Below are 113,629 nucleotides of genomic sequence, written 5' to 3'. Positions count from 1 at the left end.
AACAGGACCGTGAAACGACTCCACGCCGATGATAGTGCGGATTGCCCGTGTGAAAGTAGGTAATCGTCAGGCTCCCCCAAAGCCAGAAACCCCACCGCCCAGCGGTGGGGTTTTTGCGTTTACGCGGCCAATTCCGCGCGCTTCACTACTTTCCGATCCGCAGCGCATCCGCATAACCCGGAGACTTCCGACACGTTCGTCCAAAATCCGTGTCCTTCTGGCTCAGGCGGTCAGCACTTCCTCCAAAACCGCTATGCCCGCTTACGCGCCAGCGCTCGATCGGATCCCCCTGCGATAAAGCGGTCTAGTCTCTCACTGGCCTCCGTAATCGCCCAAAGCGGAGCGCGATGCAGTTGCCGATCGTACCTCGTAGCGATCGATGCAAAGAGCTCGAATCCCGCTTCGTCCAGCTTCCATTCGTCGCGTTCCCGACCTGCGTCGAACACCATCGCCGAGGCGCGATCCGCGGCGTGGAGTTCTTCATGGCTCATCGAGCCGAAGCCGGCATCGGCGAGATAGCTGGTCAACAGCATGATCTGCGTGAGTGTCTGTGCATCGCTCTTCGTGCCGACGCCGCGGCGCAATGCGTCGAGCGACAGATGAACTCGTAACGCGAGATCGTCGGCGATCTGGCGCGCGATGGGCAACAGCATGGCTTTGGCATGCCGCGCGCGGGCGGCGCCAGAGTTGCGGAAAGGAATCGGTTGTGCCATGGAGATCCAAGGGGTTTGCCTGAGCACATGCAATAACGGCGCGCTTCGCAAAAGGTTGAGCCTTCATTGCGTTTTACCCGCTTCCTTCGACGAAAACGTTTGCTGGCGACCACTTGCGCGCAGATTGCCGGCATGTCGCGGCGTCCGTAGTCGAGCGGATTGACACCTAAATCGCCCGCGGTGCGCCGTTCGCTACCCTCGAATCCAGCGGTTTTCCCTCCCATCCTCGCCCACGGAAAGGCGTCGCCGCATTGCCGCCTCGCGGACGTCCGGCCGTCAGCCTCCGCCAAACCTCTCTATCATGACAACTGGAACAACGCCGACCAGCAAGCCGGAACGGAGCAGGTCCCGTCGGCAAGCGCCATCCAGTTGCGTTCGACCCGGGGAGCATCGAAGCGGGCTCCACGCGGCGAACCGCATCGGGCGCGCGATCATGCGCCGCGTCGCCGCGCCACGGTCGGCTGGCTCGAGGTGTTCGCGACGATCTTCGTTCCGTGCAAGGACGGCATCAGCCACGACGAAATCGAGGACGCGCGCCGATCATCTGGAAGCCGGCTTCAAGGTGCTGCTGCAGGTGATGCTGAGCGCCGCGTCGAGGACAGGGAGCGTACGCGTATGAAGATCCTGATCGCACGAATGAACCACGAGACCAACACGTTCTCGCCGGTAGAAACCCCGCTGGCCGCATTCGGCCGCACCGGTCCCAGCTACGGCCGCGCCGCGTTCGACGAAAACAAGCGCATGCAAACCGCGATGGCCGCGTTCATCGACGCCGCCGAGCGCGTGCACGCCGAAATCGTGACGCCGATCTCCGCCATGGCGAATCCGAGTGGGCCGGTGGACGCCGCAGCCTACGATACGATCTGCGACGCGATCCTGGCAGGCGCGACCGGTTGCGACGCGGTGATGCTCGATCTGCACGGCGCGATGGTCGCCGAGAACTCGGCCGACGGCGAAGGGGATCTGCTCGCGCGCGTGCGTGCGTCGTTGCCGCACGCGCGGATCGCGGTCGCACTCGATCTGCACGGCAACGTCACGCAAAAGATGATCGACAACGCCGACATCATCGTCAGTTTCAAAACCTATCCGCACGTCGACATGTACGAGACTGGCGCGCACGCGGCGCGCCTGCTGTTCGACATGATCGACGGCCACGCGAAGCCGGTGATCGCGTGGCGTCAACCGCCGCTGCTCACGCACACGCTGCGCAGCGCGAGCGCCGACGGCGCGATGAAACGCGCGCTCGACGCCGCGCGCGCCGCCGAGGCCGACGGCATGCTCGCAGTGTCGGTGCTGGCGGGCTTCTCGCTCGCCGATATCGACGCGCCATGCATTAGCGTCGTTGTAGTGGGCAATGGCGAGCGCGCGGATGCCGAGGCGGTCGCCGAGCGTGTCGCGCGACAGATCTGGGACGAGCGCGACGATTTCGTCTATTGCAGCGCGCCGCTTGCCGAATCGGTCGCGCGGGCGGCGTCGCTCGCGCGCGGCGCCGACAAACCGGTGCTGCTGCTCGATCACGGCGACAACTGCATGTCAGGCGGCACGTGCGACACGATGGATCTGCTCGAGGAAGCATTGAAGCAGGGCCTCGAAGATATCGTCAGCGGGCCGTTGTGCGACCCGCAGGCGGTCGCGGCCCTGGCGGCCTCGGGGGTCGGAAGCACGGTCACGCTCGCGATCGGCAACAAGCTGACAAACGATGCTTTGCCCTCGCGTTCGCCGCTCGCCCTGACCGGCGTCGTGCGCGCGCTGACGGACGGCGAATACGTGATCAGCGGTCCGACCTACACCGGCCAACGCGCGTACATGGGGCGTGCGGCAGTGCTCGACGCCGGCACGGTGAAACTCGTCGTGACCGAACACACGCATGAGCCGTGGGATCTCGGCGTGTTCGAGAGCGTCGGCATCGATCCGCGCCGCGCGCGTTTTCTGCTGCTCAAATCACGCATGTATTGCCGGCCGGTCTTCGTGCCGATCGCGGCGGCGCTCGTCGAATGCGATAGTCGCGGCGTCACGAGTTCGGACTACAGTCTGTTCAGATTCGAGCGCGTGAAACGGCCGGTTTATCCATTGGACCCTGACACCGAATGGACCGCGACCAACTGATCAGCACGCATGCGATTCGATAAATCGCCGCAAGGGCTTGTGAAGTCTGCAACGAGTCTCTATAATTCGCGCCTCTAAAGGCTCGTAGCTCAGTTGGTTAGAGCACCACCTTGACATGGTGGGGGTCGTTGGTTCGAATCCAATCGAGCCTACCAACGCATCTGTGACGTAGACGAAAGCGGTTCCGCTTTCATCTACGGTCCAGTCAAATCCATCCCGTCGTTCCCGCAGTTTCGCCGTTCGGCATCACGTCCCCTTCGTTTTCGTTGTCCGCTTGTGGCTCGCAGTTCGCGCACATTCACGCGTTTTCTGCCGCTGTTGCGTCGCCGTTCGACAATGCGCGGTACAGTTAGTCCTTCCGCTTTCGCCGACGACCCGACTGCCGTTCCCATCGCATCATTCGATCATGCGCTGCCGGCAGCATCCAACGGAGCTGACGCAATGAAGAAGCTCATCAACGATGTGTCCACCGTGGTCCCCGACATGCTCGACGGGCTCATCGCCCTCAATCCTCAGCTCTCGCTGTTGCAGGGCGGCACGATCGTGTTGCGCGCCGATGCCGAGGCCGTGGCCGCGCGTGGCGAGGTCGCGCTGATCTCCGGCGGCGGCTCGGGCCACGAGCCCGCGCACGGCGGCTACGTCGGCCACGGCATGCTGAGCGCGGCGGTGGCCGGCGAGATCTTCACATCGCCATCCACCGACGCCGTGCTCGACGCAATCCGAGCGGTGGCCGGCCCCGCAGGCGCGTTGCTGATCGTCAAGAATTACACGGGCGACCGCTTCAACTTCGGCCTCGCGGCCGAAATCGCGCGCGCCGAGGGCATTCCCGTCGAGATGATGATCGTCGCCGACGACGTCGCGCTGAGCGCGACCGGCAATCACGCGGGCCGTCGCGGACTCGCGGGCACGGTGCTGGTTCATAAGATCGCGGGCGCGGCGGCCGCGCGCGGATTGCCGTTGCCCGAAGTCGCGCGGATCGCCAAAGAAGCGGCCGCGTCGCTCGGCACGATGGGCGTCGCGCTGACGCCGTGCACGGTGCCGGCCGCGGGCAAGCCGGGCTTCGAACTGGGCGATCGCGAAATCGAATGGGGCCTCGGCATTCATGGCGAACCCGGGGTGGCGCGCGGTGCGCTGGAACCGGCCGATGCGATGGTCGGCAAGCTGCTGGCAAAGATCATCGACGATCTCGCGTTGCAGCCCGGCGAGCGCGTCGCGCTGCTCGTCAACAATCTTGGCGGCACCCCATCGAGCGAGCTCCACGTGGTGGCCGGCGCCGCGCTGCGCGAGCTCGCCGGGCGCGGCATCGAAGTTGCGCGCGCGTGGGCCGGCACGTTCCTGAGCGCGCTCGAAATGGCTGGCGTGTCGCTAACGCTGCTGCGGGTCGATGACGAACGCCTGAGCCTGCTCGACGCCGCCTCGCATACGAGCGCATGGCCCGCGCTGAGCGGCCGCGTCGCGCAGGTCGCGATGCGTGCAGCGCCACCCGCGCCGCCAAGCGCGAGCGGCGCGACGCTCGCGCGTGACGCGACACTGCGGCGAGCGATCGAAGCGGTCTGCGAGTGCCTGCTGGCCGCCGAGCCGATATTGACCGAACTGGACCAGCGCGTCGGCGACGGCGACCTCGGCATCAGCCTCGCGCGCGGCGCACGCGCGGTGCAACTCGAACTCGATTCCTACGCGTCCGCAACCACGCCGAGCGCGGTGTTGCGCAGCATCTCGGCGACGCTGCGGCGCGTGGTGGGCGGTACGTCGGGTCCGCTATACGCGGTGATGCTGCTGCGCGCGGCGGCCGCGCTCGAACCGTCGGGCGGGGCCACGGCACGGCAATGGGCGACGGCGTTCAGCGCCGGTGTCGATGGATTGATGGAACTCGGAGGCGCGACGCCGGGCGATCGCACGATGGTCGATGCGCTGAAGCCCGCCGCCGACGCGCTGTATGACGCACTCGCTCAGGGAGCGTCGACGGATGCCGCATTGCAAGCCGCCGTCGATGCGGCAATCGATGGCACGTCGCGTACCGCTTCGATGCATCCGCGCCGCGGGCGTTCGAGTTATGTCGGCGAGCGAGCGATCGGTCATGTGGACCCAGGCGCGCACGCGGTGGCTTTGTGGCTCGCGGCGATTGGCGAGGCCCTTTCGGGTTAGGCGCGGGCGAACGCGAACGCTACCGCGAACGCAACGGGCAAGCGAGCTTGCACGGACGAGAAAAACAACAACCCCTTCAAGGCCGCAGCAGATCGAACCCCGCGAAAGCAACGACGCCGCTCAGCGCGATCAGCGCCACCGAGTGCTGTCCAACGTACAGCAGACCGGCGGCGGACCAACAGGTGACGGCGAAAGCGGCGATACGTTTCATGCTTCCTTCTTCCACGACTCGAACTCAAAGACCGGCTCAAAAGCCCAGCGCAACGGCCAGCAAGCCACTGACGACACCGCACACCACCACCGCACAGGCCACCACCGTCAGCACGCGCCGCGGAAACGACCGCGCGAGCATCGCGAGCGACGGCACGCTGACGAGCGGCAGCGTCATCAGCAGCGCGCCGGCGGGGCCGGCGGCCATGCCGAACGACAGCATCGCCTGAATGATCGGCACCTCACCCGCGGTCGGAATCACGAACAGCGTGCCGGCGATCGACAGCGCGATGATCCACAGCAGGCTGTTGTCGACGTCCGGGCCGACGTGCGGAAACAGCCATGCGCGCGCCGCGCCGAGAATCAGCACGAGCACGATGTATTCCGGCACGAGCCGCAGCGTCATGCGCCCGAGAATCGAGACCCAGCGCGAGAACGCGGTGCCCGGATCGTCGGCGCTGACCAGTTGGGCGACGGCCTCTCGCGACGCTTGCGCTTCCTGCGGCGTGATCATGCGGTTCACGAGGTAGCCGAGGCCGAACACCATCACGATGCCGAGCGCGAGGCGCAGGCCCATCCACTGCCAGCCGAGCACGAAGCCCATGAAAATCAGCGTCGCGGGATTCAGCGCGGTGTTACCGAGCCAAAAAGCAATCGCCGCGCCCGGCGCCGCTTCGCGCGCGCGCAGGCCGGCGACGACCGGCGCCGCGCAGCAGGTGCACATCATGCCAGGCAACGACATCAGGCCGCCTTTGACGACACTGTTGAAGTCGGCGCGACCGAGCGCACGCGCGACCCACTGCGGCGGAATCAGCGCTTGCACCGCGGAGCCGAGCAGCAGGCCAAGCACCATCGCCTGCCAGATCGCCTTGCCGTACGCGAGCGCGAAGTCGATCGCGGCCTGCCATGAGGCCGCCGGCGCACTCGCGGACGTGCCCATCAGGATCGACTTGCCGATCGAATGCTGGCTCGCGGCGACGAACGCGCGGTTGTAGTACGGAAACCACTTCACATAGAAGAGGCCGACGACGGCGATCAGCAGGAAGACGATCCAGCCAAACGTGACGCGAGGTTGCCGAAGGGTTGATTGCATGATGGTTCTTAAATGTCGTTGTGAGTCAACCGAGGACTAGCGTACGGCTGTCGAGCTGCGCGAGCAGCGTTTTCGCCTGCTCGACGACGTCGGCGTCGTTCGGGCGGAAATGGAGTTGCAGTGCAGTCGGCAGCTGATCGAAATGCTGGCCGCTGCTGCGCGCGTACGCGGGATCGTAGTGAAGTTCGATCAGTTCGTGCGCGAGCTCGGCGCGCCGGTTGTCGTCGACGAGCCGCTGCCAGCCCGCGACCCGCTCGCGGCTGTGCAGGCCGATCAACCGTTCCAGCTGTCCCTTGAAGTAGTCGGGATGCTCGAACAGATGCGCGTAATCCTGCAGCAGAAACGCCGCGCGATCCTCGCGGCTCGAACGCACCTCGACGCACGCGCCGCGATGAAACGTTTCGAGCAGCGCGAGCGGCAGCGTGACGGAGCCGATGCGCCGGCTTTCCGCCTCGACGAACACCGGCCGGTTCACGTCGAAGTCTTGCAGCGCGGTGACGAGCAGCGTGTCGAAACGCTTTTGCGACGGCTGCTGCACGCCCGTGTACGCGCCGAGCAGCGAGCCGCGATGCGAGGCGAGCGCCTCGAGGTCGAGCGTTTGCGCGCCGGCCTCATGCAGCGCCGACAGCAGCCGTGTCTTGCCGCTGCCGGTCGGGCCGACGAGCGCGATGTAGCTGAAACGGCGCGGCAGGGTTTCGAGCCTCTCCAGCGTGGCGCGCCGGTAGCTCTTGTAGCCGCCCTCGAGTTGCCGCGCCGACCAGCCGATCATGTTGAACAGCGTCGTGACCGACCCCGAGCGCTTGCCGCCGCGCCAGCAGTAGATCAGCGGGCGCCAGTTGCGCGGCCGGTCGGCGAACGTGGTTTCCAGATGATGCGCGATGTTGCGCGCGACGAGCGCCGCTCCGAGCCGCGTGCCCTCGAACGGCGACACCTGCTTGTAGGTCGTGCCGACCAGCACGCGTTCCTCGTTGCTCAGCACTGGCGCGTTGGTCGCGCCCGGAATATGGTCCTCCTCGAACTCGAGCGGCGTGCGAACGTCGACGATTTCATCGAAATCGCCGGCTTTATCGAGGCTGACTAGAAGACTTTTCAAGGGAGTAGGGACGAAACGGACCGCGGGAAGACCGAAATTATCGCATGCGCGGCTCGTTCGGGCCGGTTATGCGTCCTTTCAGGCGTTCTCTAGTGACGCGTTCCTTCAACCGCCTGCCTCAGATGACCTCGACCCGCGCTTCACCGCTCACAAGCTCGCCGATCACTCGCGCGTCGGCGAAGCCATCGGCGCGGAACAGTGCGAGCACCTCGTCGACCGCCTCGGGCGCGCACGACACCAGCAGCCCGCCCGACGTCTGCGGATCGGTCAACAACGCACGGCCGGCCGACGGCAACGTGGCGGGCAGCATCACGTCGTGGCCATAGGCATCCCAGTTGCGGCCCGATGCGCCGGTGAAAATACCGGCTTCCGCGAGGCTCGCGACGTTCGGCAGCCACGGCAGGTCCGCATAGTGCACGCGCGCGGTCAGCTTCGAGCCGCGCGCCAGTTCCAGCGTGTGGCCGAGCAGGCCGAAGCCGGTGATGTCGGTCAGCGCATGCACGCCGTCGAGCCGCGCCAACTCGGCGCCCGGCCGGTTCAGCTTGGTGGTCGCGCCGATCATGGCCGCGTAGCCGGCCTCGTCGAGCCGGTCTTTTTTCAGTGCCGCGGACAGAATGCCGACGCCGAGCGGCTTGCCGAGGATCAGCACGTCGCCGGCCCGGCCGCCCGCATTGCGCTTGACGCGCTTCGGATCGACGATGCCCAGCGCGACGAGGCCGTATATCGGCTCGACCGAATCGATCGAATGGCCCCCCGCGAGCGGGATGCCCGCGTCCGCGCACACCGATTCGCCGCCTTTCAGCACGGCCGCAATCACGTCGTGCGGCAGCACGTTGATCGGCATGCCGACGATCGCAAGCGCCATGATCGGCTTGCCGCCCATCGCGTAGACGTCGGAAATCGCATTAGTCGCGGCGATGCGGCCGAAGTCGAACGGATCGTCGACGATCGGCATGAAGAAATCGGTGGTCGCGACGATCGCCTGGTCCTCGTTGAGCTTGTAGACGGCGGCGTCGTCGGCGGTGTCGTTGCCGACCAGCAGGTCGGGGAAAAACGGCAGCGGCGCGCTGCGCTTGAGCAGATCGGCGAGCAGGCCGGGCGCGATCTTGCAGCCGCAGCCGCCACCGTGCGACAGGCTCGTAAGGCGGGGCGACTGGCTTGCTTGGACTTGGGTCATGAGGGCGGGAGTTCGGGTTCGTCGAATGACCGCATTATGAGGGTAGTTTTCACACTGTGCAGCGTCGGCGCGGGCCGCAAACTGGATTTATCCGAACGATAAACGCCCGCGTAGAAAGTACCCATGCCGAAGCAAATGCAAACGGCAGCTGCGCGCGATGAAACGAATTCTTCACGCGCTAACGCAATTGCGCACCGCCGCGCGAATTGATCGCCGTCGACAATTAGCAAAACAATTACCGCACGATTGCAATGCCTTATTTATTGCTGCCTGCGCCGGTCCCATACAAGCCATTGTTAAATCCGCCGGCGCCCTCGGCTTTTTGTCCCTGGCCGGCGGTTTTGCCGCGCGCATTACCTTGTCCGCTGTCTTTCGACTGAGGTTTTTGGGATTCGTGAACTGCCGACGCGGCCGGGTCGGGCGTCGAACCCATCCCGGACGAGCGGCTTTCCATATGCGAAGAGCCCCCCGACTGGGGAATCTGCGCAAGGCTGGGGGAGTTCGCGGCCAGCAGTGCGGCGCCGAGAAGCGCAAGCGAGGCTGCGCCGGCTGCCGCGCGACAGGAGTAAGGAGAGGAGTTCATAGGAGCGCAATAATCCGTCGAGGAGGTCAATTGAATTACCATTCGCGGATTCAGCATGAACGGTGCCCGGCGCGTGGAATAAATCGTGCAGGCAGAGGGCGCCGTTCATTGCGGTGACTTTCGCATGTCTGATTTACCCGGGTGGCGAATGCACTACGATCGAGCTACGTGTCGTGAAACGGCATCTATAATCAATTTTGTTCCCAAAAGAGCCGAGGCCATGCAATGACGCAAATGACTCGGCGACAATTCCTGAAGGTTTCTGCCACCTCGCTCGCCGGATCGAGCCTAGCCCTGATGGGCTTCTCGCCGACCCCCGCGCTGGCCGAAGTCCGTCAGTACAAATTGTCGCGTGCTACCGAAACCCGCAACACCTGCCCGTACTGCTCGGTGGGCTGCGGCGTCCTGATGTACGGCCTCGGCGACGAAGCCAAGAACGTGAAGACGAGCATCTTCCACATCGAGGGCGACCCCGACCATCCGGTCAATCGCGGCACGCTGTGCCCGAAGGGCGCGAGCCTGATCGACTTCATCCATAGCCCGAGCCGTCTGCGCTATCCCGAGTACCGCGCGGCCGGAGCGAACGAGTGGAAGCGCATCTCGTGGGAAGACGCGCTCGACCGCATCGCGAAGCTGATGAAGGAAGACCGGGACGCGAACTTCGTCGAGACGACCGCAGACGGCAAGAAGGTCAACCGCTGGCTGACTACCGGGATGCTCGCGGCGTCGGCCAGCAGTAACGAGGTGGGTTATCTGACGCACAAGACTGCCCGCAGTCTTGGCATGCTCGGATTCGACAATCAGGCGCGTGTCTGACATGGCCCGACGGTGGCAGGTCTTGCCCCGACGTTTGGCCGTGGAGCGATGACGAACCATTGGGTCGACATCAGAAACGCGGACTTGATTCTCGTGATGGGCGGCAATTCGGCCGAGGCCCACCCTTGCGGATTCAAATGGGTCACGGAAGCGAAGGCGCACCGCAAGGCGCGCCTGATCGTGGTCGACCCGCGCTTTAATCGCACGGCGTCGGTCGCGGACTACTACGTGCCGATCCGCACCGGCACGGACATCGCATTCCTCGGCGGGGTGATCAACTATCTGCTGACGAACGACAAGATCCAGCACGAGTACGTGAAGAACTACACGGACGTGTCGTTTATCGTCCGTGATGACTTTGCGTTCAACGACGGCCTGTTCTCCGGCTACAACGCCGACAAGCGCAGCTACGACAAGACCTCGTGGAACTACGAGCGCGGCGAAGACGGCTTCGCCAAGGTCGACCCGACGCTGCAGGACCCGCGCTGCGTCTATCAGCTAATGAAGAAGCATTACTCGCGCTACACGCCCGAGCAGGTCGAAAAAATCTGCGGCACGCCGAAGGACAAGTTCCTGCACGTGTGCGAGATGCTCGCGGCGACGTCGGTGCCGGGACGTGCGACCACGATCATGTACGCGCTCGGCTGGACCCAGCACTCGATCGGCTCGCAGATCATCCGCACCGGCGCGATGGTACAGCTGCTGCTCGGCAACATCGGCATCGCGGGCGGCGGCATGAATGCGCTGCGCGGTCACTCGAACATCCAGGGCCTGACGGACCTCGGCCTGATGTCGAACCTGCTGCCTGGCTACATGACGCTGCCGATGGAAGCGGAGCAGGACTTCGACGCCTACATCGAGAAGCGTACCCAGCAACCGCTGCGGCCGAACCAGCTGAGCTACTGGCGCAACTATCGCGCGTTCCACGTGAGCTTCATGAAGTCGTGGTGGGGCGACAAGGCGACCGCCGAGAACAACTTCGCTTTCGACTATCTGCCGAAGCTCGACAAGTCCTACGACCTGCTGCAGGTCTTCGAGCTGATGAGTCAGGGCAAGATGAACGGCTACATCGCGCAGGGCTTCAACCCGCTTGCCGCCGCGCCGTACAAGTCAAAGAACGGCGCGGCTCTGGCCAAGCTGAAGTGGCTCGTGATCATGGATCCGCTCGCGACCGAAACGTCGGAGTTCTGGAAGAACCACGGCCCGTTCAACGACGTCGACAGCGCATCGATCCAGACCGAGGTGTTCCGTCTGCCGACCACCTGCTTCGCCGAGGAACGCGGCTCGCTCGTCAGTTCGAGCCGCGTGCTGCAATGGCACTGGCAGGGCGCTGACGGCCCGGGCGAAGCGAAGAGCGACCTCGAGATCATGGCTGGGCTGTGGCTGCGGATTCGCGACGCTTATCGCAAGGACGGCGGCAAGTATCCCGATCCGATCCTGAACATGAGCTGGCCTTATGCGAAGCCGGACAGCCCGACGCCGGAAGAACTCGCAATGGAGTTCAACGGCAAGGCGCTCGCGGACGTCACCGATCCGAAGGACCCGACCAAGGTGCTCGCGAAGAAAGGCGAGCAGCTCGCGAGTTTCGCGCTGCTGCGCGACGACGGCTCGACTTCGAGCGGCTGCTGGATCTTCTGCGGGGCGTGGACCCAGGCGGGCAACCAGATGGGCCGCCGCGACAACTCGGACCCGACCGGCATCGGCAACACGCTGAACTGGGCGTGGGCATGGCCGGTGAACCGGCGGGTTCTGTACAACCGCGCGTCGTGCGATCTCAACGGCAAGCCGTTCGATCCGACGCGCAAGCTGATCGCGTGGAATGGCAGCACGTGGTCGGGCGCCGACATTCCGGACTTCAAGGTCGACGAGCCGCCTGACAGCGGCATGAATCCGTTCATCATGAATCCGGAAGGCGTCGCGCGGTTCTTCGCGCGCGACGCGATGGTCGAAGGGCCGTTCCCCGAGCACTATGAACCGTTCGAGACGCCGCTCGGCTACAACCCGCTGCATCCGGACAACAAGCTGGCCGTCAGCAACCCGGCGGCGCGCGTATTCCCGGCCGACAAGGCCACGTTCGGCACGCACGAGAACTTCCCGCATACGGCGACCAGCTATCGTCTGACCGAGCATTTCCACTACTGGACGAAGCACGCGAAGCTGAACGCGATCATCCAGCCCGAGCAGTTCGTCGAGATCGGCGAAGACCTCGCGAAGGAGATCGGCGTGGTGGCCGGCGACCGGGTCAAGGTGAGCTCGAACCGCGGGCACCTGATCGCCGTCGCGGTCGTGACGAAGCGCATCAAACCGCTGACTGTCGAAGGCAAGAAGGTGCAGACCGTCGGGCTGCCGATTCATTGGGGCTTCATGGGGCTCGCGAGGCCGGGCTATCTCGTCAATGGGCTGACGCCCCCGGTGGGCGACGGGAACTCACAGACACCGGAAACCAAGTCGTTCCTCGTCAAGGTCGAAAAGGCATAAGGTAAAGAGATGGCACTGCAATCACTAGACATCAGACGCGTCTCGGCCACCACCACGCAACCGCCGGTGGCTCGCGCGCCGGCCACCGGGCAGGTCGCGAAGCTCATCGACGTATCGAAGTGCATCGGCTGCAAGGCGTGTCAGACGGCCTGCATGGAGTGGAACGATCTGCGCGACGAGATCGGCGTGAACGTGGGCGTCTACGATAACCCGCCCGATCTGACCGAGAATTCGTGGACCGTCATGCGGTTTGCGGAGTACGAGAACTCCGCCGGCGATATCGAATGGCTGATCCGCAAGGACGGCTGCATGCACTGCGAAGACCCGGGCTGTCTGAAGGCCTGTCCGTCGCCGGGCGCGATCGTGCAGTACACGAACGGCATCGTGGATTTTCACGAGGAGAACTGCATTGGCTGCGGCTTCTGCATCGCCGGCTGCCCGTTCAACATACCGCGTATGTCGAAGAAGGATCGCCGCGTGTACAAGTGCACGCTGTGTTCGGACCGCGTCGCGGTCGGCCAGGAGCCGGCCTGCGTGAAGACCTGCCCGACCGGCGCGATCATGTTCGGCACCAAGGAGGACATGAAGCTGCAGGCCGAGGACCGCATCGTCGATCTGAAGGAGCGCGGTTTCCAGAACGCTGGCCTGTATAACCCGGAAAAGGTCGGCGGCACGCATGTGATGTACGTGCTGCATCACGCCGACCGGCCATCGCTGTATCACGGCCTGCCGGACGATCCGCGCATCAGTCCGATGGTGACGTTGTGGAAGGGCATAGCCAAGCCGATCGGGCTCGCCATCATGGGGATCGCCGCGCTCGCGGGCTTCTTCCACTACACGCGCGTCGGTCCGAACGAGGTGACCGAGGCCGACGAAGCCGCCGCCGTCAAGGAAGCCGAAGAAGCGCGCCGTTCGCGGGAGGGTAAGCAATGAACCACTCTGAGCACACCGACTTCACGGACGTGAAGGGCAACCGCCTGATCGTGCGCTATACGCCGAACGAGCGCACGAATCATTGGATCACCGCGATCTGTTTCATCCTGCTCGCGCTGTCCGGTCTCGCGATGTTCCATCCCGCGATGGCGTTTCTGTACTTCGTGCTTGGCGGCGGACAGTGGACGCGGATCCTGCACCCGTTCATCGGCTGCGTGATGTTCATCTCGTTCCTGATTCTTGCGTTGCGCTTCTGGCATCACAACTATCTCGACCAGGCGGATATCCAGTGGATGAAGCAGTACCGCGACGTGCTGAACAACCGCGAGGAGCGCCTGCCCGCAATCGGCAGGTACAACGCCGGGCAGAAGCTGCTGTTCTTCGTGATGGTGATCTGTATGCTGCTGCTGTTGCTGAGCGGCATCGTGATCTGGCGGCGCTACTTTTCGCTCTACTTCCCGATGGACCTGATCCGGCTCTCAGCACTCGTGCATGCCGTGACGGCATTCCTGCTGATCGTCGGCATCATCGTGCATATCTATGCGGCGCTGTGGGTCAAGGGCTCCATAGGTGCGATGACGCGCGGCACCGTTACTTATGGCTGGGCGCGCAAGCACCATCCGAACTGGTTCAGGGAAATCATCGGCAAGTAAAGTAGCACTCCGCGCACCGGGCCGCCGCGCCACGTCGATGACGGGCGGCGGCTCTTCAGTTTTCAGAGGTCGATAACTTGGCTCAACGAATTCTCGAAGCCGCCGACATCGAGTCGCTCGATCCCTCGGCAATCCCCCGCATCCGCATGCCGGAGCGGCTCGCGGTGTTCGCGCCGCGCGCCGCGCGCCTGCGCCAGCTCGCCTCGCGCGGCAATCCGATTGCCGGCTACCTGCGGCTGATGGCGGCGCTCGCCGATGCGCAGCAGGCGGTGCTCGCGCACTTCAAGGCGCAGCCGCCGAGCCCCGAGCTGATCGCGAGCGCGCAGCAGTATTCGATGCCGCTGATTCCGGCGCTGTCCGGCGCGCGCGATCCGGCGTGGCGCGACGTGCTGCTGCAACTGCTCGACAAGATCGAAGCCGCGGGTCCGTTGACGCCGCCGCTCGTCGCGGTGTTCACGCAACTGCGCGCGCTCGACGTCGCCACGCTCGAAGCGCAGGCCGACGCGATCTTCGCGCAGCGCTTCGCCGACGTAGAGCCGGCGAGCGCGCCATTCATCATGGCCGCGCTGCAAGTCGTATGGACCGACCTCGCCGCCGACATCGACAAGCGCGCCGTACCGTACCTCGACACACCGGGCCGGTGCCCGGTATGCGGCTCGCATCCGGTGGCCAGCACGCTGCGCATCGGCGGCGCGTACGACAACTATCGCTATCTGCAATGCGGGCTATGCGCAACCGAATGGCATATGGTCCGAAGCAAATGCTCGAACTGCGATTCGACGAAAGGCATTGCGTACCACGTGGCCGGCTCGCCCGACGCCGACGCGGCCACGCGCGAAGCCGAAACGAAAAACGCCGTGCTGAAGGCGGAGTCGTGCGACGAATGCCATACTTACCGCAAGATCGGCATTCAGGCGAAGGACTACGAGTTCGATCCATTCGCGGACGACCTCGCGAGCCTCACGCTCGATCTGCTGATGGGCGCGGAAGGTTACCGGCGCGCGTCGCCGCATCCCTGGCTGTGGCCGGAGCAGACGGCCGGCGCGACGGACGCGGAGGACGACGAGTCCGCCTGACGGCGACCTGGCCGGACGCAAGTTCAACACGACATAAGGATTGCTCGTGAGCGATGTGAGCGGCTCGGAATTGCGCGCGCTGATGGCGCGCGTGCCATCGGTGGACAAGGTGATGGCGTCGGCCGAATTCGCGCCGCTGATCGGCGAATACGGCCGCACTCAGGTGCTCGATGCGTTGCGCGACGCGTTCGACGCGTGGCGTATCAACGCGCAATCGGGCGATGCGGCGGCCAACCCGGCGGTGAGCGCGCTCGAAACCCCGCAGCTGCATGCGACGGTCGCTGCGGCGCTGCTCGCGCGCAACGCGTCGCGGCTGCGCAGTGTGTTCAATCTGACCGGCACTGTATTGCACACGAACCTCGGCCGCGCGCTGCTGCCCGACGAGTCGGTGCGCGCCGTGATGACCGCGCTCACGCAACCGGCTAACCTCGAGTTCGATCTCGCCACCGGCATGCGCGGTGATCGCGACGACCTGATCGACGATCTGATCTGCGAGCTCACCGGCGCCGAGGCGGCAACCATCGTCAACAACAACGCGGCCGCGGTGCTGCTCACGCTGTCCGCGCTCGCGGCGAAGAAGGAAGTGGTGGTGTCGCGCGGCGAGCTCGTCGAAATCGGCGGCGCGTTTCGCATTCCCGACATCATGAGCCGCGCGGGCGCGAAGCTGCGCGAAGTAGGCACGACGAACCGCACCCATCTGAAGGACTATGAACAGGCAATCAACGCGCGCACCGCGCTGCTGATGAAAGTCCACGCGAGCAACTATGCGATCAGCGGCTTCACGAAGGAAGTCGGTATCGACGAGATCGCGCCGCTCGCGCACGCGCGCGGGCTCGCGGTCGCCGTCGATCTCGGCAGCGGCACGCTGGTCGATCTCGCCGAATGGGGCTTGCCGCGCGAGCCGACGGTGCGCGAGACCGTCGCGGCCGGCGCCGATGTCGTCACCTTCAGCGGCGACAAACTGCTCGGCGGACCGCAGGCCGGGTTGATCGTCGGGCGGCGCGATCTGATCGCTCAGATCAAGAAGCATCCGCTGAAGCGCGCACTGCGCGTCGGCAAGCTGACGCTCGCGGCGTTGGAGCCTGTGCTGCGGCTGTATCGCGCGCCCGAGAAGTTGGCGGAGCGGCTGACCACGCTACGGCTCCTCACGCGTCCCGCCGAGGACATTCACGCTGCCGCGCAGCGCGTGCTACCGGCGCTGCAGCAGGCGATCGGCGCGCGCTACACCGTGGCGGCGGAACCGATGTTCAGCCAGATCGGCAGTGGTGCATTGCCAGTCGACGTGCTGCCGAGCCACGGCCTCGTCATCAGGATGACCGACGGCAAGCGCGGCGGCCGTCATCTGCTCGCGCTCGAAAAGCAGTTGCGCGAGATGGCGCGGCCGGTGATCGGCCGGATCGCGGACGACGCGTTGCGGCTCGATCTGCGCTGCCTCGAAGCCGCCGACGAAGCGCAATTGATCGCACAGCTAATCGCGCAACCGAAAAGCAACTGAAGGACAGGCACGCATGATCGTCGGTACAGCGGGGCATATCGACCACGGCAAAACCAGCCTCGTGAAGGCACTGACCGGCGTCGATACGGACCGGCTCAAGGAAGAAAAAGCGCGCGGTATTTCGATCGAGCTCGGTTACGCATACGTGCCGCTCGAGAACGGCGACGTGCTCGGTCTGATCGACGTGCCGGGCCACGAAAAGCTCGTGCATACGATGACCGCGGGCGCGAGCGGCATCGACTTCGCGCTGCTCGTGATCGCCGCCGACGACGGCGTGATGCCGCAAACGCGCGAACATCTGGCGATCGTCGAACTGCTCGGCATCCGGCGCGGTGCGATCGCGTTGACGAAAGTGGATCGCGTCGACGAGGAGCGACTGCGCGAAGTGCACGACGAAGTGAGTGCGTTCGTCGGCAATAGCGTGCTGCGCGACGCGCCGGTATTCGATACCTGCGCGACTCGCGCGGGCGATGCGGGCGTCGCCGCGTTGAATGCGCATCTGCGCGAGCAGGCCGCCACATGGCGTATGAAGCGCGACGACGGCCTGTTCCGCCTCGCCGTCGATCGTGTGTTCACGCTCGCGGGGCAGGGCACGATCGTGACCGGGACCGTGGTGGCAGGCAGCGTGAGCGTCGGCGACACGATGCTGCTCGCGCCGAAAAATCAGCCGGTGCGCGTGCGCAGTATCCACGCGCAGAATCGCCCCGCCGAAACCGGCCGCGCCGGCCAGCGCTGCGCGCTGAATCTGGCGGGCATCGACAGGAGTGCGATCGAGCGCGGCGACTGGATCGTCGATCCGCAACTGTCGCAAGCGAGTGAGCGTATCGACGTCATGCTGGCGCTGCTCGCCGACGCGCCGCACCCGCTCGAACATTGGACGCCGCTGCACGTGCATCTCGGCACGCAGCATCAGGTTGCGCATGTCGCGCTGCTCGAAGGCGACACGCTCGCGCCCGGTCAGCGCGCGCGCGTTCAACTCGTGTTCGAGCGGCCGCTGTGCGCGGTACCGGGCGATCGCTTCGTCGTGCGTAACGCTCAGGCCAATCGCACGGTGGGCGGCGGGCATGTGCTCGATCCGTTCGCTCCGGCGCGCAAGCGGCGCTCGGCGGAACGCTTCGGCTGGTTCGACGCGATACAGACGCTGCTCGACACCGGCTCACTCGATGCGCTGTTCGCGCGCGCGCCACACGGTTTGTCGCGGGCCCTGCTGGAGCGCCTGACGGGGATGCCGGCAGCCGCGCTCGCGTTGCCCGCCGGGACGCGCACGATCGAACTCCCGGGCCATGACGCACTGCTGCTCGCGGACGCGGCATGGCACGCACTGGCCGGGCGCGTGACGAGTGCGCTCGCGCAATACCACGAGCGCTCGCCGGATGAGTTGGGCCCGGACGTGTCGCGCTTGCGGCGCATCGCGGCGCCACTGGTCGACGACGCGCTGTGGCGCGCGTTGGTCGACGATGCGGCGGCGCGTGGCGAGCTGATCAGACGCGGGCCATGGCTGCATTTGCCCGGCCACACCGTGACACTCGATGCCGCCGATCAGGCGCTTGCCGCGACGCTGCTGCCCGAGATCGAGGCGGGACGTTTCGATCCGCCGTGGGTGCGCGAGCTCGCGAACGGGCACGGTGTGCCGGAGGAGCGCGTGCGTCAGTTGCTGCGCAAGCTCGCGCGTCAGGGCGAGCTGTTCCAGGTCGTGCATGACCTGTTCTATCACCAGCAGGTGATTCGCGAACTTGCGTCGATCGCGGCGACGGAGGCGCACAAGAACGCCGGCACCGTGGCGGCGGCGCCGTTTCGCGACGCGACCGGACTCGGCCGAAAACGCGCGATCCAGCTTTTGGAGTTCTTCGACCGGGTTGGGTATACTCGCTTCCACCGTGGCCTGCACCTCGTGCGCACGGATAGCCGCTGGCTCGATCTGCGTTGATCTGGCTTCTGCGGCCTGTTTCTATCGGGCACGCGTCATTCAATCACCGTAGGAAGGCATTCGTATCCGGTGGTGCGGCTGGGCTTCAAACCCAGTTGAGGGCGTCAGACGCTCTCAGGTCGGTTCGACTCCGGCTGCCTTCCGCCCGGCAAGGCTTCCGGGGCATTCCGGCATGTTTGTAGAGTTCATCAATTAATGTCGTTTACGACAAGAATTGGTTGTCCTTGTTGTGTCCCGATTTTTTGAGGGCGGCTTATCGGGAGCGTCCCCGGCAACCTTAATGGCCGCTGATAACCGCGACGCTCTAGTCTGAAACTTTGAAGCTTCAGACCAGTTGAATTTTCTTCCTGTTCTTTGAGTTACTAGCGACGAAACTCTATTTCTCGTTGGCCGGACGTGCTGTGAGCGTAGTTCTTGATAGCATTGCCAATATTTGGCAAAGTTGGACTCTTCCCGTTCAAATTTTTGCCTGTGTCTGTCCTCCCGTCCAATTTTCACTATTCGCGCGACGATATCTGGCGCCAGTTTGCGCAAACGATCCTTATTTACATCAAGAAGACTGCAGGTTTGATTGAGATTTTTCGCCATCCCCGAACTCTCGAGATTCTTAAGGTCCGTGAGCAAAGCATCTGACGATTCGACAATGCGGAAGTGCCGTCGGCAATTTAATCTTTTGAAATCGAAGCTCAAATCAATTATTTTCAAAGGCACTTTTCTTCCTAGAAGAATGTCGGAAATGTCGCAGTCGAAAGTACTAGCAATATGTGCAACTAAAGGAAGCGACGGCCTAGTCGCGCCATACTTCAACTTATAAAATGATTTGGGGCACCGTAGGTGACTAAATAGCTTGCTTATCTTCCCTTCGAACAGTGTAATCGCGGCGTGCTGCAAAAATTCGCTAATCGGAGCGCCATTTGCGAATGCTTCTGGATCTTCATGGATATCATCCAGTAGGTCAGCGATCAAACGGGCCATTCGAACTTGTTGATCACTGGCCTGTCGAGCCTTGTGATTTGCTAGGCTGCCGCCATCAAGACGAGAAATTCCCGGCAGCCAGAACGTAAACCGATTGCGCTTTGACGCCTCAGGGGCGGTCTCAAGAAGAGTGCTGTGCAGGGGGCAGGCTTCCACACATTCGATCGACCAAAGCAATCGATTGTATTTTGGGCGACCCAGAGCCTCGTCATCACGATAGCAGCATGGACAGAAACGCTCTTTTCGGTATAAGAGTTTGGTGCGTCCGATCACCCCGCGTAGGGGAAGGAGCGTTCTCAGAATCAGGTCAGTGCGCAGGGTAAGCTTTTCCAGTACGTCGACCCACGTAGCTGCTACTCCGCTCACGCCGTTCATAACGGTAGCGTATTGGTTAAAGTTCGGGGTGCATACTTCTTGATTTTCGAATAACGGTCTGACTCGCCAGGCAAACGAATGTGGGAATATGCCGTGGCAAGCGCACAATCTACGGAAGTAGCTGACTAGATCTTCGTAGCTTTCGCCGCTCTCTCCTTCAGGGGTTAAGCCAAAGCACGCCGACCGCGGCGGAGCATCATCTGGCCAGCCGATGGGAATGCTCACCAATTGGATAGAAGATTTCATCGAGCTCGATTTCGATTCAACTTACTCCTCTCGGCTTGCTCTGCGGCTAACAACGCCCGCATTTCCTCCTCTGTCGCGTATTTAACCCGCTGCTGATTTTGAAGATACGGCTGGATTCGCTCTTCGCCGCGTAGAGTTTCCATCGCAATCTCCTTTTGCGCCTTTATGGAAGGCATATGTTTCACAAGGAAGTCATCGCACCGCGTTGGGTACTTTTCTCTTGAGCATCGCGCAGCAGCTTTCTGTAATACGTCTACCGATGAACCAGGAATTCCGAAATTTCCCTCGAATAGGTAATCAATACTGTGTTCCAGATCTATTTCAAACTGATATGGCATCTGCAACGCGACTGATTTCATGAACGTAGCATACTCCTTGTAATCGTCGGCGGAATCTGTGTAGCGCTGGTAGTGCAGAATAATGATGCGGCGCGCTAGCTGACCACTCGCGTGAATTATCTCTTCGCTTCCATATGCGCCGAGTAGGAGTAGATCAAAATTTGATCTGTTTGAAAGCGATTTCAGAAGATTTCCGTAGTGCTCAGGAGGTGTTGATGATGCTAAAAAGTGAATCACCTCATCCAGAATCAAATGTCGAAGATCTCGTCCGGCTATGGCTCTTTCGAGCATTAGCCGACTTTTTTGAGTGTAGTCAATAACGTCAGAAATACTTTTTGGAGTAGCAAAACCATCCAGAACGCTTGGCGATAGTAGCGCCGAACAGATCCGCGCGAAAAATAGGCCGAAGTCTATTTCCTGTTTCTTGTCGGGCGAGTCGACTTCCACCATCACAGCGGGGATGATGGCTGGGTTCTCTTGAATCAAATAAGAATATTTTTCAAGAGTTTTTCTTAGTAATCTCCTGCCGAGAGATGATTTTCCGACTCCGGGAGGTCCTACAATCACGACGATGGAGAGACCTGAATCCTCTTCCATAAGCGGTTTTACGTCATCTAGAACTCTATTCAAATTTCCATGAGGAATTGAGAGGTTTAGCTGATATATTTTCTTGTCACGAGGTGAGCCCGCGATGGCCTGCTCTCTAGTAATCACGATGCTTGGCTCCCATTGATAATGTCATCCTGATGTCTTCAGAAATGCTGATGACGTTTTAATCCACGTTGGAAAGACGAGGTTTCTGAATTACCTCCAGATGCGAGTATGTAGGACTAGTGCAATCCGCTGTGCTGTGGAAAATTATGTCGATAGAGCGACATGAGACATCGAAGATTTCGCTGTGTCTCTTGAGCCATCTCTCGCGTCGCGGATGCTGGATCATATCGAAACGTACACTTAGTTTGGTTGTCTAATCGGAAGGCTTGCATAATCAATTTTGAATTTCGAAGGGGATGGATATTCATATCCTTCGTCATGCTTATCAATGAAGGTCGTGGAGTTCCTAGGGTTGGTAGATGGTACGTCGTGATCTTCACACGTGCGCGCGGCAGGGGGGGAAATCGAGGTGAGTCCTGCCGGGCCGTAGAGCATTCTCGTTGCGGCGGTGGCTTCAGCTACTGGCGGAAGAATATTATCGGCAAATACGTCGTCAAGAACCGATTGGAAATTTTCACCGGGAGAAGCTTTGAGTCGTAGACGGACCTCATACAGAGCATAACGCAACTCGATTGATGTAAGGTTGCGATAGCGAAGCAGCAAATGTGAAACGCACTTTACCCAATGTTTATTTACGATCGCATATGCCACACTGACATCCCACATATCGACATAGACATCAATTTTTCTTTCTTTGTGGCGTGCCGCTGCAAATTCATCGGCCCAATACCAGATGGGGCGTATTAGAACTCCCATGCCTGAATTTATTGTATATGGATTTCTGGGTGCTGGAATGAGAGTTTGGAGCATAAATTGTGTGTCATATGGGCGAAGCCTTGTTAGACGTCTCCCTGTTTCTATGAACCGCTTATGCATATATAATTCTGGTGTATGGTCATGGGCTGGATGGATTTTCTCACGGTTATATTCGACAAAGAAAAAGTAGTCGAGAAGACCGTGTAACTCGACGAAGGTGAGGTGGTCAGCATTCATCGGGTCTACCGAGCGTGTTATTGTCCGGACGTGTTTAGTCGCTTTCGTGTTGCCCCTTAGATTGTGAATCAGTTCTGTGTTGGTAAGGCCGAACAGGCGCTCAAGCACGCCACCGAATCGTGACTGATGGGCTGGTCGATAATCGACGGTGATATCGTTGAGATCACAAAATCTATCAAAGGCCTTCGAGTGAAATTCTTTGCCGTTATCGCAAACAATAAAATCGGGAACGCGCTTGTGTCGCGCGACCATTGCTCTAATAACCATCATGCAGCTCACCGTACTTGGCGGGTGAGCTGCGAGATAGAAAGCCAGAACAGCCCGTGACTCCGCGTCCATTGCGACGGTGAGCCATGCGCGCAGTTTGTAGACGCGTCCCCCTCTCCCTCGTGTTTTGACTACGACATCAAGCTTGGTATGGTCTATATGGACTCGGTGGAATGGACGCCCGCCGTGAATTTTGTCGTGGCGATGCAGATACCATACTGCGGGCTCTTTATTGTAAGCAAAGCGGGGACCTTGTCTCGCTCGCGTATCGCGGAACTCCACAGATCGTCGATAGAAAGTATTCTTGGAGCAAGGCCTCAGGTTTCGTTCTTTACAGAGACTCTTGAATGCCTCGTAGCTATTAGACTGGAGCGGATTTGTTGGGGTGTTGCCGCCGAGGGCGACCTCCCGAATTGCGTCGATTACATCCGGCGTGATTTGAGGCCCCCGTCCTCCAGGGCGCTTCGGAACCAAAGCAAGCTTCTGAAGCGGTCGGGAATCTCCGGCTTCCCGTCTCAACTTTCTCCAACGCTGAATAGTCCTCTGGGTATACGGATGAGGAGCGTCGGCGATTTCGTCAAGTAATTGCAACAATTCGAATCTGCGATTCGCCGCTTGAATTCTCTCGTCGCTAATCGGTTCATTCTCCGCCAATAGTTGGTCCGTGGTTTTAGGTGTCGAGAGCAGACGAACATCCCCGCAATACATGAGCAGTTGGAACTGGTCCTCTGATTCTTGTTCAAATACGTTTGCTGCTGAGTTCCGAAAGAGGACTTTACCTTCGGGTAATCCGGTGACCGTGTACACGTCAGGCCGACCGCGAAACATGAACTCGGTTCCGATCTCGACAGTCATCTCAAAATGGGTTGAGACTGCATGAGGTGGCGGACGGCGCCACTGGACAAGTTCTAACTGTTCTCGGGTCAGGCAGACAACAACGTCGTAAGGATCGGAGAGGTCGACGTATTCCAGATCGACAAAGGTCTTCTGGTCGGCGATAGCCTTCCAGACATCGTCCCTTCGAAATCGACCCGGCGGTGCTTCTGGAACGACATCCTCATTCCATGGGGTATCATCTTCATATGCCTCATGATTTAACGCGGCTAAACTCGCCGCACCGTCACGCTTCCTGAGGAATTTTTCGATGGCAGACATCGCGTCATCCGTAATGGGCCGCGAATCGTCCGTCAGAAAGGCAGAGAGATGCTCCAGATTTACCGCGAATTGGTCGTTATGCTCTGCGGAGGAGCGAAGGCAAAACGTGATACCCAGTTCTTTAAAGTATTCCTCTCGCTCCGGGCAGTGCCATGTGCCATCAATTTTGTAGAACCGATCGGGGAATTTCTTTGCCAACTTGATGAGTTCGGCCTCGGTTTTCCATTCCTCGACAAAGGCACCATAGTCGGTAAGGCGTAGAAGATCCGGTGTGTAGGGAACGTCATATTGATATTCGGTTTCCTTTCGGCCGTGACGTGAGGTCCGGCGAATCGTTCTCGTGATTCGGACCCCAACTGGCTGGCAGCAGAATTCGCGAGTGAATCCATCAAAGTCGGCCTTTAACACAGCGGGAAATTCAACCCGCCTGCTCTCTGTCGCGATACGGGAGCCCATCTTCTTTGACGTGTAACGGGACCTAACATTTCCGCCTATACCCGGAAATTTTCTCGTGGGTGCTTCCCGTAGGGATCGCAGGATGTATGTCTGTCCAGCAGCGGGGACTCCCCAATCTTGCAAAGCCTTCGATCGCTCTTCATCAGTGAATCGTTTTGCAGATCCGAGGTGGCAGGTTTCCATCCATTGCTTCTCGTTCTGCTTCCACACCGAAATTGGCTCGAGGGTGATCGGCAGCTCAATTCTCATACTTCGCTCCAGTCAATAGTGGCTTTGGATCGGCTTCTAGTCACGGCCAGCTCAAAGGTAACCACCATTGAAAAATATTCGATGGATTCTGATAATCTGAATGTCGATTGTCTTTGGATGATGTGGACGATGGCGAGGAACTGTCTGGCTATCGACCATGGGAAGGTTCATCGCAATTGATGACCTCAAGCGCGGTGCACATGGATAGGCATCCGAAATATATTGATAACGATATTTTTCATTTCGCCTGGCAAGGATGAAGCGTTCGCCTTCCAACAGGCAAGTGCTCCAGATCCATACTCGCCTGACTTGGCCACAGCGACAAACCTAACAGTTCCCATGAAAACGGCAACTCGCCGCGGTGTAACCGCACAGCGAGACGTCATGTTGGAACCACTCAGTTGGAGGAAATGGTGTATTGTCGATGCCAGTGGACTACACTCGGCGCAGGAGATTGGACATGGCCACGTACCCGCTTCCGACCCCAGTCTGGGACACCTCTGGCAAGAGGTCGATTTTCCACGAGCAACTTGGTCGCGCTGCGACAATGGCTTGGGCTGCAGCAGCGATTTATATCCTTGGTGAAAGCGCTTCTGCCATTAGCAAGCGCCTTGCGGCACCAGACAGCGCCCCAGGTTCCAATAGCAAGTACCTCTATCAGCTGAAGAGTGGAAAACATGTCCTGAGTTCGAAGGGCGGTGGCCGTTATGGTTACAACTGGCTGGCCGCGGTCGCGGAACGTCCGCGTGGTGATCGGGTGACACGCTTCTACTACGAGCCGTGGGAGCTTATGGAGCGCGAAATTTCTCTGGACCGTGTTTCCCAGTTGCTTCACGCGACAGTGCTTTCCCTGTGCGGTCCGAACTCGGTCTGGTTTTTCTACGTTGCCGAGGAGGGTTTTCCGTCCACTCCTGCATGGTGGCGCAAGCGAAGCTCACTGCACGACGAAATTCGCGCGCTTGACGAAGGTGTTAAGAGTGCTACGAGTGCCGTCGAAGGGTGCAGCGACGCAGAATTTGACCGCTTCGTCGCGTTCTGGTGCTTATATCGAGAGGCGATGTTGCGCCGCGAACTCAGGAGAGCCGTTTATTATCGGCTAGCGGTCGTTGATGCACGCAAGAAGATCGCCAGCCATCCGGTTTTCTCCCAAGTGTCTGCTGAATACGAACGAATCTGCGAGCAAGTCCTTGAAGAAGACGGGTTGCCCCCGATAAGGGATATCTATCTGCGAAAAGTTCGTCGATTCGCCGAGCGAAATGTTCTCCAGTTTTTTGGGTCTGCCAGAGATAGTGCGTGGATGGGACTGCGAGCGATCCTTAAGCAAGCGAGAAGTCGGGGTTAATACCTACACTGTTGCGTGTTGGTTCGTCTGATTCGGCCGGCTGGCCGAATCGCTCATTTCTTCCGCTTGAGGATGTCCATCGAGGCTTGGATTGGTTGAGGACTCTGACGCCCCCCGACGGGAGCAACGCGGTTTGGTCTCGCTCTGTCTGCCGCTTAGGAAGCCCTGGCCGTCGAATGCCGCTTCGTCGCCACGCAGTTCGATCTAGGCGCTGTCCGGTGCGCAGCGGTTTGCTAGTCCGTGTCCGTGATCCCGATGAACAGCCGTTCGTCAAGAGCGCTTTTACCGCGTCCGATCGTCTCTTCTGTCTCCGAAGAACCGAGTTGTATGCGGCTATAGAAGTGAAGAGAAAGGATGTGCGCAGAACGCAATGAATGGTCTGATGGCGATCGAACAGAAACGCTCCTTCGTAGGAAAAAGCCTAGCCGGGGGAATTCGGTATCGCAGCCGCTCTTGCTCTTCTCGTTACGCGCCGCTCATCGGCATAAGTTAGTCGGATTCCCCGTTCCTGGAGTTTTTTCACGATCTTCCTTCGTGAAGGGTAGGTGCCGCTGTCTCTTATCGCGAGGTGTGATTCCTCATATGCGCGGTCCTTCGCGTCTTTCCGTTCCTGGGAAGTTCGCTGCCGATGGAGACGGCCAGCGATGACAAGTGCCTCGTTTTGCTCTGGGAAGTTTTCCCGAAGGAATTTCGGCGATACGTCAAGGTGTCTTGCCGCGTCTATAGCATTCGAATTGGGGTTGAACATCAGAAAGGTTGCGAGGGACGCGAGCAGTTCTTCACGGGGCAGCTTATAGCCTACGCGTCGCGCGAGGCCGAATAAGCCACGGGAAAATTTTCTTCCATGATGTAGTCGAATACCAACTGTATTTCCAGATAATACGTCGGCGATAGTGCAATCAAAAGCATGGGAAATTCGCGTAACACACGCCAGACTTGGGAGAATTGCATCGTGCATCCAACCATGAATTTGCGACTTGGATATTCCAAGGTGGCGCGCGAGAGCAGCGGAATTTCCATCAAAAAAATTATAGCTTGCTTGAAGCAAAAAATCCGGAAACGATGATTTCGTATGTGTTTCTATCGATAGATAGTCAATTAATTCACATATTTTTTTGGAGACTTCTACCTCGTAATTTGAAGCTCGTTCGATGGCGACGTTTGCGAGGCCGGTCCCGTCAATTCTTGACGTACCCGGAACCGTGAAGGAGAATGGGCGATGCCCTTTAAATGGAGGCTCAACAATCAGTCGGCATAGATGTAACGGGCATGCCGTAACACATCGTATTGTCCACAGCAGGCGATCATACTTTTCACGTCCAGCTCTTTCGTCCTCCGCGTAGCATAACGGGCAAAATCGGTTCTTCGAGTCGATAAGCTGATACGAAGATACTAGACTTTTAAGAGGGGACAAGGTTAATAGTTGCAGGTCGGAGCGGGAAGTGAAGTCATTCAATAAAGAAATCCAGCGAGCTGCGCTCGCGCTCGTCCCGCACAAATTTTTCCGGTAGCACTCGTCGGCTATGAAATCCGCTGAGACTAGTGTTGGGATCCCCATCGGTGGAACTATTACGTGAAACGCAAGGGAACGGGGTAGTAGCCCATGTGCGTTTGCCGTACGTCTGAAAAAACTCTGAACGTTTTCGCGCGTTGCTCCGTCAATGCCATATGGTGTAGTACCAAATAGTTGTGAGCGAACAGGGAAATCTTCTGGCCAGCTTTCTGGCCGTCGAGATCCTGAGCGAGCTTGCGAGGTCACGGAGTGCTCGATAGCAATCGGGGAGGATTTACGATGCTGGCAGTGCGATGAGATGACTTAAGCGACGCTTTTTGTTCCCTGCGAGCTACTTCTTGGTGGTTGTGCGTGAAACTATGCGATGGAGTACGTGAACTGCCCTTGGGTCAGCTAATCCAATTTGTGGTTCGAGAAGCAGCGTAAGTCGCAGGAAGCACTTGGGGTATCGGGAATCTGCGTGGTCAAGTATGAGAACCGGTTCCGCGGAGTTCTTCGCGGCATCCGTAGCTAGCTCGATCCGATGAGGAGTAGCTGGGTAAAAGCTGGCATGCTGAAGGATAGTCGCATCAACCCGTGATGAAAGGGAACTCGGAAGGTGGCGCAAACTCTCTTCAAATCCAACTTTGTATGTCCACCACGTATTAAGGACTAGACGTAAGTCGTCGAAGTCTGCGACGACTTCTGCGAGTACATTGCTGCTCTCAAAGAGGCGATGCCGTGGTGCGTGCAGAACTGGGTGGTTTTTTTTGTCGAACTGCACGGCGTTAGGATGTAGCACGCCGTCGAAATTTAGAAAGAGCACCATCTTTCTACCATCCCTACTTCGCATTTGAGGCTTAGGCGATAGCCCAAAGAAGGTCGCATCGATGAGGCACCATCGAAGTACTTATCCGCATACAGCGCGAGCCAGCGTGTAACTCCATCTAAAAAGGCGCGGCATGAGGGTTCGGGTCATACAGATGCGGCAGCAAGACGTATCCATCTTTCTTCGACGCAGCAATGACTGCCCAACAGTCGGATCGTGTTAGGCGCGTTTATGCGATATAAATCTCACATATGGGATTATAGGAGCGTATTTGAGAGAGGCAAGGAATAATCCGCCTTTTTGCAGGGGTAAGGGCGGATGGACTGGTATGAGGTGGCTAGGAACGTGCTTCGCGCCGAACTTGTTCGGCACGGGGTTAGCTATCGACAACTCGCCCTGTTGCTTGCTGGCATCGGAGTCAGCGAGACTGAACGATCTATCGCCAACAAGCTGTCTAGAGGTAGCTTTAGCTTCGCGTTTTACTTGCAGTGCATGAAGGCATTGGGTCGAACGGATTTTCGCGTGGACCTCACAGACGTCACCTAACCCCGACTTCATCTTCTGCGTGGGCTTTATCACCTTGGCAGCACCCCGAGTGTGGCGCCGTTGGAGCCGACAGGTTGTAGGTGCGGTGCAGATGACCAGGAGAGTCCCCTCGCCGTGGTTGCGTTACTTTTTGTGCCGCCAGCGTTCCCCCATCGGAATGCAGTATGTCTGGAAATACCACTTTCCGCAGCTTGCATATCTCATATATGAGACTATAATCATGAAAATGGGATTGATGTGCAAGTTTGAGCTAGCCCGCGTGTCGTGCGGCAAGCAATGGAGGGTGCGATGACGACCCCTGCAGAACGGACCCGCTCCGTGCGTGGAACGAGACAGTTACTCGCGATACTTGCTGGTAATACGGGCCCGTTTAACCACTGCCTTGTCCGTACCCTGGCCATTCAACTCTTGCGACACTTCCCGTCAGACGCCGACATTACGCTCTCAAGCAATTCACTTCCGACGCTGTGGGGAACGTTGAGGGAGGATCACTCTCAATCGCCGACGTCCAGATCGGATGCGCTGGCTACCAAGAAGTTGCTGCACAGCTCTCGCAATTCCCAGAGTCGCTGATGGGGAGGTGAGTCGGATGCTGCGAGTCACCGTTGAGTTGCTACCTTGTGGAAGTGAATGCGCGAAGCGTGTCATCGCAACGGCGGACATTGCGCGGCTGGGCGACGGCGCACTTGGGGACTATAGGGTGATCTTGCAAGAAGCGTCGCTCGGTGTGGTCGGCGAGCCTGCATTCGTCCGAGATTATCCGCGATGGGCGAGCAGTGTATGGGATCTCACTGCGCGCTGCGTCGCGGCTGCCCTCAATGACGGTCGCGAAGAACTTCCACCGCGACCTGTGAAACCCGAAGTGACGGTCCGGACGAACGATGCGGGCCACCATTACGTGCGGCTGGACGAGATCCCGGAGCCCACTCGAACATTCTTTGATCAGAACCTGAGCGGTTCGTCCATTCCCGATCACGGCTGCGCCTATGCGCACGATTGGTTCGACTTTCTTGGCGGCCAACGCTGACGAGATGAGCCGCACGAGCCGGCCGCCTGACCAGCGTCGGGCACTGTTTATCGTCAATATAGTCTGTGGTCCTGACGATTGAAGGCGGAGCCATCTGGGCGATCGCTCGTGCCGCATGATAGCGGCGGGAGGTGAGTTTCTGGTACCGGACGAGATGAGAAATGGGATGGGAGATGCATGTGGAGAATCGTGGCCTGGCGAGCCCGACCCCGAGCGCGTGTTGATGCGCATCCGGGCGCGGCTCGAAAGTGGTCAGCCAGCCGGACAAGTGAATCCAGTCGGTCTGGAGGCACGGATCGTCCATGCATACGAGGATGCTACGGACGTGTTTGAAAATTCCGTGATCGGGATCAATGGCTGCTGACGCCTAACCAGGCACTCGGAATGGCCAGACCGGTCGACTGCTGTCGGCCGTAAATGGGGTGGACCGTGTCCAAACGACTCTCGCGCGCATCCGCCATGGGATCTGGGTCTAGCCCCGTTATTGAGTCAGGATGTACAGGAACAAAGATGCTGGTCGGCACCTCGATTTGCTCGCCAAGGGACCCCGGGAGTGTGATTTTCGCGGCGCAGGCCGAGGCGAGAGGTGCGTCACACGGCTAGGCATGCGCTCAAAACTCAACGAACTTGCGAGGGCGCTGTTTGCTCTGGTCGGTGGCAAGGAGGCGGTCGTCTCGGCGGGCGATGTAGTGTGGTCGGCCATGCATAGTGAACCCGAAAATTGATCACGGAGCGGGCGATGGAGAAAGCGCAACGAGACGACAGGACAAAGGTGGCGGCCGCACCTTTGCGTGACGGGATGGAGGCGAAGGCGGCACAAGCGGTGCTGAACGGTACGAATTGGTTGACGGCACAGACGGTCGGTAAGCGGGAGAGCGCGGGAGCAAGTACGGAGGCGGCGGACCAGTGGCAGGCGGAAGGTAAAGTGTTTGCCATCGAGTGGGCTGGCGAGACCTTGTATCCCGGCTACGTCTTTGACGTGCTAGGAAATCCGATTCCTGAAATGGTGGAGATCCTGAAGGTGTTCAAGGGATACACGCCTCTTCGGATCGCCTCATGGTTTGAGTCGACGAACAGCATGTTGCACGGCAAGCGCCCGCGCGAAGTCATAGCGTCGGCCCCTTCGGCTGTGCTGGAGGCTGCGAGAGATCATGTGGCAGGGCAGGTGCATGGTTAGTCCGCTGCGCAAGTTGCGGATGACTGAGATCGGCATCTGCAATGAGCACTTGCGCAACCTGCGCGATCCTTTCGCGCTGGACGGGCACGCATTCGACGTCAATTTCGGCATAGGAGGTTCCGCATGGTCCAGCTGACCGAGGGTCTCCGCCGCCAGGAAACCATGCGGACCGTGTTGGAGCTGGGCGAATGGCTGACCGCAGCGCAGGTCAACGCGCGGCAAAAGAGGCCGCCTTGCAGAAGGTCTCAACCAGCAAGCGACTGGAAGCGGCGTGGCCGTATCTACAGCGTGACGGTCGCTGGTCGGGCGTACTTTGCGGCCTACGAGTTTGATACTACTTGCCAGCCGCTGCCCCTCATTCGCGATATTCTCAAGGAGCTTGGCCCGGTCGCCGATAGCTGGAAGACTGCCGCATGGTTTCATTTCCCGAACGGGTGGATCAGCGACGAACAGATGCAGGCGGTTGCGCCAAAGGATGCGCTGGATCGGCCCCAGGAAGTCATTGCAGCGGCCAGACGTAGCAACCGGAGCTAAGTCGCATGAGCACCGTGATGCTCGAAGCGAAAATGTGTATCCGTATGGCCGGATTGGGCAAAAGGTCATCTCGTGCTTACGGATCCGGTGCTCGGCATTGCGGTGCCAGCGGCCATTGCAGGGCTGAAGGCAGGACTGGCCGGAATGGCTACCGAAGACGCACGACACCCTGTCTGAGATTCGTGCGAATTCCGTTGCGAACTCAGCGATAGAGAGGAACAGATGCGTGACGAACTGCAGAAAAGCTTGCGCGATCGCTATCCGCTTATTTTCCGCTCAGCTCTCCCGCCTCGTGACCCGTGCGGCCCGGCGCCGGATCCATTCCCGGTCTGGGGATTCGAGTGCGGCGATGGTTGGTTCGACTTGTTGGATGCGCTAGCCCTGAACCTTCAGCACGCGACCACGTCCGCAGGCGCACCGCAGGTAGTCGCGGTGCAGGTCAAGGAAAAATTCGGGGTTCTGCGCTTCTATGCGGACGGGGCAGACGACCGGCAGCGTGCCATGATCGAGCTTGCCGAAACAATGACCGGCCGGATTTGTGAGGTATGCGGCAACAGGGGAGAGCTGGTGAGCAAGAACGGCTGGATGATGACGCACTGCGCCGCCCATTCCGCGGGCAGCGACGAATCGCCGCGTCGTGTCGAGATGCTCGCTTCGTGCGGGGGCCTATTACTTGCTGACATCGGCGTCAGCGAGACTGAACGATCCGTCGGTAACAAGCTCTCTCGAGGTAGCTTTAGCTTCGCGTTTTACCTGCAGTGCATGAGAGCATTGGGACGAACGGATTTCCGTGTAGACCTCACGGACGTAACCTGACCCAATTTCATCTTCTGCTTGGGCTTCGTCTCCTTTCTGGCAGGTCCGAACTCACCATCCCTTAGGTAGACAGATAGCCGGTGCGGCCAGCATGACCGGCGGTGTGATCGCCGAGATTGCGTTGATTCTTGAGTCTGCGATCCCATTCCTACTACTGTGGTCACCTAAAAGGTCGAATTCCCTAGCTTGAAAGTCTCGTATATGCGACTATAGTGTCATTGATGGGTGGTTGCCCAAATTCGAACCGATGGAGAGTGCGATGACGACGCCTGCAGAACGGACTCGCGCAGTGCGCGGGACGAGACAGTTACTCGCGATACTCGCTGGTCACACTAGCTGTCATCCCACATGAGCGCTCTGGGCGGTTGCAGCGCTGCCGAGCTGCTGGTGAAGGCAGAGAGCCGTGGGAGATTCGCATCCTGCATTGCTGGCAATATGGTTCGTGCACATGAGGCAAGTGCAAGCCGTATCCGGTGACGAACGTTAACAGCGCTTTTGGCGCTCAAGGACGTGTGGGATCCCGATGGCACATGTCGTGACCGAGTGGGCGTCGATGCACCGTTGGGTCCTTCCAATCGGGGCAGCGGGTGGCGGCGCCCTGCCAGTGGCGTGGGTCACGTGGCAACGGTGGGAGGTGCGGGATGACATGATCGATAACCGCTTTCAAGGCTCGATGGTCTGGCCTGTACCCTCCGTCGAGCGCAGCAGCTGGAAGCACGCCGTCAGCGATTCGGCTTGTGTGCGCGGGCGAAGTCGTGGAGCGCTTCGGCTCACCCGACTCGGCCATCGGCATACGAGCTGGCGGCATCGCGAAGTGGCTCGCCGACGTTCTCCAGTAGACCCCACGACGGAACGCTTTGTTTGCCTATCCGCCCGGCGCCACAAGAGGATCCTGTCGCCCGCTCATAAGGGCTGTCATTCGGCGCTTAGTGGAGGACATATTGTGATATTCCACGAACGTTGGACAGTCAACATCCGGGACGCCTCCGACGGCAGCGGCGATGGCGTACTTCAACTGCCCGAGGCGCTGTGGGCAGAACTCGAAGTCCAAGGCTGGCACGTTGGCGATGTAATTGAAATTGAAGTGTCAGGGCCTGGCGGCGCGACGATCCGAAACCACTATGCCGAATGTCGCCGGCTTTCCGAGCCGGGAAAAGACGGATGCCTCAAGTGACAACCGAGCGTGTCCTGCTCCGAAAAAAATGGAGAGGCACAGATGCGTGACGAACTGGAGAGAAGCCTGCCCTCCAGCTGATCAAAAGGAATGGCTGGATGACCACACGCTGTCCGGCTCATTTGGACGAGGATTCATGATAAGCCGGTTCTTAACGCGCTGGAGCTGTTCCGGCAATGACACAACGGAAAACGCCCATGAGCATCAGAATATTGATTCGCAACAGTGAGCGCATCGGGGATCTGCCAGCTTGGCGCCTCTATTCCGAATTGTTCGAGCAAGATGACGTCCTATACCTCGAAATTTCGGTGTGAAGATCAACGTCACACTATTCGCCGACATGGAGGCCGCGGCGGGAACGGCCCTTATGCGTCTGCCCACAGCGACCGCGAAGCAACTAGGCCTCGTGCCAGCGGACCGGGACCCACCGCCGAGCTTCGGATCGAATTAGCGGTACGCACTGCCCTTCGATCTCACTGACGGAAAGGACGCAGCGCAAGCGGATCGCGGATGGTCAGCCCGCAGTGCCGGCAACCCAATTGTCGAGTCAAATGCACCGTGCTTCCTGAATGATCGCTGCGCGTTCACCCCGGAACTCCATAGAAAAGCCGCCAAAGTAGTGCTTCGACGCGCGCGGCGTCCTCTTCGGTCGCGGCCGCTTCGTGGGGCGTGCGCCCATCGAGTTCGGGATGCGCGACCTCCATCCAGGCTGACGCATCGGTCTCCGACTCCCACACGTAATCATTGTTCGCCCATCAGGTCTGATGGGCAGAAGGGGGGCTAATGGAGTTGCCCCTGTAACCCCGGACACGCGGACACCGTTATCCGTCAACCCAGTTCGAAACATAACGCACCCTGCAAGTGGCTTAAATTCTTCGCGCCGACTAGTCGAGCCTCAGGGGTCACTCCGGCGGTGGCCCGGAATTCAGTCCGCGCGGGCATACCTGGCGCTGTCGTGTATCCACCGACTACGCGAATATCAGGGAAAGCTACACGCGGTCGATGGAAACGTCTCGCTCATCGCAGGTGCGCGTTCGCGAAGGAAGTTGACCAGGGCCTTGACCGCCGCTGGAGTACGAGGCTGCTTCAGGTAGTACAGAAACCAACCTGGGAACCAGGGAGACCAGCTTTCCAGGACAGGTATCAACTGGCCCGACTTGATGTATGGCGCCACCATTCGCTGGTTCCACAGGGCGATGCCGACGCCCTGCAATGCCGCTGCCAGCCCGATGTGGCGATGCGACACGACGAGCGGGCCATCGACGGCAACTGCTACCGGATTGCCATCCTTCACAAATTCCCATTCGTAGAACCCGTAGCCACCAGGCTGATGCCAGCGCCAATTGATACATTGATGCTGCTGTAAATCTGACGGTTCTTGCGGCACCCCGTGCTTGGCAAGGTAATCGGGGGAGGCCACAGCTAACTGGCGCATCTGCCCGCCGAGGGGCACCGCCACCATGTTCGGTTCCAGATATTCGCCGAGTCGAACCGCGACATCAAAACCTTCCTGAACGATATTGACCACCGCGTCGTTAGCTGAAATATCGAGAACGATGTTGGGATAGCTGCGGTGAAACTCCCCCAGCAACGGGAGAAGATACTGCTCCAGGGCGATGTGCGGAATGTGCAGGCGCACCGTTCCGGATGGCCGCGCGTCTGCTCCTTGCACCTCCGCTAACGCGTCGTCGAGTGCCGCCATCGCAGGCTTCAGTTTCGCCAGTAGCCGTGCGCCCGCTTCTGTCAACGAGACACTGCGCGTAGTCCGATGCAATAGCCGCGCACCCAGTTCTTTCTCCAGCTCCTGGATAACCTGGCTGAGGGTCGACGGGGACAGGCGCAACTCACCGGCCGCGCGAGCAAAGTTCCCCTGTTCCGCTACCTCCATGAATGCCCGTAAGCGTGCGTACTCTGCCCTTCTCATTATGTGGCTCAGTCGAATAGATAATGTGGTTTATACCGCATAGACCAAATTATCGGCTTTTCCTACCATATGGCAAGTAGCCCGCATCCCACAACTGGCGACCACAGCGCGCCGGAAAGTGAGTATGGCAGGTCATTTCAACCGTGCCGGTGCGCAAGCGGCTCCGCGGCATCACCGCGTGCTGCTGCCCTTCGGCGCGACTACGAGAAACCAAATGACTCGTGTGTACTACAGCAAAGTTGTCAATGCCCCTGCCGACAGCGTATGGCCGATCATCCGCGATTTTGGTGCACTGCCCGTCTGGTTCCCGTTCGTCGAAAGCTGCGTGCTCAGCGACGGGGCCTCGGCCGACCAGGTCGGTGTTGTCCGGACGAACACCGTGACCGGTGGAAAGGTCATTCAGGAACGACTCCTTGAACTCTCTGACCGCGACCGGCGGATCGTGTACTCCGTCATCAGCGGCGACGTCCCAGTCATCGATTACACAGCAACGCTCACGGTACACCCAGTCACTGAGGATAATTGCTCCTTTGTCGCGTGGTCGGCAGACTTCGATGTTGATGGCGACATCACCCCCGTCGCCGAGTGGGTCCGCTCCGGGATCTTCGCAACCTGCCTGAAAGAGTTGGAGCGTGTCGTGAGAGACAGGCAAGTGCCGGCAGCCCGCACCCAAGGAGCCTGAGCGCATGGCCAATGCTCTCAAGCTCGATTCCTATCGCCTTCTCGGTCGCTCCGGCCTGCGCGTTTCGCCACTCTCGCTCGGGACCATGACCTTCGGCACCGACTGGGGCTGGGGTGCCGATATCGACGAGGCGCGTCGCATGTTCGACATCTATGTCGATCAAGGCGGGAACTTCATCGACACGTCGGTCAATTACACCAATGGCACGGCTGAGCGGTTCGTGGGCGCCTTCATGAAGGGCAGGCGTGACCGGATGGTGGTCGCGACCAAGTTCACCATGGCGCGCGAGTCCGGCGACCCCAATTCGGGCGGCAACCATCGCCTCAACATGATCCGCTCGGTCGAGACCAGCTTGCGTCAACTCGCAACTGACCGCGTTGAGTTGCTCTACCTGCACGGATGGGACTTCACCACCGCGCCGGATGAGGTGATGCGTGCCTTTGACGACCTGGTTCGTAGCGGCAAGGTCGTTTATATCGGCATTTCGAACACGCCCGCCTGGCGCGTCGCGCAGATGCAGACCCTGGCAGACCTGCGCGGCTGGGCGCCGTTCGTGGCACTCGAAGTTGAATATAGCCTCATCCAACGCACGGTCGAGCACGAGCTTTTCCCCATGGCACAGGCCCTCGGCCTCGGTGTGACGCCGTGGTCCCCTCTTGGCGGCGGCGTACTCACGGGCAAATACAGGCACGCCGACCTCTCGCAGCAGAGCGAGGCTGGTGTTTCGGGTTCGCGAAAAGGCGTTATCGCTTCTTCGGGCAACCTCAACGGGCGGGCACTCGCGATTGCAGAGGCCGTGCGGGACGTCGCGAGCGAGATCGGAGTGACGTCGGCACAGGTCGCGCTTGCCTGGACGCTTCTTGATCCTGTCGTCGCATCGCCGATCATCGGCGCACGCACGATCGCCCAGCTCGAAAACAATCTCGGTGCGCTCGCCGTCACGTTCAGCGCCGATCAACTGGCGCGCCTCGACGCGACAAGCAAGCCCGAGCCGATTTTCCCCACTGTCTTCATGAGGCGTCCCTTGGTTCAGGGTCTCATCTTCGGCGGCGCGGACGTCACGCTCCGGGCATGACCACAACCCTCAATCCGGAAACCAGATCATGGTGCCAATACGCACACTAGGCCAAGGACTGGAAGTCTCCGCCATCGGCCTCGGTTGCATGGGCATGAGCCACGCCTATGGCGTGCCCGACGATGTCGAATCAGCTGCCACGATCGACCGTGCGATCGAGCTTGGCTGCACATTCCTCGACACAGCGGAGGCCTACGGGCCGTTCAAGAATGAGGAACTGCTCGGCCGCTGCCTGAAATTCAGGCGCGACCAGGTGGTAATAGCCACCAAGTTCGGCTTTATCCTCAAAGATGGTCGTCGAACCGGCACCGATAGTCGACCGCAACACATCCGCGAGGTTGTGGAAGCCTCTCTCAAACGCCTGCAGACGGACCGGATAGATCTGCTTTACCAGCATCGGGTCGATCCCAACGTGCCAATCGAGGATGTCGCCGGAGCAGTCAAGCAATTGATCACTGAGGGCAAGGTTTTGCATTTCGGCCTCTCGGAAGCTGGCCCCGAGAACATCCGACGCGCCCATGCCGTTCAACCCGTCACCGCCCTCCAAAGCGAATATTCCCTTTGGGAGCGAGGTATCGAGCACGACGTGATGCCGGTGTTGCGTGAACTCGGCATCGGCCTCGTGCCGTTCAGCCCGCTCGGGCGCGGCTTCCTAACTGGCGACGTGAAGCGCGCCGAGGACTACCCGGCGAATGATTTTCGCTCCTGGGGTGATCCCCGCTTCAAGGGTGCAAACTTCGACAACAACATGCGCATTGCAACCGCGGTTCGCGAGATGGCCGAGGCGCGAGGTGCGACGCCAGCCCAGGTCGGTCTCGCCTGGCTGCTGGGCGTCAGCCCTTATGTCGTACCGATCCCCGGGACAAAGCGGCGGCGCTATCTCGAGGAAAACCTCAGTGCAGCGTCGATTTCGCTGACCGCGGCCGAAATCGAGACGCTAGATAAGCTAACTGCGCAACAGCGTGTTTCCGGTGAACGGTACAACGATCAAGACTTGGCGATGCTCGACAAATAGCCGTACCCTCGAAGGACGACCGATGATCAACTATGCAACTTATGGTCGGGGACCACTGAAAGCGATCGCCCTACATGGTCTCTTCGACACCAGGCAAAGCTTCCAGCCGATGATGGCCGGACTCGATCCCGAGCGGTGGTCGATTGCCGTGCCGGACCTGCGTGGCTATGGCGATTCGGTCAGCGTTGCCGGGCCGTTCAACATGGCAACTGCCGCATCCGACGCGCTGGAGCTTGCGGACCAGCTTGGCTGGGAACGATTCTCGGTCATCGGCCATTCCATGTGCGGCAAGGTAGCGTTACGGCTTGCCGTTGATGCGCCCGAACGGATTGAGCGACTCGTGGGCCTCTCGCCGGTATGGGCTGGTGCCGTACCTTTCGACGCGGATTCACTCGCTTTCTTTCGCTCTTCGGCAGAGATCGTGGAAACACGGCAGGCAATCATCGCCCAATCGACAGGCAATCGCTTGCCGGGCTTTTGGGCTCGGCAACTGGCTGAAAGCTCATTTGCCAATAGCCGCAAGGATGCCTACGCCGGCTATCTGGAATCGTTCGCGTTCGATGACTTTGAGGCCAAGGCAACGGTCCTCGATCAGCCGGTCCTCGTCATCGTCGGTGCTCAGGACGTGTTCACCACGAAAATGGCGCGTGTGCACTGGCTCGCCAAGCTACGACAAGTAGAACTCGTGGTTCTGCCGGACTGTGGTCATTGGCCGGTGCAGGAAGTACCTCTGTACGTCGCGGCGCTCATCGAGACGTTCCTGTCAAAGTGAGCACCGCGGCATGTGGAGTCATTGAATTGGCATATGCCACCGCCCGGACAACGCGGGCATTAGGGACGCTGTCTAAACTCAGATTAATTGGGGCTTGTTAATGGCATCGAAAACCTGGTTCATCACCGGTGTATCGCGTGGGTTCGGAAAAGCGCTCGCCGATGCGGTACTTGCAAAAGGCGACATCGTGGTCGGCACGACACGCGACGGTTCAGTACCGTTCACCGATGCATCCGGACGACTAAACGTATTGTCGCTGGATGTCACTGACGCCGCGATGATTCCGGCAGTCATCAAGCAGGCTGCAGAAATTACGGGGCAACTCGATGTTGTTGTCAACAATGCCGGCTACGGTCTCCTCGGTTCAATCGAGGAAGCATCCGAACAAGAGATAGACCATCTGTTCGATGTCAATTTCCACGGCACGCGTCGCGTGGTCCAGGCTGTACTGCCCTATCTTCGACAGCAGAAGTCCGGACATATCGTCAACATCACGTCGATTGCTGGGCTTGCGCCTGCCGCAGGCTCCGGCTTCTACGCCGCAGCGAAGTTCGCGGTGGAAGGGCTATCGCAAAGTCTCGCGCAGGAAGTCGCCCCGCTCGGAATCAAGGTCACGCTGGTCGAGCCGGGCGCATTCCGCACGGATTTCCTGTCGGAGCATTCGATTCGCATCAAACCCCTGGCCATTCAGGACTATGCCGCGACAGCAGGGGCCGCTCTTGCCTATCTTGAAGCGATGTCCGGAACGCAAGCCGGTGACCCGGCACGCGCCGCGGATGCCATCGTTCGCGCGGTGGAAGCAAGCGAGCCGCTGCTCCATCTTGTACTTGGACCGGATGCGTTTCGACGCACACAGGAAAAGCGGGAAAGATTTGCGGCGGAACTCACACGCTGGAAGGACGTTAGCCTCAGCACCGACTTCGAATAAAGAAGCCAAAAAGGGTTCTTGCTCCGCACTGCGGTAAGTGATGGATGTGTCGTCGACGGCTCCGAAGCGTCGGCGGTCGTGGGCGGACTTGGCCAAATAAACATTTCGCTCGGGCATACATGGAACCATGCGCGTGTAAAACGCGCTGGAGGAAGTCAGCCGTTCGAATACTAAAGAACACCGATCACCGAACAAAGATTCAGCGGAAAAGGAGCGCAGCATTCCATAGCGAAGACGTGCATCGCCGAAGCACCGACGCGACTGGGGGGGGCTGCTCCCGTGCGCCCAATATAGGAGCTAACCATGAAGTACAGGACGCTTGGCAATACCGGACTACTGGTTTCACAGCTTTGCCTGGGAACGATGACCTTTAGCAGCGGAAAGGGCGTCTACAAACACATTGGAAATGTCAACCAGGCAGGCGCGGACGAACTGGTAAAGGCGAGCATCGAAGCCGGCATAAACTTCTTCGATACCGCAGATGTCTATTCGGCAGGAGAGAGTGAGTCGATGCTCGGTCAGTCGTTCAAAAATCTCGGAATCGCACGGAAAGACTATGTATTGGCGACGAAGGTTTATAGTCGTATGGGCGACGGAAGAAATGACGTTGGAGCCTCACGGGGGCACATTATGGACGCGGTCGACGCTAGTCTTCGACGACTGCAGACCGACCATATTGACCTGTACCAGATACATGCGACTGATATGTTGACCCCCGTGGATGAAACACTGCGCGCACTCGACGATCTTGTCCGGCAAGGAAAAGTGCGTTACGTGGGAGTCTCGAATTGGCAGGCTTGGCGCATTGCCCTCGCGCTTGGAATTAGCTCCCGCCATAACTATGCCCGATTCGAAACTCTGCAAGCATATTATTCCATCGCAGGGCGCGATATTGAGCGAGAACTTGGTCCGCTGCTAGAGTCCCAGAAAATGGGGCTGATGGTGTGGAGTCCGCTAGCGGGTGGACTGCTTTCAGGTAAGTTCAGTCGCGAAAACCGCTCTCCTGAGGATTCTCGGCGGACTGAGTTCGATTTTCCTATTGTGGACAAAGAGCGCGCATGGGACGTCATCGATGTCATCCGCCCCATTGCCGAGGCTCGCTGCTGCAGCCCTGCCCGCATCGCACTCGCGTGGCTACTGTCACGACCCATCGTCACGACCGTCATCATCGGCGCCAAGAGGCTCAGCCAGTTGGAAGATAACATTGCCGCAATCGACATATCGCTCAGGGACGATGAGTTGAAATTGCTCGATGCCGTCAGTCAGTTGCCGTTGGAATATCCAGGTTGGATGCTGGAGACTCAGGGTGCCGATCGGCTTGGCCCAGTTGACCTATGGAAAAGCAAAGTCTCTACCGGCTAACGTGTAGCACAGCGGAGCCTTGGCCCATAAACTAGGCGCCGCACGCCGAACATGGACGGCGAAACTAAGGTATGCCGCGCATTTTCCATGTACCCGTGGGGAGTTCGTAGGTTAGTCTGTTGGCAGCGCGGCGGCGCGCACGCTAAAGTGCGCGGGCGCGGTTGCGCACAACGTAGCTCATGCTTGGCTCGGAGCCGTCACCCAATGACGAGCTATGCCACGCGATGCTGACTTGAAATAACCGAGCTGGTTCTGAAGCGCCATTCGCACAGTTGCCGGCTCAAGGACAGACTGACTAATTTGGAGATGCAGGAGACGTCACCTCCTGTGTGCCCACTGCTCCGCACCACTCTCGCCTCATCGCACGCACCGATGCATCCTGCCTGGCTATACGTAGCTGGTGGGGTTGCTACTTCACCAGAAAAAGCTGGGTCGATCACGGGCGACAATCCGGAGCGGATTCTGCAGTAACAGGAAGCGTGAACTGGAACGTTGTACCTTGTCCAGTCTCTTCGGCAACCCATAATTGCCCGCCATGTGTTTCGATGATCGAACGACATATTCGCAGCCCCATGCCGGTGCCTCCCGGCTTGGTGGTAAAGAATGGATCGAAGATCTGCTCGACGAGTTGCGGCGGCACTCCAATGCCGGTGTCGCTCACTGAAACAAGAATTTGCCCACTTTGAGCCCGTTCAGCTTTAATGACCATCGCCCGTATTCCGTCGACATCCTTCATTGCTTCGATGCCGTTGATGATCAGATTCATCACCACCTGCTGCAATTGCAGGCGATCTCCAACGAATTGGGGTAGCCCGGTTGCCAGCTCCGTCCGCATCGATACGTTGAATCGCAGAGCCTCGCCGCGCAAAAGTCCAACCGTTTCCTGAATAATCTCGCCGATGCTAGAGACCACTTGATTGGCGGCCTCCTTTTGGAATTGCGCACGGATTCCGCGGATGATCTGAGAGGCCCGCTGCCCCTGCGCCACAATTCTCTCTGTTGCCTTGCGCGCTTCAACTATATCCGGTCGATCACGACTGAGCCAACGCAGGCTAGCATCTGCGTTCGCAATAACGGCAGCAATCGGCTGATTAACCTCATGGGCTAGCGAAGCAGTCAATTCTCCCATGGCGGTCACGCGATTGACGCGCGCTAGATCGCTAAGGGCCTGACGTAAAGTCGCTTCCGCCTGTTTGCGTTCAGTTATGTCACGAACGGCCCCAACAAAGTCCAGGCTCCCTGTGTCGACTGCCCGGCCCGTGACGTGGACGTACTTGATTCTCCCGTCCGGCATCATCAACCGATGTTCTATGTCAAACGCCCTCTTTTCGCGAGACGCATCATCAAGGAGCCGCCGAACAAGATCGCGGTCTTCGAAATGAATTCGCTGTAGCGCCGCCTCCGCCGATGCACGAACACCTCGATCATATTCAAGAATGTTGTAGATTCCTTCCGACCAGTAATACTGTCCGTTTTCGCCAGTCCATCCAAAACTACCCGTGTGACTGATATATTGCCCCAGTGCCATGAAGGTCTCACTGCGTTGCAAGTCAGTGAATAGGGTAGCGTTCTCAATTGAGATAGCCGCCTGTGAAGTCAGCAACTGCAACACAGCAACCCGGCTCGGCGTGAATACACGGGATGCCAGATTGTTCTCAAGATAAAGCGCGCCGACAAGTGTCCCCTGCTTGATGACAGGCAAACATAATACGGATCGGCAGCCCCTAAGCTGTACGTATTCATCCTTCGAATACGCGTTATCGGAAGAGGCGTCATCGAGAATTACACTTTCCCGTGTTCTGATCACGTAGTGCAGTACGGATTGCAGGAGAGCGAACGGCGAAACGGTCTTCTGTCCAACCGCCACTTCGATCTTGCCAACAGCGGTAAGCGCCTCGGCTTCAATCGTTGGGACGCCGCCTGCAATCTGAATCAGTACACCGCGCTCCGCCCCCGCGTGCTCCATTGAGATTCGCATGAGCGTCTCAATCAGCGAGGGAAGGATCATCTCGCTGGACAAGGCACGCACCGCTTTCATTACGGCCTCGACATCCAACCGCTCGGTCGGTTCGCCGATCCCAGCCGCAAAAATCTGCGTTCCATTCTCGTGATGACGCGGATACTGTTCGTCGAGTTGCTTAACTTTGCCAATCGCGCCCCATCTGTCGTAGCAATTACGCGCCTTCCGGATGTAGGCGTAGCCCGCAGTTTCGATATTGCGCGACAAATAAAAACGTCCTGCAAGCTCGTGCGCGATCGCCTCGTTGTGCAGAAATCCGTTTGCCTTTGCTCTGTCTATCGCCTGCTCATACAGCCGCATGGCATCGAGGTCCAGCGCTTCGATCCGCGCAATTTCTGCGCTCACCAGTAGGAAACGATCTTCGAATGTCTCCCGGGAACTCTCTGCCCAGATTGTCAACTGGGCGTGGTGGTCAGCCAATGCTTTACGGTGTTCCCATCGCGAGTCTCCGATTGCGGAATCAAAAGACGCGGCCCGAGCCAAGGCACCGTAAAAGTGATATTCCGCTGTTTCGAAAAAGGAGCGCGTTGCCCATAGCAGGGGGGCAGCCTCCGTCGACGCATGCATGGCCGATCCGTAATCTCCCGCAAAGTAACACGCTTGTAATTTTCTGACCCAGTAGAAGCACTCCAGTAACCCTGGTTCAGCGCTGGCTGCCGCTAGAACTTCGAATTGAAGATCGTCGAAGTGCCCGTCACCGAGCGTACCAAACTTCGATGTGAGACCGCGAAGGTTTCGAACAAATGCAAGCTGTATCGAAATTGGAATAATGGCCCGGTCGAACCGCATACGTTCGGCAAACTCAAGACCGCTCTCGGCGTCACGCTGCACATCCATCAGACGATCTCCCGCAGCAAGAAGATTCGCATTAATGTTTGTGAAGCTATATGCCGCGTAGGTGAGATCGCCAATCTTGTTCGCGGCCTCGAAAGCGCGTCGCAACACCTCCCGCCCTGCCCTGATGTGGTGTTTCCACGGGATTATATTGCTCCCAAAACGCAAATAGACGCGCGCCTGGTAGCCACTCAATCCGCGCTTCTCCACCAAGTCGTAACCGAGCTTTCCGAGCTGGAATCCAGCCTCATAATTAGAAAAGCGAGGGCCGGCAAGCATACCCAGCGACACATAAGCGAAGCATGCCGCATCGCTATTACCATGCTCTAGACTGATGCAGACCGTACGACAAAGCACGAATGCCAGGAGGTTTTCACTGGTGTGCATCGCCTGCATGACGAATTCAGTCAAGATGGCCAGTTCATCGAGCAAATCCGAATCGGTGACCAATGGAAGGTCAACGAGTTCCTCAATATTCCGGCCCCCCAATAAAGACCAGATCCGGTCATATTCGCGGGAAACCTCTTCGTCGCTGGGATGTGCCGACCAGTCCAAGCCGCGACCTCGTTGATACTCGATGAATACCTGCAAGCCACGGTCAGTTTGTCGAGTAAGGTCATAGAGTGTCAGGCGCAAGCGCGTGATAAGTGCAATATCATGAGCACTTTTCACACGGTCAGTCAGCTTGCAAAGCCGGTCTTCCGCAGCGTCGGTGTCGGAGGTCATCATTTCGCATTCGGCGAGAAGACTCTCGATCGAAAAGATTAGGTCGTAATTGTGCTCCCAAGCGGAGGCGCTTAAGGAAGCGCGTCCGGCATGAAGATATGTCAGCGCCGCGGCGTACGCAGTTGATTTTTTCGCGCGTCTTCCCGCGATAAGATTCAATCGCGCAATAAGTTCAAGTGCGTCCATCGACGTGACAAGATGTGCGCCACGATTGAGATGATTTGCAATTTCGAAAATCACTTCCTCAAGTTTCTCGGGAGAGGTATGCGACGCCATCAACATACCGATACGCAAATGTGCCTCCGCCCGCGCCTTCTGAGGAATCAGCGAGTACGCAGCTTCCTGAACACGATCGTGGACAAAGCTGTAGATGTCCTGCGATCGCGAAACGAGGCCGGCTTGGAGAGCTTCCGAAAGCTGTCCAAGCAGTTCCTCGTTTGAACGCTCCGAAGCCATGCGCAGTGCGGCTAGATCGGCGCTGATCCCCAGGCACGCGAGCTCTTGTAGGGCTTTCTGTGCCCCCGTGGACAGGCGATCCAATTTTCTCACCATGAGGTCTACGACATTGTCGGTATAGCCTCGCATGCGTATGCGATTCAGATCCCATGACCACTTCCCCTCACCGTAATCGAATGTGAGCAAGGATTCCTCGGCAAGCGCGGAAAGGAATTGAATGGCGAAGAATGGGTTACCGTCTGTTTTTTCCTCAAGCAGCTCTGCCAACGAGCTAGCGCGTAAGCGTTCACAATGAAGAGAATCGGCCACCAGCTCCTCCAGGTCGGTACGGCCAAGAGGCGCAAGCACGATGTCATGCACTAACGTGCCAGCCTGCCGAATTTTTTCGAGCTTGCGCATCAGCGGATGCGCGGAGGTGACTTCGTTATCGCGATAAGCACCGACCAGCATCAAGCCTTTCACCTCCGCATGCGTGAGCAATTCCTCCATCAGATCCAAGGTACCCGCGTCTAACCATTGCAAATCGTCGAGGAAGAGCGCAAGGGGGTGATTTCGAGTGAACACGCCAACAAATCGGCGAAACACAAGTTTCAGACGATTCAGTGCGTCCTGTGCCGGAAGCTCGGGTACAGGCTCTTGTTCGCCTATGACGAGCTTCAGTTCGGGAACCAGATCAATCATGAGCTGCCCGTTTGGGCCGAGCGCCTCAACTATTTCATCGCGCCAGTGCCCCACCTCTTCTTCACTCTTTGCGAGTATTGGTCGAATGAGGCCCCGGAAAGCTTCCGCGAGGGTCGCATATGGAATATCGCGCTTGTACTGATCGAACTTGCCTGACGCAAAATACCCACGAGGGGGCACAAGCGCTTTATGAAGTTCGTTAACAACGGAAGATTTGCCGACACCGGAGAAGCCAGAAACAAGAACAAGTTCCGGTCTGCTGCCACCTACGACACGGTCAAAGGACGCAAGGAGCGTATCGATTTCTGCTTCCCGCCCGTACAATTTTTCGGGAATCCGCAGCCGATCCGGCATGTCACACTGGCCCAGAGGGAACTCATCGATATGGCCATGAGTTTCCCATTCTCCGAGACATCGTTGCAGATCACGCCCCAGGCCTACCGCCGTCTGGTAGCGCGCTTCCGCAGTCCTGGCGAGTAACTTCATAATGATGGACGAGACGACGTACGGGACACCCGGCGTTCGCTCCACGGGAGAAAGTGGCCGCCTTGCTAGATGGCAGTGCACCCATTCCATCGGATCCGAACCCGTAAAGGGGAGTTCGCCGGTAAACATCTCGTAAAGCGTGACACCCAACGAATAGAGGTCACTACGCGAATCGATTGAGCGGTTCATGCGTCCGGTCTGTTCCGGAGACATGTAGGCCAGAGTGCCTGCGATGATTTCAGGTGGCACAGGCGACAGCCGCTCGCGGGGCAGTCGGGAGGCGATGCCAAACCCGGTAAGCCACACGTGACCCGAATCGTTAACAAGAGCGTTCGCGGGTTTGACGTCCTTGTGAATGAGGCCTTGGCGGTGGACTCCACTCAGCGCCGCCGCGAGACCGATGGCGATACGCAGCAGACGAGTCACGTTGAGTGGATGCTCCTTGTAGCGGGCAATCAAACAATCCAGAGGCTCACCACCCGGGTCCTTCATAACGAGGATTGTTTGACCCAGACGACGAGTCAATGCGAGTGGTTGAGCAGCCCATTCCGTATTGAGTTCTGGCGCAAGCGACATCTCGTGTTCAAGCCGCTGTAGGCTCTGAAGAGATGGTTGGTCAACAGCCGCCGCCAGCGCCAGGATTGGCTCGGAACTTCTGAGATCTCTGCCGCGGTAGAGCGTGAACCCCGACTCCCCACGAAGCGGCTCTATCAAATATCCGAAATCTTCTGTCATTGAGAATTCTCGAGTTGCCCAGAAAGAAACCCGCTTCTTTCAGGAACGAGACGGGTCAGTTTAATTCTGCGTTACTGGCGCTTACTAACCGAGCGCCAGACTCCGCAATACCGACACGGTCGCACCCGTAGCCGAATGGCGCTTGCCTACGGATTACCGTGGTGATGGCTGGCCTCGTTCGCTGCCACGAATCCGATTAACCGGGTCGGTCGCCTTCGTATGGCAAGCCTTCCGTGAGTTGCATGTCCAACTGAGCACTACTCTTGGCTGCTTCCCCTCGATGACTTGTACGATCTCGCGGATCGCCTCGTTAAAAGCAACATGCGCACCAGGCCCTGGAATGCCTGAATGTGCGTCGCATAGGGGACGTTGCGCTTGTACTGGTCGAACTTCCCAGAAGCGAATAATCCCCGTGGCGGCACCAGATATTGTGCAGTTCATTGACCACCGACGATTTGCCGATACCTGAGTAACCGGAGACGAGCACGAGTTCGGGCGTGCCGCTCTGGAGAATACGGGTGAACGTGCTGACCAGGGTATCGACTCGAGCTCCCGTCCGTACAACCGCTCGGGAATCGTCAGCTTGCCAGGCATGCCGTGTTCATCCAGCCGGAAGTCGTCAATGCGGCGTTGTCGCTGCCAGTCGGCGAGGCAACGCCGGAGGTCATGCTCGACACCGGTGGCAGTCTGGTAGCGCTCGTCAGCTGTCTTGGCGAGCAGCTGCATGACGATACGGGAGATCACCGAAGGAACAGCTTGCACCCGCGCGTCGGGACGCATCGGCGTTCTTGCGATGTGGCAATGCACCCATTCCATGGCGTCGGCGGCGGCAAACGGCAAGACGCCCGTCAGCATCTCGTAGAACGTGACGCCCAGTCCGTATAAGTCGCTGCGCGAATCGATCGAGCGGTTTATCCGGCCGGTCTGCTCGGGCGCCATGTAGGCGAGCGTTCCGGCGATGGTTTCAGGTGGCTCGGGGGCCTGCCGCTCGCGTGGCAGGCGCGACGCCAGGCCGAATCCGGTGAGGCGGGCCTGCCCATCGGCGCAGTGCACGAAGATATGCGCGGGCTTGAGATCCTTATGCACAAGACCGCGTTGGTGAAGTTTGCCAAGCGCGGCCGCAATGCCAATCGCGAGTTCCAGGAAGTGCCCGATCTCAATTGGCGCACCAAGCAGCCGCGCGAGCGGCTCGCCGCCAGGGTCCTCGAGCACCAACACGGTTCGACCGTCTTCACGTGTCAGCCTCAGCGGGCGCACCGCCCATTCACTATCAACCTCGTCCTTCAGCCCGAATTCATGGACAAAGCGTTCGAGACTGCTCGGCATAGGACGTTCGGCTGCAAGACGCACCAGCAAAACTCTCTCTCCGGTTGCCGCTCGCCAGACAACACGCTCGCCATCGCCTAACAAGATATTTTCTCTATTATTCATTAGCCGTCGCAACGAAAGAGCACTGTTGTTGTAGGTGCAAAAGCACCGGTAATGATACGCGTTCTTCATAGCAAAGTCATCGCCGGTCTACGCGCGACAACGACGAACTGCGGCTCCGACTGGAGCAGCCCCTGAAACGCCGGACACAGTCTCCTACTTGAACTAGCGGGTAGGCATAAGACTGTATTTTTGACTAATACCAGGCAGGAAGTGATGGAAATGTTGGCGGGCCCGGAGCGTCGGCGGCGCTGGACGGCAGAGCAGAAGCTCGCGATGGTGCGGGAGAGTTTCGAACCGGGGAAATCGGTTTCGCTGGTCGCGCGCCAACACGGCGTGAATCCAAATCAGTTGTTCCACTGGCGCAAGCTGTTACCAGGACGGGAGCCTGTCCGCGGTCAAGGCTGGCGAGGAAGTGGTTCCGGCATCGGAATTAGCCGATGCCCTCAAGCAGATTGGCGAGCTGCAACGGATGCTCGGTAAGAAGACCATGGAGAACGAGATTCTCCGGGAAGCAGTTGAGTACGGTCGGGCAAAAAAATGGATTGCGCACTCGCCCTTGCTGCCGGAGGACGACCAGTAAAGCTGGTTTGCGAAGTTCTCGGCGTGTCGCGCTCGAACGTATCGGCACGACTGTCGCGCCCAGCTACATGGCAGGATGGACGACAATCCAGGCAGACTGACAATGCTCCCGTGATTGAGGAAATCCGCCGCGTTGTGGGCGACTTGCCCAGCTATGGCTACCGCCGCGTCTGGGGCACATTGCGCACTGAACGCGTTGCTGCGGGGACTCGTGCCGTTCAATGCAAAGCGTATCTACCGCGTCATGCGCGCGTACGGGTTGCTGACACAGCGGCGTCCAATTCCGCCTCGGCCGCAACGTCGGCACGATGGCAAGGTGGCTGTGGCGCGGAGCAATCAGCAATGGTGCTCTGACGGCTTTGAGTTCCGTTGCGACAACGGCGAGCCGCTGCGCGTGATCTCGGGTACAACCTCGCGTCGGTTTTGGCGGGGGCACTGCGCCGTATCTGGCGACATGGCTGATCTCGGCAACAGGCGATGCAAAGGCACCCGCCTGGATGCTGACGATCGCCGCGCTCCTTTCTTTGGTGACCGCGCTGTCGCTGAGTGAAACGGCGCGGCGACCTTTGTCAGTGGCCTAGCCGTGTCACCGGGCGGAGATGGAACTACCGTCCGTACACCTGCGCGCTATGTAAATAGGTAAGGCCGAATTGGCTCGATTTCGTCTGGCAGCTCACGATCGCACAGTTCGAGTACCGACCATTCTATGTTACGCGTTATCGCATCGAGCGCGAGTGCATTCTGCGCGAAGCTAAACGGTTCAGCAACTTCGCTGGCGATTGCTTCGAGGGCAATCAGCGTGTATGAAATGAACACGCAAAGCAGCGGAGTAAAAAATTCTGTTGAGTCGACAAGGCCGAACGGCAGCAAAACGCAATACGTGGCGCGAGCGATTCACGAAAGAGAACGGCGGGCCCCAGCAACATGCATTGGCATATCCCGAGCCGCGGCGCGTGCGGTCAGTGATAGCCGGTATCTCCCGCGCTCACTTTGCCCCGGAATACTCGATATTGCATCGCCTGATAGATAAGGATGATGGGGAGAATGATCACCGTACCCACCAGCGAGCAACGCTGGCTCGAGTGGCTTGACGACGCCTGCCAGATCGTCAGCGATGGCGGAACAATGTTCGGCCAGATGCTGATCAGCAAGCCGCTATATCCGAGGAAGCACAGCGCAAGCGTCAAAATGAAAGGCATGGCCTCAGCGTACGACCGGAGCGACCGCACGATCCCCCACACACATGCAATCACGAGGATCGGCACTGGCAGGAAATATATGAGGTTGCCGCCGCCAAACCAGCAATGCGCGACCATTGGCAAACCGACCACCGTCCATAGGCTCACGACGGCGATTACACCAAGCAGCACGTACACCAACGGCCGCATCAACAAACGAGACCGTGAACGCAAACTGCATTCTCGCAAGGTGATAGGCGTCGAAGATTTCCATGATGAGCTAGTGCTTCCGGGTAATGGACGGAGTGCCGTGGCAACGCGAAGCGGCGGGCGCCACGGTCTCACGGCCGTCCTTGATGACACTTGTTCTGGTATTCAGCGGGCGGCAGGTATCACCCGGACTGGCACCGACTTGTAAGCGGGCGTGCCGCATTCCTTGTCGATGTGGTCGAGCGGCACCAGAACATTGGCTTCCGGATAGTACGCAGCGACTGAGCCCTTCGCGATCGCGTACGCGATTGCGGTGATGTTTTTCAGTCGAAGTTGCCGGCCCGAAGTGACCGTCTCGATATCGACGAAATCGCCGTGCTCGAGTCCGTGCTCCCGAAGATCGGTCTCATTCATGAACAATACGTCGCGCCGGCCGAATACGCCGCGATACCGGTCATCCAGCGCATAAATCGTGGTGTTGTATTGGTCATGGCTGCGAATGGTGATGAGGCGAAGCGCCTTGACGTCATCCGGAGCGTCTGTGCCACGCCCGACACCTTCGTAGACGGAGAACTCGGCCTTCCCGGAAGATGTATGCCACTGCCGCTCGGTTGGGGGTATCGGGAGACGAAATCCGCCCGGGTGCCTGATCCGCTCGTTGAACGCTTCGAATCCAGGTACGGTGCGTTTGATCAGATCGCGGATGTTGTCGTAGTTGGCGATCAGATCCGTCCACGCTACCTTACTGTCGGGCAACGTCGCGCGTGCGATGCCAGCAACAATGGCGGGCTCGGAGCGCAAGTGCTCCGACGCCGGAGTGAGCTTGCCAGCAGACGCGTGGACCATCGACATGGAGTCTTCGACGGTGATTGACTGATGGCCTCCTGCCTGCACGTCGACTTCGGTGCGGCCAAGGCATGGGAACAGGTACGCTTCCTTGGAGACGAGCAGGTGGGTGCGATTGAGTTTTGTGCCGATGTGTACACTCAGGTCGAGCCCCGTTATGGCGGGGAACGACCTCTGTGCATCGGGCAATGCGACTGCGAAGTTTCCGCCGAGAGCGATGAGCGCCTTTGCCTTGCCGTCGATCATCGCTTGAACCGCTTGAACTGCGTCATGACCGTGAGCCGACGGCGGGGTGAACCCACACGTCTCTTCAATCAGCCGAAGAAACGCTGTGGATGGCTTCTCGGTGATGCCGACAGTGCGATTCCCCTGGACATTTGAATGTTCACGTAGAGGACAGATGCCGGCACCCGGCTTGCCAAAGTTACCGCGCAATAGCAAAAGGTCAGCAATCAGACGTACATTTGCTGTGCCGTTGCAATGCTGAGTGATCCCCATTCCATACGTGACGATCGTGGCATTGGATTTGGCGTAGGCGAGCGCGACCTCTTCGAGATCCGCGCGCGAGAGGCCACTTTCCTTCTCTATCCGGTCCCACGAGGCCGCTTCGATGCTGGCGGCGAATGCATCGAATCCCTGCGTGTGTGTGGCGATGAACGCACGATCAAGCACCTGGCCTTGTTCGCGCTCCATCGTCAGCAGTGCCTTCATGATACCTTTCAGTGCCGCCGCGTCGCCGCCGGCAGCGACCTGATAGTAGGTCGATGCGATGCGCGTCGAACCATAGGTTGCCATTTCGACCAGGTTCTGCGGATCCGTGAATCGTTCAAGCGCTCGCTCGCGCAACGGATTGAAGGCGATGATGGGGACATTGCGGCGTGACGCTTCGTGTAGCGTTCCCATCATGCGCGGGTGATTCGTGCCCGGGTTGTGGCCAATCGAAATGATGAGTTCAGTCGATTCAAAATCCTCCAGCGACACGGTCCCTTTGCCGATGCCGATCGAGTGTGGCAGCCCCACGCTGGTTGCCTCGTGGCACATATTGGAACAATCCGGAAAATTGTTCGAGCCGTACTCACGGGCGAATAGTTGGTACAGGTACGCAGCTTCGTTCGACGCGCGACCTGACGTATAGAACTCCACCTGGTTCGGCGAGAGTTCCCGCAAAATCTCGCCGATGCGCGCAAACGCGTCGTCCCATTCCACCGCACGGTACGTGTCGGTCGCGCGGTCGTAGACGAGTGGGTGGGTGAGACGGCCCAGATCCTCCAACTCGAAGTCACTTTTTTGCAGTAGGGACGTCACGGTGTTGCGCGCAAAGAACTCCGGGGAAACACGCCTGGTTGTCGCTTCCCATGTGACCGCCTTTGCTCCGTTCTCACAGAATTGGAAAGTTGAACGGTGTTCCTTGTCAGGCCATGCACAGCCAGGACAATCGAAGCCGGCGGGCTGGTTCACCCTCATCAGCGTGATCGGGGCTGATATGTTATCCATCTGCCGGCGGATGGCCTGCGCGGTGGCTTTCAGCGCACCCCAGCCGCCGGCGGGTCCGTTATAAGGGCGGATGCCCGGCACGTTTCGTCGCGTCGTCATGTGAAGTTCCGTCGAGGAATTCTCAGCAATACCTGCGACCGTATCGTTGCCGATCCTGGGAGCTTAGTAGCGAGTTACCGGATCGGAACGAGGTCAGCGATGGCGCAATACAGAAATCAACTCAGCTTGTAGGAGGCCGCTCCAGTGCCCGCGAGCTTGCCGCCGTTGACGATCAGGTACTCCGCACGGATGGGCCTCCCTTCGAGGAAACACTCAAGGATCTCGCGCGTACCGGCCGCATACCGCGCTTGTGCCGACAGCGACGCGCCTGAAATGTGCGGCGTCATCCCCTCGTTCGGCATACTGCGCCATGGATGTTCGGCCGGAGCCGGTTGCGGGAACCAGACATCCCCACCGTAACCGGCGAGACGGCCGGACTCGAGTGCGCGCGCGACCGCATCGGCGTCGCACAGCTTCCCACGCGCGCAATTGACCAGATAAGCCCCCGACTTGATTTGCGCCAGCATTGCATCGTTGAACATGTGTTCGGTCGATGGATACAGGGGGCTCTGAAGATTGATCACGTCGCATACCCGGACCAACGACTCAGCGCTCGAATGAAAGGTGACGTTCAATTCTCTCTCGAGTTCCGGGGAGAGTCGATGCGGATCGTAGTAGTGCAGGTGCACGTCGAACGGTTTCAGCCGTCTCAACACGGCAAGCCCGATGCGGCCGGCTCCGATCGTACCGAAGTGCATCCCTTCGAGGTCGTAGCTGCGAGCGACGCAGTCGGCGATGTTCCAGCCGCCATTCACGGCAAACTGATGGGAGGGCAAGTAGTTGCGCACCAACGCTAACACCGTCATCACGACATGCTCCGCTACGCTGACGCTGTTTGAAAACGTCACTTCGGCGACAGTAATGTCCCGTTCTGCCGCTGCCTGAAGGTCTACGTGATCTGATCCAATGCCTGCAGTTAGCGCGAGCTTCAGCTTCTTTGCTTTCGCAATGCGTTCGCGGGTCAGATAGGCCGGCCAGAAGGGCTGTGAGATAACGATGTCCGCGTCGCAGAGATGGCGTTCGAAGACTGAGTCCGGCCCGTCCTTGTCGCTCGTCACGATCAGTTCATGACCTTGACTTTCGAGATAATGACGCAGACCTAGTTCTCCTGACACGGAGCCGACCAATTCCCCGGGCTTGAACCCCAACGACCCCTGAGGTGAGGGAGGACGTTGCCCGCCCGGGTACGATGTAATCGACGGAACATCTGTGCGGGCGTAACTCGGCGGATAGCCAGTTACGGGATCAGGGAAGAGCGCACACAGGATCTTTGCCACCGTTTTCCTCCTAACTTGTGTATAGCGCCATTAGTGATGCGCTACCCGCAGCTTAGGGGCGGTTCGGTGCGTTTCGTTGCGTCGCCAGATCAGATTTTGTGCAATCGCATGGCGGCTGATCTATCGCCTGGCGACGCTAGTCGGTCATGTCGGATTGGCGAGGATGACTGCGTGTGTCACGACTGCAACCGTGGCTCATTGTCCGCAGACGGGAGCGTGACCCGAAAAGTGGTGCCGCCGGATTGATTGGGAACTGCAAGCACACTTCCGCCGTGGGCCTGAACGATGGAATGTGCAACGGATAGGCCGATGCCCATCCCTGTTTCCTTCGTTGTGAAGAATGGCTCGAAAAGCCGATCGACGTGCGCTGCGGGAAGACCTGGTCCCGAATCCGATACGTGTATTTGGACGTCGCCCCCATGGATCACAGATGTCTCGATGTCCAGCGTTCGTCTGCCTTCATTGACCGCGCTCATTGCTTCAATCGCGTTGACAATCAGGTTGAGCACGACTTGCTGAAGTTGAACCCGATCTCCACTAACGAACGGTGCAGGGGAAGCCAGTTTTGTTTTGATAGTAACGCCGTTCTTTTCCGAATCACGTCGAGTAATGAACAGAACTTCGTTGATGGCCGAATTGATATCAACCGTTTCCTCGCGGGCCGGTGCCTTGCGGACCAGATTTCGTATGCGATCGATGATATCGCCCGCTCGCATCGCGTCTCGGACAATCAGATTCAGTGCGTCGCGAGCCCGGTCGACATTTGCGGGAGTCGCGGATAGCCAGCGCAATGCTGCGTCGCCGTTCGCAGCCATCGCTGCGATGGGTTGCTTCACCTCGTGGCTGATCGTTGCAGTCAGTTGCCCGATCGTAGACAGCCGATTCGCATGGGCCAGTTCACGCTGCACTTCGCGAAAGCGGATTTCGCTTTCTCGCGCCTCCGCCTCCGCGAGCTTGCTCGCGCCCAAATCGAGAACGAACGCTACCCCTTCCTCGTGCGATGGCGGAAACATTGCGGCGCCAACCAGAACCGGAACGCGGCTGCCGTTCTTCCGGAAGTATTCCTTCTCGAGTGGCGGCAGCACGCCGTCTTTGCGAAGTATCGGCTCGTGAACGGAAAGGTCTCGCTCCAGCCATTCGACGGGAGTCAGAACTTTCCAGTTCAGTTCTCCACGCTGTAGTTCCTCTCGACTGTATCCGACCAAGTCAAGGAAGGCGGCGTTAGCATCCAGCAATGTTCCATCGAGCGAAAAGATCGAAATGCCGATGATATTTGCATCGACGAGGCGCCGGATTCTCGCCTCGCGGTCGGACAATTCCCTGTAGAGGCGTGCGTTTTCCAGCGCTATTGTCACTTGCGATGCCAGAACATTGAGTGCCGCGATGCGAGAGTCGACGAAGGCGCCAGCGGCGAGTCTGTTCTCGAGATAGAGAACTCCCGCCAACTGGCCCCGGCGCAAAAGAGGAATGCATAGCGCCGCACGGACACCGTGCGCAGCGAGATACGGGTCCGCCCCGAATATAGGGTCGGCAGCACTATCGCTCACGATGGCAATTTCCCGCGTTCGCAACACGTAGTTCACGATTTTCATCGCAAGGTGGCGCTCGCCAACAGCGACGCTTTGCTGCTCGACGATGACCGTGTCTTGACGAACGATTGCTTCCGCCTCTATTCGTGGTCCGCCTGGCGGCGAGGTGAGGATCAACACGCCACGGTCGGCGCCCGCGTGCGTCAGGACCGCTTTCATGAATGTGTCGATCACATTTTCCAGCACGATTTCGGACGAGATGTGTTGTGACACCTCAATCAACAGACCGAAATCCAGGTCGCCTGCCTGCGACTTTATCGTGTCGCGGGCGAGGCTGCGGTGTTCGCCGGCGGCAAGGTGCGGATATGTCTTGTCGAACTGTTGGACCTTGCCCGTCGCACCCCAACGCAGATAACCATAGCGTGCGTTGCGTAGATAGGCATCCGAGATGATGTCGAAGCCGCGCGCGCGATAAAAACTTGCCGCCAGTTCGCTCGCGATTGCTTCCTGATGCGGAAAGTCGCTGCGGCGGGCCGACCGGATCGCGTGTTCGTAGGATTGCTCGGCCTCGATGATCGCGCCTTCGAGACGCGCAACCTCCGCGTTGACCAACGCCGCACGATCCTCGAAATTCTTGGGCCAGTTGCTCGCCCAACGCTTCAAAAGCGTATGGTGATAAGCGATCCGCTTCAAATGCTCATCACGTTCGTCAACGGATACATGTTCGGCGCGTGCGGCCAACGTAAGCGCGGCATAGAAATGAAATTCCGCCTCCTCGATGAACATCGACGAGGTCCACAACAACGATTGGGCTCTTGATAGCGCAATAACCGCCGTCTCGTAGTCGCCGGCAAGATAGCGCGCCTGCATTTTTCGCGTCCAGTACCAGCATTCCGCAATGGCGAGACCGGGGTTCTGAGCCAGACGCGATTCGAACGCCTGTTCTTCAAAATGCTCGTAATCGAATGAACCGAACAGGCGAGTTTGGCCACGCATCGAGCGGGTGAAAGCAAGCTGTGTCGAGACAATATCGACGATAAGCGCGTACCGCGCCTTTTCGACGAAGATAAGGCCGTCTTCTGCGTCGCGTTGAACGTTCGGCAGTGCTTCGCCTGAAAACAGAAGATTGGTGTTGATGTGCGTGCAGGCAAACGACGCGTACATAAGGTCGCCTGCTTTATTCGCAGACACGAAGGTCCGTCGGAATAGAGCTTCGGAAAGGCGGACGTGTTCTGTCCAATGCAATGTGAAAGAAGCAAACACGAGGCAAATGCTCGCATGAAAACGATGATGCGCGTTAAGCTCGGCGATTTGGTAGCCAGCCTGGCCGAGACGAACCCCAATTTCGAAATCACCAAAACGGGGGCCGGCGATTCTGCTCAGGGTTCCATAAGCGACGCAGGAGGCCTCACAGTTTCCGTTCGCGAGGCTCAGGTTGATCGCCTTGCACGTGATAAGCGAATTGAGATTGAAGTCGGTGAAACAGGCCGCAGACAAAAGTCGCGTCAACACTTCGACCGTCACTAGCGTAGTCGGGTCGGTCATCGGGGGGAGTTTGACGATATCCGCGACTGAAAGACCGGCCATTCTTCTCTGAAGCTCTTCGTACTCTTGTTTGACCTCATCGTCGGCAGGGTGGGCCGAGCATGATATGCCTGCATTCCGCAAAAATTCGAGGGCTATGGAGACGACACGATCGTTTTGGTCCAGGGTCGTGCAGACATCCATTCGGCTGACTGTAACTCGGCTTTGATCAGGCAGACTCATGGGTTTCGTTGACAGGACCGTCAAGCGGCGTTCCGCGTCCGAGAGCTTGCCGGTAAGAAATTCGCACTCCGCGATTTCCAGTTCAAACCGAAAGCGGATATCGGACTGCCGCTCGGTTGGGCCGTGGGCGAAGAGTGCCGCGCCCGCGTTCAGGTAACGCAGCGCAGCGTCGTAGGCTGCAGTACGCTTGGCACGTATGCCGGCACGAAGATTAATCTCCGCAACTGCCTCGCGCTCTTCATTGGATGTGACACCGCCCAGGGCACGATTGAACTGGCTGGCGATTTCAAAGAGTCCGTCGTCGTTCTCGTCTGAGAGATGGTTCGACAATCGCCGGGCAAGCGTGAGATGAGTTTCAGTGCGTGCGCAGTCGGGTGTGAGGCAATAGGCTGCCTCCTGAACGCGGTCGTGCGAGAACCGATATGCGTTGCCGATCCTTTCAACGAGTTCCTGTTGCACAGCACTTCGCAGGCTCAGATGGATTGCATCTTCGGTCGCTTGCCGGACGATTGCCAGGCTGTGAGCTGTTGCGGTGTTGCCGAGGCATGCGAGGTCGCGAAGAACGTCAAGACAATCACGCGGCAAGCGCTGGAGTCGGGCGCTCATCAAGTCGGCCACATTGTCGGTATAGCCGGCGCTCTGAATGGGCTGAATGTCCCATGACCAGCGACCTGCGGCGTTGTCTCTGACAATCAATTGCTCATCGGCAAGTGTGTGAAGAAACTGAATGACGAAGAACGGGTTGCCGGCAGTTTTCGTATGAATGATATTTGCCAACGGTTCAACGAACTCGTCGTTGGAACGCAGCACGTCGCCAACCAGCGACACGACTTGCCCGGGCTCCAGTGGCGCGAGCTTTACTTCCTCGATGTCAGCACCGATTGCTCTGGTCGCGGCAATTTTCTGCGCGAGGGGGTGGCACTGGTCGACCTCGTTATCGCGATAGGCGCCAATTAGCAGCAGATGGCGCATATCGGATTGCCCGGCGATGTCGCCCAACAGATCGAGCGTAGCGGCGTCTGCCCACTGTAGATCGTCGATGAACAGTATGAGCGGGGTGTTCTCGCGTGCAAAGGCGTTGATGAAGCGGCGCAGCACAAGCTGGAACCGGCTTTGAGCCTGTTGAAGCGGTAGCTCAGGCGCAGCAGGCTGTTCGCCGATGAGAAGTGCCAGTTCAGGAACGAGGTCGGTAACGAGTTTCCCGTTGGGCCCTAGCGCTTCGCGAATGGCGTTGCGCCAGTGGCTTACTTCCTCTTCGTGTCTCGTGAGCAACTGCTTGACCAGATCTTTCAGCGCTAGCCTGAGCGCCGCATAGGGCACGTCGCTGTTGTGCTGGTCGCATTTTCCAGCGGCGAATGTCCGTTGCGAGACGACGAAGGACCGCCGCAGTTCCCCTACCACGGAGGACTTGCCGACGCCAGAGTACCCGGAAACGAGTACTACTTCGGCGGAACCGCCAAGCAGCACCCGCTCGAATGCACTCACCAGTCGGGCCAATTCTCGCTCTCGGCCATACAGTCTGGCCGGTCCAGCGAACCGGTCTGGCAGATCGGCCTCGCCAGCGTTGAATGGACGAATGTCACCGTGAGCGGACCATTCTTTCATGCAAAGGCGAAGGTCGCATTCGAGGCCCGCTGCACTTTGATAGCGCTCCTCGGGACCCTTCTCCAGCAGTTTGGTGACGATCGACGATAACTGGACTGGCACCCACGGTGATCGCACGTGCGGCGGCACGGGTTTTCTCGACGTGTGATTGTGAATCCACTCCATTGGCGTATTGGCCGAAAAAGGCAGCGTTCCGGTCAGCATGCGGTAGAAAACTACGCCGAGGCTATAAAGATCGCTGCGAGCGTCAATGGCGCGCCGCAGGCGGCCTGTCTGCTCTGGCGCCATGTATGCCATCGTGCCTGCGATCACATCGGGGGGAGTGGCTGGCTCTTGGTGACGCGCAATCTCAGAAGCAATTCCGAAGCCGGTGAGTCTGATCGTGGCGTTGACTGTGTCGACGTAAAGATGAGCAGGCTTCAGGTCCTTGTGCACGATACCGCAGTGATGCATGCGTCCAACGGCGGCCGCGGCACTGATGGCCAGCGTCAAAAACCGACTGGTAGGTAGCGCACCGGTCAACAAATGCTCGAGCGGCTCCGCCCCATTGTTGTCAAGGAGCAAAATGGGCCGGTCGTTTTGGCGCTGCAATTCGAGCGGACGGATGGCCCAGCTCTCGCCGAGCTTGTCTCTCAGCCGATACTCGTTCGACAGGCGCTCGAATGTGGCGATATCGGGTGCCGCGCTTGTCGGTCGGGCTATCAGCAGACATCTGCGATTTCCATCCGGGCGAGAGGCTGACGCCGTGCAATAGGTTACGTCAGCGTCCTCCTGAACGATGTCCGCGATACTGATCTGGGTGAATTGGACTGCCGGCGAGGCCGCGGCCTCAGTGATTGAAGAACGCGGAGTCGTCGGTCTGTTCATGGCTGGGCGGAATTGTCTCGCAGTGGCCCGGTTCAATCGCGCGCGGCAGATCCGGCAGGGCCTTTGACGAGACCCAATGCCTCGGCCTTCAGTACGAAATCGGCGAACGATGCCGATTTCATTTTCTTCATCGCCTGGCCGCGATGGAGCTTGACCGTGATTTCGCTGAGATTCAGTTCGGTGGCAATCTGCTTGTTGAGCAGTCCGGCGGCCACCAATTCCATGATTTTGCGTTCACGCGGGGTCAACGATTCATACTGCTTGCGCAATGCCACCGCGGACTGCTCTTTCGCGCGCCTTTCCCGGTCCACCTCCAAAGCGGCAGTGACCGCTTCGACCATATCCTGACCGCGAAAAGGTTTCGGCAGGAAGTCGACTGCGCCAGTCTTCATTGCGCGAACCGACATCGGAATGTCGCCGTGCGCGGTCATCAAAATCACGGGCAGCCCAAGCTGGCGGGCAATCTGCTCTTGCACCTGGAGTCCGTTTTGGCCTTTGAGCCGAACGTCCAGAACAACGCAGCTGGGCACCTCAGGAAGATCCATCGCCAGGAATTCTGTTGGGCTGGCAAATAGTTTGACGGTCAGGTCGACGGAGTCCAACAATGTCTCGACCGCTTGGCGCATTGCGCTGTCGTCATCGATCACATAGACGATAGAGTCGATGGCATCGTCCGGCATGTTCGTCATTGCGTTCCCCGTCATTAGGCTCAAAGGCGAGACCGGTGCCCGAATATTCCCGCGTGGGTCGTTCCGATCGTCATCCGACATTCTAGCCAAAACGTATGGCAAGAAATCGCCTTATATAGCCTAAAAGAGGAGCTAACGCTAGCTGCGCAGTGAGGTGTTGCCACCGACGGCCGCACGGCCGGTGGATGCAGTGTTCGAGTGCGATTGATGCGTCGCACCATTGAGTGTATCAAGCCGGGTAACTGTCCCGCTCGATCGAGCCGGACGCGCGATCTGCAAGCGTTCGGGACGGAGTCTGCGCTCCGTCCCACGCGCGGTTGCTTACTTGAACGACCGCGGCTTGAGCAGGTCGGCGAGGCCGACTCGGTGCAGCATTTCCGAACGAAGACGGTCGAGTACCGTGAAACCGACGTTCGCGCCGTCTTCGGTGGGATCGATGTGAACGCGGAAGGGGCGCTTGCCGAACGGCGCATTTACGACATCGACGACCGCGCTTGCCACGAGTCCCGCATCTGCATCGGGCGGCACGATCGCCGAGAACGCCGTCTGCACCTGTTCGCCAAAGCCGGTATACGGGCCGTTGTCGTATTCGGCGGCACGGTCCTTGTCGTCAGGTAGCCCCGCGTGGGCGAAGTGGTTCGTGCCTTTCGTGAACGCGCCGGGCACGATGAGGGATGTCTCGATCCCCCAACGCGAGAGTTCCCGCGCGTACTGAACGGCGATCGCATCCATGGCCGCCTTTGCGCCGAAGTACGGTGCAAGCCACGGCGGCGTGCCGCCGGCAGAGCTGCTGCTCGAAATCCAGACCAGCAGGCCTTGCCGTTGATGACGCATATGTGGCAGAACCGCACGGTTGACGCGCTGCGTGCTGACGACGTTCACGTCGTACAGCGCCGCGTATTGTTCTGGCGTGAAGGCTTCCGCGGGACCAAACACCATGTGACCGGCGTTGTGAATCAGCACGTCGATCTTGCCCTCCTCGTCGATGACCTTCGCGACGGCCGCTGCTACCGAGGGCTCGGATTGCACGTTCATCTCGACTGGGCGGAGAGCGATTGCTTCGCTTTGCGCGAGGTTGATCAGTTGCGCGGCCACCTCGGCATTGCGTTCGGCGATGTCGCGCATCGACGCATAGACCGTGTATCCGGCTCGCGCGAGTGCGACGGAGATCAGACGGCCGAATCCGCTGGATGCCCCGGTGACGAGTACTGTCTTGCTCATGATTTCTCCAGAGTGGTAGATCGATTACCGTTGTTGTGGTCAGCCAGGTGATTTTCTTGCCGGCGGTACGACCGCGATTGCGAGATCGAGTGGATTCTTTCGAATTCGAACGTGCTGCCTCAAATGCGCGCCAAAGGCTCGTTCAATTCGTTTGCGCCGGATGAATAGCGGATTCCGATCTTGACCCAGCGAGGAGAAGCAGAGCGAACAGACTCGCCACGCAGGCGAGCAGAATGTACCAGGTCGGGGCGTAGTGGCTGCCGGCCCAGAGGCTCACCGACGCGACGATTAACGGTGCTGTTCCACCGAATAGCGCGACGCCGACGGAATACACCAGCGACAGCGACAGCGCCCGTTGGCGCTCCGGAAACATGCGCAGAATTTCGACGATGGCAGGGCCGCCGCCTGCCATTGACAGGCCGGCGAACAGCATGATCGCGGCGAGCAGGGACGAGTCACCGCCCGCAGACGCTGCGAACCGGAACGCCGGAAATACGACGATCATTGTCATGACGCGCGACACTGCAATGATGCGGCTGTTGCCGAAGTGATCCGCAAGCCAGCCGCCGGCCACCGACGCCACGACGCTGATCAGGCCGACCAGCATCGTCGCAGTGGCGGTGAGTTTCGCGGTCGGTATTGCGCCGCCGACGCCGAAAGCAGCGGTGTACGCTGCCATGTACGTCGGCACTGTGCCGCCAAAGATGAGCAGGAGCGCAATCAACCATTGTTTGCCATGGCCGGACGTGTATGTGCTCACTGGAAGAACCGTCGTTGGTTTGCGCCAATCTTCCTTGATGTGGCGACGCAAAAGATACTGCAGTGGAACGATCGCGGTGGCGAGCGCAAACGGCAGCCGCCATCCCCACCGCTCGACTTCGGCTGGCGGCAGCATCTGGGAAATCGCCATCCCGCAGAGGCCGGACGCGACCAGTGCCAACCCCTGACCGGCCATGAGCCACCCGGCGTACCAGGATTGCCGTTGCGGGGGGCACGACTCCATCATCAGCGACGCGGATACGCCCATTTCCCCGCCGATTGCGACACCCTGAACTAGCCTGCATAGCAGCACCAGCGTCGGAGCGGCCAATCCGATGGTCGAATAACCCGGCACCGCTGCGACGCCGAGCGTGCCCACGGTGATCAGTAGCGAAGTCAGAAGCAAAGCCGGTTTGCGGCCCGCGGAATCGGCATGCATGCCGATCAGGATCGCGCCGAGCGGACGAGCCAGGAATCCCGCGGCGAAAATCCCGAAGGAATAGATCATGCCGGCAGCATTACTGGAGTGCGGGAAAAACGCCCTGTTTATAAACGCGATAAACGTTGCATACGAAAAGTAATCGAAGAATTCCAGTGCGTTCGCAATGACCACGGTCACCGCAGTCCGTTTGGTCATCATGTGTGCGGCCTCAACTGGGGGATTCGCGCAGAAGGTGGGCATGTCGATTTCTATGGCGTTGGCTGACCCATGCAATGCTGGGCACTCTGTCATCAGGAATCGCGGATGAGCGTTCCCGCATCGTTAGCATGGACATCCACGGCATCGTTGGCGGCTGTTTCGGGACGCGGCAGCGTAAAGCAGAAGCGGGTCCCGGTTTTCCCCGTGGACCCCACCCAGATCTTGCCACCGTGCGATTCAACGATCGATTTCGAAATCGGCAGGCCCATCCCCATGCCATCGCGCTTCGTGCTGAGGAAAGGCTGAAAAACGGCCTGTGGATCGGCACTGTCGATTCCGCAACCGGAGTCGACGACTTCGAACAGCACGTGCATCTCGCTGTAACTTACAGCCCTGACTCGCACAAAGGCCTCGCCATCCCGGCCGCGTGCAGCGATCGCGTGCACGCTGTTGATCAGCAGATTGGTGAGAACCTGCTGGACATGGATGTGATCAGCGAATGCCGTTAGCCCGGGTTCGACCTCCTTGCGCAGCGAAATCGACTTGGCATTTGCTTCCGGCGCAACGAGGAGCATCGCTGATTCGATGATCTCCGCACAGTCGAGACGCCGCGCTTGTATCGGTGCGTTGCCAAGAAAACCGCGCAGCCGGCGGCAAATCTCGGTCGTGTCGTCGGTCCAGCGAGCTGCATTGCGCAGCGCGGCTACCGCCTCCGTCACGTGGGGTTCCTTGCGGCCAAGCCAGCGAATCGCGGCCTCGATCGCCGTGCGGATCGCAGCGAGCGGTTGACCGATCTCGTGGGTAATCGATGCGACCAACTGGTCGACCGTCGATACCCGTTGCGAGTGCGCCATCTCGGCACGCAGCGCATCGAGTCGAGCGCTGTTTTCCTTGTACTCCGTGACGTCGAACGCGTAGAAGTGAAGCCGTCGGTATTGCTCGATCTTGTCGGGCAATGCGCAGCGCCAGACGATCGGTACCTTCCGTCCTTTCAGCGACGTGAGTGTGCGCTCGCCCTGGCACGACGTGTGGCCCAGCAGCATCCCGCGCAAGACCTGTGAGTTACTGAATCGATCGGCCGGCAACAACTGACGCGACCACGCGTGAAATATCTCCTTTGAGTCGGCCTCGAAAAGAGAAAGGGTGGCTTCGTTAGCATCTACGATCGAATGCAGGCGGCGCAGTTCGTCGATTAACCCCGGATTCGCTTCTATGTACGCATCGAGATCCGCAACGCCGCTTTCTCGCAGAGCGTCGATTCGCCGTTTGACCTCCGACCAGTCTTCTACAAGGATCGGGATTGGCGCGAGACGGAACAGCTCCTGAGGCACGCCTCCCGCAATGTCGGCAGCGGTGACGGGGTTCGGCATTGCTTGGGAGGAGGTCGTCGCAGCGGTCGGATCGATCGTGCTGGAGGGGCCATCGAGCGAAGCGGGCGGTCCAGGTTTGATCATCGCTGTATCTGGAAATACGACTGAACGGATTTCGAACCGATTCGAAGTTCTGCGGAGCCAGCAGATAAGGTTGTGGCTGGTTCCTGTACTGTCTTCGACAATAACAGCACGAGGGCGCGATAGCCACTACACCATGGTATAAGCCGCTTTCGCTCTTGCTTAGGGCGTTAAACGCTGGTGTAGCCGACTCGAATGCGCCGTTGATCTTCCGAAGGGTGGCCGACTGCTTGTAACGGCTTCTATGCGGCCTTCAGCGACTGCGCCGGGAGACCGAAGTCGACGCGGCGAGCGGTGACCGGCTGCCTCGCGCGCCGGCCACCGCCAGGAATGCATTGCGTCAGCGGTTACGCTTCTCGCTATCCAGCTCAGTGAGCAACGCGGGTGCGTAACGTTCGCCAGCCGCTGCGCCTTTCGGCACCGCATGCTCTATGTCGGCGATGTCGTTCGCGTCGAGTTCGACATCAAGCGCGCCGAATGCCTCGTTCAGCCGCTCGCGCTTGCGGGCGCCGACGAGGGGCACGATATCGTTGCCTCGTGACGCGACCCAGGCAATCGCGAGCTGAGCGACAGTCACGCCCTTACGATCGGCGACGGCCCGCAATGCCTCGACGAGTGCAAGATTATGTGCCGCATTTTCTTCCTGGAAACGAGGGCTGATCGCGCGAAAATCGTTCGTGCGCGTGCCCGCGTGCCAGTGCCCGCTAATGAGTCCGCGCGAGAGCACGCCATAGGCGGTAACGCCGATACCCAAGGCGCGGCAGGTCGGCAGGATCTCGTCCTCGATGCCCCTCGAAATCAGGGAGTATTCGATCTGCAGGTCGCTGATGGGATGGACGGCCGCCGCGCGACGGATCGATTCGGGACCGAGTTCGGACAGACCGACATGGCGCACATATCCCGCCTTTACCAGGTCCGCGATTGCCCCCACCGTGTCCTCAATCGGGACGCTGGGATCGAGTCGCGCGGGCCGATAGATATCCACATGGTCGACACCGAGCCGCTGCAGTGAATAAGCCAGAAAGTTGCGTACCGCCGCCGGACGGCCATCGTAGCCGTGCCAGCCCCGCGCGGGATCGCGCAACGCACCGAATTTCACGCTGATGATGGCCGAGTCCCGACGCGACGGCGCGATGCTCGCCAGTGCGTCGCGAATGAGCAACTCGTTGTGACCCATCCCATAGAAGTCGCCAGTATCGAGCAGCGTGACACCAGCTTCGAGCGCGGCGTGCAACGTGGCGATGCTTTCCGTGCGATCGGCCGGTCCGTAAAAATCGGACATGCCCATGCAGCCGAGGCCGAGCGCCGACACCGTCGGGCCATGCCGGCCCAGGGTACGCGTTTTCATGTTGCGTTCTCCACAGTGAATGAGTAGTGTGTGCTTCAATCGCGCGACGCTGCCGCGCGCTGGGCTCGCGGTGCCCATTTTTCCTCGACGCGGCCTAGCTTCCAGACGGCAACCGACACGAGCCAGGTCGCGACGAACAAGCCGGCGATCGCAAAGCCAATCTTGTCGAGGTCCAGTTCGGCGAGCCACGCGAATGCGCCGTGATGCAGATCGAGCCGCTCCCGAAACAGGCCGAGTATTTCGAGCGTGCCAATCAGCAATGCCACGCCGATCGAGAGCGAGGTCACGACGATGTTGTAGTAGATCTTGCGCACGGGGCGCGAGAGCGCCCACCCGTACGCGACGTTCATGAACGAGCCGTCGAGCGTGTCGAACAGCAGCATTCCGGCAGCGAAGAGCACGGGCAGACACAGTGTGGCGTACCACGGCAGGCCGGACGCCGCGCCGGAGCCGGTGATCACGAGAAGTGCGATTTCGGTCGCCGTATCGAAGCCGAGGCCGAACAGCAAGCCTACGATATACATATGCGCGGACTTGCTGACGATTCGCATAAACGGTGCAAGCAGCCGGTTCAGGAAACCACGCCGGTCGCTTAGCGCATCGAGGGATGCTTCGTCGAAGTGTCCATGTCGAAGTTGCCTGAACAGCTTCACAATGTCGATCAGCGTAACCAGATTGAACGCAGCGATCAAATAGAGAAACGCGCCCGAAACACTAGTACCGACAACGCTGGTGAGCGCATGAAAGGCGGAATTCTCGCGATTGATGTATCCGGCAACGGAATGCGCACCGAGCGCCAGTAGAAGGGTCAGCGCGAACACTATTGTCGAATGACCGAGCGAAAACCAGAAGCCGACCGATACTGCCGGCTTGCCCTCGCCGGCCAGCTTACGCGTCGTGTTGTCGATCGCGGCGATATGGTCCGCGTCGAACGCATGACGCATGCCTAGCGTGTAGGCGGTTAGGCCAACGCCGATGCCGAACGCCTTCGAGCCGATGCTGAGATGCAATGGATCGACGAGCATGATCAGCGTGCCCCACCCGACAACGTGAAGTAGCGCGATGAAGACGAGCAGCGCAAGCAGCGTTGCGCCTTGGGCCGGCGTGGAGGGCAGTAATGCTATCGAGGGGCGAGCCTCGGAATGCTTCAGTCGGAAATCGAAGGGCATGGACGTCTCTCGCAAAGCGGCCGGAAAGTGCGAACCCGCGCGGCGCGGGTTCACACGGCGCGTCAGATCCTGGGCACATACGGGAAGCTGGCGTTCGGCTTCCGGGATACGGATTCTTTGCCGATATGTTGGCTGACCGGCGTATTCGCCGCGATCGTGAACATGACGTCCGGCGCGTTGTCAGTCAATGAGCGGCCGTTCCAACTGGCCATGCCAAAGACTGCCCGGGTGCCGACGGTATAAGGCAGGATGTTCGGGAGGAAGCGATGTGCGACGGAGGTAGCGTATCCGATCGGATCTTCAGCCGTCCCATTTGCCGTAACCGCGCCTGCGACGGCCTTGATGATTGTTTCGCCGAATGTGGCGAAGTCGTCCGCTGGGTTACCCGCATTCAGCCGGTTACCGAGATCCTCGTTGAACTGCGTGAAGAGCGGATGAATCATTGGGAGGCCAACGCGGTTGATCGAGCGCCAGCCGCCCGCGTCAGTTGCCAGCGAGGCGACCGCCCACACGCCGATGCGATGGTCCGGCCCAGCCAGCGCGAGGAGTTCGGCATCGGGGATCTCGATGACGATCGAATAGACAGTATGACCGGCGAACAGGTTGCGAGCATCTTTCGGCGTCCATGCGCCCAGCTCGAGCGGTGTGCCATCCTGGAAGGCGTGGCCTACCGCGTGCAGGACGTCGGCCTCGATCCAGAACGGATCGCCTGCCTTGCCAGCCCACGCCCGCAGCCCCGACGCAGCGGTAACCACGGCTTCGGTGGCGCCTTCAACGACAACCTCTCCCGGTGCGTGCGGGTCCACCGCTTTGTCACCGGCAATGCGGCGCAATATAAAGCGTTGCTTGCCCTGCGCTTCGCGGTCGCCAAACGTCAGGCGATATGTAATGTCCTCAACGGCATCCGCGTTCGTGTCAATCTTGAATTCGTACATGCCTTCCGGATGGTAGCCGGGAACCATGACCTCGCCCAAAAACGAATGACAGACGTTGATGACGAGCACCGTGCCAGTCTGCCCTCTGAAGCAGTAAAGGTCGGTGATATCCAGGCGAATATCCTGGCGCGCAATAGGGGAGTCCAAATGGTGGGACATGGTTTTATCCTGTGGGTCGTGAGGGAATCTGGCGCGTTCGCGCTGTTCGTACTCGTGGCACCCGGGCAGATCCCGGCGAAACCCGAAAGCAGCCGTCCAATACGCGATGGCGACGGGGATAGCGTGCCACTACCCGACCACGATCGCTGTCGAAGTCAACGGTCCTTTTTTGAAATCCGCACGGCAGCGGAAATACATTTGCGCGCCCCGTTTCGGGGCAGAGCAGCCGGCCGCCCCGAATGCGCCCCTGCCAGACTGACGTGGAAACAGTGGCGTAACCGGTGCGCCTATGCGGAGCAATCAAAACTAATACGTAGATATAGTTGCCACACCGGGAGATATAGTGTTGACTGCGACGTTAGCCGTCTAGAATAGCTGGCAAGCGCCCCGCTCAAAACGCTGCCCGCACGAGGACCATTCGCTTGCCTCCCGCCATGATTGTCTCGGTCGTTGACGATGACGAAAGCGTGCGTCTCGCGACTGGCATGCTCTTGATGTCACTGGACTGTGATGTCCTGCTATTCGCGTCGGCTGCCGCGTTTCTCGACTCAGGCCGACTCGGCGATATTGATTGCGTGATTTCGGACGTGCAGATGCCCGGAATGGATGGCCTCGAAATGCAACGCAAGCTTATCGAAAAGAAGATTGCGCTTCCTATTATTTTTATCAGCGCTTTCGGTTCCGACGCGATGCGCAAGCAAGCTTTTGCCAACGGCGCGGTGTGCTTTCTCGACAAACCTGTAACTGGCGCGGACATACTCGCGTGCCTCGAAAAAATAGGCAAAAAAACATGAATTACGGCAGCATCAGGAGAGCGGGGCATGAGTTCACAGTATGACGAAACGGGGGAAGCGCTGAATCGGATCGTCTACGTTGTCGACGACGACGATTCGATGCGGGAGGCTCTGAGTACTCTGCTGCGATCGGTGGACCTGCCCGTCGCAGCGTTCTTGTCGGCGCGAGATTTCCTGGCGTTCGAGAAGCCAGACGTACCGAGCTGTCTGATTCTCGACGTGCGCCTCAAAGGGCAGAGCGGACTTGCGGTGCAGGAGCAGATCGCTGCGAGCAACCTCCGTATCCCAATCATCTTTATGACCGCCCACGGCGACATTGCCATGACGGTCAAGGCAATGAAGGCAGGTGCGACGGACTTTCTTGCGAAGCCGTTTCGCGACCAGGACATGCTCGACGCCGTCGATCAGGCATTGGCAGCCGACGAAAAGCGTCGCAACATGGAGCGCGCCTCTTCGGCGCTCAGGAGATGCTACGAATCGCTTACCCCACGGGAGCGCGAAGTTATGGCGCTCGTCGCATCAGGCTTGCGTAATAAGCAGATCGCCGCGGAGATGGGACTCAGCGAAATCACCATCAAAATACATCGCGGGCAGGCGATGCGGAAAATGGAGGCGAGCACGCTCGCCGACTTCGTACTGAAGGCCAAGGCACTTGGAATCGGAAGCAGCCCCGACGAGAGCTGAGCATTTCGGCCACGCCAGTGGCATACACCATCGGTCCATCCCCTAGCGCCATCGTATAGCCCGGTTATGCCACGGCCCGATGGCCCGCGTCGACCCTAGTCCCTATACTTCCTCAGGCACGAAAGAGCGGCGCCTACGCTCGAGATCGTTCCGACTACTGGATGCTGGAGACCAGAGCGAAGCACGCGTTTGCTCGCGACCGACATGGGTCTCCCGGACTGCGAATCACGCGAGTCCGACGCAATTTCATCAGCAACGGTGCGAGTCGATAGCGCGGGCCTGTTCGTCGTTAGCGTCTTTTCCCCAGTCCAGGAGCATGTCATGACAGAATCGATCAAAGTGGCGTTGGTAACCGGCGCTTCCGGTGGCATCGGTAAGGAAGTCGCTCTGCGCCTTGCAGAAGACGGATTCGCCATCGTAGCCAATTACGCTGGTAACCCAGCCCATGCGGATGAGTTGGTAACGGAAATCATTAGCCGCGGCAGTCGTGCGATCGCAGTGCCTGCCAACCTCGCCAATGCCGACGCAGTTGCAGACCTATTTAGCCGCACGCTTTCCGAGTTTGGACGTCTGGACGCGGTCGTAAACTGCGCAGGCATCATGCCTCTCAAACCGATCGAGCCTGATGCGATCGAGATCTTCGATCGCGTAATCGACGTGAATCTGCGTGGCAGCTATCTTGTGATGGCTCACGCGGCGAAGCATTTGGGACCGGGCGGACGGATCGTAGCCTTCACGAGCAGCGTTATCGCCAAGTCGTTTCCAGGATATGGCGCGTATATCGCATCGAAGGCCGGTGTTGAGGGGCTCGTTCGGGTACTGGCTAATGAGATGCGCGGGAAGGGCATTACCGTGAACGCTGTGGCACCGGGCCCGGTTGCCACGGAGCTATTCCTCAAAGGAAAAACGGTGGAACAGATTCATCAGCTCGCGCAGCTTGCGCCGCTGCAGCGGCTCGGCGAGCCGGCGGATATCTCCGGCACCGTGTCGTTCCTGGTCGGCAAAGACGGCGAGTGGGTGAACGGACAGGTTCTGCGCGTGAATGGAGGCTTTGCCTAATCCGACGTGAATGTATCCCTTCGTGGCCGGTGCTCACCGGTCACTCGTGTGTTCTTGATGGCGGTCTCTGGACCGCCTTTTTTTTGCGCGATGAACGCGAACCCGGCTCGAGAAAGCGAGCGAAAACATTTATATGTTGCGACTAATACCGAGGTATAGGTTCGAGATACAAATAACCAGAAACTTCCAGAAAAATGCACCTAAAAATCAACCAATCGGTAATTGCATAGTACGTCAAGCCAGCAAAGCGGCCTCTCTGCTGTCGGCGGTATTAGCCATACCAAACCGTATGGCCAATCGGCGAATCGATTGTAGGGCTAGTGGCGATTGGGCTTGTGGGCTACCTTTGAACCTGAAAAATTGCTCATCATCGCGCCGCTGTGAAAGACCGAGGCGGCCGGGAACGGAGATAAACCATGAGTAGCGTGCTGGAATGTCCTCAACCTGTAACCAGCGAGTTGCCTCTCGTCGCTCGCAGGCGAATCGATCAAGAAGATCGCTGGCGGAATCCCGAGGCAAGGCTTCAGCCTTCCCCGGATGTACTCGTCCAGCGATGGACCCATACGGAGAGCACGCCGCTTGATGTCTCGAGCGACGGGCATCCGGCGTTGCACTGCATCGCGCTGAACTTGAAGTGCACGTCCCTGACGTTTGAATACGCTGGGCGCCCGTTGATTCGCGGGCGCGTGCCTGCGGGCGTCGCCCACGCGGCTGCCCCTGGGACGAGCGCAAGGGCTAGTTACTCGATGCAGGGCGACGTCCTGCACCTTTATGCATCCCAGAAGGCACTGGGCGAATGCTACGAAGACCTGTTCAATCGCGCACCAAACGGCGACCTCACGCTTGCCGGCGAGTGCCTGCTGCGGGATCCGGCGATCGAGCGCCTGGGCCAAGCGCTCGCAGTCTCGCAGAGTAGCGACGCAGCCCTGGGCAAGATCTATATGGAAAGTGTGAGCCTCGCGATCGTTTCACGGCTTGTGAGCCGTCAATACGCGAAGCAACCGCGCAATCAGCGCACCAGCTCCGAATTACCAAAATGGCGCATGACGCGCGTGATGGAATTTATCGATGCGAACCTTGCGGAGCCCATCGGTCTCGAGGACATGGCGCAAAGTACGGGACTGACGCGCATGCACTTCGCGGCGCAATTTCGCGCTGCGTGCGGACTGCGTCCACACGAATATCTGTTGCGTCGTCGGATTGAACACGCCCAGTCTCTATTGCTCGAGACGCGACAGAACATGCTAGAGATTGCGCTGAATTGCGGCTTTCGCTCACAGGCGCATTTCACCACGGTCTTCAAGCGCTTCGTCGGGGCGGCACCGCTTGCATGGAGAAACAGAGTTCATGAGCATTGATAGCAACGTGCGTCAGTTCCTCTTGCACAGCGCGGAATATCTGTTCGGCTTATCGTGGGCGGAAGGTGCGCCCGGAAACCGGATGTTTGAGTCGGAGTGGTCGCTTTTCAGCAGTCAAACAGACATAAAGGAATCAATATCATGGAATTGCACTCCAATGTTGTCGACCCGTGGCTGATGACTATCGGCCTGCTCGGATCAATGTCAGGTGAAACAGACGCGGACTACCTGGCCGCACCAGCCGTGACGCCCGGCCTGAACCGCACCCCTGGAAATGCAGTGCGTTGCGTCACCATACGCGTCGTGGAGCGGTCAACCGCAACCCGGGTAACGCTCGCGTGGCGAGATCCATTACGGTGCGCGTATGGAGATCAGGAGTGGTATCTGGCCCGTGCCCCCCGTTCAGGCGTATGTGCGGTGAGCGGCCGCGAAATCCGGCGCGGCGAGAATGTCTATCGGCCACGGCCTCGGAGGCCACAGCCACTCAATGCAGACGAGATGATCAGCATGGACGCATTGGACCACAGCGCGGACTGCTGATCGCTGGCATGCCACATCCCCGCCTGCGGTGCGCGGACGTGCAATTCCGACACATGCTTTCTGATCGTCGAACAGTACGCCCGATCGAATTCCGATAATGCGCATGCGCGGCATTTTTGCGGTACATCGCCCGCCGAGCGCTGTGTCATTCACTACTCATGGTTTCAACTGGATAAGGAAATTTCAACATGAAGCTGACGCTGAAGGACAATACCGAACTCTTCTATAAGGATTGGGGCGCGGGCCGACCGGTCGTGTTTTCGCACGGTTGGCCGCTGAATTCGGACGCGTGGGACCTGCAGATGATCCATCTTGCGGAGCGGGGCTATCGTGTGGTCGCGCACGACCGCCGCGGTCACGGCCGATCAAGCCAACCGTGGGACGGCAATGACATGAACCGCTATGCGGATGATCTCGCTGAATTGATCGAACACCTTGATCTGCGGGATGCGGTACTCGTCGGACACTCGACCGGCGGAGGGGAAGTGGCGCGCTATATCGGTCGTCACGGCGCGCATCGCGTAAGAAAGGCCGTGCTGGTTGCCGCCGTGCCCCCGTTGATGCTCAAGACCGCAGCGAATCCGCTCGGCCTGCCCCTCGCCGTGTTTGACGATATTCGCCATGCTGTGCTCGCCAACCGCTCTCAATACTTCAAGGATCTGGCGATGCCATTCTATGGATTCAATCGCGACGGCGTGTCGGTATCGCAAGGGACGATAGACGCATTCTGGTACGCAGGCATGCAGTGCTCGATCAAGAGCGCCTACGATTGCATTAAAGCGTTTTCGGAAACCGATTTCACCGACGACCTCGAAAAGATGACCATCCCCACGCTTGTTCTCCAGGGCGATGCGGACCAGATCGTGCCGCTTGAAGACTCCGGAAGCCTGTCCGTAAAGCGGTTGCCGAATGGCGTGCTGAAGGTGTACCCAGGCGCACCGCACGGCATGTGCACGACGCACGCGGAGATGGTCAACGCGGATCTGCTCGAATTCCTCAAAGACTGACGAACCCAGGGATCGCCTGCACGCGGATCGCGTGGAGGCCCACGAAAGGAATGGCCATGGAATATGGAGATCCCGGATTCCCGGTAATCGAGAAAGCGGAAACCATGATGAATGCGCCGGTTCCCGGCCGCATTGCCGTTTCGTTGCGCACTCGCTGGAGCGAACGCCTCATCAAACTGACCGCACTTTGGGCGTTGATCGAACTGCCCGTAGAATACTGGGGCGCACAAGATATCGCAGAACGGTTTGCGCTCGGAATTTCCGCAGCGCTTTGGCTTGTTCTGTCCTTATTTGCGCTCAGAGGGAGCGGGATCGCACGCAGCGCATTTGCCTTTCTCTGCGCGCTGAGCGTCGTCGCGATCGTACCGGCACTGCCCGCCGAGTACGCAACTTACAGACTCGCATTCTGGTTTTCTCTCATCGAGAGCGCGTTGAAAGGTGTGCTTTTCATCGCTCTTCTGACACGAAACATCGCGCAATCGGCATGATGTTCGGCGGGTTGCGGAGTCAGTAACCCAGGCTGCGGCCCATCCTATCGATTAGAGATCGACCCGCTTTTACGAAATATTCAGGGAGTGCTCGCTCATGTCTTCAGGCGTGGATATTGATGTCTTTCACCTTTTGTCGAACAGCTACAGTAGGCTTATCGGCGAATCCTTGGTACCAGCGGGCTTGACAGGCGTAGAAGGCGCAACATGGCTCTACGAGACAGCGCCTTTTGCACTGCTCGCCCATGGCACACAGGCCGATCCAGTTTTTATGTACGGAAACCGGCGTGCCCAGACGATCTTTGGATACGACTGGAGCGAGATCACCGCGTTGCCATCGCGGCTTTCAGCTGGGTTCTCGGAGCGTAGTGAACGTGAGGCGTTTCTCGACAAAGTGAAGAGTGACGGCTTTGCCCGCGGATATCGTGGCGTGCGCGTCACGAAATCGGGTAAGCGTTTCTGGATCGAAGACGCGATCGTGTGGCAATTGATCGACGATTCGGGCGCATATCGGGGTCAGGCGGCGATGATCCATCAAACAACACCTATTGACTAGCACTTCAACAGACCAATTCCGGCCAGATACCTCGGTACGCTGGCCGGTCTGTCACATTGGTTTGCCTGCGGTCATTGGCTCAAGTGTGCGCGGATCTCTTCGCTGATTTGCTGCAATGCAGCTTGTGTCGACGGAACGTTGCGCAGCGCATTCAGAAAAACGAAGTCGTGGATGGTACCGTTGTAACGCACGGCGGTAACACTTACGCCGGATTCCTTGAGGCGACGCGCATAAGCTTCCCCGTCGTCGCGGAGGGGGTCGTTCTCGGCTGTTATGACGAGCGCAGGAGGCAGACCCGTGAGTTCCTGGGCAGTGGCACGCAGCGGTGACACATAGGGATTTTCGCGCGTCTTCGCGTCAGGCGCATACAGGTCCCACCCGTATTTCATGAAGTCGCGAGCAAGGAACCGACCGGTCGCGTACTTCTCGTAGGAGTGTGTATTGACGCTTGCATTTGTGGCAGGAATCATCAGCACCTGGAAGCTGACCTTGGGGCCATTTCGATCCTTCGCCATCAGCGTGAGTGCGGCGGTCATGTCGCCGCCGACCGAGTTGCCGGCGATTGCGATGCGGGAGCCGTCGGCGCCGAAGTCGGCAGCGTGCTGCGATACCCACTCGAGGGCGGCGTAGGACTCGTCAAGTTGCGTCGGGAAGCGTGCGGTGGGAAGCGGCGTGTATTCGACGAATACGCCAACCTGGCCCGACCCGACGACGAGATCGCGCAACAAACGCTTGTGATTCTCGAAGTTGCCGACAATCCAGACGCCGCCGTGTATAAACAGAAGTACGCCCGGTTTGCCTTCCACATGGTCTGGCTTCATGATGTAAATCTTCACGGAGCGTCCATCTTCGTTGATCGTCTGTTCTGTTGTCGTGACCCCGGACATATCGACAGGCGTCTGATTCTGGATTTTCGTCAGGATGTCCTGCGGCTGGGGTTGCGGCAGCGTCCAAAACGGGCTGCTGTCTTTGTTAATCTCGGCGAGGAATTGGCGCACTTGTGGATCGATGTGCGGATCGGTTGCTGGGTTCGGGGCCAGTTGCGCGGACGCTTGGCTCGAGAGTAGGGCGGCCCCACAAACGGCGAGAGCCGTGACCATTTTTGTTTTTGAGAATGCGGTTTTCATTGGCGTTCCATGAAAGTACTTGAAGCGTGGTTAATAGAGGAAATCAAACAGTTGTTTCACGTACCGAATAAGTGAAGCGGGGAAGCGGAAGACTGCGATTGATGTTGCAAATCTAGAAGCCGAAATCGGACAACTCAGGATGATCGTCGGGACGCCTCCCCAGCGGCCAGTGAAATTTGCGATCGGTTTCCTTGATCGGCATGTCGTTGATGCAAGCTAGTCGACGTTGCATCAGGCCTTGGTCGTTAAACGCCCAGTTCTCGTTTCCGTAGGATCGGAACCAGTTGTTGGCATCGTCTCGCCATTCGTAGGCGAAGCGCACTGCGATACGGTTGCCATCAAACGCCCACACCTCCTTGATCAGTCGATATTCGAGTTCCCGGCTCCACTTGCGCGCTAGAAACTGGACGATCTCCTCTCGGCCGGTGATGAATTCGGCACGGTTGCGCCACTGACTGTCCAGGGTGTAGGCGAGGGCGACCTTCTCCGGGTCCCGGCTGTTCCAGCCGTCCTCGGCCGCCCGTACTTTATGAGTTGCACTTTCAAGCGTGAAAGGCGGGAACGGTGGGCGCGATTCGTTGAGCGTCATGAGATTTTCCAGTATGGATGACTGAGAAAGCCGGGGTGCGACCTCCCGCCGAAGCGAGGCGCGTTCGACTTCACTACGCACCTCGCTACTGCGTCCCAGGCTGATACTTTTGTGGGGAATCACTGCGCGAGCCGCGACCTCAACTCGCCGGCCATTGCCTTGATCGCGGCCTTGGTCGCTGCGTCGTTGGCTAGCGCATTCAGCAACCCGAAGTCATGGATCGTGCCGTCGTAGCGTAACGTTGCAGCCTCGACGCCGGCCGCGTCGAGCTTGCGTCCATACGCTTCACCTTCGTCGCGCAGCACGTCGAACTCGGCCACCTCGATCATCGCCGGCGGCAACCCCTTCAACTGGTCAATCGTTGCCCAAAGCGGCGAAGCATAGATCTCGCTGCGCTGCGCTTCGTCCTTCGTGTAAGCGTCCCAGAACCATTTCATCATCGGACGTGTCAGGAAATAGCCTCGCTGGTATGCGTCGTACGAGCCGTCGTTGAAGTCGTGGTTGGTGACCGGCCAAAGCAGCCCCTGGAAGCGGATCGCTGGCGCGCTCATGTTCTTCGCCATCAGAGACACGACCGCCGCCATGTTGCCGCCGACGCTGTTGCCGACCACTGCGAGCCGGCTGCCGTCCACCCCGATTTCGGTGCCATGCGCGGCCACCCATTTCGTCGCTGCATAGGCCTGGTTGATTGCAACCGGGTAGTGCGCTTCGGGCGACGGCGTGTAATTCACGAACACGGCCACCGCACCCGACTGCACGACAAGGTCGCGAACCAACCGTTCATGCGTCGGGAAATCGCCGAGAATCCAGCCGCCGCCGTGGAAGAACATGAACACCGGCAGCGGACCGATTGCACCTTGCGGTCGCACGATTGTCACCGGAACACTGATACCGTCCTGCTCGATCGTTCGCTCGGATACGTCGATGCCGGACAGGTCGACCTTCACGCTGTTTTGTGCGTCAGTCAGCACCTGCCGCGCCTTCTCGGGTGTGAGCGTTTCGAGGCCGGGGCCCTTCTGACTGTTCAGCGCGTCGAGGAAATGCGTTGTGGCGGCGTCGGGTGTCGCACTCGTGGTTGGACCAACAGCAAAAGACGTAGTCGATGCAACGATGGCGGCGGCAATCAGCAAGGGTTTATGAATCTTCACGAGAGATCCTCTTGTTCTGTTTAGGTTTAGGGGTCGATGGACGTGGGGTTCAAGTAGTGTCGAAATGACCTACGGTCTTACGTGTGGTGCAAGAACAGTTGGCCTACAAGGTCCACCGACGGTTACATCATCCTCTGCGCGCTACTTGCGGGTGTTTACGCGTGATTCATTTTTGCGAATAAGAACGACGATTCGCATCGTGAGTCTGTAAAACCGAAACAATTGGGGTTGCGAAACACCGTGCTATTTCGAAAGAAAATTCGCTGCTCACTCGTTACGATTGGCAGCGCTTTGCCCATCGTTACTCACAAGATGGGTGGAGGAAAGTGATGACGCACACGAGAAGTTCATTCGCGGCTTTATAGTGGCCTGGTGGAGCGTGATGAATCTCGTCCGCTTCGATCCGGTATGAAGTGGTCTGCGCGAGCTCTTGCTTCGCTGCTTCCGAAGGCCTCTTTCCGTAGTGGCACGTATTTGCGCGCTCTCGTCTTCAACCCCGAGTGAAAGGGAAATTGTGTTCAAGACAATCAAAAAACGGTTTCTGGCGTCGTTGATTCCCGCTACGCTTGCCATCAACGCGTTCGCGCACGAAGTGCCGGACCCGACAATAAAGCATGATGCACACGATGGTGTGGTTCGACTGTATGGCGCAGGTGGCCCCGACACTGCTTTTACAAAGGTCGCCAGGACATTCACAGAAGAAACCGGAATAAAAGTCGAGGTGACGGGTGGACCAGAGCCCACCTGGACCAGGAAGGCACAGGCTGATGCAGACATTCTGTGGGGCACCGCAGAAGAGGATATGACTGCGTTGCTTGAAACATACACGACGTTCCGATGGGACGACGTCGCGCCAATCTACATTCGGCCTGCCGTCATTGCAGTAAAGAAGGGGAATCCGAAGAACATTCGAAGCTTTAATGATCTGCTCAAGGATGGTGTCCGTATCGTTGTTACGGAAGGCGCCGGCGTTGCAAACACGTCAGGCACGGGAACGTGGGAGGATGTAGCCGGTCGGACGGGCCGCATCGAAGATGTGCGACGTTTCAGAAAGAACATCGTCGGGTTCGGGAAAGGAAGCGGCCCGAGCTTCAAGATGTTTGTCGAGAAAGACGCAGACGCATGGATTACGTGGCCGGACTGGCCCATCACGCATCCGGACAAGGCGGACTATGTCGCCTTGCCTAAGGATAGAACCGTCTGGCGAGACGTCAATGTCGTGCTTGCTCCCGACGCTGATCCGGAAGCAAAGCAGTTCCTTGACTTTCTGAATAGCGACCGTGGTGCCGCGATCATGAAGACAGAGGGCTGGGTGCGCTGAGTTCGCCGACGCCTCGCCCTGCCGGTCGATATGTGCATCACCCGCAAGCTGCGCATGACATGCTGCTGGAGGTTGCGATATGAACCTCCAGTAGGAACCGATCGCCGGCCGATAGGCGTCGTGGGAACGGAAGCGTTCCGTGCCCATACCTCATGGGGCTGCATGATGGTTGGCCGTCGCGCATATGCGCTGCTGCACGAGCGTCCTGAACGCGCGAGCACTCGGGCTTAGCGTCTGCCCTTTACGCCATAGCATGTTGAGCTGCCGCTCGACGTTCACGTCGATAACCGGAAGTTCCACCAGCGTGCCGCTCGCAAGCTCGTCTATGACCGATAGCCGTGGCACCCAGGACACCGCACGGCCAATGCGCAGCAAGCGCTTAATGGCCTCTGGGCTACCGATCGTGAGGCTCGGTGCCAGTGTCAGTCCATTTGCTGCATAGGCCCGCGCCACGACTTCACGCGTGCCAGAACCTATCTCGCGCAGGACAAGCTCCGCTTTGGCTAGGTCTGCGGCGTGCAATTTTCGGCGCCGCGCGTAGGGATGTGCAGCGCCAGCCACCGCAATGATCTGATCGCGGCCGCATGCCAACGCGTCGAATGCCTCAGTATCGTACGGTCCCTCCACGAGCCCAAGCTGACATTGTTGGGAGAGCACCGCATGCTTTACCTGCTCAGTGTTAGAAACGGCTAGCTGGACTGTTACGCCCGGATAGAGGTCGCGAAAGCGGTCCATGAGCTCTGGCAGCAAATAGGCCCCGATGGTTCGACTCGACGCCATGGCGAGTTGTCCGCGCTTGAGCCCGGCGAACTCGCTGACGGCGTCTTCCGCCGCGTCAGCGAGCCGGAAGATCTGAGCAGCGTATTCGAGGAGCAACCGTCCTGCTTCGGTCGGCTGCATGCCACGCGGCATGCGGTCAAAGAGCGGTACGCCAAGTCGCTCTTCGAGTTCGCGGATTTCGCGCGTGAGCGCTGGCTGGCTGACGTGTAGCCGCGCGGCGGCGGCAGTGACACTGCCCGTTTCGGCCACGGCGCGAAACGCGGCCAGGTGCGTGAAGTTCATGGAAACTGGAATATCACAATTATATGGGAGGCATCTGAAACATGTATTTCTAGTATATCGCCAATAGCCCTAAATTACTCTCATCCAACCAGGAAGAAGGAGAACAAGATGAAGCAGACCGCTGCCCTGCCGCACGCTCGTGAGTACCGTGCGACCGGCTTGCTGGAAAAGATTCGACAGTTCACGCCGAACTGGTTCGCTGTGACGATGGGCACCGGCGTGGTCTACCTTGTGCTGGCTGCGCTGCCGGGCGCGAGCAGTGCGCGGACCGCTCTGGCACAGATGCTGTGGGTTGCGGACATCACGCTCTTCGCACTGTTCTCACTGATGTTCGCCGCACGATTTGTGCTGTATGGCGAGACGATCCGGCCGCTGCTGAACCACCCAGTGCAGTCCCTCTTTCTTGGCACGATTCCCATGGGGCTGGCGCCGATTATCAACGGCATTGTGGTGTTCGGTGGCACGCACTACGGGCAGGCGGCCTCGCAACTCGCGCTGAACCTCTGGATCTTCGACGCCGTGCTCGCAGTTCTCGTAGCCATCGGTGTGCCGTATCTGATGTTCACGACCCAAGAGCATAGCTTCGAGCGTCTCACCGCGGCGTTGTTGCTGCCAATAGTCGCACCCGAAGTCAGCGCATCGAGCGCAGGACTGCTCGCGCTGCACTTGCCGGTCGCCACAGCCCAATGGTTGATTGGAGCGGGGTACGTGCTGTGGGCTATCTCCGTGCCGCTCGCCTTTTCTGTACTGACTATCGTGCTGTTTCGGCTCGTCATCCACAAGCTGCCGCATCGCGACATGGGCGTGACGAGCTGGCTCACACTCGGGCCGATCGGTACCGGCGCACTTGGGTTGATCACGCTTGGCGACGCAGCAGCAAATGCGTTCGCTCGCACCAACGTCCAGGAAGTCGCGAATCTTGCGCGTGCGTTCGGCACCTTCGGTGCGCTGCTGCTCTGGGGTGCGGGGCTCTGGTGGCTTGCCTGCGCGGTACTTTTTGTATTGCGCTATCGCCGAGAAGGTTTGCCGTTCAATCTCGGCTGGTGGGGATTTACGTTCCCGCTCGGCGTCTACACGATGACCACGCTCAGTCTTGCGCGCATTACCGGCTTCGAGGGTTTCAGTATTATCGGCGTGCTATTCGCCCTGGCACTCATAGCTCTGTGGCTCGTGGTTCTCTGCCGCACTATTCGCGCGCTGATGTTCGAACAAATGTTCCGTGCACCGTGTCTCACCAAACCCATCGTTGGATAGCACGTATTCGACGGCCCGAAAGGGCCGCTTACGTTAAATCGATGGAGAAATCCATGTCATCGAATCTCTAGCAAATTCCTCGATATACACGTTCAGGAATGAGCGTGGCACAGAACGAAAATCGCTTAAGAGCAATGTATGGCACGGGCGCACCATTGCGCACTGGCGTGAGCCGGAGTCGTGAGCCGAATTTCGAACGATATGGATCTTGCATGACTGATGGACAGAGGTTGCGTAGCCGTGCGAATACGCAAGCATGTGATCGTAGGTGCAGGCAAATTGTCGCCTTGTGCAAGGCAGAACCAAACCGAGCCTTCGGAAACGGGGCCGCGAGGCGGACGTAACTTACGGCATCATCGTCAGCCCCGGCGTGTATTGACTCAGCCAGGGGACCGAACATGATTTACCAGTATTTAGAAGACCCGCCAGAAACTGTGCTCAGGACGAGTTCATTTTTCTTACAAACTCCCATGATTGTTTCCATAGTCGATGACGACGAGCATGTACGGCTTGCCACCTGCAATCTTTTGAGGTCGCTGGGATGTGACGTCCGCGCGTATTCTTCAGCTGAGGCATTTCTGGACTCCGGGCGTCTTGGCGATGTGGGTTGCGTGATATCCGACGTACAAATGCCCGGAATGGGTGGTATAGAAATGCAGCGCAAGCTAAACGAAATGAACGCCGCGTTACCGATTATCTTTTTTAGCGCGTTTGATTCAAATGCCACACGTACCGAGGCGCTCGACAACGGGGCACTGTGCTTTCTTGACAAGCCACTGAATGGTGATGCGGTGCTGGCATGCCTCGAAGGGCTAGGCCACACTCGTTGAATATCCATTTGCGCGATTCACGATTGCCTGTCGCGATCGCCTGGAGCAGATTTTCTATAACTGGACTTATCTGTCGGCAACGTCTCTGCCCATGAATGTATTTGACAGTGAGAACGCCGCACGGCCGTATCGACGCGTGGACGTATGTATTCTGCTGATCGCGGCATTGGTGGCGGTCGCGGTATTCATGATCGACGCATTTACGGCACTCGATATTGCAGTGGCGGTGTTCTATGTGGTGGTCCTACTGCTCGTTGCATCTACTGGTTCGCGCGCGGCCGTGCTCAGCACGGGGGCGGCGGTCGCGATCCTTACGCTGGCTGGGTTCGGATTTTCGCACGATACCGATTATTCCTGGCATGCAATTGCACGCTGCGTCGTTAGCTTGGTCGCTATCGGCACGACATCGCTCCTTTCGCTTCGCAATCTTACGAACACGGCACAGCTGCGTGAACTGATCGACTTGCTCAACCTGACGCACGACGCCATATTCGTCTACGACCTGACCGGATCGATCACGTTTTGGAATCACGGCGCCGAGACGCTTTATGGCTGGCCCGCGAAGCATGCAACCGGCCAGCACATCGACAAACTGACGCAAACGCGTTTCCCAAATTCAGAGACCGAGATCTACGCTGCACTGGTAGATCGCGGACATTGGGCCGGCGAATTGCAACGCGTGTGCCGTGATGGCCGCCACGTTACCGTTGTGAGCCGCATCGCACTTTGGCGCGACGCGAAGGGAAAGCCAAGGGCGATCCTTGCGACGAATAACGATATAACGCTGCAAAAACGTATGGAAATGGCCCTCAGCCAACGACAACAGGAGTTGCGTGCGGCGATCGACACGATCCCGGGAATGGTTTGGAGCGCATCAAACGAAGGGGAAGTAGTGTTTGTCAACCGACGTTGGGAGGAGTCGGGTATGGACACGGGAACTCAAGGCGGGGACCTGTGGCAGGCAATCGTGCATCCCGACGACCTGGACCGCATGCGTTGTGACTGGCAACTATCCGTGGCTTCGGGGCGCGCTCTCGACAACGTTTCGCGCGTGCGGCAACGCGATGGAGATTATCGCTGGATGCATATCGCGGCAGAGCCCCAATACGATGCTGGCGGTGCGGTGCGACGCTGGTATGGCGTGAACACTGATATCGAGGCGCGCAAGATTGCTGAGGAGGCCTTGATGCGCAGTGAGGCATTTCTCGTCGATGCTCAGCGCTTGAGCAAAACAGGCAGCATCGGCATTTCGCCGGTGAACGGCGAGATGCTCTGGTCAAGCGAGGCCTATCGCATCTTCGGATATGAGCAGCGCCCCGAGATCGAACCGAGTCTGGAACTGATCCTCGCGCGTACTCATCCTGACGACCGCGCAAAAGTCGAAGCCGCCCACCAATACAGCGATGCAATCGCACCGCTCATCGACATCGAATATCGCCTACTGTTGCCAGGCGGCTTGCTCAAGTACGTGCACTATGTAGCTCATCTCGGACCACCCGCCTCAACCGATCTTGCTTATGTCGGTGCACTGATGGATATCACCGACGGGCGTCAGACCCAGGAAGCCCTTGCGCGCTCGATGGCGGAGCTTGCGCATGTCACGCGTATGACTACGCTCGGCGAGCTCGCGGCTTCGATAGCGCACGAAGTGACTCAGCCCATTGCCGCTGTGGTCACTTCAGGCGATGCGGCTTTGCGATGGCTCCGGCGCGATCCGCCAAAGCTAGACGAGGTGGAGCGCTCGGTCGGTCAGATGATCAAATCGGTAAAACGCGCCAACGCGATCGTGCGGCAGATTCGCGCGATGGCACAAAAACGACCGGCACCGCGTCGCGAAGTATTTCTGGACGATGCGGTGGACGGGATGGTGCAGTTGATGGCGCCGGAGTTTCAGCGTCAGGGCGTGCAATGCGAGGTTCACCGTCCGATCGAAAGACCGCGCTTGCTCGCTGACGAAGTGCAACTCCAGCAGGTCGTCATCAATCTGCTGATGAACGCCATGCAAGCAATGTCAGGAGTTGAGAACGGACCTCGGCTGATCCGCATCTGTACAGAGGTGCTGGAGGGACGCGAGGTTCGGCTCAGCATTCAGGACAGCGGTCCCGGGATCGCTTTTGAAGACCGCGAACAGCTTTTCCGTCCGTTCTTCACGACCAAGGCGAACGGTATGGGCATGGGTCTTTCCATTTGCCGCTCAATCGTGGAGGCTTACGGCGGATACATCGGCGCCGATGTTGCGTCCGTAGTGGGCGCTGTCTTCCGCATCACGCTGCCGCTATATACCGGACCACAGGAGAGTAGGGGTACGGTCGCGATGAGCGGCGCACTCAGTGGCCCCGCGCGATGAGAGGCGCTTGCAAAATTGCTGAAGCCAGTCCCAGGCGCACCGGTCGTCCGGTGTCTTCGTCCACTGAACAGTACATCAGAAAATGACGCGATCCTCAGTACCGCCCTTTCCGCAAGCCGTCTTCTCGCCGGTCACGCGCAACGCAATTTTCATCGTCGCGACCATCAACGATGACGCCGCGAGCCGGGCCAACGTGCGCGCCTGGTGCGCCGATGTCGCGAATCTCGTGCGCGCCATCGGCAAGCGTGTGCCATCAGGCAATCTCACATGCGTCGTTGGGTTCGGCTCGCACGCGTGGGACGGGCTTTTCGGTGCGCCTCGTCCGGCTGAACTCCACCCGTTCCGCGAATTCGGCGCCGGTGGGCGTGTAGCGATGGCGACACCGGGGGACCTGCTCCTGCACATTCGTGCCAACCACATGGACCTCTGCTTCGAACTCGCCACAGAATTGATGGCCCGCCTCGAAGGAGCGGCGACGACCGTGGATGAAGTCCATGGCTTTCGCAACTTCGATATGCGCGCAATGATCGGCTTCGTCGACGGCACGGAAAATCCGGTCGGTGAAGAGGCCGTCCATTTCACGGTGATCGGCGACACAGACCCGAACTTCGCGGGCGGCAGCTACGTGCTCGTGCAGAAGTACCTCCACGACATGAGACGCTGGGGGGCGCTGTCAGTAGAAGCGCAGGAGCACATCATCGGCCGCACGAAGCTCCGGGACATCGAGCTGAACGATTCGGTGAAGCCGAGCTGGTCGCATAGTTCCCTGACGACGCTCGAAGATGCTAACGGGGACGAGATCAAGATTCTCCGTGACAACATGCCGTTCGGCAGGCCCGGCTTTGGCGAATTCGGCACGTATTTCATCGGCTATGCACGCTCGCCGCAGCCCATCGAACAGATGCTGGAAAACATGTTCGTCGGCCGACCGGCTGGCAACTACGACCGCCTGCTCGACTTCAGCCGCGCCGTGACGGGCGGACTGTTCTTCGTGCCGTCCGAGCCTCTGCTCAAGGCACTTGCCGAGCGCGAACCAGGAATCGCTCACACCCTCACCGTTGCATCCGCATCGTCCCGGGACACCGCGGCCGTGCAGACAACCCAGAACATGCTGTCCGGCGACGGCTCGCTTGCCATCAGATCACTCAAAGGAGCACCAAGGTATGAATAATCTCCACCGCGAGCTGGCGCCCATCTCCAGCGCGGCCTGGTCGCAGATCGAAGATGAAGTCGCGCGCACGTTCAAGCGCCTGGTCGCAGGCCGCCGAGTCGTAGACGTTACGGGATTGGGCGGTGCGGATCTGGCAGGCGTCGGCACGGGGCATCAGAACGGCATCGAGGCGCCGCTCGAAGGAATTCGCGCGAGCCAACGCGAAGTCAAACCGCTCGTCGAGCTGCGGGTGCCTTTCGCGCTGTCACGCCACGCTGTCGACGACGTCGAACGCGGCGCTGAAGACTCTGACTGGCAGCCCGCTAAGGACGCGGCCACGCGGCTCGCGTTTGCGGAAGACCGCGCGATCTTCGACGGCTACCGGGCCGCGCAGATCACAGGCATCCGCGAAGCTGCGTCGAACCAGGCGCTGCTTCTGCCCACTGACGCCGCAGGCTATCCGGCCGTGATCGCGAAGGCGCTCGAAGAACTGCGCCTTCAGGGCGTGGATGGACCGTATGCGTTGGTCCTCGGCACGAACGCCTATACAACCGTGAGCGAGGCTAACGAGCAAGGCTATCCTCTGCTCGAGCATATTCGTCGCTTTGTCAGCGGCGAGATCATCTGGGCACCGGCCATCGCTGGGGGCTGTATCCTCAGCACACGCGGTGGCGATTTCGCGCTCCACCTTGGGCAGGATGTGTCGATTGGTTATTTGAGCCATGATGACCAAACCGTGCACCTCTATTTACAGGAGAGCTTCACGTTCCTGCTTCAGACGTCGGAGGCCTGCGTAACGGTTCGGTCGGAATAGACGTGTTTGAAATGGGGTTGGGGGAGACGGCCGCACCGGAGCGGCCCCTTATACGAACCGCTTCATCCGTGTTACTGGCGCTCTGCGACGTTCTGCGTCTCTACGGCGAGCCGGCGATCGGCGTTTTATTCGTGGGGTCTTTTCGTGCGCCGGCGCGCCGGCACTCGCGAGAGCCCCTTACGATTCAGGTCCAGTCTTTAAAGTCCCCGCGCAGATGCCGAACCGCCGGCGAGTGTTGCAGGCGAAGGAAGCGGTTATGCGCGATCGTCGATGACGGCACGATCCTTGAAGACGGCATCGCGACCGTTGAGGTGGCCGCCGCTGCCGGAGCACCGGCACTCAGCGCGGCTTCCTCCAGAGGAAGTTGTGGAGGCCGATCTGCAATGCCACCGACCTGAGCCCCGGTCCGACCGCTATCGAACCGGCAATGGCAATGCACAATCCAATCGCGACTGTTGCAGGGTTGAGCAAGGTTCTGCGCGCGGTCTTCGGGTATCCATTCACGGTGTGCCTCCACGGCGATGTTAGACAAGGTGTGCCGCATCCGACCGGGTGCGGAAGCGTGCGACTGCGCTGCCTGAGCAAGTTCCGATTCGCCCAACGACGTGACTTCCCGCACCGGAGGATTGGGCTAATCGAGGGCTATTCTCAACATTCTGTCCAAAGCACGATTGCACCGTGAGTACAATTTTTGGTAATTGCACGTGCAATGGAGACTCGGCAGATTCGGGACATAAACGATAGTAGGCGGGCGTGGAATCAAGAGAGCCAGGGCACTCGTGCATCAGGAACAATCGAGCGCTTACAATCCACCCAACACACTGAAACTTCGACGGCGATGCGAATTCTCGTAATTGAAGACGAGGCGAAAACTGGCGCCTACCTGAAGAAGGGCTTAGAGGAATCCGGCTATGCGGTCGACATTGCCGCGGACGGCGCGGAAGGCCTGATTCTCGCGAAGGAATCGGAGTACGACGTGATCGTGCTCGATGTGATGCTGCCGTCCATCGATGGGTGGACGGTGCTCAAGACACTACGCGCCACGCAAACCACGCCCGTGCTGTTCCTCACAGCGCGCGACGACGTAAGCGACAGAGTAAAGGGCCTGGAGCTGGGCGCCGATGACTACCTCGTGAAGCCGTTCGCGTTCGTCGAATTGCTCGCGCGAGTGCGCACTCTCGCAAGACGCGGTCCACCTCGAGAGAACGACGTGCTGACGCTCGCCGATCTCGAAGTCGACGTTACGCGCCGGCGGGTGAAGCGCGGCGGCAAGCGCATCGACCTCACGCCGAAAGAATTCTCATTGCTGCAACTGCTAGTGCGCCGCCAGGGTGAAGTGCTCACTCGCACGCAGATTGCCTCATACGTGTGGGACATGAACTTCGATAGCGACACAAACGTGGTGGAAGTGGCCATTCGCCGCCTGCGCGGCAAAGTGGACGACGACTTTCCTGTCAAGCTGATCCACACGGTGCGCGGCGTGGGCTACGTGGCCGAAATCAGAGAGCCCGCCTGATGGCCGCTCGTTCGCTGACCGCCACGCTTGCGCTGTGTTTCGCCGGCACGACGCTGGCGGTGTTCGCGCTAGTAGGCAGCACGCTCTATTTCACGCTCGGCCGCGAGGTCAAGCGGCAGGACGATCTGGACATCGTCCTGATCGCACGTCATACGCGCCGCCTCGCACAGGAGCTGCACAGCGCGCAGGAGGTGCGCGAGCACGCCGACCGGCTGACGAGTCAGGTGCTGGGCGATGCCGCGCTATCCATGAAAATACTCGACGCGGCGGGCGCGAAGCTGGTGGAGCACAACACGCAAGGCATCGCCGATGCCGGTTTTGCGCAGGCCATCCTCGCACGGCGTCTGGGCTCGGCACAACGCATTACCGAAGGCGACATCGTGGATTGGCGCAACGCGCGCGGCGTTCCGGTGCGTGGACTCGCCGCGCAAGCGGCGCTCACCGACGGGACGCTAGTGACGATCGTCATCGCGCGCGACATGACCGATCGCTGGCTGCTGCTCGACCGTTATCGCGAGCGGCTTTACGTGTTCGGCTTCGCGGGCATGGCGCTCGCCTTCCTGATGAGCTGGCTGCTCGTGCGCGAGTCGCTGCGTCCTCTGCGCGAAATGGCGGCACGCGCTGCCACGGTCACGGTCGACCGGCTCGATACGCCTATCGAAATCGACCATGCGCCGAGCGAGCTGCAAGCGCTGACGAAATCGCTGAACGCGATGCTCGACCGTCTGCACGGCGGCTTCGAGCGCATGTCGCAATACACGGCCGATCTCGCGCACGACATGCGCACGCCGCTCGGCAACCTGCGGGGCGCGACCGAAGTCGCACTGACACGCCCGCGCAGCACGGCCGAATACGAGGCGCTGCTCGAATCGAATCTGGAAGAGTGCGACCGGCTTTCGCGCATGATCGAGAGCGTGATATTCCTCGCGCGCGCGGAGCACCCGCAGTTCATGACGACGCTCGCGGAGTTCGACGCCGAGGAGGCGCTCGCGCAGATCGCCGACTATTTCGAAGGTCTCGCCGATGACGCGGGCGTCCGGGTTCGCGTTGACGGCCGGGGGCGCTTGCGTGCGGATAAGGAGTTGTTCAGGCGCGCCGTTGGCAATCTGCTCGCCAATGCGCTGCGCTACACGCCGCGCGGCGGTGAGATCACGCTGGGCGTGCGCGAGACGCCAACGGCGGTCGAAGTCACGGTGACCAATCCGGGTGCGCCGATCGACGCTCAGTTGTTGGAGCGCATCTTCGACCGCTTCTATCGCGCCGACGCTTCGCGGCGCAACGAACCGGGCACGGGCGGTTCGGCTGGGCTCGGGCTCGCCATCGTGCGCACGATCATGGGCCTGCACGGTGGCTCGGCGCGCGCCGAAAGCGATCAGGCCGGCACGCGATTCATTCTGACGTTTGCGCGGCCATAGCCTTTGCGCCGAGGTTGGCCAACGACGCGCGGTCCCATTCGCCACCTAGTGCCTCGAGCAGATGCACGCTCGCATCGAGCCGTCGCCCGGCGATCTGCACTTCGTTGCGCTCATTCGCGAGCGCGATGGTCTGGGCCGTCACCACGTCGAGATAGTCCACCGCGCCGGCCTGATAGCGATGGGTCGTCAGCTTGAGCGACAGTTGCGCGGCAGCCGTTGCGCGCTGCTGGCTTTGGGCCTCGTTGGCTAACGTGTTCAGCGCGCTCAGGTTGTCTTCGACCTGCTGGAACGCCGTAAGCACGGTTTGCCGGTAGCCGGCCACCGCCGCGTCGTATTGCGCGTTCGCGCCCTTGAGCGTGGCATTGCGACGGCCGCCGTCGAAGTTCGTGCCCGCGAGTTGCGTGCCGAGCGACCAGAAGAGACTGGGCGCCGTGAGCCACGGCGCGAAGAAGGTGCTTTCCAGGCCGGCCGAGGCGGACAGCGTGAGGTCCGGATAGAACGCAGCATGCGCCTCGCCGATTCTCGCATTCGCGGCCGCCACGCGCCGCTCGGCGGCGGCAATATCGGGGCGCCGTTCGAGCAGCGCCGAGGGCACGCCGGCGGGAATCGACGGCACGACGACCGGTTCGACTTGCGCTGGCAGCGCGAATGACGAGGCGGGCACGCCGATCAGCGTTGCGATGGCGTGCTGGCGCTGCGCGCGTTGCACGTCGACGTCGCTGTCCGCCGTGCGTGCGCTTTCGAGTTGCGTTTGCGCCTGTGCGACAGCCGAGGCGTCGATCGCGCCGTCGGCGAGCTGCTGTTGCACGATGCGCAGCGCGGCGGCGTATGCCGTGACGGTGTCGTCGAGGAGTCTTTTCTCGCGATCCAGCGTGCGCAACGCGAAGTAGTCCGCGGCAAGCTGGGTCGTGACCGACAGGCGCACCGACTCGACATCCGCGGCGCTTGCCTGCGCGTTGGCGTGGGCCTCGACGGTTGCGTCCTTCACGCGTCCGAACAGATCCGGCTCCCAGCTAGCCGCAACGCCCGTCGAGTAGTCGGGCACCGTCTTGCCAGCGAGCGAATGGTCGATCAGATTCTGCGAAGTGCGGTAGCGCTGCGCCGCCACACCGGCCGTGACGGTGGGTGCATAGCCCGCGCGCTGGTAATCGATCATGGCACGCGCGGCCTGCAGGTTGGCGACGGCCTCGCGCACGGTCTGGTTCGACACGTCGATGCGCGCTTCGAGCGCGTCGAGTTCGCTGTCGCCGAAAAGCGTCCACCACGCGCCGCGCGGGTTGGCATCGCCGGGCGACGCGACGGTCCAGCCGGAGGCTGCCGATTGCGTCGCAAACTGCGCGGGCACGTCGACCGACGGCGCGCTGTATTGCGGCAACGTGGTGCATGCCGCGAGGGAGGCCACCGTGCATGCAGCGACGGATCTGCGCAGTGACGTGAGAGGGCTGTCGAACATGATGGATCTCTCCGTCTAAGCTTTGCCGCCCGGAGCGGCCGTTGCCGCCACGCGCACGCTTTGGCCGTCGGCGATCGCGTCGCCGGGATTGTCGATCACGCGATCGGTCGCCGTGAGTCCGGTTGCGACCTCGACGTAGGTGCCGAAGTCGCGACCGATGGTGACCTTGCGAAGCTGCACCTTGTCGTGGGCGTCCACCACCGCGACCGTGACGCCGTCCGGGCGAAACAGCAGCGCGCTCACCGGCAGTTCGAGCGCGGGCGTCGCCGTGGTGAGCGACAGATGCACCTGCGCATAGGCGCCGGGCATCAATGCGCCGTCGCGGTTATCCATATCGACTTCCACGCGCAACGTGCGGCTCACCGGGTCGATCACGCTCGAGCTGCGCGCGATGCTCGCCTCGAAGCGGCGGCCCGGATACTGCTGCGTCGTCACCGACACCGCTGTTCCGGCGCCGACGAGGCTAGCGTCGTCCTGGGGAACGTCGACGTAGATGCGCAGCCGGTCGGTCTGGGCGATGTGAAACAGCTCGCCCGGCATCGTGGCGAGGCCGGGCGTGCCACCCGCCGTGACGAGCGCCCCCACCTGCACGTTGCGCGCCGTGATCACGCCATCGAAGGGTGCCGTCACCTTCTGGTATGAAACGAGCTCCTGCAGCCGCGCGACGTTGGCCTGCGCCGCCTGCAGCGTGGCGAGCTTGGCCGCGGCGTCGCTGGATTTTGCCTGCGCGTCCTGCTGCGAAACCGATTGCGTCTGCAGCATCGTTTGCCAGCGCTGTGCGGTGGTGCTCGCAAAGCGATAGTTCGCCTCGGCCGTCGCTTCGTCGGCGCGCGCCTGCTGCAGTTGTGCGTCGAGTTCCGGCGTGTCGATCTGGGCGAGCGTCTGGCCGGCTTTGACGTGCGCGCCGATGTCCGTGTACCAGTGCTGGACGTAACCACTCGTGCGCGCGTAGACCGATGCGTCGGCCCAGGAAGTGACCGAGCCGGGCAGCAACAGGTTCTGCGTCGACGGCGCGCGCGTCGCGGTGACGGTCGACACCACTAGCTCACGTTGCGCTGCGACCTGATGCTTCTGCGCCGTGCGGGCTTCGAGGCGCGGCTCGATGCCGGCGGTGAGTAACACCCCGGCAATACAGGCGAGGCCGATGGCGATCGTGGTTCCCCGTGCGGCGAAACCGGCGCGGGCGGGGTGCTGTGCTTCGGCGTCGCGAGGCTCGGGCGGAAGGTGCGGATTCATTTTCGGTCCTTATTCAACGAAGGTGGTAGCGGCGGCGCGTGCATCGTCGCTGGCGTCGCGCGCGGCGCGGCGCTTCGCGAGCCAGCCATGCACCATGCCGAAGATCACCGGCACGAACACGAGCGTCGAAAGCGTGCCGATCGCGAGACCGCCGATCACGGCGCGCCCGAGCGGCGCGTTCTGCTCGCCGCCGTCGCCGAGGCCGAGCGCCATCGGCAACATGCCGATCAGCATCGCGAGCGCCGTCATCAGCACGGGGCGAAAGCGGTTGAAGCCCGCGTCGAGCGCGGCGGCGAACGGCGCCATACCGGTGGCGAGCGACTCGCGCGCCGTATTGATGACGAGAATGCTGTTGGCCGTCGCGATGCCCATGCACAGGATCGTGCCCGTCAGCGCTGGCACGCTGAGCGTGGTTTGCGTGACGAACAACATCCACGCGATACCGGCCAGCGAGCCCGGCAGGCCGCTGACGATGATCAGCGGATCGAGCCAAGACTGGAAGTTCACGACCATCAGCAGGTAGACGAGCGCAATCGCGAACACGAGGCCCGCGGCGAGGCCGCTGAACGATGTGTTCATCGACTGCACCTGGCCGCGCACCACAATCGACGAGCCGGGCGGCAACTGCGTGCGCGCCGCATCGACGAGGCGGTTCACGTCCGCGGCGACGCCGCCCAGATCGCGCCCTTGCGTTGACGCGAAGATGTCGAGCACGGGCTGCACGTTGTAGTGCGAGACGACGGCCTGCTGCGAACTTCGCGAGACGGTTCCCAGCATGCCCAGCTGGTTCTGCGGGTTGACCGACACCGATGGCGTCGTCACCGGAATATTGGCGAGCGTTTGCAGCGAGTGGATGTCGTATTGCGGCACCTCCGCAATCAGCGGATAGCTGACGCCGTTGTGCGGATCGAGCCAGAAGTTTGGCGAGGTCTGCGAGCTGCCGGACAGCGCGATGAGCAGGTTCTGCGCAACGTCGTGCTGCGTGAGGCCCGCTTGCATGGCCTTGGTGCGATCGACGTTCACGTTGATCGTCGGCTCGTCGCCGGGCTGCTGGATGCGTGCATCGACGAGCCCGCGCACGCCGCGCATCTGATCGAGCAGGCGGTTGGCAACCTGCCGGTTCTGCGCGAGCTTGTTGCCGACGATCTGCACGTCGATCGGCGCGGGCAGGCCGAAGTTCAGGATCTGGCTCACGATGTCGGCGGGCAGGAACGCGAAGGTCACGCCCGGAAACGCCGTGTCGAGCACATTGCGCAGCTTCGCCACGTATTGCGCGGTGGGCTTGTGCTTCGGCGCGAGCGTGACGAGGATGTCCGAGTCTTCTGGGCCGATCGGGTCCGACGAATCGTAAGTGAGGTTGATGCCGCTGACCGGCACGCCGATGTTATCGAGCACCGCCGCCTGTTCCGCTGGCGGAATGACGCTGCGGATTTTCGCTTCGACTTCATCGGTGATGCGGGCCGTTTCTTCGATGCGGGTGCCCGTGGGCGCGCGCAAATGCAGGCGGATTTCGCCGGTATCGACTGCCGGGAAGAAGTCGCGCCCGGTGAAGGGCAACAACGCGAGGGAGCCCAGACAAAGCGCGAGCCACAGTGCGACGAACCGCCAGCGCTGCGTGATGGCTGCCTGCAAGACCGCGCGATAGCGGCTGCGCAGGGCCTCGAAGCGCTTTTCGAAGCCCGCCTGGAAGCGCGTCAACGCACCGCCTATGCCGCGCGCGGATACGGTGTTCCGTGAGCGCGCACGCAGCAGATACATCGCGAGCGTGGGAATCAGCGTGCGCGAGAAGAAGTACGAGGCACACATCGCGAACACCACCGCTTCGGCCAGCGGCACGAACAGATAACGCGCGACGCCGGAAAGCAGAAACATCGGCACGAACACGATGCTGATCGACAGCGTCGAGACGAAGGTCGGCACCGCGATCTCGCCGGAGCCGTTGAGGATCGCGTCGTGCAGCGGCGCCCCGCGTTCGAGATGGTGCGTGATGTTCTCGATCGCGACCGTGGCGTCGTCGACGAGGATGCCGACGGCGAGCGCGAGGCCACCGAGCGTCATGATGTTGATGGTTTCGCCGAGCGCCGCAAGCGCGATGAGCGAAGTGAGCACGGCAAGCGGAATCGTCACGGCAATGATGAGCGTGGCGCGCCAGCTGCCGAGAAACAGCAGGATCATCGCGGCGGTCAGGGCCGCCGCAATGAGCGCCTCGCGCACGACACCCATGATCGCGGATTTGACGAACACCGACTGATCGCCGAGCGGCGCGATCTTCAACGCATGAGGCAGACCCGCCGCGATCTTCGGCAGCATGGCCTTGACCTGGTCGATGATCGTGAGCGTCGAGGCGCTGCCGGTTTTCTCCACGGTGAGCAGCGCCGCGCGCTTGCCGTCGGCGCGCACGATATTGGTTTGCGGCGCGTATCCGTCGATCACGTGTGCGACATCGCGCACGTACACCACACCGCCGTTGACGGTTTTGATGGGCAGATCGTTGAGCGCGGCCACCGTTTGCGTGCTGCCGTTCATCTCGACGTTGTACTCGCGCGAACCGATCTTCGCGGTGCCGCCCGGCAGGATCAGGTTCTGCGCGTTGACGGCCTTGACTACGTCGATGGGCGCGAGCCCCTTCGCCTGGAGTGCCTTCGGGTCGAGCTGCACCATGATCTGCCGGATCTTGCCGCCATAGGGCAGCGGCACGGCCGCGCCTTGCACCGTCGCAAGCTGCGTGCGAATGAAGCTGTTGCCGAGATCGTAAAGCGTCTGCTCGGGCAAGGTCGTGCTCGACAGGCCCAATTGCAACACCGGCACCGTCGATGCGTTGTACGTGATGATGTTCGGCGGCAAGGTGCCCGGCGGCAGGATGCGCAGTATCGACGCGGCATTCGATGCCGCCTCGGCAATCGCGCGGTTGATGTCCGCGCCCGGATGAAAGAACACCTTCACGACGGCAACGCCGTTTAGCGACTGCGATTCGATGTGCTCGATGTCGTCCACGTCCGAAGTCAGCGCGCGCTCGTAGTTGGAGGTGATGCGATGAGCCATGTCTTCGGCCGAGAAGCCGGTATAACTCCAGACGATGCTGACCACCGGGATGTTGATGTTCGGAAAGATGTCCGTGGGCATGCGCATGATCGCGAGCGGACCGACGATGAAAAGCAGCACGGCGAGGACGATGAACGTGTAAGGCCGCTTGAGAGCCAGTTTGACGATCCACATGACTTGTCCGGTTTGGGGCAGGGAGAACCGCGCTCGACGCGACGGGGTTGACGCAAGTATCGGGATTGCGCGCTTACCCGTTGCTGACCTCGACATTACGGATTCGTCATCTATGGATGTGCCGCCCAGATAACGAACTCGTAATCAACAGGTCAGCTTTAGGTCAGCGGTGCGCGACCAGAATGCAGTCAACCTTCGCGACATCGCGGAGGGCGGCTGAAGCGGCATCGCTTCCGATGCGGCGGCCATTCATTGAGAGGTGAACATCATGAAAGCACTCGTTTCCACAATGCTCGTTGCCTGCGCGCTGGCTGCACCGATTGCGGCGTTCGCACAGACCGCCACGGCGCCGGTAACACGCGCCCAGGTATTGGCTGACCTGGAGCGTCTGGAGCAGGCAGGTTATCGGTCTGTGGCTTCGGATCCGACCTATCCCGCCGACATCCAGCATGCCGAGGCGATCGTCGCGCACCAGCAGGCTCAAACGGCACTGCCGGGGAGTGCCGCGGTGGGCGGCGTGTCGATGAATGGCAGCTCGGACTCCGGCGCGCCGGTGGTGGCGTACGCTGGCGAGCGTTCGATCTATGCAGGGCACTAACGGTGGGGGCGCGGCGCGTCTGGCTATGGGGCCAGCCGCCGCGGTCGTCATCGGTGGCAGAGGGACCGGACCAGAGCGGCGTGAAGCTGGACAGCCCCTCGTTCAATGCGTGGCAAATGCCTCCCGATCGACCGTGTGAGCGGCGCCAAGGCGGCTCATCGTAAGCATCACAATTGATGCACCCAGAACCGGGGCCGCCGTAGCGACGAAGATATGTGTCACGGGCAGTCCCGCGGCAACCAGGACGCCGACGGTTACGGGGCCGACCGCCCCCCCGAGGCGCCCGGCAGCCAGCGCCCAGCCAACGCCGGTTGAACGGATTGCGGTCGGATAGGTCATCGACGCAATGGCGATCAGGCCCGACGTGGCACCGCCGACAAACAGGCCCGTTAGCCCGGAGCAAGCCGAAACCAGTGCGGTGTTGGGTGCGCTGATGCCTGTGACGGCAAGAACGAGTGCGCCGAGCGCATAGATGACAGCGAGAAAACGGCAGGTGCCGAAGCGTTCCATTACCGCGCCGGCGATGGCTACGCCTAGCGTTCCCCCGATGTTGTTCCAGGCAAGGACGGTTGAAGCGGCTGCGACCGACATGGCTGCGCTGCGCAGCAGCGTGCTGGTCCAGGCCAGTGTAGCGATCAGCGCGAGGAAATTGAGGAAGAATGCGAGCCACAGCAGGGCCGTGAGCGACGCACGTCCATCAATGAATAGCTGCTTGACCGGCAGCCCCTTCTCTTGACGCTCATGGGTGGCATAACGCTTCGGCTCAACGGACCTCGAAGAGGGGGCGAGCCGCCCGACGATCCGCTCGATGCGATCGTGCTGCGCGCCGGACAGGATCAGCAGGCGCACCGATTCGGGCACGAAGATCCAGACCAGCACCGCGGCGCCTATCGGCACGATGCCGCTTAGATAGAACATTGCCTTCCAGCCGTATTGCGGAATCACGATGCTAGCTGCGAAGCCGGCAATGACGCCACCGGCTGGCATGGCGGCCCACAACAGCGAGGCTACCCGGCCACGATGGCGCCGGGCGACGTATTCGGTTGTCAAGCTGACAAGGCAGGGAGCCGCGCCGCCGAGTCCGATACCCGTTACGATGCGCAGCGCGAGTAGCGCGACGAACCCGGGTGCCGTGACCGTGGCTAGCGACGCCAGGCCGAACAGACACGCGCAGGCGATCAGCACGGTCTTGCGACCGATGCGGTCGGCAACCGGACCGAGCAAAAGCGCACCGATCATGAAACCGAGTTCGGAGCCGGCGAAGACGGGACCGAGTTGACCGGGTGTGAGCTTCAGGTCGCTTGCCAGCAATGGCGCGCTCAGGCCCATGACCTGTACGTTGGCGCCGTCCATCAATGCGATCAGAAAACAGATCGCGAAGATCGACGCCTGGAAGAGGCCGAAGGGGCGCTCATCGATGAGATCGTCTACGAGCACGGTTTTCATGCTTGTCTCCTTGATGTTATGTGATGTGTTCTATTCCGGATGGGTGCCTGTTTCATCAGCGCGAGCTTGCTGGGCACGCAAAACGTGGCGCTGCCAGGGCGGCGCGAGATGACGTCGCGTGCCGCGCGACGGATTCCGGACGACTTATCTTGCTGGTCAGCTAGCCTGCCCATCCACACGTGCGAAGTGCGGAAAGAGCCGCAGGGCGTTCTCGCGCGCGATACCTCGATGTTCTTCCGGGCTGAGGCCACCGAGAGCGCGGAAATCCGCGATGTTGCGTGCGACGTTTGCCGCGGGCTGGAACGGAAAGTCAGTGCCGACCATGATTTGCGACAAGGGGGCGAGCGTGCGGAGCACGTCAAAGGTTGGCTGGTTGGCTGACATCGCGAGGTCGTAATACAGCCCCTTCAATTCCGTGATGACCTCGGCCGATGACTTGGGCGCCGGCTTCATAACCGGCATCGGCGAGAGCAACGCGATTCGCTGTGCGATCGCTGGAAGCACACCGCCCGCGTGCGGCAGGATAAGCTTGAGATTCGCGCAGCGCTTTAACGTGTCCGAGAACACGAGGTCAATTACTGTGCGTGCCGTGTCGCACGGGAACTCGAACAGTGGCGCAGGGCGTCCGAGTCCGACTGCCGAAAAACAGGCCGGCGCGGTCGGATGCAGAAAGATCGTTGCGTGCCGTTCGTTGAGCTGGCTGAATATCGGTGCGAGCGCGGGGTCGCCGAGGTACTTGCCGTCGCTGTTAGTCTCGATAATCACGCCGTCGAGACCCAACTGGTCGAATGCATGGTCGATTTCGACCAGGGACTCGGCAACGTGCGGCAGCGGCAGCGTCATGAAGCCACCAAAGCGTCCCGGGTAGTCACGCCGGAATTGCGCAATGTCTTCGTTGATGGTGCGGGCAAGCCGCACGCGTGCTTCGCGCTCAGGGAGGAAGCTCACGCTTGGAGAGGAAACGGAAAGTATCATTGTGTCGATGCCGTTCTGCTCCATGATTGCGGTGGCCTTTTCCGGACTCCATTCGGGAATGGGGTATCCGCCGTCGAGCGTGGCGAGGCCGGCGTCGTAGAGCGCCTTGCGGTATGCCGCAGGCAGGCAGTGTGCGTGGACGTCGATGAGACCACACGTGCAGCGGTAAGCGGTGTTCATGATTGAATGGGGCGTCGTGATGAGGTGTGCAATCAGGCTCGCTCGAGCTGGATTGGTGAAGGAAGCCAATCGTAACCATCGCCATTGCGGCGCAGATGCCCACGTCCGGGAAACGGAAAATGATATGAGAGCACCTGATGTTCTTGCTTCTCGATCCAGTCCAGAACTTTCATTCGGGTGGCTGCGGCAGTGGAACTGTCGTAGTCGAAAAGAAACGCCCATTCCGGCCGGCGCAGCAGCAGTACCTGGTGATGACACAGGTCGCCCCAGCACACCAGCGTATGCCCCCCGCTTGCGATCTCGTAGATCGTGTGGCCTGGGCTGTGTCCGGGCGTCGCGTGGGCGCGGATGCCGGGCACAATTTCCTGACCGTCCTCGACATACGTAATGACGCCCCGATACGGTGTGAGGTTCTTGTGTGCGCCGTAGAAGTGGTCTTTCATATGCTCGGACATCGAATCGCGGATGTTGTCGAGATTCGTCCAGTAGTCGACGTCCGCCCGGCTAACTGCGATGCGTGCGTTCGGAAACAGCTTGCGGTCGTCGTCATCGACGAGACCCCAGCAGTGGTCCGGATGGGTATGCGTTAGGGCGACGATATCGATGTCTTCCGGCTCGATCCCTGCGGCACGCATGTTGATTATGGCGCGACCGGTATTGGGGCCGAACGTCCTGACGCCCAGAGCGGAGTTGATGCCCGCCCCAGTGTCAAACAGCACCAGATGATCACCGGTGTTGACCAGCAGCACGTTCTGATCGAGTGCGATCGTCTCGGTCGGGAGAAAGGCCTGAAGCAGCAGATCGTCGATTTCATCGACATCTGCTTTCGGAAAAGTATCGCGCGGTGGGCCCAGGCGTAGCAGGCCGTCCGTGACGACCGTACATTGAAAGCTGCCGAGATCGAAGCGGGTCCAGCCCGCCTGCAGAGCATGAGCGTGATCGCTCGTCGGGTGTATGGCCATGTGTCATCTCCTCAATGGATTGATTGCCCGCATGTAGGGCGTTCCGGGTTTGATGTCCCGCCCGCTCAGATCGGAAAACAGGGGGCCGTCGAGGCAACGGTGATCCACCGCAGTTCCGTGAACTCAGCGATGCCAGCCTTGCCGCCAAAGCGTCCGTAGCCGCTGCGGCCAGTGCCGCCGAACGGCATCTGCGGCTCATCGCTGACCGTCGCGCCGTTGATGTGGCAAATGCCTGAGCGAACCTGTTTTGTCACCGCGAAGGCACGTTCGATGCTGTTGCTGAATACCGCGGCGGACAGACCGAATTCCGTATCGTTGGCGATCTCAATCGCATGATCGTCGTTTGTCGCGCGCATGACGCAGACGACAGGGCCGAACGTTTCCTCGTGGTAGATCGACATGTCGTGCGTGACGCCGTCGAGCACCGTAGCCGGCATGAATACGCCTTTGGCCTTCCCGCCTGCGAGCACCGTTGCGCCCTGCGCGAGAGCGTCGTCGATCAGTTCGTTGATTCGCAGTCCAGAGCCGGCGCTTGCGAGCGCGCCCAGGGGCGCGTGTCCCGTGCCCGGATCGCCCACGGTCAGACGCCTAGCCTTGTCGGCGAGGCGCGCCACGAAATCCTGCGCAATTGCGGGCGTGACCACAATGCGCTCGGTCGACATGCAGATCTGCCCTTGATTGAAGAACGCGCCGAACGCGGCGGCGTCGACGGCGCGTTCGACATCTGCATCGTCTAGAACGATCAGCGGGGATTTGCCGCCCAGTTCAAGCAGCACGGGCTTGAGCACACGCGCCGCCTGCTCGGCGACCAACTGGCCGACTCGGGTCGAACCGGTGAAATTGATACGTCGCACGGCAGGATGCGCAATTAGTGTCCCCACCACCTCACCGGCCGCTTCCGGCGTATGCATGATGACATTGACCTCGCCATTTCCAAGTCCGGCCTCGACGAGGACGTCCCCGATCAGCGCATGGGTCGCAGGACACACTTCCGACGCTTTCAGGATGACGGTGTTGCCGCAGGCGAGTGGCATCGCAATCGCCCGCGTGCCAAGTACGATCGGAGCGTTCCAGGGCGCGATGCCGAGCACGACTCCGGCGGGCTGCCGTACTGCAAACGACAGACGCCCCTCGTCTGACGGAACGACTTCGCCAGAGATCTGTGTCGTCATGCTCGCGGCCTCCTGCAGAATCGCGACCGCGGCAATGACGTTGTGCTCGGCCCAGACTCGCGTTGCGCCGGTCTCGCTTTGCATTGTTTCGACGAAGAGGTCTTGCTTTCGCTTCATCAGTTCCGCGGCGCGCAGAAGAACCGCGCGCCTGACGGAGGGCCCGCTGTTGGACCAGGCTGCCAATGCGGCTTGCGCGGCATCGGCTGCGAGTCGTGCGTCTTCGATGCCAGCGGAAGCGGCGCGAGTGACGACTTGGTTCGATTCGGGATTGGTGCGATCGAACGTCATGCCGGCTACGGCCGGCTGCCGGCATCCTGCGATGAGCAACTGAACAGCTCTCAAGAGGTGTCTCCATTTTGATAGGACTGGACTGCGTAGACTCGAATGTAGGAGACCAGGCGTTGCTTCACTTGCCTGACAGTGCAATTTCGTTGCCGGTTCGTATGAGAGAGTCGTTGCCGACACTGCACTCTCAGGCAAGACGCGTAGTCAGTAGGGGATTAGAGTCGGCTGGTCGGCACCGAACCTCAGGTGCCATCGAGATAAAATCAAGGAGACGTGCATATGTCGCTGGAAGGGAAAACCATCCTGATCACCGGGGCCGCTTCGGGCATCGGCGCCGCGTGCGCTGCGACTGTCCGGGAGCAGGGTGCGTATGTAATCGCGGTCGACCGGAACGAGCCGCGCGAAGTTCTATTCGATCAGTTCATTCGAGCCGATCTTTCGCAAAACGATTCCATCGATTCCGTTGCAGGACAGATCGGCAGACGGTTGGATGCGCTGTGTAACATCGCTGGGTTGCCGCCGACGAGAGGTCGTACACCCGTCTTGCAGGTGAATTTCATCGGGTTGCGCCAGTTGACGCTGAACTTGCTGCCAGTACTGAATGACCGCGCCTCGATCGTCAATCTGGCGTCGCTGACGGGTTTCGGCTGGGCCGATCAGATCGATCAGGTCCGCGCGCTACTCGCCGTGGATAGCCTGGAGGACGTCGATGCGTTCTGCGAACAGCATGGCGTCGACGACGCGCGCGCGTACTTTCTGTCCAAGGAGGCGCTGGTCGCATGGACTCTCCAGATGCGCTGGAAATGGCGTGATCGCGGCATCCGCATGAATTCGGTGAGCCCTGGGCCAGTGGAAACGCCCATTCATCAGGACTTTCTGCAGACGCTGGGCAAGCGAGCCGAGGAAGATATGCTGCTCGTCGAGCGTGCAGGGCGGCCCGACGACGTTGCGCCACTCGTGGCGTTCCTATGTGGGGACGGCAGCCGATGGTTGCGCGGTGTGAATATTCCGTGCGATGGCGGGATGGCCGCAAATATATTGTGTCAGTCGAGCGGTTTGCTCTGAGCGATGCCGTCCCGATAGTCGCGGGGCGTAACGTAGAAGGCTTCCTTGAAGGTTCGGCTGAAATGGCCGGGGCTCACGAAGCCCCATTTCATCGCCAGCCCGGTAATCGAGCATTCCTGCAGCGCAGGGTTCGCGAGATCACGACAGACATGCGTGAGCCTCAGCCGCAGGATATACCGGGCGAGGGTGTGGCTTTCGTTATCGAATACCGTGTGAAGGTAACGCTTCGAGCAGTTGAGGTCATGCGCAATCCTGTCCACAGATAGGTCGGGGTCCGACAGGTTCTGCTCGATGTATTCGATGATGCGGGCGCGCAGCATCCTCGGGTGAAGATGCCGTCTTGTTTCTGAAACCTGATCCTGCAGCGCGATCCTGATCTGTGAGGCAAGTTCTTGCTGAACAGTGACTGCTGATGCATCGGTAGCAAGCTCTGGCGAATGTTCGAGCGCCTGCAGACGATCAATGATGTACCGGGACAGCGTCAGGCCGGCACCGCTATGCGATGTCAGCGGATGAACCAGTGCGCAACGCTCGGTAAGCGTGAGATGCATCAATTCCTTTGGAATCGTCGCGATGGCTACCTGAATCGCATGAGGTGCGTTCATCAGGTAGGGGCGCGCGGTGTCATAGATCGCCCAGTGTCCGGGTGAAAGTCTCGCCCTTAGACCGTCCTGTTCGAATTCGGCGGTGCCCTCGAGCTGGATCGTAAGCTTGTACCTGCTGGCACTCACCTTGTTACCGGGCGTGTTCTCTACTCGGTGCCCCTGCGCCGCAAGCCGGCATAGCTGGATCTGGCCTACGTCGGCATATTCGATCTTGCCCGCAAATGCCTTGCCGAGCTCCGGGTAGGAATGCCCCCCGCCGAAACGTTCGCTGAAGCACTCGCCAATCGCCCGCGACCATTCTGACGCTTGTCCATCGGATGGGACTGTGGCCGTGCAGACTGTAGCGAAATGTTTCATGTTCGATAGCTCTGCGAATAAGAGAATATGAACTACAAATCTTTTTCATTATTATCAAACCAAGAGCTTCTTTGCATAAGCATTCGCCCTATATGGTTGTCGGAAGCTGGGAGACGCTGCGCGTGGCGATACGGAAAACCGTGCATTTCGGAAAGACGACTCACGAGGAGGCTGTCACGATAGTTGATGAGAATGGAATTGTGATGGCGGGGCGCTGCTAATTATCTCGACCGCCAATTGAGCCATCATGCTGTCTTTAATCCACGCCGAACAATAGGTGCTCGATGAGTTCAAAGAATCAGTCTCGCGTTCCGATCGTCACCGCTGCAACTGATGGTGACGCGGCGAACGAGCGGCGCAATCGTCGCGTGATCCCGGCGCCTATTTGATGACCGATCGCAACGAGCGATGTAAAGACGAACCGGATCGACTGGCACGGTGGTGTAGACGCGTTCCGGTCCGTTTGCTGGCGATCATCTCCGTGCTTGGCATCGCTTCGTGCAGCGGCAAGCGTGAACCGGATGCAAACGGGAACATGACGATGAGACCATCCATTACATACTTGCACCTCCTGAAGCACACGCCGTTTTTTACCGCACTGACAAAGAGTCAACTGCAATGGGTCATTGATCACTCGCGCGAGTGGGAAGCGGACAGCGGGGCGGTCATCGCGAAATGCGAGGGTATGGCGGACCATGGCGCTCCGTACTGGATTCTGCTCGACGGAGGATGGCAGGTTGAGTTCAAGGGCGAGACGTACCCCAACGGTCACGCTGACCCGGGCAAGTGGTTCAGGACAGTCGATGTGCCTGCAGATGGCTGCAGGCTTGTTACCAACGCCCGCAGTTACGTGATGCGAATCGAGTATCCTGACATGCAGGCAATGCTCGATCAGGGATTCGCATTTCGCCCTCACATCGAAACAGGTGTTTCGTACTACAAGTCCATTTTTGGAAATTCTGATAAGGAACGCTGAAAGGTCGAAGGACCTATCAGCGGGCTGACAATCTCGCTCGTACTTGAGGCCATGTGGCGGGCTTCTGGCATATGCGATTCAGAACCGGCCGGGCGTACTGATCATCGGTCTTGACGCGCGAGGAACCGCGCTTGGATGGGCCCGACGTCTGGAGACGTCGGCCCGAGGCCTTTCAGGGGGCATTCACGTCCCCTGAAAGGCCTTATTGAGCTTGCCTCAGCTGTGCCGTGGCGTGCCGTCCTCGACGAACGCAGGCGGATCGCTCGCCGGGAAGGAATCCGCCAGTGCATTGTCGAGTTGCGCTTCGGCACTCCCCTCCGGCTTTAACTTCGTACTACGGCGCGCTCTCTTTTTCGCCAAAGTGGATTTGGGCTCAGTGAGCACGGGCTCCCGCGTCAGCACGATTTTTTGGGCGGCGGCGTTCCACGCGCAGATCACACGATCTCCCTCCTTGATGACACCCCCGATCATCTGCTTCGCGAGCACAGTCTCAAGACCTTGTCGGATCTGCCGTTTTAGCTCTCGCGCGCCGAAGCGAGGGTTATAGCCCGTTTCGGCAAGATGATTCACCAGACTATCCTCAAACACGAGTTCAATATCTTGGGCGCTTGCGGTGCGTTGCACGCGTCCGAGTTGCAGGCTGACGATCTCCCGAATCTGTGCGCTCGATAGCGCTTCGAAAATGATGATCTCGTCCAGGCGATTCAGAAACTCCGGTCTGAAATGCTGCTGGAGCACAGCCATCACTGCGGCTCGGGTTTCGGTATTCGGCTCCTGCGTCGACGTGAAACCAGGAGAAGTCTTGCCAGCACCCATAATGACGTCGCTCGCCAGATTGCTCGTTGCGATGATAAGGGCGTTCGTGAAGTCGACCACGCGTCCCTTGCCGTCCGTCAGACGGCCGTCGTCGAATACTTGCAGCATTACGTTGTAGACGTCTGCGTGCGCTTTCTCTATCTCGTCCAGAAGAATCACGCAATATGGCCGTCGGCGCACTCTCTCCGTAAGTTGCCCGCCTTCGTCATAACCAACGTAGCCCGGCGGCGCACCGATCAACCGCGCAACCGCGTGACGCTCCATATACTCGCTCATATCGATGCGAACGATCGCGTCCTCGTCGCCGAACAACACTTCGGCCAGCGCCTTCGCGAGCTCTGTCTTGCCGACGCCCGTCGGCCCGAGGAACAACAGGTTCGCGACCGGTCGGTTGCCTTGCTGCAAACCTGCGCGAGCGAGCCTCACGGCATCGCTGACTGCGCGAATGGCATCATCCTGGCCGATCACGCGTTCGCGCAGCCGCTCTTCCATCTTGAGTAGCTTCGCCTTTTCCTCCTCGGTCAGCTCGGTGACCGGCACGCCGCTCAGCTTCGACACGATCTCCGCCACGTGTTCCACGGTTACCTCGGTGGTGCTCGAGCCTAGCCTGCGCTTCCAATCGTCCGTAGCCTGTGCGAGCGCCATCTCCAGTTCGTGGGTTTTCGTCTCGATCTCTTTCGCGCGATCGTATTGCTTTCGTGACGCCGCATAGCTCTGTTCGCGCTTTAACTGTTCGATCTCAGCCTCGCGCTCATGAATCTCGATGGGACGCGAGGTCGTCGACAGATGTACGCGTGCGGCGGCCTGATCAATCAAATCGATGGCCTTGTCCGGCAAAAACCGACCGCTGATATAGCGATCTGACAACTCGGCCGCCGCGACAAGCGCCATATCCTGAATCGTGACCTTGTGATGCGCTTCCAACCGGTCGCGTAGTCCACGCAAGATGTTCACCGTCTGGTCGACACTCGGCTCGGGCACCAGAACAGGCTGGAAGCGCCGCTCCAGTGCGGCATCCTTCTCAATGTACTTCTGGTATTCCGCGAGCGTCGTCGCGCCGATCAGATTCAGTTCCCCGCGGGCCATCGCGGGCTTGAAGGTGTTCGCTATGTCGAGCCCGCCTTCGTTGCCGCCTTGTCCCGCGCCGACAATCGTGTGCACTTCGTCGATGAAAATCAACAGGTCGTCGCGGTTAGCAACGATTTCGGCCATAATCTGTTTGACACGCTCTTCGAATTCGCCGCGATACTTCGCTCCCGCGACGAGGGAATTGACATTCAGTTCGATTAGCCGCTTCTCGCGCAGCACTTCCGGCACATCGCCATGAACGATTCGCTGCGCGAGCCCTTCCAGGATTGCCGTCTTGCCGACGCCGGGTTCGCCGATTAAAACCGGGTTGTTTTTCTTGCGGCGCGCGAGCACTTCGATTGTTGTTTCGATCTCTTTCGAACGGCCGATCACCGGGTCTAGCTTGCTTTCGCGCGCGAGCCTCGTGAGGTCGCGACCGTGCTGATCGAGCTTGGGTGTCGAAGATGGTGCGTCGACGCGGCCTTCCTCGGCACCCTTTCCAACAAGGCTCACCGCTTGCTGGCGTAGTGCCTGTGGCGTCAGGCCATATTTCGCGAGCAGCGTGCCAGCGAAGCTGTCGGTCACCTCCGCGAGCCCGAGCAGGATGTGTTCGGGACCAACGTAGCGGTGGCCCAGCTCGCGTGAGACGATAAACGCCCAGTCAAGCGCACTTTTGACGCGAGGCGACACGCCGAGTTCTACATCGGCTCCAGACGACTGCGAGCGCTCGTTGTGCGGCGCATGCTTGTCGATATAGGCGCGCAATTCATCGGTTGATATTTTGAATTTGCTTAGCAGTGCAACCACGACATCACTCTCTGGCAACTCATAGAGAAGATGTTCGGTATCGACTTCGCGCCTGCCGGATTGCACCGCCCGCTCGGCCGAGCGTTGCAAAATCTCCTTTGCCTGATCACTGAAGTTCGCGCTTATTCGACTACCGGCAGGATGCGATGGTACAGCGATGTCTCCGCCGGATGCGCGTCCGCGTCGTACCAATCCCTGGCGGTCGTCGAACATTCCGCCAAACAGCGATTCCAGCGGTGAAACGTAGCGTTGATGACGCGTCAGTTGCGTGTAGTGGTAGTTGCACACGTCGATGTCGCGGAGCTGGTCCCGCTGCGCGATTGTGACGCGTAGCGATGCGGGGCGAACCCCGCAGATGTCACACATGCTATTGGCCATGCTGAAGAACCTCGCAGATTGAATTGGTCCGAGCGATTAGTGTCCTGGCGCTGGCGTGTAATAGCTTGCTGAAAAGCACGGTTCGCCTGGCTTGAGCGTGAACTGGCTACGCTTCAGACAACCGTAGAACAAACCGACGAGCGATATGGTATCGAGCATCTACATTCCACCGTTTCCGCTGCTTACATTGCAACGCTCCTTAGGAACAAAAGCGTTGCACAGTGGTTAAAGGACCATCATCCTGACTTTGCGACGCAATTCGAAACCATCAGCCATGAACCGCGGGACGCACGGTCCGCATCGGAGTCGAGCGGGCCCAGGTCAAAGAATTTCCGTCGGATCGGAGAATCGCTGTCCAGCACTTCCTCCCCTCGATAACTTGATTCGCGCAGCAAGTTGTCGTTGGCATGTACTGATTGATGCATCCACGAAATGCCGCAAATGCCAAGCGATCGTGAACCGCAAAATCGGGGGGGCAATTCGACTCTACAGTCGTTGGTCGCGCGGTCGTGTCCTCTAAACCGCCTTTTCGGAGACAGGAGTTCGGCCAATGCCGACAGTGGCCGATCAGGAACGTGTGGCCGTTCTAGATCGGCGGATTCAACCGACACCCATCCATCATCGCGTCATTGTCGCAGCCTATGTTACGGCGAGGTCAACGCTGCATAGGCATTTGGAAGGACGACGGCGAATTGCCCGCGTTCAGCGATTGAAGCACCATTGGTCGCAATGACGGAGCAAAGACCCTTCATGTACGTGTGACGTGTCGTTACGATACGCTCAAGCTCTGCGCGAGCCGATTCGACTGGATCCGTATAGGATTTCGCCTTTTCAAGATCGATGTTTGTTTCAGCAACCTTCAGCAGGGGTTCATGAATACGCGCAAAGGAACTGACATATTCCTTTACGTCGATCCCGTACTCTGCGCAAACTGCAGGAACGCCAATCATGTTTTTGCGATAAAACGCGAAGAACACGTAGCTGGCTGCCTTCTTCGAAGGAAGATTAAATTTTTGTAGCTCCCCCTCCAACACACGGTTTCGTGCCAATTGATCAGATGGATTCGCAACGGCGGCTTCAGACGCACGTCTTAGTGCGTCGGCTAGGTCCTGCTGAGAGTATGCGACGACTCGCTGGCAAGGGACGGAAAGCGATATCGCAGCAGCAATGTGACAAAGCTTTAGTATGTTGTTGAGCTTCACTGGGTGACCGTAGATTGCAAGTTTTATATCCGTCATGGGGTTCGGCATTTGAGCCACTGGTGAGCCATTAGCACATGAGTCTATTACGGTCGCTTGCGGTACAAACTGAAGTTCAGCAAACGGCTTTAGTCACCGACACACAGCAGGATGACTGATGTGCTTCGCTCAAGAGTCATCCGGAGATCAGGGGGCGATTCGTCCGGTTTGGGTCGGTTTGCGTCGATCCGCTTTTCGCATTCATCACCGGAAAACGGCCACTGGAATTCCGCTTCCCAGAGGCGACCAGTCGCCCGTGCGTACTCCCGACCCATTGTAGCCAACCCGCGTCCTGTGCCTCACGAGACACATTCCGGAACACTGCGACCGTTCACTTAGCAACCGCGGTGGTTGGTTCGCTGCAAAAAGTTGCATTTCGGTTGCGACCGCGTGTCGAAGCAGTCTTTGTCGGAACAAGCCGACCGATTGGCCGCCTAAAACCGGACAATTTAAACCAGCCGAAGCTGCCTAGTCTATATTTAAATTTTACGCGGCCGAATTGAAATCGATTGCTTTCTAATTCACATGGCTACTTGAAAAATATAATCAGATTTCTTGGGTGATATGGATCAGTCCACGGTTAGCCTCATTGTTGGAATAACGGGTTCTCTCGTTACTATCGCTGGTTGGGTAGTTTTGAACCAACTCGGGCGCCGCAAAGACCGTGAGGCACGCCTTGAGTCAGATCGGCGTGCCGACAAGATCAAACGACTGGAGATCTCCCTAAAACAAGTTGAGGCACAGATTGGGGAGTTTTATGGTCCGATGGATGGGCTGATACATCAAGTTTGGGCGACATGGGAGGTCAAAGAGCGCATAAAAAGGGCGATCCCTCCTGATACGCAGTCTAAAGTTGATCATTTCGTGGGTGAGCGGTACTTTATGCCAATGCATTTGCAGCTGCGTCAACTTATCATGGAAAAGGTCCACTTGATAGAAGGAGCCACAATTCCGCAGAGTTTTTATGACTATATGAAACACAGTATGATGGAAAATATCCAAATAACACTTTGGAACGAGCAGCAAATTAGTACGTTGGCCGCAGAGGGAATCAGCTGGCCTCAACAGTTCGCGCTTGACGTCGAGCGGGGATTACAGGTTTCCATGCACCGATATGAAGGTCTTCTGGCTGAGCTTCGATCCGATCCAGCAGCGGAACCCGGCTTTGCAGTCGCTATGGGAGTTGAAGCCACGCGTCGATATGAACAAGGAAGTATGTGACGATATACGCTGAACTGACGATCGGAGCTGTCGTCGATCCGTAGCATTCGGCTATTGGCAAGAGTCCGACTCTTTGCCGTCGTTCGGGCCGCAGCACCTTCAACGGCGCTTTCAAGTGATCAGAGGTCGTTTGGCGATCTCAAGAGTCAAGTGCAACGTTTAGCTAAACCGGCTTTTTCCATTTCCTTTGCCATTGCTTCTTCGGGGGTGTGCCAGCCGAGGGTCTGACGAGGTCGTCCATTGAGCAACCTGGCGATGTCGTTCAGCTGCGTCTGGCTGAGCGACGACAGATCCATCCCCTTGGGCAGGAATTGGCGCAGCAGGCCGTTGGTGTTCTCGTTGCTGCCGCGCTGCCAGGGCGAGTGCGGATCGGCAAACCAGATATCGATAATTCAGTCGCCAGGAGAGTTCGACGTGGCAAGCCATTTCCGTGCCGCGGTCGTAGGTCAAGCGTAAGCGCACAATTTCCCCCACCTAGCTTTTGCGTCCGGCAAGATCCACGATTGCGTCCGCAACCCTAACGTAAGCGTCACGTGGTGGCCGTTGAGAATTCTCTGGACAAGCGTCGAAGAACGCGGCAGGCGCATGATGCCGCTGCCAGAAGGGATTAAAGCAAGGCAGGCGTAGATCGGAGGAGATGCCTCGGGATGTTCCAGGGCAGCAGTTCGTCGATGCGATTGGCCTGATGATCGGCGATGTGCGTATGCATGTATTCCAGATAGAAGCGTGGGTTGATGCCATTCAACTTGCACGAGCCGATCAGGGTATACATTGCGGCGGCTCGCTCGCCACCGCTGTCGGAGCCGGCGAACATGTAGTTCCTCCGGCCCAGGGCTACGCAACGCAAGGCATTTTCGGCAAGCACGTTGCTGATCTCGATGCGGCCGTCGTCACAGAACAGGGTGAGTCCATCCCATCGGTTCAGAGAGTAGTTGATCGCTTCGACCAGTGGTGCCTTTGGCCAGAGAGTGGCGAGTTTCTCCTTCATCGACTTCTCAAGAGCCGCGAGCAACGGGCTGCTCTTTTCTTGCCTGACGTGTCGCCGCTCATCGGGTGGTTTGCCGCGGATATCGGCCTCGATTGCGTAGAGCTCGCCGATCATGTCGAGCCATTGCTTCGTGGTTTCCGACGGTGCTGACGTGCTGACTCATGGACGTCGAAGAGATATCGACGCGCGTGATCCCAGCAAGAAGCCAGACGAACCTTACCGCTTTCGGTCAACTCGTTGAAGCCGGCATAGCCGTCCCCCTGAAGGACGCCTTCGAATCCGGACAGATGGGTCTGGGGGTGGATGCCTTTGCGGTCAGGCGAGTACGCGAACCAGACAGCAGCGGGTTCGCTCGAACCTGAGCGACGATCATCGCGCACGTAGACCCACAACCGACCGGTCCTGGTCTTCCTGTTGCCGGGCGCGAGCACCGGGATCGGTGTGTCGTCCGCGTGGAGCTTCGCAGTCGCCATGGTGTAGCGACGCAGGGCTTCGGTCAGCAGCCGGCAGAGTTCTTCGCATTGCCCGACCCAGCGTGCCATGGTGGCCCGATCGAGACGTACGCCGTCGCGCGCCGCGATCTCCGATTGCCGATACAGCGGCGTGTGGTTCGCATACTTCGCAACGATGATATCGGCCAGCAAGCTCGGATGCGCGATGCTGCGCCCGATCGGCAGCCCTGGCATGGGAGGTTGCACGATATGGCCGCAACCGGTGCAGATCCGCTTGCGACGGATCGTGCGGAGGACCTTGAACATCGCCGTGACCCGCGCGAGCTGCTCGGACACGTCCTCGCCGAGTAATTCCATGGCGTTGTTGCACTTCGGGCAGACGGACTCGGGCTCGAGCACGCGCTCCTCGCGCGGCAGGTGGGGCGGCAAGGCTTCCTGAGGGGATGCCGCAGACACGCCTGAACTTGATGCACGAGCGCGCGCACGGCGCACATCGGCGACGCCGCTGCCCGCTGCCAGATCCTCGAGTTGGGTTTCGAGCCGATCGATCTGCCGCTCAAGTTGCTCGGATTTGCGACCGAAGTGCATACGCCTGAGCTTGTCGATCTGGGCCGTCAGGCGCTCAATCTCCTGATCCCGTTCGACAATCTCCCGGTCGCGGTCGGCAATCTCCTGCAGCATCTTTGCCATCGACGCCTGCTGCTCGAGCACCAGGGCCTGGAGCTCGGCAACAGTGTCCGGAAGTGGCGCATGATCGGGCATGCGCTGCAGTTTACGAGCCTTCGATGCGGTTTACAACATCGACAATGCGGTCGTACGACGGGGTTGTCGCCAATCGATGCCTTCCAGCAACATCGACAGCTGTGCCGACGTGAGATAGATCTTGCCACCATCAGCCTGGGGCCAGACAAAACGCCCGTGGGAAATCCGCTTCGCCAGAAGCCATAGTCCGTCATCGGTTGCCCAGAGAATTTTTACCAGATCGCCGCGACGTCCACGAAAAATGAACACGTCGCCGCCGAGCGGATTCTCTTCGAGTGCCGCTTGCACCTTCGCGGCAAGAGCCGGAAAACCACTACGCATGTCGGTGACGCCTGCGGCGATCCAGATGCGAGTGCCCGCCGGCAAGCCGATCATCGGGATAGCTCCCGGATCAGCAGCCGCAGCATATCCGGTGACACGTTGCCGCGAACTCTCAAGCGTGCACGGTCGAACTCGATCTCACAAAGATCCTCTGGAGACCGCGCTCTATCGACTGCCATCGGTGGCGTATGTTCTGCCGCCTCAGCGACAACATCCACAGGCAACAGCGACGGCACCTCCGGTGCCCGCTTCGGCGTTGCGCCCTCAGGCAGCGTCGGCAAACCGTACTCTCCTGCCAGATAATGCCGTCGCCATTTGAACAACAGGTTCGCATTGATGTCGTTGCTGCGCGCGATCAATGCCACCGACGCGCCCGGCTCAAAAGATTGTTCAACCAGTTGCCGTTTGAACTCGGTCGGAAAGTTCGGCCGCTTATATGCGCCGTCTGCGGCGCCATCGCCCCAAGTCTTGTCCACTTTGGTATCCACCATAATTTGGTGGATACCAAACTACCCAAAACCTCAATCAGCACGCCAGAACGGCCACTGCAAGACGCTTACGGTTTGCTGGCCGCTTACCAATCAGCACGCCAGAACGGCCGCGGCGAGACGCTTACTCGGAACCCGCAGGAGGCCCGCTGGAAGCTTCTCTGAAGATCTATGCGGGCAGGGTTCTCCACACGCCGATCCTGCAATCAGCGTGCTGAGCCTTACGGGAAGGGGGAGATCCTAAGCACAGATCAGGTAGACACGACGTGTTCCGAAGCGCCTGTGCCGGCCGTATCGCTGGTATTGGCGGCGGCGAAATGGAAGGTGGCGCTGCACGATGGCCGACGCGAGCAGCCCGCCGTGCACACGGTCGCGGAACCGCAGGCGGGAGCCCGGTTACATAGCGTCGGATGAAGCGAGTCGTGCCGGAGAATGGGTATGAAAAGCAACATCGCGCTTCTCGCCAGAGTGCTCTTTGGATACCTGATCATTCAAGCAACTTCAACCAATCTCATGCACGGCGACCTCGAACCAAGTTCGATAGGAAACCGGTTTACCGTATATCCCGCTTGGGTTCAGGTGCATCTCGTCGCCACCCGATAAGGCAAACTGGTGCGAATACCAGCGGTCTACGCCGTCGAGAACAGTCTTGTCCTGATTGCCCTTTGGGCCGAAGATCCGCGGAAGCACGGCCGCGCCGACAATCCCTTGTGCAGCTAGGGTCCCAAGAATCGCGGCCTCGTCGGGTAATAGCATTGGGTCGTCCGTTGGCACCATCATGCGGTGCACGCGGTACTTAATGAAGTCGTTGACGCTTGGGTCGGGGGGGTAGCGGAACACCATGGCCGGCTGTTTTGGTAGTAAGTGCAGCTTGCTCCTGTCGCCGATCTGCGGGCCATAGTGCAAGTGGTGGCGGCCAATGATGAATACCTTAACGTCGCGCTTTATCAGACTCGGGATAATGTCCTTGCCTATCACCGGTGGGGGGCCAATCCGATTGTCCTCTTTATCCTTGGGCCGGTAATCGTTCTGGATATCGTTCATGTTCTGCGGTTCGATTGCGACGATCGCCTTCAGCGCCTCTTGGTTGAGCCGGCAGACGTTCCATAAATCGAATCCAGATTCGCTGTAAGCGGAAATGATCAGCTTATCGCGACTTAGCACAATGTCGCCAGCACTTAACGTCAGATCGGTGTTGGACTCAAGCACACCGAACACCGCATTGGTAACCGAGACGAGGTGCCCCGTCACCGCACCACCGTATGAGAACGATTCCCCAGAGTCGGCCCGGCCAACGCGTTGTGGCACCAGAAGGAATTGAGCCGGAAGCCCGCCCCCGATATGCTCGAAAGC

83 protein-coding genes, 2 tRNA genes and 8 pseudogenes (1 of these 93 cut by a window edge) are annotated in these 113,629 nt (G+C 59.6%); 46 read left to right on the top strand and 47 right to left on the bottom strand.

Annotated elements, in window-relative coordinates; all coding sequences use genetic code 11:
• Positions 1 to 251: 251 nt before the first annotated feature.
• Complete coding sequence (locus AB3X94_RS21020) at positions 252 to 713, bottom strand: hypothetical protein (RefSeq protein WP_368612599.1); 462 nt, start codon at positions 711 to 713, stop codon at positions 252 to 254.
• A gap of 615 nt (positions 714 to 1,328) precedes the next feature.
• Here AB3X94_RS21020 and AB3X94_RS21015 point away from each other — a divergent pair.
• The 3 genes from AB3X94_RS21015 to dhaL all read left to right on the top strand — a co-directional run bounded on the left by AB3X94_RS21015 (position 1,329) and on the right by dhaL (position 4,964).
• Positions 1,329 to 2,819: a M81 family metallopeptidase gene (locus AB3X94_RS21015; RefSeq protein ID WP_368612594.1), complete on the top strand. Its 1,491-nt coding sequence runs from the start codon at positions 1,329 to 1,331 to the stop codon at positions 2,817 to 2,819.
• Positions 2,820 to 2,897: 78 nt separating this feature from the next.
• Positions 2,898 to 2,974: transfer RNA gene (locus tag AB3X94_RS21010), tRNA-Val, on the top strand.
• 286 nt (positions 2,975 to 3,260) lie between these two features.
• Positions 3,261 to 4,964: a dihydroxyacetone kinase subunit DhaL gene (dhaL, locus tag AB3X94_RS21005; protein WP_368612593.1), complete on the top strand. Its 1,704-nt coding sequence runs from the start codon at positions 3,261 to 3,263 to the stop codon at positions 4,962 to 4,964.
• A gap of 76 nt (positions 4,965 to 5,040) precedes the next feature.
• On the opposite strand, the gene AB3X94_RS21000 is transcribed toward dhaL, so the two are convergent.
• The 5 genes from AB3X94_RS21000 to AB3X94_RS20980 form a co-directional block, all read right to left on the bottom strand.
• Positions 5,041 to 5,175 carry a hypothetical protein gene (locus AB3X94_RS21000; RefSeq protein ID WP_018424239.1) on the bottom strand — a complete coding sequence of 45 codons (135 nt, stop codon included), beginning with the start codon at positions 5,173 to 5,175 and terminating at the stop codon, positions 5,041 to 5,043.
• A gap of 36 nt (positions 5,176 to 5,211) precedes the next feature.
• Positions 5,212 to 6,267 (bottom strand): permease, encoded by a 1,056-nt coding sequence (locus AB3X94_RS20995; protein ID WP_368593116.1) that lies wholly within the window; start codon positions 6,265 to 6,267, stop codon positions 5,212 to 5,214.
• Between the two features lie 25 nt (positions 6,268 to 6,292).
• On the bottom strand, positions 6,293 to 7,360 hold the full coding sequence (gene mnmH, locus AB3X94_RS20990; protein ID WP_368612592.1) for a tRNA 2-selenouridine(34) synthase MnmH: 1,068 nt from the start codon (positions 7,358 to 7,360) through the stop codon (positions 6,293 to 6,295).
• A 118-nt stretch (positions 7,361 to 7,478) separates the two neighbouring features.
• The gene (selD, locus tag AB3X94_RS20985; RefSeq protein ID WP_368612591.1) at positions 7,479 to 8,537 is read right to left on the bottom strand and encodes a selenide, water dikinase SelD; all 1,059 of its coding nucleotides are present in this window, start codon (positions 8,535 to 8,537) and stop codon (positions 7,479 to 7,481) included.
• 256 nt (positions 8,538 to 8,793) lie between these two features.
• Positions 8,794 to 9,177: a beta-xylosidase gene (locus tag AB3X94_RS20980; protein ID WP_368612590.1), complete on the bottom strand. Its 384-nt coding sequence runs from the start codon at positions 9,175 to 9,177 to the stop codon at positions 8,794 to 8,796.
• Between the two features lie 168 nt (positions 9,178 to 9,345).
• Here AB3X94_RS20980 and fdnG point away from each other — a divergent pair, with 168 nt between their 5' ends.
• The 7 genes from fdnG to AB3X94_RS20945 all read left to right on the top strand — a co-directional run bounded on the left by fdnG (position 9,346) and on the right by AB3X94_RS20945 (position 18,642).
• Positions 9,346 to 12,414: a formate dehydrogenase-N subunit alpha gene (gene fdnG, locus AB3X94_RS20975; RefSeq protein ID WP_176107290.1), complete on the top strand. Its 3,069-nt coding sequence runs from the start codon at positions 9,346 to 9,348 to the stop codon at positions 12,412 to 12,414.
• Between the two features lie 9 nt (positions 12,415 to 12,423).
• Positions 12,424 to 13,347, top strand: coding sequence for a formate dehydrogenase subunit beta (fdxH, locus tag AB3X94_RS20970; protein ID WP_176107291.1), 924 nt, complete (start codon positions 12,424 to 12,426; stop codon positions 13,345 to 13,347).
• Positions 13,344 to 14,000, top strand: coding sequence for a formate dehydrogenase subunit gamma (locus AB3X94_RS20965; RefSeq protein WP_176107292.1), 657 nt, complete (start codon positions 13,344 to 13,346; stop codon positions 13,998 to 14,000). Before fdxH ends, AB3X94_RS20965 begins: the two co-directional genes overlap by 4 nt.
• Before the next feature lie 77 nt (positions 14,001 to 14,077).
• Positions 14,078 to 15,076, top strand: a complete 999-nt coding sequence (gene fdhE / locus AB3X94_RS20960) for a formate dehydrogenase accessory protein FdhE (protein WP_368612589.1) — start codon at positions 14,078 to 14,080, stop codon at positions 15,074 to 15,076.
• Positions 15,077 to 15,122: 46 nt separating this feature from the next.
• Positions 15,123 to 16,571, top strand: coding sequence for an L-seryl-tRNA(Sec) selenium transferase (selA, locus tag AB3X94_RS20955; protein WP_176107294.1), 1,449 nt, complete (start codon positions 15,123 to 15,125; stop codon positions 16,569 to 16,571).
• A 13-nt stretch (positions 16,572 to 16,584) separates the two neighbouring features.
• Complete coding sequence (gene selB, locus AB3X94_RS20950) at positions 16,585 to 18,498, top strand: selenocysteine-specific translation elongation factor (protein ID WP_368612588.1); 1,914 nt, start codon at positions 16,585 to 16,587, stop codon at positions 18,496 to 18,498.
• A gap of 51 nt (positions 18,499 to 18,549) precedes the next feature.
• Positions 18,550 to 18,642 (top strand) — tRNA-Sec (locus tag AB3X94_RS20945).
• 48 nt (positions 18,643 to 18,690) lie between these two features.
• Here AB3X94_RS20945 and AB3X94_RS20940 read toward each other — a convergent pair.
• The 3 genes from AB3X94_RS20940 to AB3X94_RS20930 form a co-directional block, all read right to left on the bottom strand.
• Positions 18,691 to 20,094, bottom strand: a complete 1,404-nt coding sequence (locus AB3X94_RS20940; RefSeq protein ID WP_368612587.1) for a TniQ family protein — start codon at positions 20,092 to 20,094, stop codon at positions 18,691 to 18,693.
• Entirely contained in the window at positions 20,091 to 21,146 is a 1,056-nt protein-coding gene (locus AB3X94_RS20935; RefSeq protein WP_368612586.1) for an AAA family ATPase, read from the bottom strand. The genes AB3X94_RS20940 and AB3X94_RS20935 overlap by 4 nt, the downstream gene beginning before the upstream one ends.
• Before the next feature lie 240 nt (positions 21,147 to 21,386).
• On the bottom strand, positions 21,387 to 24,266 hold the full coding sequence (locus AB3X94_RS20930) for a DDE-type integrase/transposase/recombinase (RefSeq protein WP_368612585.1): 2,880 nt from the start codon (positions 24,264 to 24,266) through the stop codon (positions 21,387 to 21,389).
• Between the two features lie 460 nt (positions 24,267 to 24,726).
• On the opposite strand from AB3X94_RS20930, the gene AB3X94_RS20925 reads away from it, so the two are divergent.
• On the top strand, positions 24,727 to 25,608 hold the full coding sequence (locus AB3X94_RS20925) for a hypothetical protein (RefSeq protein WP_368612584.1): 882 nt from the start codon (positions 24,727 to 24,729) through the stop codon (positions 25,606 to 25,608).
• Positions 25,609 to 26,406: 798 nt separating this feature from the next.
• Here the strand turns inward: AB3X94_RS20925 and AB3X94_RS20920 are convergent.
• From AB3X94_RS20920 to AB3X94_RS20910, 3 genes and pseudogenes are all read right to left on the bottom strand, one after another.
• On the bottom strand, positions 26,407 to 26,628 hold the full coding sequence (locus tag AB3X94_RS20920; RefSeq protein WP_368612601.1) for a hypothetical protein: 222 nt from the start codon (positions 26,626 to 26,628) through the stop codon (positions 26,407 to 26,409).
• Positions 26,629 to 26,866: 238 nt separating this feature from the next.
• Positions 26,867 to 27,367: pseudogene (locus AB3X94_RS20915) on the bottom strand (TniQ family protein); the annotation flags it as partial.
• An 85-nt stretch (positions 27,368 to 27,452) separates the two neighbouring features.
• Positions 27,453 to 27,929, bottom strand: coding sequence for an HAD domain-containing protein (locus AB3X94_RS20910; RefSeq protein WP_368612583.1), 477 nt, complete (start codon positions 27,927 to 27,929; stop codon positions 27,453 to 27,455).
• A gap of 318 nt (positions 27,930 to 28,247) precedes the next feature.
• Between AB3X94_RS20910 and AB3X94_RS20905 the strand changes: the two genes are divergently transcribed.
• The 7 genes from AB3X94_RS20905 to AB3X94_RS20875 all read left to right on the top strand — a co-directional run bounded on the left by AB3X94_RS20905 (position 28,248) and on the right by AB3X94_RS20875 (position 33,203).
• A complete protein-coding gene (locus tag AB3X94_RS20905; RefSeq protein ID WP_368612582.1) occupies positions 28,248 to 28,475 on the top strand; it encodes a DUF6471 domain-containing protein in 228 nt (75 codons plus the stop codon).
• Positions 28,476 to 28,751: 276 nt separating this feature from the next.
• A complete protein-coding gene (locus AB3X94_RS20900) occupies positions 28,752 to 29,048 on the top strand; it encodes a BPSL0761 family protein (protein WP_368612581.1) in 297 nt (98 codons plus the stop codon).
• A gap of 16 nt (positions 29,049 to 29,064) precedes the next feature.
• Positions 29,065 to 29,502, top strand: coding sequence for a hypothetical protein (locus AB3X94_RS20895; RefSeq protein ID WP_368612580.1), 438 nt, complete (start codon positions 29,065 to 29,067; stop codon positions 29,500 to 29,502).
• Between the two features lie 739 nt (positions 29,503 to 30,241).
• Positions 30,242 to 30,679 carry a hypothetical protein gene (locus AB3X94_RS20890; RefSeq protein WP_368612579.1) on the top strand — a complete coding sequence of 146 codons (438 nt, stop codon included), beginning with the start codon at positions 30,242 to 30,244 and terminating at the stop codon, positions 30,677 to 30,679.
• A 123-nt stretch (positions 30,680 to 30,802) separates the two neighbouring features.
• Positions 30,803 to 31,213: a hypothetical protein gene (locus tag AB3X94_RS20885; RefSeq protein WP_368612578.1), complete on the top strand. Its 411-nt coding sequence runs from the start codon at positions 30,803 to 30,805 to the stop codon at positions 31,211 to 31,213.
• Positions 31,214 to 31,435: 222 nt separating this feature from the next.
• Positions 31,436 to 32,029 carry a DUF6471 domain-containing protein gene (locus AB3X94_RS20880; RefSeq protein ID WP_368612577.1) on the top strand — a complete coding sequence of 198 codons (594 nt, stop codon included), beginning with the start codon at positions 31,436 to 31,438 and terminating at the stop codon, positions 32,027 to 32,029.
• Positions 32,030 to 32,972: 943 nt separating this feature from the next.
• Positions 32,973 to 33,203, top strand: coding sequence for a hypothetical protein (locus AB3X94_RS20875; RefSeq protein WP_368612576.1), 231 nt, complete (start codon positions 32,973 to 32,975; stop codon positions 33,201 to 33,203).
• 584 nt (positions 33,204 to 33,787) lie between these two features.
• Here the strand turns inward: AB3X94_RS20875 and AB3X94_RS20870 are convergent.
• Both AB3X94_RS20870 and AB3X94_RS20865 read right to left on the bottom strand, forming a co-directional pair.
• On the bottom strand, positions 33,788 to 33,940 hold the full coding sequence (locus tag AB3X94_RS20870) for an antitoxin Xre/MbcA/ParS toxin-binding domain-containing protein (RefSeq protein ID WP_368612575.1): 153 nt from the start codon (positions 33,938 to 33,940) through the stop codon (positions 33,788 to 33,790).
• Between the two features lie 242 nt (positions 33,941 to 34,182).
• Positions 34,183 to 35,127: a LysR family transcriptional regulator gene (locus tag AB3X94_RS20865; protein WP_368612574.1), complete on the bottom strand. Its 945-nt coding sequence runs from the start codon at positions 35,125 to 35,127 to the stop codon at positions 34,183 to 34,185.
• A gap of 124 nt (positions 35,128 to 35,251) precedes the next feature.
• On the opposite strand from AB3X94_RS20865, the gene AB3X94_RS20860 reads away from it, so the two are divergent.
• The 6 genes from AB3X94_RS20860 to AB3X94_RS20835 all read left to right on the top strand — a co-directional run bounded on the left by AB3X94_RS20860 (position 35,252) and on the right by AB3X94_RS20835 (position 40,961).
• Entirely contained in the window at positions 35,252 to 35,809 is a 558-nt protein-coding gene (locus tag AB3X94_RS20860; protein ID WP_368612573.1) for an SRPBCC family protein, read from the top strand.
• Positions 35,810 to 35,813: 4 nt separating this feature from the next.
• Positions 35,814 to 36,884: an aldo/keto reductase gene (locus AB3X94_RS20855; RefSeq protein WP_368612572.1), complete on the top strand. Its 1,071-nt coding sequence runs from the start codon at positions 35,814 to 35,816 to the stop codon at positions 36,882 to 36,884.
• Between the two features lie 28 nt (positions 36,885 to 36,912).
• Positions 36,913 to 37,899: an aldo/keto reductase gene (locus tag AB3X94_RS20850; RefSeq protein ID WP_368612571.1), complete on the top strand. Its 987-nt coding sequence runs from the start codon at positions 36,913 to 36,915 to the stop codon at positions 37,897 to 37,899.
• Between the two features lie 22 nt (positions 37,900 to 37,921).
• Positions 37,922 to 38,671 carry an alpha/beta fold hydrolase gene (locus AB3X94_RS20845; RefSeq protein ID WP_368612570.1) on the top strand — a complete coding sequence of 250 codons (750 nt, stop codon included), beginning with the start codon at positions 37,922 to 37,924 and terminating at the stop codon, positions 38,669 to 38,671.
• A gap of 100 nt (positions 38,672 to 38,771) precedes the next feature.
• The gene (locus AB3X94_RS20840; RefSeq protein ID WP_368612569.1) at positions 38,772 to 39,599 is read left to right on the top strand and encodes an oxidoreductase; all 828 of its coding nucleotides are present in this window, start codon (positions 38,772 to 38,774) and stop codon (positions 39,597 to 39,599) included.
• A 303-nt stretch (positions 39,600 to 39,902) separates the two neighbouring features.
• Positions 39,903 to 40,961 (top strand): aldo/keto reductase, encoded by a 1,059-nt coding sequence (locus tag AB3X94_RS20835; protein ID WP_368612568.1) that lies wholly within the window; start codon positions 39,903 to 39,905, stop codon positions 40,959 to 40,961.
• A gap of 436 nt (positions 40,962 to 41,397) precedes the next feature.
• Here AB3X94_RS20835 and AB3X94_RS20830 read toward each other — a convergent pair whose 3' ends face one another.
• Together AB3X94_RS20830 and AB3X94_RS20825 are read right to left on the bottom strand one after the other, a co-directional pair.
• The gene (locus AB3X94_RS20830; protein WP_368612567.1) at positions 41,398 to 46,899 is read right to left on the bottom strand and encodes an AAA family ATPase; all 5,502 of its coding nucleotides are present in this window, start codon (positions 46,897 to 46,899) and stop codon (positions 41,398 to 41,400) included.
• Positions 46,900 to 47,213: 314 nt separating this feature from the next.
• A pseudogene (locus AB3X94_RS20825) lies at positions 47,214 to 48,330 on the bottom strand (AAA family ATPase); the annotation flags it as partial.
• A gap of 213 nt (positions 48,331 to 48,543) precedes the next feature.
• On the opposite strand from AB3X94_RS20825, the pseudogene AB3X94_RS20820 reads away from it, so the two are divergent.
• A pseudogene (locus tag AB3X94_RS20820) lies at positions 48,544 to 49,306 on the top strand (IS3 family transposase); the annotation flags it as partial.
• A 230-nt stretch (positions 49,307 to 49,536) separates the two neighbouring features.
• On the opposite strand, the pseudogene AB3X94_RS20815 reads toward AB3X94_RS20820, so the two are convergent.
• From AB3X94_RS20815 to AB3X94_RS20760, 12 genes and pseudogenes are all read right to left on the bottom strand, one after another.
• Positions 49,537 to 49,788: pseudogene (locus AB3X94_RS20815) on the bottom strand (bestrophin family ion channel); the annotation flags it as partial.
• An 80-nt stretch (positions 49,789 to 49,868) separates the two neighbouring features.
• Positions 49,869 to 50,321: pseudogene (locus AB3X94_RS20810) on the bottom strand (cytochrome d ubiquinol oxidase subunit II); the annotation flags it as partial.
• Between the two features lie 141 nt (positions 50,322 to 50,462).
• Positions 50,463 to 52,736, bottom strand: a complete 2,274-nt coding sequence (locus AB3X94_RS20805) for an FdhF/YdeP family oxidoreductase (RefSeq protein ID WP_368612566.1) — start codon at positions 52,734 to 52,736, stop codon at positions 50,463 to 50,465.
• Positions 52,737 to 52,852: 116 nt separating this feature from the next.
• Positions 52,853 to 54,013 (bottom strand): NAD-dependent formate dehydrogenase, encoded by a 1,161-nt coding sequence (locus AB3X94_RS20800; RefSeq protein WP_368612565.1) that lies wholly within the window; start codon positions 54,011 to 54,013, stop codon positions 52,853 to 52,855.
• Between the two features lie 176 nt (positions 54,014 to 54,189).
• Positions 54,190 to 59,781 (bottom strand): AAA family ATPase, encoded by a 5,592-nt coding sequence (locus AB3X94_RS20795; RefSeq protein ID WP_368612564.1) that lies wholly within the window; start codon positions 59,779 to 59,781, stop codon positions 54,190 to 54,192.
• A gap of 32 nt (positions 59,782 to 59,813) precedes the next feature.
• The gene (locus AB3X94_RS20790; RefSeq protein ID WP_368612563.1) at positions 59,814 to 60,470 is read right to left on the bottom strand and encodes a response regulator transcription factor; all 657 of its coding nucleotides are present in this window, start codon (positions 60,468 to 60,470) and stop codon (positions 59,814 to 59,816) included.
• A 321-nt stretch (positions 60,471 to 60,791) separates the two neighbouring features.
• Complete coding sequence (locus AB3X94_RS20785; RefSeq protein ID WP_368612562.1) at positions 60,792 to 61,691, bottom strand: SDR family oxidoreductase; 900 nt, start codon at positions 61,689 to 61,691, stop codon at positions 60,792 to 60,794.
• Positions 61,692 to 61,833: 142 nt separating this feature from the next.
• Positions 61,834 to 63,090, bottom strand: coding sequence for an MFS transporter (locus AB3X94_RS20780; RefSeq protein WP_368612561.1), 1,257 nt, complete (start codon positions 63,088 to 63,090; stop codon positions 61,834 to 61,836).
• 92 nt (positions 63,091 to 63,182) lie between these two features.
• Positions 63,183 to 64,544 carry a sensor histidine kinase gene (locus AB3X94_RS20775; protein WP_368612560.1) on the bottom strand — a complete coding sequence of 454 codons (1,362 nt, stop codon included), beginning with the start codon at positions 64,542 to 64,544 and terminating at the stop codon, positions 63,183 to 63,185.
• 337 nt (positions 64,545 to 64,881) lie between these two features.
• The gene (locus AB3X94_RS20770; RefSeq protein WP_368612559.1) at positions 64,882 to 65,889 is read right to left on the bottom strand and encodes an aldo/keto reductase; all 1,008 of its coding nucleotides are present in this window, start codon (positions 65,887 to 65,889) and stop codon (positions 64,882 to 64,884) included.
• 35 nt (positions 65,890 to 65,924) lie between these two features.
• Positions 65,925 to 67,058, bottom strand: coding sequence for a HoxN/HupN/NixA family nickel/cobalt transporter (locus AB3X94_RS20765; protein ID WP_368612558.1), 1,134 nt, complete (start codon positions 67,056 to 67,058; stop codon positions 65,925 to 65,927).
• A 62-nt stretch (positions 67,059 to 67,120) separates the two neighbouring features.
• Entirely contained in the window at positions 67,121 to 68,152 is a 1,032-nt protein-coding gene (locus AB3X94_RS20760) for a DUF4331 family protein (RefSeq protein WP_368612557.1), read from the bottom strand.
• 434 nt (positions 68,153 to 68,586) lie between these two features.
• Between AB3X94_RS20760 and AB3X94_RS20755 the strand changes: the two genes are divergently transcribed.
• From AB3X94_RS20755 to AB3X94_RS20720, 8 genes are all read left to right on the top strand, one after another.
• Entirely contained in the window at positions 68,587 to 68,946 is a 360-nt protein-coding gene (locus AB3X94_RS20755; RefSeq protein WP_368582226.1) for a response regulator transcription factor, read from the top strand.
• A 27-nt stretch (positions 68,947 to 68,973) separates the two neighbouring features.
• Positions 68,974 to 69,630, top strand: a complete 657-nt coding sequence (locus AB3X94_RS20750) for a response regulator transcription factor (RefSeq protein WP_368612556.1) — start codon at positions 68,974 to 68,976, stop codon at positions 69,628 to 69,630.
• A 321-nt stretch (positions 69,631 to 69,951) separates the two neighbouring features.
• Complete coding sequence (locus AB3X94_RS20745) at positions 69,952 to 70,689, top strand: SDR family oxidoreductase (RefSeq protein WP_368582159.1); 738 nt, start codon at positions 69,952 to 69,954, stop codon at positions 70,687 to 70,689.
• Between the two features lie 416 nt (positions 70,690 to 71,105).
• The gene (locus AB3X94_RS20740; RefSeq protein ID WP_368612555.1) at positions 71,106 to 72,047 is read left to right on the top strand and encodes a helix-turn-helix domain-containing protein; all 942 of its coding nucleotides are present in this window, start codon (positions 71,106 to 71,108) and stop codon (positions 72,045 to 72,047) included.
• Positions 72,048 to 72,188: 141 nt separating this feature from the next.
• The gene (locus tag AB3X94_RS20735) at positions 72,189 to 72,587 is read left to right on the top strand and encodes a DUF3331 domain-containing protein (RefSeq protein WP_368612554.1); all 399 of its coding nucleotides are present in this window, start codon (positions 72,189 to 72,191) and stop codon (positions 72,585 to 72,587) included.
• Positions 72,588 to 72,775: 188 nt separating this feature from the next.
• Positions 72,776 to 73,594 (top strand): alpha/beta fold hydrolase, encoded by an 819-nt coding sequence (locus tag AB3X94_RS20730; RefSeq protein WP_368612553.1) that lies wholly within the window; start codon positions 72,776 to 72,778, stop codon positions 73,592 to 73,594.
• 56 nt (positions 73,595 to 73,650) lie between these two features.
• A complete protein-coding gene (locus AB3X94_RS20725; RefSeq protein ID WP_368612552.1) occupies positions 73,651 to 74,082 on the top strand; it encodes a hypothetical protein in 432 nt (143 codons plus the stop codon).
• A gap of 97 nt (positions 74,083 to 74,179) precedes the next feature.
• Positions 74,180 to 74,638, top strand: a complete 459-nt coding sequence (locus tag AB3X94_RS20720; RefSeq protein WP_368612551.1) for an MEKHLA domain-containing protein — start codon at positions 74,180 to 74,182, stop codon at positions 74,636 to 74,638.
• A gap of 71 nt (positions 74,639 to 74,709) precedes the next feature.
• Here AB3X94_RS20720 and AB3X94_RS20715 read toward each other — a convergent pair whose 3' ends face one another.
• The 3 genes from AB3X94_RS20715 to AB3X94_RS20705 all read right to left on the bottom strand — a co-directional run bounded on the left by AB3X94_RS20715 (position 74,710) and on the right by AB3X94_RS20705 (position 77,502).
• Positions 74,710 to 75,765 (bottom strand): alpha/beta hydrolase, encoded by a 1,056-nt coding sequence (locus AB3X94_RS20715; RefSeq protein WP_368612550.1) that lies wholly within the window; start codon positions 75,763 to 75,765, stop codon positions 74,710 to 74,712.
• A gap of 112 nt (positions 75,766 to 75,877) precedes the next feature.
• Positions 75,878 to 76,354, bottom strand: coding sequence for a DUF1348 family protein (locus AB3X94_RS20710; RefSeq protein WP_368612549.1), 477 nt, complete (start codon positions 76,352 to 76,354; stop codon positions 75,878 to 75,880).
• A 119-nt stretch (positions 76,355 to 76,473) separates the two neighbouring features.
• Entirely contained in the window at positions 76,474 to 77,502 is a 1,029-nt protein-coding gene (locus tag AB3X94_RS20705) for an alpha/beta hydrolase (RefSeq protein WP_368612548.1), read from the bottom strand.
• A 514-nt stretch (positions 77,503 to 78,016) separates the two neighbouring features.
• On the opposite strand from AB3X94_RS20705, the gene AB3X94_RS20700 reads away from it, so the two are divergent.
• Positions 78,017 to 78,823 (top strand): extracellular solute-binding protein, encoded by an 807-nt coding sequence (locus AB3X94_RS20700; protein WP_368612547.1) that lies wholly within the window; start codon positions 78,017 to 78,019, stop codon positions 78,821 to 78,823.
• Between the two features lie 150 nt (positions 78,824 to 78,973).
• On the opposite strand, the gene AB3X94_RS20695 is transcribed toward AB3X94_RS20700, so the two are convergent.
• Positions 78,974 to 79,885, bottom strand: a complete 912-nt coding sequence (locus AB3X94_RS20695; RefSeq protein WP_368612546.1) for a LysR family transcriptional regulator — start codon at positions 79,883 to 79,885, stop codon at positions 78,974 to 78,976.
• Between AB3X94_RS20695 and AB3X94_RS20690 the strand changes: the two genes are divergently transcribed.
• The 7 genes from AB3X94_RS20690 (at position 79,871) to AB3X94_RS20660 (ending at position 89,211) form a co-directional block, all read left to right on the top strand.
• Complete coding sequence (locus AB3X94_RS20690) at positions 79,871 to 81,139, top strand: TDT family transporter (RefSeq protein WP_368612545.1); 1,269 nt, start codon at positions 79,871 to 79,873, stop codon at positions 81,137 to 81,139. The two genes, AB3X94_RS20695 and AB3X94_RS20690, sit on opposite strands and share 15 nt — an antisense overlap.
• A 398-nt stretch (positions 81,140 to 81,537) precedes the next feature.
• Entirely contained in the window at positions 81,538 to 81,969 is a 432-nt protein-coding gene (locus tag AB3X94_RS20685; RefSeq protein ID WP_368612544.1) for a response regulator transcription factor, read from the top strand.
• 91 nt (positions 81,970 to 82,060) lie between these two features.
• Positions 82,061 to 84,316 carry a PAS domain S-box protein gene (locus AB3X94_RS20680; RefSeq protein ID WP_368612543.1) on the top strand — a complete coding sequence of 752 codons (2,256 nt, stop codon included), beginning with the start codon at positions 82,061 to 82,063 and terminating at the stop codon, positions 84,314 to 84,316.
• A gap of 82 nt (positions 84,317 to 84,398) precedes the next feature.
• A complete protein-coding gene (locus AB3X94_RS20675) occupies positions 84,399 to 85,487 on the top strand; it encodes a Dyp-type peroxidase (RefSeq protein WP_368612542.1) in 1,089 nt (362 codons plus the stop codon).
• Entirely contained in the window at positions 85,480 to 86,280 is an 801-nt protein-coding gene (locus AB3X94_RS20670) for a family 1 encapsulin nanocompartment shell protein (protein WP_368612598.1), read from the top strand. Before AB3X94_RS20675 ends, AB3X94_RS20670 begins: the two co-directional genes overlap by 8 nt.
• A gap of 838 nt (positions 86,281 to 87,118) precedes the next feature.
• On the top strand, positions 87,119 to 87,796 hold the full coding sequence (locus AB3X94_RS20665) for a heavy metal response regulator transcription factor (protein ID WP_368612541.1): 678 nt from the start codon (positions 87,119 to 87,121) through the stop codon (positions 87,794 to 87,796).
• Entirely contained in the window at positions 87,796 to 89,211 is a 1,416-nt protein-coding gene (locus AB3X94_RS20660; RefSeq protein ID WP_368612540.1) for a heavy metal sensor histidine kinase, read from the top strand. The genes AB3X94_RS20665 and AB3X94_RS20660 overlap by 1 nt, the downstream gene beginning before the upstream one ends.
• Here AB3X94_RS20660 and AB3X94_RS20655 read toward each other — a convergent pair.
• Genes AB3X94_RS20655 through AB3X94_RS20645 form a run of 3 tightly spaced genes read right to left on the bottom strand, consistent with a single transcriptional unit; the run spans position 89,186 to position 95,116 of the window.
• Positions 89,186 to 90,664 (bottom strand): efflux transporter outer membrane subunit, encoded by a 1,479-nt coding sequence (locus tag AB3X94_RS20655; protein WP_368612539.1) that lies wholly within the window; start codon positions 90,662 to 90,664, stop codon positions 89,186 to 89,188. The two genes, AB3X94_RS20660 and AB3X94_RS20655, sit on opposite strands and share 26 nt — an antisense overlap.
• Before the next feature lie 15 nt (positions 90,665 to 90,679).
• Positions 90,680 to 91,900 carry an efflux RND transporter periplasmic adaptor subunit gene (locus tag AB3X94_RS20650; protein ID WP_368612538.1) on the bottom strand — a complete coding sequence of 407 codons (1,221 nt, stop codon included), beginning with the start codon at positions 91,898 to 91,900 and terminating at the stop codon, positions 90,680 to 90,682.
• A 9-nt stretch (positions 91,901 to 91,909) separates the two neighbouring features.
• A complete protein-coding gene (locus AB3X94_RS20645; protein ID WP_368612537.1) occupies positions 91,910 to 95,116 on the bottom strand; it encodes an efflux RND transporter permease subunit in 3,207 nt (1,068 codons plus the stop codon).
• 268 nt (positions 95,117 to 95,384) lie between these two features.
• Here AB3X94_RS20645 and AB3X94_RS20640 point away from each other — a divergent pair, with 268 nt between their 5' ends.
• Positions 95,385 to 95,714: a DUF4148 domain-containing protein gene (locus AB3X94_RS20640; RefSeq protein ID WP_368612536.1), complete on the top strand. Its 330-nt coding sequence runs from the start codon at positions 95,385 to 95,387 to the stop codon at positions 95,712 to 95,714.
• A 102-nt stretch (positions 95,715 to 95,816) separates the two neighbouring features.
• Here AB3X94_RS20640 and AB3X94_RS20635 read toward each other — a convergent pair whose 3' ends face one another.
• From AB3X94_RS20635 to AB3X94_RS20620, 4 genes are all read right to left on the bottom strand, one after another.
• On the bottom strand, positions 95,817 to 97,160 hold the full coding sequence (locus AB3X94_RS20635) for an MFS transporter (protein WP_368612535.1): 1,344 nt from the start codon (positions 97,158 to 97,160) through the stop codon (positions 95,817 to 95,819).
• Between the two features lie 156 nt (positions 97,161 to 97,316).
• Complete coding sequence (locus AB3X94_RS20630; RefSeq protein ID WP_368612534.1) at positions 97,317 to 98,384, bottom strand: amidohydrolase family protein; 1,068 nt, start codon at positions 98,382 to 98,384, stop codon at positions 97,317 to 97,319.
• Positions 98,348 to 99,277 carry an MBL fold metallo-hydrolase gene (locus AB3X94_RS20625; RefSeq protein ID WP_368612533.1) on the bottom strand — a complete coding sequence of 310 codons (930 nt, stop codon included), beginning with the start codon at positions 99,275 to 99,277 and terminating at the stop codon, positions 98,348 to 98,350. The genes AB3X94_RS20630 and AB3X94_RS20625 overlap by 37 nt, the downstream gene beginning before the upstream one ends.
• Positions 99,278 to 99,342: 65 nt before the next feature.
• Positions 99,343 to 100,791 (bottom strand): aldehyde dehydrogenase, encoded by a 1,449-nt coding sequence (locus AB3X94_RS20620; protein WP_368612532.1) that lies wholly within the window; start codon positions 100,789 to 100,791, stop codon positions 99,343 to 99,345.
• Between the two features lie 222 nt (positions 100,792 to 101,013).
• On the opposite strand from AB3X94_RS20620, the gene AB3X94_RS20615 reads away from it, so the two are divergent.
• Positions 101,014 to 101,799, top strand: coding sequence for a coniferyl-alcohol dehydrogenase (locus AB3X94_RS20615; protein ID WP_368612531.1), 786 nt, complete (start codon positions 101,014 to 101,016; stop codon positions 101,797 to 101,799).
• Here the strand turns inward: AB3X94_RS20615 and AB3X94_RS20610 are convergent.
• Positions 101,778 to 102,761: a helix-turn-helix domain-containing protein gene (locus AB3X94_RS20610; protein WP_368612530.1), complete on the bottom strand. Its 984-nt coding sequence runs from the start codon at positions 102,759 to 102,761 to the stop codon at positions 101,778 to 101,780. The two genes, AB3X94_RS20615 and AB3X94_RS20610, sit on opposite strands and share 22 nt — an antisense overlap.
• A 388-nt stretch (positions 102,762 to 103,149) precedes the next feature.
• Between AB3X94_RS20610 and AB3X94_RS20605 the strand changes: the two genes are divergently transcribed.
• Positions 103,150 to 103,737, top strand: coding sequence for a hypothetical protein (locus AB3X94_RS20605; protein ID WP_368612529.1), 588 nt, complete (start codon positions 103,150 to 103,152; stop codon positions 103,735 to 103,737).
• A 216-nt stretch (positions 103,738 to 103,953) separates the two neighbouring features.
• Here the strand turns inward: AB3X94_RS20605 and AB3X94_RS20600 are convergent, their stop codons facing one another.
• Complete coding sequence (locus tag AB3X94_RS20600; RefSeq protein ID WP_368612528.1) at positions 103,954 to 106,806, bottom strand: ATP-dependent Clp protease ATP-binding subunit; 2,853 nt, start codon at positions 106,804 to 106,806, stop codon at positions 103,954 to 103,956.
• 90 nt (positions 106,807 to 106,896) lie between these two features.
• Between AB3X94_RS20600 and AB3X94_RS20595 the strand changes: the two are divergent.
• Positions 106,897 to 107,184, top strand: a pseudogene (locus AB3X94_RS20595) (RepB plasmid partition); the annotation flags it as partial.
• Positions 107,185 to 107,450: 266 nt separating this feature from the next.
• On the opposite strand, the gene AB3X94_RS20590 reads toward AB3X94_RS20595, so the two are convergent.
• Complete coding sequence (locus tag AB3X94_RS20590; RefSeq protein WP_368612527.1) at positions 107,451 to 108,056, bottom strand: hypothetical protein; 606 nt, start codon at positions 108,054 to 108,056, stop codon at positions 107,451 to 107,453.
• 543 nt (positions 108,057 to 108,599) lie between these two features.
• Here AB3X94_RS20590 and AB3X94_RS20585 point away from each other — a divergent pair.
• Entirely contained in the window at positions 108,600 to 109,265 is a 666-nt protein-coding gene (locus AB3X94_RS20585) for a hypothetical protein (protein WP_152854095.1), read from the top strand.
• Positions 109,266 to 109,411: 146 nt separating this feature from the next.
• On the opposite strand, the pseudogene AB3X94_RS20580 reads toward AB3X94_RS20585, so the two are convergent.
• The 5 genes and pseudogenes from AB3X94_RS20580 to AB3X94_RS20560 form a co-directional block, all read right to left on the bottom strand.
• Positions 109,412 to 109,715, bottom strand: a pseudogene (locus AB3X94_RS20580) (IS30 family transposase); the annotation flags it as partial.
• A gap of 157 nt (positions 109,716 to 109,872) precedes the next feature.
• Positions 109,873 to 111,467 (bottom strand): annotated as a pseudogene (locus AB3X94_RS20575) (IS66 family transposase).
• A 30-nt stretch (positions 111,468 to 111,497) separates the two neighbouring features.
• Positions 111,498 to 111,842 (bottom strand): IS66 family insertion sequence element accessory protein TnpB, encoded by a 345-nt coding sequence (gene tnpB / locus AB3X94_RS20570; protein ID WP_152854094.1) that lies wholly within the window; start codon positions 111,840 to 111,842, stop codon positions 111,498 to 111,500.
• Positions 111,839 to 112,264 (bottom strand): transposase, encoded by a 426-nt coding sequence (locus AB3X94_RS20565; protein WP_321576898.1) that lies wholly within the window; start codon positions 112,262 to 112,264, stop codon positions 111,839 to 111,841. The genes tnpB and AB3X94_RS20565 overlap by 4 nt, the downstream gene beginning before the upstream one ends.
• Before the next feature lie 513 nt (positions 112,265 to 112,777).
• A protein-coding gene (locus AB3X94_RS20560; protein ID WP_152854092.1) for a peptidoglycan-binding protein crosses the window boundary here: on the bottom strand, positions 112,778 to 113,629 show its 3' portion. It continues 1,986 nt past the right edge of the window; the window shows 852 of its 2,838 coding nt (coding positions 1,987–2,838); its start codon lies beyond the right edge, outside the window; it ends in the stop codon at positions 112,778 to 112,780.

Source organism: Paraburkholderia sp. BR10923 (assembly GCF_040948765.1).
GTDB classification, from domain to species: domain Bacteria; phylum Pseudomonadota; class Gammaproteobacteria; order Burkholderiales; family Burkholderiaceae; genus Paraburkholderia; species Paraburkholderia youngii.
The sequence above is the reverse complement of the archived record's forward strand: the minus strand, read 5'-3'. Positions and strand labels throughout refer to the sequence as shown.

Coding starts and splice junctions, on each gene's coding strand:
- AB3X94_RS20770 (WP_368612559.1), bottom strand. CDS start 65,889: ATGAAAACGCGTACCCTGGGCCGGCATGGCCCGACGGTGTCGGCGCTC.
- dhaL (WP_368612593.1), top strand. CDS start 3,261: ATGAAGAAGCTCATCAACGATGTGTCCACCGTGGTCCCCGACATGCTC.
- AB3X94_RS20790 (WP_368612563.1), bottom strand. CDS start 60,470: ATGACGAACATGCCGGACGATGCCATCGACTCTATCGTCTATGTGATC.
- AB3X94_RS20885 (WP_368612578.1), top strand. CDS start 30,803: ATGGTCCAGCTGACCGAGGGTCTCCGCCGCCAGGAAACCATGCGGACC.
- AB3X94_RS20795 (WP_368612564.1), bottom strand. CDS start 59,781: ATGAACAGACCGACGACTCCGCGTTCTTCAATCACTGAGGCCGCGGCC.
- AB3X94_RS20655 (WP_368612539.1), bottom strand. CDS start 90,664: ATGTTCGACAGCCCTCTCACGTCACTGCGCAGATCCGTCGCTGCATGC.
- AB3X94_RS20965 (WP_176107292.1), top strand. CDS start 13,344: ATGAACCACTCTGAGCACACCGACTTCACGGACGTGAAGGGCAACCGC.
- AB3X94_RS20980 (WP_368612590.1), bottom strand. CDS start 9,177: ATGCTGAATCCGCGAATGGTAATTCAATTGACCTCCTCGACGGATTAT.
- AB3X94_RS20940 (WP_368612587.1), bottom strand. CDS start 20,094: ATGAAATCTTCTATCCAATTGGTGAGCATTCCCATCGGCTGGCCAGAT.
- AB3X94_RS20695 (WP_368612546.1), bottom strand. CDS start 79,885: ATGAACTTCACGCACCTGGCCGCGTTTCGCGCCGTGGCCGAAACGGGC.
- AB3X94_RS20865 (WP_368612574.1), bottom strand. CDS start 35,127: ATGAGAAGGGCAGAGTACGCACGCTTACGGGCATTCATGGAGGTAGCG.
- AB3X94_RS20920 (WP_368612601.1), bottom strand. CDS start 26,628: ATGGAAATTCCGCTGCTCTCGCGCGCCACCTTGGAATATCCAAGTCGC.
- AB3X94_RS20900 (WP_368612581.1), top strand. CDS start 28,752: ATGGAGGGTGCGATGACGACCCCTGCAGAACGGACCCGCTCCGTGCGT.
- AB3X94_RS20650 (WP_368612538.1), bottom strand. CDS start 91,900: ATGAATCCGCACCTTCCGCCCGAGCCTCGCGACGCCGAAGCACAGCAC.
- AB3X94_RS20775 (WP_368612560.1), bottom strand. CDS start 64,544: ATGATCAAACCTGGACCGCCCGCTTCGCTCGATGGCCCCTCCAGCACG.
- AB3X94_RS20725 (WP_368612552.1), top strand. CDS start 73,651: ATGGAATATGGAGATCCCGGATTCCCGGTAATCGAGAAAGCGGAAACC.
- AB3X94_RS20880 (WP_368612577.1), top strand. CDS start 31,436: ATGCGTGACGAACTGCAGAAAAGCTTGCGCGATCGCTATCCGCTTATT.
- AB3X94_RS20755 (WP_368582226.1), top strand. CDS start 68,587: ATGATTGTCTCGGTCGTTGACGATGACGAAAGCGTGCGTCTCGCGACT.
- AB3X94_RS20740 (WP_368612555.1), top strand. CDS start 71,106: ATGAGTAGCGTGCTGGAATGTCCTCAACCTGTAACCAGCGAGTTGCCT.
- AB3X94_RS20905 (WP_368612582.1), top strand. CDS start 28,248: ATGGACTGGTATGAGGTGGCTAGGAACGTGCTTCGCGCCGAACTTGTT.
- AB3X94_RS20660 (WP_368612540.1), top strand. CDS start 87,796: ATGGCCGCTCGTTCGCTGACCGCCACGCTTGCGCTGTGTTTCGCCGGC.
- AB3X94_RS20610 (WP_368612530.1), bottom strand. CDS start 102,761: ATGAAACATTTCGCTACAGTCTGCACGGCCACAGTCCCATCCGATGGA.
- AB3X94_RS20600 (WP_368612528.1), bottom strand. CDS start 106,806: ATGGCCAATAGCATGTGTGACATCTGCGGGGTTCGCCCCGCATCGCTA.
- AB3X94_RS20835 (WP_368612568.1), top strand. CDS start 39,903: ATGAAGTACAGGACGCTTGGCAATACCGGACTACTGGTTTCACAGCTT.
- AB3X94_RS20730 (WP_368612553.1), top strand. CDS start 72,776: ATGAAGCTGACGCTGAAGGACAATACCGAACTCTTCTATAAGGATTGG.
- AB3X94_RS20760 (WP_368612557.1), bottom strand. CDS start 68,152: ATGTCCCACCATTTGGACTCCCCTATTGCGCGCCAGGATATTCGCCTG.
- AB3X94_RS20640 (WP_368612536.1), top strand. CDS start 95,385: ATGAAAGCACTCGTTTCCACAATGCTCGTTGCCTGCGCGCTGGCTGCA.
- AB3X94_RS20830 (WP_368612567.1), bottom strand. CDS start 46,899: ATGACAGAAGATTTCGGATATTTGATAGAGCCGCTTCGTGGGGAGTCG.
- AB3X94_RS21020 (WP_368612599.1), bottom strand. CDS start 713: ATGGCACAACCGATTCCTTTCCGCAACTCTGGCGCCGCCCGCGCGCGG.
- AB3X94_RS20995 (WP_368593116.1), bottom strand. CDS start 6,267: ATGCAATCAACCCTTCGGCAACCTCGCGTCACGTTTGGCTGGATCGTC.
- AB3X94_RS20675 (WP_368612542.1), top strand. CDS start 84,399: ATGACGCGATCCTCAGTACCGCCCTTTCCGCAAGCCGTCTTCTCGCCG.
- AB3X94_RS20780 (WP_368612561.1), bottom strand. CDS start 63,090: ATGATGACCAAACGGACTGCGGTGACCGTGGTCATTGCGAACGCACTG.
- AB3X94_RS20735 (WP_368612554.1), top strand. CDS start 72,189: ATGGAATTGCACTCCAATGTTGTCGACCCGTGGCTGATGACTATCGGC.
- AB3X94_RS20925 (WP_368612584.1), top strand. CDS start 24,727: ATGGCCACGTACCCGCTTCCGACCCCAGTCTGGGACACCTCTGGCAAG.
- AB3X94_RS20615 (WP_368612531.1), top strand. CDS start 101,014: ATGTCGCTGGAAGGGAAAACCATCCTGATCACCGGGGCCGCTTCGGGC.
- tnpB (WP_152854094.1), bottom strand. CDS start 111,842: ATGATCGGCTTGCCGGCGGGCACTCGCATCTGGATCGCCGCAGGCGTC.
- AB3X94_RS20720 (WP_368612551.1), top strand. CDS start 74,180: ATGTCTTCAGGCGTGGATATTGATGTCTTTCACCTTTTGTCGAACAGC.
- AB3X94_RS20895 (WP_368612580.1), top strand. CDS start 29,065: ATGCTGCGAGTCACCGTTGAGTTGCTACCTTGTGGAAGTGAATGCGCG.
- AB3X94_RS20745 (WP_368582159.1), top strand. CDS start 69,952: ATGACAGAATCGATCAAAGTGGCGTTGGTAACCGGCGCTTCCGGTGGC.
- AB3X94_RS20635 (WP_368612535.1), bottom strand. CDS start 97,160: ATGAAAACCGTGCTCGTAGACGATCTCATCGATGAGCGCCCCTTCGGC.
- AB3X94_RS20670 (WP_368612598.1), top strand. CDS start 85,480: ATGAATAATCTCCACCGCGAGCTGGCGCCCATCTCCAGCGCGGCCTGG.
- AB3X94_RS20840 (WP_368612569.1), top strand. CDS start 38,772: ATGGCATCGAAAACCTGGTTCATCACCGGTGTATCGCGTGGGTTCGGA.
- AB3X94_RS21000 (WP_018424239.1), bottom strand. CDS start 5,175: ATGAAACGTATCGCCGCTTTCGCCGTCACCTGTTGGTCCGCCGCCGGT.
- AB3X94_RS20715 (WP_368612550.1), bottom strand. CDS start 75,765: ATGAAAACCGCATTCTCAAAAACAAAAATGGTCACGGCTCTCGCCGTT.
- AB3X94_RS20685 (WP_368612544.1), top strand. CDS start 81,538: ATGATTTACCAGTATTTAGAAGACCCGCCAGAAACTGTGCTCAGGACG.
- AB3X94_RS20910 (WP_368612583.1), bottom strand. CDS start 27,929: ATGGTGCTCTTTCTAAATTTCGACGGCGTGCTACATCCTAACGCCGTG.
- AB3X94_RS20855 (WP_368612572.1), top strand. CDS start 35,814: ATGGCCAATGCTCTCAAGCTCGATTCCTATCGCCTTCTCGGTCGCTCC.
- AB3X94_RS20680 (WP_368612543.1), top strand. CDS start 82,061: ATGAATGTATTTGACAGTGAGAACGCCGCACGGCCGTATCGACGCGTG.
- AB3X94_RS20625 (WP_368612533.1), bottom strand. CDS start 99,277: ATGGCCATACACCCGACGAGCGATCACGCTCATGCTCTGCAGGCGGGC.
- AB3X94_RS20605 (WP_368612529.1), top strand. CDS start 103,150: ATGACCGATCGCAACGAGCGATGTAAAGACGAACCGGATCGACTGGCA.
- AB3X94_RS20850 (WP_368612571.1), top strand. CDS start 36,913: ATGGTGCCAATACGCACACTAGGCCAAGGACTGGAAGTCTCCGCCATC.
- fdxH (WP_176107291.1), top strand. CDS start 12,424: ATGGCACTGCAATCACTAGACATCAGACGCGTCTCGGCCACCACCACG.
- AB3X94_RS20750 (WP_368612556.1), top strand. CDS start 68,974: ATGAGTTCACAGTATGACGAAACGGGGGAAGCGCTGAATCGGATCGTC.
- AB3X94_RS20765 (WP_368612558.1), bottom strand. CDS start 67,058: ATGCCCTTCGATTTCCGACTGAAGCATTCCGAGGCTCGCCCCTCGATA.
- AB3X94_RS20785 (WP_368612562.1), bottom strand. CDS start 61,691: ATGAGCAAGACAGTACTCGTCACCGGGGCATCCAGCGGATTCGGCCGT.
- AB3X94_RS20860 (WP_368612573.1), top strand. CDS start 35,252: ATGGCAGGTCATTTCAACCGTGCCGGTGCGCAAGCGGCTCCGCGGCAT.
- AB3X94_RS20845 (WP_368612570.1), top strand. CDS start 37,922: ATGATCAACTATGCAACTTATGGTCGGGGACCACTGAAAGCGATCGCC.
- AB3X94_RS20805 (WP_368612566.1), bottom strand. CDS start 52,736: ATGACGACGCGACGAAACGTGCCGGGCATCCGCCCTTATAACGGACCC.
- AB3X94_RS20930 (WP_368612585.1), bottom strand. CDS start 24,266: ATGAGAATTGAGCTGCCGATCACCCTCGAGCCAATTTCGGTGTGGAAG.
- AB3X94_RS20590 (WP_368612527.1), bottom strand. CDS start 108,056: ATGCCGAACCCCATGACGGATATAAAACTTGCAATCTACGGTCACCCA.
- AB3X94_RS20665 (WP_368612541.1), top strand. CDS start 87,119: ATGCGAATTCTCGTAATTGAAGACGAGGCGAAAACTGGCGCCTACCTG.
- selB (WP_368612588.1), top strand. CDS start 16,585: ATGATCGTCGGTACAGCGGGGCATATCGACCACGGCAAAACCAGCCTC.
- selD (WP_368612591.1), bottom strand. CDS start 8,537: ATGACCCAAGTCCAAGCAAGCCAGTCGCCCCGCCTTACGAGCCTGTCG.
- AB3X94_RS20645 (WP_368612537.1), bottom strand. CDS start 95,116: ATGTGGATCGTCAAACTGGCTCTCAAGCGGCCTTACACGTTCATCGTC.
- AB3X94_RS21015 (WP_368612594.1), top strand. CDS start 1,329: ATGAAGATCCTGATCGCACGAATGAACCACGAGACCAACACGTTCTCG.
- AB3X94_RS20890 (WP_368612579.1), top strand. CDS start 30,242: ATGGAGAAAGCGCAACGAGACGACAGGACAAAGGTGGCGGCCGCACCT.
- AB3X94_RS20710 (WP_368612549.1), bottom strand. CDS start 76,354: ATGACGCTCAACGAATCGCGCCCACCGTTCCCGCCTTTCACGCTTGAA.